The organism is Bacillus sp. FJAT-50079, from assembly GCF_018343515.1.
Lineage (GTDB): Bacteria > Bacillota > Bacilli > Bacillales > Bacillaceae_C > Lederbergia.
This window is the reverse complement of the sequence record NZ_JAGYPD010000008.1, coordinates 1-115,343: the sequence shown is the minus strand read 5'-3', so window position 1 is coordinate 115,343 and position 115,343 is coordinate 1. Positions and strand designations below refer to the sequence as shown.

At 38.7% G+C, this 115,343-nt stretch carries 99 protein-coding genes, 1 rRNA gene and 1 riboswitch; of the genes, 84 read left to right on the top strand and 16 right to left on the bottom strand.

The window, feature by feature from the left end:
- Positions 1-183: 183 nt before the first annotated feature.
- Positions 184-708, top strand: a complete 525-nt coding sequence (locus KHA95_RS20540) for a sigma-70 family RNA polymerase sigma factor (protein WP_349305509.1) — start codon at positions 184-186, stop codon at positions 706-708.
- The gene (locus KHA95_RS20535) at positions 698-1,603 is read left to right on the top strand and encodes a DUF4367 domain-containing protein (RefSeq protein WP_213139447.1); all 906 of its coding nucleotides are present in this window, start codon (positions 698-700) and stop codon (positions 1,601-1,603) included. Before KHA95_RS20540 ends, KHA95_RS20535 begins: the two co-directional genes overlap by 11 nt.
- A 206-nt stretch (positions 1,604-1,809) precedes the next feature.
- Here the strand turns inward: KHA95_RS20535 and KHA95_RS20530 are convergent, their stop codons facing one another.
- From KHA95_RS20530 to KHA95_RS20520, 3 genes are all read right to left on the bottom strand, one after another.
- Complete coding sequence (locus KHA95_RS20530) at positions 1,810-2,346, bottom strand: hypothetical protein (protein ID WP_213139446.1); 537 nt, start codon at positions 2,344-2,346, stop codon at positions 1,810-1,812.
- A gap of 78 nt (positions 2,347-2,424) precedes the next feature.
- Complete coding sequence (locus tag KHA95_RS20525) at positions 2,425-3,828, bottom strand: sensor histidine kinase (protein ID WP_213139445.1); 1,404 nt, start codon at positions 3,826-3,828, stop codon at positions 2,425-2,427.
- Positions 3,825-4,484 (bottom strand): response regulator transcription factor, encoded by a 660-nt coding sequence (locus tag KHA95_RS20520; protein ID WP_213139444.1) that lies wholly within the window; start codon positions 4,482-4,484, stop codon positions 3,825-3,827. Before KHA95_RS20520 ends, KHA95_RS20525 begins: the two co-directional genes overlap by 4 nt.
- Positions 4,485-5,035: 551 nt before the next feature.
- Between KHA95_RS20520 and KHA95_RS20515 the strand changes: the two genes are divergently transcribed.
- The 11 genes from KHA95_RS20515 to tatC all read left to right on the top strand — a co-directional run bounded on the left by KHA95_RS20515 (position 5,036) and on the right by tatC (position 17,294).
- Positions 5,036-5,668 carry an FMN-dependent NADH-azoreductase gene (locus KHA95_RS20515; RefSeq protein ID WP_213139443.1) on the top strand — a complete coding sequence of 211 codons (633 nt, stop codon included), beginning with the start codon at positions 5,036-5,038 and terminating at the stop codon, positions 5,666-5,668.
- A 155-nt stretch (positions 5,669-5,823) separates the two neighbouring features.
- The gene (locus tag KHA95_RS20510) at positions 5,824-6,285 is read left to right on the top strand and encodes a PadR family transcriptional regulator (protein WP_213139442.1); all 462 of its coding nucleotides are present in this window, start codon (positions 5,824-5,826) and stop codon (positions 6,283-6,285) included.
- 11 nt (positions 6,286-6,296) lie between these two features.
- Complete coding sequence (locus KHA95_RS20505) at positions 6,297-8,039, top strand: ABC transporter ATP-binding protein (protein WP_213139441.1); 1,743 nt, start codon at positions 6,297-6,299, stop codon at positions 8,037-8,039.
- A gap of 28 nt (positions 8,040-8,067) precedes the next feature.
- A complete protein-coding gene (locus KHA95_RS20500) occupies positions 8,068-9,849 on the top strand; it encodes an ABC transporter ATP-binding protein (RefSeq protein ID WP_213139498.1) in 1,782 nt (593 codons plus the stop codon).
- A gap of 556 nt (positions 9,850-10,405) precedes the next feature.
- On the top strand, positions 10,406-11,248 hold the full coding sequence (licT, locus tag KHA95_RS20495) for a BglG family transcription antiterminator LicT (RefSeq protein WP_213139440.1): 843 nt from the start codon (positions 10,406-10,408) through the stop codon (positions 11,246-11,248).
- A gap of 113 nt (positions 11,249-11,361) precedes the next feature.
- Positions 11,362-13,293, top strand: a complete 1,932-nt coding sequence (locus tag KHA95_RS20490) for a beta-glucoside-specific PTS transporter subunit IIABC (protein ID WP_213139439.1) — start codon at positions 11,362-11,364, stop codon at positions 13,291-13,293.
- Positions 13,294-13,380: 87 nt separating this feature from the next.
- Positions 13,381-14,808, top strand: coding sequence for a 6-phospho-beta-glucosidase (locus KHA95_RS20485; RefSeq protein WP_213139438.1), 1,428 nt, complete (start codon positions 13,381-13,383; stop codon positions 14,806-14,808).
- A 301-nt stretch (positions 14,809-15,109) separates the two neighbouring features.
- Positions 15,110-15,610, top strand: a complete 501-nt coding sequence (gene moaC, locus KHA95_RS20480; RefSeq protein WP_213139437.1) for a cyclic pyranopterin monophosphate synthase MoaC — start codon at positions 15,110-15,112, stop codon at positions 15,608-15,610.
- Between the two features lie 12 nt (positions 15,611-15,622).
- Entirely contained in the window at positions 15,623-16,285 is a 663-nt protein-coding gene (locus KHA95_RS20475; RefSeq protein ID WP_213139436.1) for a redox-sensing transcriptional repressor Rex, read from the top strand.
- Positions 16,286-16,349: 64 nt separating this feature from the next.
- A complete protein-coding gene (locus KHA95_RS20470; protein ID WP_213139435.1) occupies positions 16,350-16,526 on the top strand; it encodes a twin-arginine translocase TatA/TatE family subunit in 177 nt (58 codons plus the stop codon).
- 15 nt (positions 16,527-16,541) lie between these two features.
- Positions 16,542-17,294 (top strand): twin-arginine translocase subunit TatC, encoded by a 753-nt coding sequence (gene tatC / locus KHA95_RS20465; protein WP_213139434.1) that lies wholly within the window; start codon positions 16,542-16,544, stop codon positions 17,292-17,294.
- Positions 17,295-17,527: 233 nt separating this feature from the next.
- Here the strand turns inward: tatC and KHA95_RS20460 are convergent, their stop codons facing one another.
- The 3 genes from KHA95_RS20460 to KHA95_RS20450 form a co-directional block, all read right to left on the bottom strand.
- Positions 17,528-17,950 carry a hypothetical protein gene (locus KHA95_RS20460; protein ID WP_213139433.1) on the bottom strand — a complete coding sequence of 141 codons (423 nt, stop codon included), beginning with the start codon at positions 17,948-17,950 and terminating at the stop codon, positions 17,528-17,530.
- Positions 17,951-18,353: 403 nt separating this feature from the next.
- Positions 18,354-18,545, bottom strand: a complete 192-nt coding sequence (locus tag KHA95_RS20455; protein WP_213139432.1) for a YdiK family protein — start codon at positions 18,543-18,545, stop codon at positions 18,354-18,356.
- A complete protein-coding gene (locus KHA95_RS20450; protein ID WP_213139431.1) occupies positions 18,542-19,276 on the bottom strand; it encodes a CPBP family intramembrane glutamic endopeptidase in 735 nt (244 codons plus the stop codon). The genes KHA95_RS20455 and KHA95_RS20450 overlap by 4 nt, the downstream gene beginning before the upstream one ends.
- Before the next feature lie 468 nt (positions 19,277-19,744).
- Here KHA95_RS20450 and groES point away from each other — a divergent pair, with 468 nt between their 5' ends.
- The 14 genes from groES (at position 19,745) to KHA95_RS20380 (ending at position 36,094) form a co-directional block, all read left to right on the top strand.
- A complete protein-coding gene (gene groES / locus KHA95_RS20445; protein ID WP_213139430.1) occupies positions 19,745-20,029 on the top strand; it encodes a co-chaperone GroES in 285 nt (94 codons plus the stop codon).
- 38 nt (positions 20,030-20,067) lie between these two features.
- The gene (groL, locus tag KHA95_RS20440) at positions 20,068-21,696 is read left to right on the top strand and encodes a chaperonin GroEL (RefSeq protein ID WP_213139429.1); all 1,629 of its coding nucleotides are present in this window, start codon (positions 20,068-20,070) and stop codon (positions 21,694-21,696) included.
- Positions 21,697-21,992: 296 nt separating this feature from the next.
- Entirely contained in the window at positions 21,993-23,129 is a 1,137-nt protein-coding gene (locus KHA95_RS20435) for a betaine/proline/choline family ABC transporter ATP-binding protein (protein WP_213139428.1), read from the top strand.
- 17 nt (positions 23,130-23,146) lie between these two features.
- Positions 23,147-23,800: an ABC transporter permease gene (locus KHA95_RS20430; RefSeq protein ID WP_213139427.1), complete on the top strand. Its 654-nt coding sequence runs from the start codon at positions 23,147-23,149 to the stop codon at positions 23,798-23,800.
- 14 nt (positions 23,801-23,814) lie between these two features.
- On the top strand, positions 23,815-24,729 hold the full coding sequence (locus tag KHA95_RS20425; protein WP_213139426.1) for an osmoprotectant ABC transporter substrate-binding protein: 915 nt from the start codon (positions 23,815-23,817) through the stop codon (positions 24,727-24,729).
- Positions 24,730-24,740: 11 nt separating this feature from the next.
- Entirely contained in the window at positions 24,741-25,412 is a 672-nt protein-coding gene (locus KHA95_RS20420) for an ABC transporter permease (protein ID WP_213139425.1), read from the top strand.
- Positions 25,413-25,472: 60 nt separating this feature from the next.
- The gene (locus KHA95_RS20415) at positions 25,473-27,197 is read left to right on the top strand and encodes a choline/carnitine O-acyltransferase (RefSeq protein WP_213139424.1); all 1,725 of its coding nucleotides are present in this window, start codon (positions 25,473-25,475) and stop codon (positions 27,195-27,197) included.
- Positions 27,198-27,660: 463 nt separating this feature from the next.
- The gene (locus tag KHA95_RS20410; protein WP_213139423.1) at positions 27,661-29,589 is read left to right on the top strand and encodes a BglG family transcription antiterminator; all 1,929 of its coding nucleotides are present in this window, start codon (positions 27,661-27,663) and stop codon (positions 29,587-29,589) included.
- 316 nt (positions 29,590-29,905) lie between these two features.
- Positions 29,906-30,223: a PTS sugar transporter subunit IIB gene (locus KHA95_RS20405; RefSeq protein ID WP_249317145.1), complete on the top strand. Its 318-nt coding sequence runs from the start codon at positions 29,906-29,908 to the stop codon at positions 30,221-30,223.
- Positions 30,224-30,555: 332 nt separating this feature from the next.
- Complete coding sequence (locus KHA95_RS20400; protein ID WP_213139422.1) at positions 30,556-31,827, top strand: PTS sugar transporter subunit IIC; 1,272 nt, start codon at positions 30,556-30,558, stop codon at positions 31,825-31,827.
- A gap of 25 nt (positions 31,828-31,852) precedes the next feature.
- Positions 31,853-32,161 (top strand): PTS lactose/cellobiose transporter subunit IIA, encoded by a 309-nt coding sequence (locus KHA95_RS20395; RefSeq protein ID WP_213139421.1) that lies wholly within the window; start codon positions 31,853-31,855, stop codon positions 32,159-32,161.
- A gap of 45 nt (positions 32,162-32,206) precedes the next feature.
- Positions 32,207-33,514 carry a 6-phospho-beta-glucosidase gene (locus tag KHA95_RS20390; protein ID WP_213139420.1) on the top strand — a complete coding sequence of 436 codons (1,308 nt, stop codon included), beginning with the start codon at positions 32,207-32,209 and terminating at the stop codon, positions 33,512-33,514.
- A gap of 15 nt (positions 33,515-33,529) precedes the next feature.
- Positions 33,530-34,606 (top strand): DUF871 domain-containing protein, encoded by a 1,077-nt coding sequence (locus KHA95_RS20385; RefSeq protein ID WP_213139419.1) that lies wholly within the window; start codon positions 33,530-33,532, stop codon positions 34,604-34,606.
- A gap of 75 nt (positions 34,607-34,681) precedes the next feature.
- The gene (locus KHA95_RS20380; protein WP_213139418.1) at positions 34,682-36,094 is read left to right on the top strand and encodes a glycoside hydrolase family 1 protein; all 1,413 of its coding nucleotides are present in this window, start codon (positions 34,682-34,684) and stop codon (positions 36,092-36,094) included.
- A 301-nt stretch (positions 36,095-36,395) separates the two neighbouring features.
- Here the strand turns inward: KHA95_RS20380 and KHA95_RS20375 are convergent, their stop codons facing one another.
- Positions 36,396-36,941, bottom strand: a complete 546-nt coding sequence (locus tag KHA95_RS20375; RefSeq protein ID WP_213139417.1) for a LysR family transcriptional regulator substrate-binding protein — start codon at positions 36,939-36,941, stop codon at positions 36,396-36,398.
- A 191-nt stretch (positions 36,942-37,132) separates the two neighbouring features.
- Between KHA95_RS20375 and KHA95_RS20370 the strand changes: the two genes are divergently transcribed.
- Positions 37,133-38,464 (top strand): FAD-dependent oxidoreductase, encoded by a 1,332-nt coding sequence (locus KHA95_RS20370; RefSeq protein ID WP_213139416.1) that lies wholly within the window; start codon positions 37,133-37,135, stop codon positions 38,462-38,464.
- A 44-nt stretch (positions 38,465-38,508) separates the two neighbouring features.
- Here the strand turns inward: KHA95_RS20370 and KHA95_RS20365 are convergent, their stop codons facing one another.
- A complete protein-coding gene (locus KHA95_RS20365) occupies positions 38,509-39,333 on the bottom strand; it encodes an aldo/keto reductase (protein ID WP_213139415.1) in 825 nt (274 codons plus the stop codon).
- Positions 39,334-39,469: 136 nt separating this feature from the next.
- Here KHA95_RS20365 and KHA95_RS20360 point away from each other — a divergent pair, with 136 nt between their 5' ends.
- Positions 39,470-40,684 (top strand): MFS transporter, encoded by a 1,215-nt coding sequence (locus tag KHA95_RS20360; protein ID WP_213139414.1) that lies wholly within the window; start codon positions 39,470-39,472, stop codon positions 40,682-40,684.
- Between the two features lie 216 nt (positions 40,685-40,900).
- Positions 40,901-42,562 (top strand): DUF2207 domain-containing protein, encoded by a 1,662-nt coding sequence (locus tag KHA95_RS20355; protein WP_213139413.1) that lies wholly within the window; start codon positions 40,901-40,903, stop codon positions 42,560-42,562.
- Positions 42,563-42,734: 172 nt separating this feature from the next.
- On the opposite strand, the gene KHA95_RS20350 is transcribed toward KHA95_RS20355, so the two are convergent.
- Positions 42,735-43,304, bottom strand: coding sequence for a nitroreductase family protein (locus KHA95_RS20350; protein ID WP_213139412.1), 570 nt, complete (start codon positions 43,302-43,304; stop codon positions 42,735-42,737).
- Positions 43,305-43,330: 26 nt separating this feature from the next.
- Entirely contained in the window at positions 43,331-45,019 is a 1,689-nt protein-coding gene (locus tag KHA95_RS20345) for a sigma-54 interaction domain-containing protein (protein WP_213139411.1), read from the bottom strand.
- A 556-nt stretch (positions 45,020-45,575) separates the two neighbouring features.
- Here KHA95_RS20345 and hutU point away from each other — a divergent pair.
- From hutU to hutH, 6 genes are all read left to right on the top strand, one after another.
- A complete protein-coding gene (gene hutU / locus KHA95_RS20340; protein WP_213139410.1) occupies positions 45,576-47,297 on the top strand; it encodes a urocanate hydratase in 1,722 nt (573 codons plus the stop codon).
- A 99-nt stretch (positions 47,298-47,396) separates the two neighbouring features.
- A complete protein-coding gene (locus KHA95_RS20335; protein WP_213139409.1) occupies positions 47,397-48,752 on the top strand; it encodes a YjiH family protein in 1,356 nt (451 codons plus the stop codon).
- A gap of 222 nt (positions 48,753-48,974) precedes the next feature.
- Positions 48,975-50,222 (top strand): imidazolonepropionase, encoded by a 1,248-nt coding sequence (gene hutI, locus KHA95_RS20330; protein ID WP_213139408.1) that lies wholly within the window; start codon positions 48,975-48,977, stop codon positions 50,220-50,222.
- 39 nt (positions 50,223-50,261) lie between these two features.
- The gene (locus KHA95_RS20325) at positions 50,262-51,425 is read left to right on the top strand and encodes a M20/M25/M40 family metallo-hydrolase (RefSeq protein ID WP_213139407.1); all 1,164 of its coding nucleotides are present in this window, start codon (positions 50,262-50,264) and stop codon (positions 51,423-51,425) included.
- Positions 51,426-51,541: 116 nt separating this feature from the next.
- Complete coding sequence (locus tag KHA95_RS20320) at positions 51,542-52,858, top strand: Na+/H+ antiporter family protein (RefSeq protein WP_213139406.1); 1,317 nt, start codon at positions 51,542-51,544, stop codon at positions 52,856-52,858.
- A gap of 41 nt (positions 52,859-52,899) precedes the next feature.
- Complete coding sequence (hutH, locus tag KHA95_RS20315) at positions 52,900-54,426, top strand: histidine ammonia-lyase (RefSeq protein ID WP_213139405.1); 1,527 nt, start codon at positions 52,900-52,902, stop codon at positions 54,424-54,426.
- A 46-nt stretch (positions 54,427-54,472) separates the two neighbouring features.
- On the opposite strand, the gene KHA95_RS20310 is transcribed toward hutH, so the two are convergent.
- Both KHA95_RS20310 and KHA95_RS20305 read right to left on the bottom strand, forming a co-directional pair.
- Positions 54,473-55,033, bottom strand: a complete 561-nt coding sequence (locus KHA95_RS20310; protein WP_213139404.1) for a thioredoxin family protein — start codon at positions 55,031-55,033, stop codon at positions 54,473-54,475.
- Positions 55,034-55,102: 69 nt separating this feature from the next.
- The gene (locus KHA95_RS20305) at positions 55,103-56,002 is read right to left on the bottom strand and encodes an EamA family transporter (protein ID WP_213139403.1); all 900 of its coding nucleotides are present in this window, start codon (positions 56,000-56,002) and stop codon (positions 55,103-55,105) included.
- Between the two features lie 305 nt (positions 56,003-56,307).
- On the opposite strand from KHA95_RS20305, the gene KHA95_RS20300 reads away from it, so the two are divergent.
- The gene (locus tag KHA95_RS20300) at positions 56,308-57,801 is read left to right on the top strand and encodes a tagaturonate epimerase family protein (RefSeq protein ID WP_213139402.1); all 1,494 of its coding nucleotides are present in this window, start codon (positions 56,308-56,310) and stop codon (positions 57,799-57,801) included.
- A 48-nt stretch (positions 57,802-57,849) separates the two neighbouring features.
- Here the strand turns inward: KHA95_RS20300 and KHA95_RS20295 are convergent, their stop codons facing one another.
- Complete coding sequence (locus tag KHA95_RS20295) at positions 57,850-58,548, bottom strand: SDR family oxidoreductase (protein WP_213139401.1); 699 nt, start codon at positions 58,546-58,548, stop codon at positions 57,850-57,852.
- Between the two features lie 303 nt (positions 58,549-58,851).
- Between KHA95_RS20295 and KHA95_RS20290 the strand changes: the two genes are divergently transcribed.
- The 4 genes from KHA95_RS20290 to KHA95_RS20275 all read left to right on the top strand — a co-directional run bounded on the left by KHA95_RS20290 (position 58,852) and on the right by KHA95_RS20275 (position 63,641).
- Positions 58,852-60,222 carry a purine-cytosine permease family protein gene (locus KHA95_RS20290; protein ID WP_213139400.1) on the top strand — a complete coding sequence of 457 codons (1,371 nt, stop codon included), beginning with the start codon at positions 58,852-58,854 and terminating at the stop codon, positions 60,220-60,222.
- 23 nt (positions 60,223-60,245) lie between these two features.
- On the top strand, positions 60,246-60,956 hold the full coding sequence (gene deoD / locus KHA95_RS20285) for a purine-nucleoside phosphorylase (RefSeq protein WP_213139399.1): 711 nt from the start codon (positions 60,246-60,248) through the stop codon (positions 60,954-60,956).
- Positions 60,957-61,641: 685 nt separating this feature from the next.
- Complete coding sequence (gene deoB, locus KHA95_RS20280) at positions 61,642-62,826, top strand: phosphopentomutase (RefSeq protein ID WP_213139398.1); 1,185 nt, start codon at positions 61,642-61,644, stop codon at positions 62,824-62,826.
- Positions 62,827-62,903: 77 nt separating this feature from the next.
- Positions 62,904-63,641 (top strand): GntR family transcriptional regulator, encoded by a 738-nt coding sequence (locus KHA95_RS20275; protein WP_213139397.1) that lies wholly within the window; start codon positions 62,904-62,906, stop codon positions 63,639-63,641.
- A 97-nt stretch (positions 63,642-63,738) separates the two neighbouring features.
- Here KHA95_RS20275 and KHA95_RS20270 read toward each other — a convergent pair whose 3' ends face one another.
- On the bottom strand, positions 63,739-65,046 hold the full coding sequence (locus KHA95_RS20270; RefSeq protein WP_213139396.1) for an MFS transporter: 1,308 nt from the start codon (positions 65,044-65,046) through the stop codon (positions 63,739-63,741).
- Positions 65,047-65,162: 116 nt separating this feature from the next.
- On the opposite strand from KHA95_RS20270, the gene KHA95_RS20265 reads away from it, so the two are divergent.
- The 13 genes from KHA95_RS20265 (at position 65,163) to tenA (ending at position 77,608) form a co-directional block, all read left to right on the top strand.
- Positions 65,163-66,395 (top strand): helix-turn-helix domain-containing protein, encoded by a 1,233-nt coding sequence (locus tag KHA95_RS20265; protein WP_213139395.1) that lies wholly within the window; start codon positions 65,163-65,165, stop codon positions 66,393-66,395.
- On the top strand, positions 66,392-66,904 hold the full coding sequence (locus tag KHA95_RS20260; RefSeq protein ID WP_213139394.1) for a methylated-DNA--[protein]-cysteine S-methyltransferase: 513 nt from the start codon (positions 66,392-66,394) through the stop codon (positions 66,902-66,904). Before KHA95_RS20265 ends, KHA95_RS20260 begins: the two co-directional genes overlap by 4 nt.
- Positions 66,905-67,139: 235 nt before the next feature.
- Positions 67,140-67,499 (top strand): CidA/LrgA family protein, encoded by a 360-nt coding sequence (locus KHA95_RS20255; protein WP_249317141.1) that lies wholly within the window; start codon positions 67,140-67,142, stop codon positions 67,497-67,499.
- Positions 67,496-68,185, top strand: a complete 690-nt coding sequence (locus KHA95_RS20250; protein ID WP_213139392.1) for an LrgB family protein — start codon at positions 67,496-67,498, stop codon at positions 68,183-68,185. The genes KHA95_RS20255 and KHA95_RS20250 overlap by 4 nt, the downstream gene beginning before the upstream one ends.
- A 510-nt stretch (positions 68,186-68,695) precedes the next feature.
- Complete coding sequence (locus tag KHA95_RS20245; protein WP_213139391.1) at positions 68,696-69,511, top strand: histidinol-phosphatase; 816 nt, start codon at positions 68,696-68,698, stop codon at positions 69,509-69,511.
- Positions 69,512-69,537: 26 nt separating this feature from the next.
- Positions 69,538-70,269, top strand: a complete 732-nt coding sequence (locus KHA95_RS20240; protein WP_213139390.1) for a FadR/GntR family transcriptional regulator — start codon at positions 69,538-69,540, stop codon at positions 70,267-70,269.
- A 79-nt stretch (positions 70,270-70,348) separates the two neighbouring features.
- On the top strand, positions 70,349-70,930 hold the full coding sequence (locus KHA95_RS20235) for a thioredoxin family protein (RefSeq protein ID WP_213139389.1): 582 nt from the start codon (positions 70,349-70,351) through the stop codon (positions 70,928-70,930).
- A 442-nt stretch (positions 70,931-71,372) separates the two neighbouring features.
- Positions 71,373-72,098, top strand: coding sequence for a (Fe-S)-binding protein (locus KHA95_RS20230; RefSeq protein ID WP_213139388.1), 726 nt, complete (start codon positions 71,373-71,375; stop codon positions 72,096-72,098).
- An 8-nt stretch (positions 72,099-72,106) separates the two neighbouring features.
- Positions 72,107-73,534: a LutB/LldF family L-lactate oxidation iron-sulfur protein gene (locus KHA95_RS20225; protein WP_213139387.1), complete on the top strand. Its 1,428-nt coding sequence runs from the start codon at positions 72,107-72,109 to the stop codon at positions 73,532-73,534.
- Entirely contained in the window at positions 73,534-74,253 is a 720-nt protein-coding gene (locus tag KHA95_RS20220) for a LutC/YkgG family protein (RefSeq protein ID WP_213139386.1), read from the top strand. Before KHA95_RS20225 ends, KHA95_RS20220 begins: the two co-directional genes overlap by 1 nt.
- Before the next feature lie 262 nt (positions 74,254-74,515).
- Complete coding sequence (locus KHA95_RS20215) at positions 74,516-75,352, top strand: helix-turn-helix transcriptional regulator (protein ID WP_213139385.1); 837 nt, start codon at positions 74,516-74,518, stop codon at positions 75,350-75,352.
- A gap of 106 nt (positions 75,353-75,458) precedes the next feature.
- Complete coding sequence (locus KHA95_RS20210) at positions 75,459-76,487, top strand: ABC transporter substrate-binding protein (RefSeq protein ID WP_213139384.1); 1,029 nt, start codon at positions 75,459-75,461, stop codon at positions 76,485-76,487.
- A 131-nt stretch (positions 76,488-76,618) separates the two neighbouring features.
- Positions 76,619-76,726, top strand: a riboswitch (TPP riboswitch).
- A gap of 207 nt (positions 76,727-76,933) precedes the next feature.
- Entirely contained in the window at positions 76,934-77,608 is a 675-nt protein-coding gene (tenA, locus tag KHA95_RS20205; RefSeq protein ID WP_213139383.1) for a thiaminase II, read from the top strand.
- A gap of 101 nt (positions 77,609-77,709) precedes the next feature.
- On the opposite strand, the gene KHA95_RS20200 is transcribed toward tenA, so the two are convergent.
- Positions 77,710-77,907 carry a hypothetical protein gene (locus tag KHA95_RS20200; RefSeq protein WP_213139382.1) on the bottom strand — a complete coding sequence of 66 codons (198 nt, stop codon included), beginning with the start codon at positions 77,905-77,907 and terminating at the stop codon, positions 77,710-77,712.
- A gap of 314 nt (positions 77,908-78,221) precedes the next feature.
- Here KHA95_RS20200 and KHA95_RS20195 point away from each other — a divergent pair, with 314 nt between their 5' ends.
- The 28 genes from KHA95_RS20195 to KHA95_RS20060 all read left to right on the top strand — a co-directional run bounded on the left by KHA95_RS20195 (position 78,222) and on the right by KHA95_RS20060 (position 109,099).
- The gene (locus KHA95_RS20195; RefSeq protein WP_213139381.1) at positions 78,222-80,060 is read left to right on the top strand and encodes a PAS domain-containing protein; all 1,839 of its coding nucleotides are present in this window, start codon (positions 78,222-78,224) and stop codon (positions 80,058-80,060) included.
- A gap of 93 nt (positions 80,061-80,153) precedes the next feature.
- Positions 80,154-81,698, top strand: coding sequence for an ATP-binding protein (locus KHA95_RS20190; RefSeq protein ID WP_213139380.1), 1,545 nt, complete (start codon positions 80,154-80,156; stop codon positions 81,696-81,698).
- A gap of 341 nt (positions 81,699-82,039) precedes the next feature.
- Complete coding sequence (cpaB, locus tag KHA95_RS20185; protein WP_213139379.1) at positions 82,040-82,804, top strand: Flp pilus assembly protein CpaB; 765 nt, start codon at positions 82,040-82,042, stop codon at positions 82,802-82,804.
- A gap of 53 nt (positions 82,805-82,857) precedes the next feature.
- On the top strand, positions 82,858-84,003 hold the full coding sequence (locus KHA95_RS20180) for a CpaE/TadZ family protein (protein WP_213139378.1): 1,146 nt from the start codon (positions 82,858-82,860) through the stop codon (positions 84,001-84,003).
- 39 nt (positions 84,004-84,042) lie between these two features.
- Complete coding sequence (locus KHA95_RS20175) at positions 84,043-85,419, top strand: TadA family conjugal transfer-associated ATPase (protein ID WP_213139377.1); 1,377 nt, start codon at positions 84,043-84,045, stop codon at positions 85,417-85,419.
- Complete coding sequence (locus KHA95_RS20170; protein ID WP_213139376.1) at positions 85,391-86,320, top strand: type II secretion system F family protein; 930 nt, start codon at positions 85,391-85,393, stop codon at positions 86,318-86,320. Before KHA95_RS20175 ends, KHA95_RS20170 begins: the two co-directional genes overlap by 29 nt.
- Positions 86,321-86,324: 4 nt before the next feature.
- Positions 86,325-87,263 (top strand): type II secretion system F family protein, encoded by a 939-nt coding sequence (locus tag KHA95_RS20165; RefSeq protein ID WP_213139375.1) that lies wholly within the window; start codon positions 86,325-86,327, stop codon positions 87,261-87,263.
- 12 nt (positions 87,264-87,275) lie between these two features.
- Positions 87,276-87,488, top strand: a complete 213-nt coding sequence (locus tag KHA95_RS20160; protein WP_213139374.1) for a Flp family type IVb pilin — start codon at positions 87,276-87,278, stop codon at positions 87,486-87,488.
- Between the two features lie 23 nt (positions 87,489-87,511).
- Positions 87,512-88,912, top strand: a complete 1,401-nt coding sequence (locus KHA95_RS20155; RefSeq protein WP_213139373.1) for a VWA domain-containing protein — start codon at positions 87,512-87,514, stop codon at positions 88,910-88,912.
- Positions 88,913-88,951: 39 nt separating this feature from the next.
- Positions 88,952-90,364, top strand: coding sequence for a hypothetical protein (locus tag KHA95_RS20150; protein WP_213139372.1), 1,413 nt, complete (start codon positions 88,952-88,954; stop codon positions 90,362-90,364).
- 68 nt (positions 90,365-90,432) lie between these two features.
- Positions 90,433-91,251: a hypothetical protein gene (locus KHA95_RS20145; RefSeq protein ID WP_213139371.1), complete on the top strand. Its 819-nt coding sequence runs from the start codon at positions 90,433-90,435 to the stop codon at positions 91,249-91,251.
- 223 nt (positions 91,252-91,474) lie between these two features.
- Complete coding sequence (locus tag KHA95_RS20140) at positions 91,475-92,191, top strand: YciC family protein (RefSeq protein ID WP_213139370.1); 717 nt, start codon at positions 91,475-91,477, stop codon at positions 92,189-92,191.
- 242 nt (positions 92,192-92,433) lie between these two features.
- Entirely contained in the window at positions 92,434-92,826 is a 393-nt protein-coding gene (locus tag KHA95_RS20135; protein ID WP_213139369.1) for a TadE family protein, read from the top strand.
- 17 nt (positions 92,827-92,843) lie between these two features.
- The gene (locus tag KHA95_RS20130; RefSeq protein ID WP_213139368.1) at positions 92,844-93,497 is read left to right on the top strand and encodes a pilus assembly protein TadG-related protein; all 654 of its coding nucleotides are present in this window, start codon (positions 92,844-92,846) and stop codon (positions 93,495-93,497) included.
- Between the two features lie 21 nt (positions 93,498-93,518).
- A complete protein-coding gene (locus tag KHA95_RS20125) occupies positions 93,519-93,713 on the top strand; it encodes a hypothetical protein (RefSeq protein WP_213139367.1) in 195 nt (64 codons plus the stop codon).
- Between the two features lie 98 nt (positions 93,714-93,811).
- Entirely contained in the window at positions 93,812-94,489 is a 678-nt protein-coding gene (locus KHA95_RS20120; protein ID WP_213139366.1) for a DNA alkylation repair protein, read from the top strand.
- Between the two features lie 53 nt (positions 94,490-94,542).
- Entirely contained in the window at positions 94,543-95,136 is a 594-nt protein-coding gene (locus KHA95_RS20115; protein ID WP_213139365.1) for an HAD hydrolase-like protein, read from the top strand.
- Between the two features lies 1 nt (position 95,137).
- Positions 95,138-95,701 (top strand): cysteine hydrolase family protein, encoded by a 564-nt coding sequence (locus KHA95_RS20110; protein ID WP_213139364.1) that lies wholly within the window; start codon positions 95,138-95,140, stop codon positions 95,699-95,701.
- Positions 95,702-95,715: 14 nt separating this feature from the next.
- Positions 95,716-97,179 (top strand): nicotinate phosphoribosyltransferase, encoded by a 1,464-nt coding sequence (locus KHA95_RS20105; RefSeq protein WP_213139363.1) that lies wholly within the window; start codon positions 95,716-95,718, stop codon positions 97,177-97,179.
- A 243-nt stretch (positions 97,180-97,422) separates the two neighbouring features.
- Positions 97,423-98,259 carry an ammonia-dependent NAD(+) synthetase gene (gene nadE / locus KHA95_RS20100; protein WP_213139362.1) on the top strand — a complete coding sequence of 279 codons (837 nt, stop codon included), beginning with the start codon at positions 97,423-97,425 and terminating at the stop codon, positions 98,257-98,259.
- Positions 98,260-98,402: 143 nt separating this feature from the next.
- A complete protein-coding gene (locus KHA95_RS20095; protein ID WP_213139361.1) occupies positions 98,403-99,359 on the top strand; it encodes an AAA family ATPase in 957 nt (318 codons plus the stop codon).
- Positions 99,360-99,478: 119 nt separating this feature from the next.
- On the top strand, positions 99,479-100,582 hold the full coding sequence (locus KHA95_RS23295) for a DUF58 domain-containing protein (RefSeq protein WP_213139360.1): 1,104 nt from the start codon (positions 99,479-99,481) through the stop codon (positions 100,580-100,582).
- Complete coding sequence (locus KHA95_RS20085; RefSeq protein ID WP_213139359.1) at positions 100,579-102,762, top strand: transglutaminase TgpA family protein; 2,184 nt, start codon at positions 100,579-100,581, stop codon at positions 102,760-102,762. The genes KHA95_RS23295 and KHA95_RS20085 overlap by 4 nt, the downstream gene beginning before the upstream one ends.
- A 119-nt stretch (positions 102,763-102,881) precedes the next feature.
- On the top strand, positions 102,882-104,435 hold the full coding sequence (gene guaA / locus KHA95_RS20080; RefSeq protein ID WP_213139358.1) for a glutamine-hydrolyzing GMP synthase: 1,554 nt from the start codon (positions 102,882-102,884) through the stop codon (positions 104,433-104,435).
- 765 nt (positions 104,436-105,200) lie between these two features.
- The gene (locus tag KHA95_RS20075; protein ID WP_213139357.1) at positions 105,201-106,247 is read left to right on the top strand and encodes a siderophore ABC transporter substrate-binding protein; all 1,047 of its coding nucleotides are present in this window, start codon (positions 105,201-105,203) and stop codon (positions 106,245-106,247) included.
- A gap of 19 nt (positions 106,248-106,266) precedes the next feature.
- The gene (locus KHA95_RS20070; protein ID WP_213139356.1) at positions 106,267-107,283 is read left to right on the top strand and encodes an ABC transporter permease; all 1,017 of its coding nucleotides are present in this window, start codon (positions 106,267-106,269) and stop codon (positions 107,281-107,283) included.
- A gap of 2 nt (positions 107,284-107,285) precedes the next feature.
- Positions 107,286-108,350, top strand: a complete 1,065-nt coding sequence (locus tag KHA95_RS20065; protein WP_213139496.1) for an iron chelate uptake ABC transporter family permease subunit — start codon at positions 107,286-107,288, stop codon at positions 108,348-108,350.
- A complete protein-coding gene (locus KHA95_RS20060; RefSeq protein WP_213139355.1) occupies positions 108,347-109,099 on the top strand; it encodes an iron ABC transporter ATP-binding protein in 753 nt (250 codons plus the stop codon). Before KHA95_RS20065 ends, KHA95_RS20060 begins: the two co-directional genes overlap by 4 nt.
- A gap of 340 nt (positions 109,100-109,439) precedes the next feature.
- Here KHA95_RS20060 and KHA95_RS23410 read toward each other — a convergent pair whose 3' ends face one another.
- Complete coding sequence (locus KHA95_RS23410) at positions 109,440-109,535, bottom strand: 3'-5' exonuclease (RefSeq protein WP_481748464.1); 96 nt, start codon at positions 109,533-109,535, stop codon at positions 109,440-109,442.
- 333 nt (positions 109,536-109,868) lie between these two features.
- Between KHA95_RS23410 and KHA95_RS20050 the strand changes: the two genes are divergently transcribed.
- Positions 109,869-112,994, top strand: a complete 3,126-nt coding sequence (locus KHA95_RS20050; RefSeq protein WP_213139353.1) for a hybrid sensor histidine kinase/response regulator — start codon at positions 109,869-109,871, stop codon at positions 112,992-112,994.
- A gap of 762 nt (positions 112,995-113,756) precedes the next feature.
- A 16S ribosomal RNA gene (locus KHA95_RS20045) occupies positions 113,757-115,308 on the top strand.
- Positions 115,309-115,343: the final 35 nt, after the last annotated feature.

Sequence of the window (115,343 nt, the reverse complement as noted above, 5' to 3'; positions counted from 1 at the left end):
TAACTTCGAAAGGAAGAAAATTCGTTACAATTATAATAAGAAGCATTTGAACGTGTGGTTATGCACTGGAAGGTTGCAAGTGAAATACCATGTTCAAACCTAATGGTAAGTAGTGCAGTAAACGTAGCAAAACTTTGGAGAAAAACCATTAACATTTACTTCTAGAGTAAAGCTGAGGTGATTGTGATCGACAAGTTAGTGAAAAAGGCGCAAAAAGGGGATGAAAGAGCCTATATTACCCTTTTTCAACAATATAAAGTAGATATTTATCGGATGGCATATGTCTATGTTAAAAATCAGGAAGATGCGCTAGATGTTGTGCAGGAGACAGCTTATAAATCATTTAGCCAAATTAAAACATTGAAAAATCCAGAGTATTTTAAAACATGGTTAATCAGAATTGCGATTAATACTGCCATCAGCCATCTAAGAAAGGAAAAAAGAGTCGTTCATTTAAACCCAGAATATGCCGAATCATTTCCTGCAAAGGGGAGTGATGTTTCTCTTCAAATCACCCTTAAAGATTTGATTGAAGAATTAAATGAAGATGAAAAAAGTGTTGTACTGTTAAAGTTTTATCAAGACCATACGATTAGAGAAATTTCAAATCTATTAGACATGCCTTTAGGGACTGTGAAAACCATTTTATATCGTTCTTTGGCAAAATTACGCATGCAGATGAAAAGGGAGGATATTTATGAACAATGAAATTAAGCGTGAAATGGAAAAGATTGAGATTCCTAAGGAGCTTGATACAAGGGTAGAAATGGGGATTAAGAGAGTGAAACTAGATGGACAGAAAAATAAAAAGTATCCTAGATGGATCATTGGAGCAGCGGCTTCTATTATGATCATGGGAGCGACTTTTCCAATTTACGGTTCTTATATCGCTGATGCAACCGATACATTAATAGGGAAAATTTTTGGTTCGGATAAACAGGAACAGATTTTAGAAGTTTTTCCAGAGGAAGAGGCCCATGCGTATTTCAAACAAATGGAACGGCATCTGGAACTGGCAAAAGAGCATCTCTCAGCGGAAGAATTTGAAGATTACAGCCAACTGATGAAGGACATGACGGAAATTTCCATGGAAAGGGCAAGTAATCCGAATGCTGATTGGGAAGAGTTAGACAATCGATCAAACGAAATCCAGAAGGAAATAGATAAGTATGGAATTGGCGCGCTGACCATTCATACGTTGGAAGAGGCTCAGGCGATGGTCAATTATCCGATCAAACGACCGGCATATATACCGGATGGCTATGTGTTAGTGGAAGAAAGAGCGCAAACATCTGAGGAACATGTTGGGGAAGATCCGGTGGTTGTATTGCAATATCAAGAAGAACAAGGAGAGTTTAATTTCTATACGACCACAGAAAAAATAGATAAGAGTAAAGAGGATGAATTAAAGAGCTATGACCATATTGATTCGTATGAGCTAGATGGCTATGCTTTTGAACATGCTTATGGATATAAAAACGGCTTGGGAAATGTGCAAGGGATGAAAGTCATAGTACCAGAAGAAGGCTATGAAATTATTATGCATGCAGCTATGTTATCTAAGGAAGAGATGGAAAAGGTATTGCTGTCAATGGTTGAATAGTGATAATGGAAGTTGTTCCAAGTTCCATTCTTGATATCTGTGTGGCGGACGCATTTTGATAGAACAGCAAAAAGTATTCTTGCCTAGCTAAATTACAGGCAAGAATACTTTTTTATTGTTAACTGCATATATTAAGGAAATAGCAGTTACGTGTAATGATTAATACACTTTATTGTTATTTGAAACAGTATAGGGGATACAAATTTTTATTCTTTATCATAGATTGAATAAATGGTTTTATGATAAAGCTCATGGAGCTTCGCTTTTTCAGCTTTAGCTTCCTCAACATCGATAGAGAGAGTTTGTCTAACCCCGGAAAATTGTTCAAGTGTGATTAGTTCTCCAGAATATGGGTTAATGGTAGCTGAATAGCCATCATTATCATCATAAAAAGTGACGAACCACTTGATGGGATCTACTGGTGTGTTGTCCTCGGCAAGTTTTATATCATACGGTAGACTACTAACGTCTTTTGTATCTTTTAATGCATCGATTGCTATTCCTAACGCTATTTTCTCAGGTATTCCTTCTGTAATACCTAGTTGGCTTAATTCATTGGATGAATCGGTTATTTCTTTTGAGGCTACATCTTGTTCAATTGTGCTTGCTGGTTTTGTTTTGATTCCAGAATCATTAGAGGTTGCAGCCAGTACTGAAGGAAAGATTAAGCTATTAAATACGAGAACACCGCTAAAAGCTAGCCCTGTAATGACTCCCCCGATCATATATTTTTTCTTTTTCAATAAAACATCCTCCATTCATTTGAAATGTCGTATCCCTTACAATAAATAGAATACAAGGATAATGTTTTCAAGTTGCTATTAAGTTGTTATAGAGTTGTTAAAAATAATCCGTACCGTTGTTCCTTGCTGGGATTGAATAATTAATTTTGCACCGTGATAGTCAGCTATTTGAGCAACGATACTTAACCCTAACCCAGCACCTCCGAAATCACGGGAACGGGATTGGTCCACACGGTAAAATGGTTCAGTGATTTTTTCAATCTCTTTTTTATCTAACCCGTAGCCATTGTCTATTACTTCTAAAATAGGGTACTCTTTGTAATATGCTTTGACGAATATAACTTCATTATCAGCAGACGCCCTTGCGGAGTTCTCCACTAGATTGATAAGGAGAGACAACAATAATGCTTCGTCACCCCTCAACCACTTTATATTTGTTATTGTTTCTAAGTTAATATTTCTCTTTTTTAAAATTGGTGCCATGATCGTTTCTAAAGAAGAAAACAACCCTTCAATATTAACCTTTTGCAAGTTAATCGTTTTTCCGCGTATGTATGTTAAATCTAATAGTTTTGTAGACAAGCTTTGTAATCTTTTTGCCGCTTCGTTTAGGTGTCCAGTTGCGATGATCCGCTGTTCCTCGTTTATCATCGCTTTTTGAAGATATTCAGAATATCCCAAAATAGAGGTTAGGGGAGTCTTCATTTCATGAGTAAGATTATCAATAAATTGCTGCTTGCTTTCAGAAGCCTTTGTTAGTTGATTTACCTTGTCTTCAACGGAGTCAGCCATAATATTAAAAGTGTGCCCAAGCTCTCCAAGCTCATCTTTCCTGTCTATATTGACCCTTTTATGGTAGGCTCCACTTGCAATCTCACTAGTGATGACAGTTAATTTTGTTAACGGACTTGTTAATCGTTTTAGAAGTAGGAAGATTGATAATGCCAATATGATGCACACAACCACACTCACTATAACAAATACACGACTGATCGAAAAAAGAAAGGAATCTAACTGGCTAATATCACGAGCATAGACAAAGGTTAAATGTGGATAGGAAGAAAATTTTGAAGCGACAAATAAATATCTTTCTTCTTCTATTTTACTTGTATGTATGTTGATATTTTCTTTAGCTTGAATATTTAATAGATTATCATCGAAATTCGGAGTATTAGAAAAAATTTTTGTATTGCCATTATATAGCGCAAGGTAAACATTTTGAGTTTCATAATAATTTGCAAGCGGCTTAATAATTGAGATGAGTCGCTCCTTACTATAAGAGGTATCAGGAAAAATTTCATTAGCGTTTGTAATGCTATTCTCTAAGGAGGATAAAATAACTGCTTGTTCTCGGATGCTATTATCTTCTTCCCTTTGCAGATTATAATTATAAGAGGAAGATACCAGCACAAAAGCCGCAATATCAAATAAAGTGATGAAAATGACAAGGGTACTCAAGAAAATTTTCTGCCAAAATTTCATTTTTGTACCTCCAGTCGATAACCAAACTTATAAATTGTTTTTATATAATTTTCTAATTGCAATTTTTTTCGAATTTTTGTAATGTGAACATCCACTGTACGAGTATCTCCGAAATAATCATGCCCCCAAGCTAAATCTAGAAGCTGTTCACGTGATAAAGCTAGATTACAATTGTTAATTAGTACTTCTAAGAGTTCAAACTCCTGATTGGTTAAGCTTACCGTTTTTTTATTGACTGTGACCACATGTTCATCCAAATTAATCATCGTTTTTCCAATAGTATATTTTCTTTCAACAGGTTTTGAACGACGCAATACGGCTTCTATTCTAGCTAGGAGCTCTAAAGATTCAAACGGTTTTACGATGTAATCATCGGCACCTAATTTTAGCCCCTTTACCCTATGGGAAACGTTATCCTTTGCGGTGACAAAAATTACCGGTATATTATTAAACTTGTTTTGTTCCATAAGTGAGAACCCATCTATATATGGAATCATTACGTCGAGTAAAATTAAATCAGGTCGCCAATTGTCTAAAATATTTAGGGCTTCCTTTCCATCAAATACTTGTTTACACTCATATCCCACTAAATCTAAGTTCATAAAGATTAAATTGTTAATTGCTTGATCATCTTCGACAATGAGTATTTTTGCCAATTGGATCCCCGCTTTCAAAAGTATTCAACGATTAAAAAAGTAAAATAAGGTGTAATCGCTTTTTAAAACTATATAAGTTAAAACGAATAATACAATACAATGGGAGAGGTAAAAGCCGTTGATTTACATTCCAGGTGACGCTTTCATATTAAGTCAGCTTAATATCCTATTGAATTTTAGAGAACTTACTTTACATTATATCATCGACCAATCGCATTAGAGGCTATCTGTGTTATGTCAAAATGTGCCTTAATGATGCAGCAAAATGCAATACTTAGACATATGCCTCCTAAGCTTAGCTTTTCAATGACTCTATACGCTTTGAGTTTTGAGATTTCATTTTTTGATGATTATCTATTAAGCTATTAGTAAAACTTCGTTAATCCTAAGTATTGTAAAGCGAAACATGTTCCATTAGTAAGTATATTTTCTACAAATTTAAACTCAATAAACATCCGACAAAAAAATAGATTCGTAGTTGACTTTTAACTTTAATTCACATATTATGAATTAAGGATAAATACAACAACGATCACAAAGGAGATTTACAAATGAATGTTTTAGTAGTAAAAGCAAATAATCGTCCAGCTTCAGAAGCTGTTTCAAGTAAAATGTATGAAACTTTTATGGAGAATATCGAAGGTGTTAACGTAACAACGTATGACGTTTTCGCGGAAGATATGCCTTATCTTGGCCAGGATTTATTCAATGCTTTCGGAAAATTAGAATCAGGCGAGGAATTGACTGATATCGAACAACGTATTTTAGCGGCAAAACAAAAAGCAATGGATGCATTAACAGCAGCAGACATCGTTGTCTTTGCATTCCCATTATGGAACTTAACAATCCCAGCTAAATTACAAACATTTATCGATTATGTTTACCAAGCTGGTTACACATTTAAATATGACGAGAATGGTCAAGCAGTACAATTAATGACTGACAAAAAATTTGTTGTTTTAAATGCACGTGGCGGCGTTTATTCAACTCCAGAAGCAGCACCAATGGAAATGGCTGCGAACTACATTAAAAATGTTGCTGGTGGCGTCTTCGGTATGGAATTGATTGACGAAGTGATTATTGAAGGTCATGCAGGAGCACCAGATCAAGCAGAAGCAATCATTGCTGAAGGCTTAGAGAAAGTAAAAGCAGTAGCAAAAGAATTATCAGCCGTATTGGTTTAATATTTGTAAATTAAAAAGCATTTGTTCGTTATTTTTACGAACAAATGCTTTTTTTGTATGGAAGGAAAAGAGAATTCCATTTTAATCGATCATACCTATTGTTTTTAATCGATATATCGATTAAAATTAACGATATGATTAAGGGGGAGATATCGGTGAAAAGACGGAGAGGGTTTATGCAAATTGCGATTTTGCATTTACTTAAGGAAGAGTCGATGCATGGGTATCGAATTATGAAGGAATTAGAAGAGCGCGCGGAAGGCTTTTATTCAGCAAGCGCTGGTACGGTTTATCCGGCTCTTCAAGAAATGGTTGAGCGCGATTTAATCGCTCTTGAGTCAAAAGAAGATAAAAAGATTTATTTTATAAAAGAAAATGGAATAGGGCGGTTAGAGGAGTACAGCAAAAAAAGTGAGGGTGATTTTTGGAGCGAATGGAAAGCACGTTGGGTTTGGCAAAGCTCAGAAGAGGCGATTCAACTAAAAAATGTGATCGATGCATGGGATATTGAACTTAAAAAGGCAATCAAGGAAGTAAGAAGGAATCCGGAAAACTCTGCCAAACTGATTGCTTTTATGGAAGAAACGATTAAGCGTTTACAGAAAGAAAACCGATAGGGGGAAATGGAATGAAGTCCCTAAAGAAACTTTTTCAATATGTAAAGCCATACACCATTTTCGCGATTTTAGGTCCACTTTTAATGTGTGTGGAAGTAGCGATGGATTTACTTCAACCAACGATTATGCAGCATATGATTGATGTGGGGATTGCAAATCATGATCATGCCTATGTTATCAAACTTGGACTGTTCATGCTTTTGACTGCTTTTATCGGCTTAATCGGTGGAGTAGGTTGTACGATTTACAGTACGAAAGCAGCTGTTAATTTTGCGGCGGATATACGCCGTGATGTCTTTAAAAAAACGGCGAAGTTTTCGAGTGGAAATATTGATTCATTTGGCGCTGGGAAATTAATTACGATTGTTACAAATGATGTGACGGCTGTTCAGCAAGCATTGATGATGACTTTGCGCATTTTTGTCCGAGGACCGCTTCTGTTTATTGGAGCCGTTGTGATCGTTTGGTTTACAGCGCGTGAATTGTTTCCTGTTTTATTCGTCGTGATTCCGATTTTACTCGTGTTGATTTACTATTTTTCTAGTAAATCAGGGAAGCTGTTCGTCAAAGTACAAGTAGCAATGGACCGTGTAAATACAAAACTGCAAGAAACGTTTGCTGGCATTCGGGTCATTAAAGCATTTAATCGCCAAGGCTATGAAAAAGAAACATTTCGGGATGTAAATGATACATTAACGAAGCGGAATATGTCCGCCGAACAAGTCATTCTTACATTAATGCCGATTATGCTTTTTATTGTCAATCTTGGCGTCGTTGCTGGCATGTGGATGGGGGCAATCAAGGTAAATGAAGGGACCCTTCAAGTGGGCGTCATATTAGCCTTTATTAATTATTTGACGATCATTATGCATGGATTAATGACTAGTAGTCATGTATTAATGCAAATTACCCGATCGTTTACTTCCGCTAATCGAATCGTACAAGTGTTAGATACGGAAATTGAGATTCGTGAATCTGAAACAACTGATCCAAGTTTAGAAATACGAGGAAACGTCGAGTTTCGGAATGTGAATTTTAGTTATAGCAAAAACGGCGAGTATGTATTGAAAAACATTTCGTTTCGAACAAAAGCGGGAGAGACGATCGGGATCATTGGCTCAACTGGAAGTGGAAAGTCAACGCTTGTTAAATTGATTGCCCGCCTTTATGACCCTGATACAGGGGACATTTTTATCGATGGCGTCAATAGTAAAGATTATTCTCTTAAAAGATTAAGAGAGAGCATAGGTTTTGTCCCGCAAAAAGCGATGCTGTTTTCTGGAATGATTGAAGACAATTTACGATTTGGCAAAGAAATGGCGAAGGTCGATGAGATGAAAGAAGCGGCATCTTCTGCTGTTGCCCTTGATTTTATAGAAAAGCTGGAAGGCGAATTTACTCACGTGTTAATGCAAGGAGCAACAAATTTATCCGGTGGACAAAAGCAGCGACTTTCGATGGCACGTGCTTTTATCCGGCAGCCAAACATTTTAGTATTGGATGACTCGACTTCTGCCCTTGATGCCTTATCAGAAGCTTCGGTCCAACAAAAGTTAAAAGAGCGTTATCCACGTACAACGAAATTTATTATTTCCGCGAAAGTGTCCTCGATCATTGCTGCCGACCAAATACTCGTCATGAATGATGGAATGATTGAAGCGCTCGGCTCACATGAGGAATTATTAATAAAAAGTGATGTGTATCGTGAAATCTATGAAACACAAGTCGGAAGGAGGGTTCTTTCCTATGAGTAAAGCTTCCGTACAATCAGCCCCCAATGTAATGAGTCGTGCACGCGGACCAAGGGGATTTGGTGGTCCAGTTGTAAAAGCTAAGGATAAGAAAGGGACATTGAAGCGAATCTGGGCATATATGAGAAAGCAAAAAGTAGCAATCATTAGCGCCATCCTTTTCGTCATTTTATCTACTTTATTAGGCTTACTCGCTCCTTATTTAATTGGCGTGATTATCGATGAATATATTATTCCGAAGGATGTAAATGGAACGATTCGATTTTTATGTTTATTAGCTGCTGTCTACATACTTACTTCTATCTTTACATGGTTGCAGCAATTTTTAATGGTGCGCGTTTCATTACAAACGATTCGCAAATTGCGACAAGATTTATTTGATAAGTTTCAAACATTATCATTGCGATTTTTTGATAAACGCATCCATGGTGATTTAATGAGTCGGGTGACGAATGATATTGAAAGTTTAAATGATGCACTTAGTCAAAGTGTCATTCAAATCATTTCTTCGATATTAATGGTGTCGGGTGTGGCGATTGCGATGTTCGTATTGAATTGGCGACTTGCGATCGTATCCTTATTAGTTATTCCATTAGTTGTGTTTACAACAAAAAAGATCATTACGTATAGCAGTAGCAATTTTATTAAAAGACAGCGTGATTTGGGTGAGTTAAACGGTTTTATCGAAGAATCGATTTCAGGCAACGAGGTCATTTCCCTTTTTAGTCAAGAGGAAAAGATGTTTACGAAATTTGATGTTGTGAATGAAAGACTCCGCCATTCGGCAACTGCCGCTGATACCGTATCGGGATTTCTTGGCCCAATCAATAACTTCATGAACAATCTCGGTCTTACATTCATTATCGGAGTAGGGGCTTTGATGACGGTACAAGGGATGGCAACCGTTGGGATTATTGCAGCATTCGTCACGTATTCACGGCAATTTTTCCGGCCGATTAACCAGTTATCCAATTTATTAAATACGTTTCAATCTGCCATTGCTGGAGCGGAGCGCGTGTTTGAAATCATGGATGAAACGTCAGATCTTCAGGATCAACAGAATGCGATTCAAGTTGATTCTTTTCATGGAGATGTCGAATTTTCCAATGTGAACTTTTCATATGAGGATGACAAGCAAGTATTGAAAAATATTAGCTTCCATGCAAAAGTCGGTGAGAAAATTGCTTTAGTCGGTCCGACCGGTTCTGGAAAAACAACAATCATTAATTTATTGATGCGATTTTATGATATCCAATCCGGGGAAATTCGCATTGATGGGCGCAATATAAAGGATTATAAAATTAATCAGTTGCGTGAAAAAATCGGGATTGTGCTGCAAGATACGTTTCTATTTTCCGGGACGATTTTGGAAAACATTCGTTACGGCCGTCTAGATGCAACAAATGAAGAAGTCATTGCCGCGGCTAAAATGGCTTCCGCACATGGATTCATTAAGCATTTACCTGCTGGATATGAAACGCAGATCGTATCTGGAGGTTCAAGTTTAAGTCAAGGTCAGCGCCAATTACTCGCCATTGCCCGGGCAATTTTAGCGGATTCAGACATATTGATCTTAGATGAAGCGACCTCAAGCATTGATACGAAAACAGAAATTGAAATCCAACAGGGACTTAATCAATTAATGAAGGGGCGAACGAGCTTCGTCATTGCTCACCGTTTAAAAACAATTGAAAGTGCCGACCGAATTTTAGTGATTCATCATGGAGAACTGATAGAATCCGGCACACACGAAGAGTTGTTAATAAAGAAAGGCTTTTATTATGAACTGTATGAAAGTCAGTTTAATCTATGATTTGAGTTGATTTGAGTTGACTGGAGTGGCGGCTGGCGACTCCAGCGGGATGTGCGTGCAGCTTGAGACCCTGCGGGAGCGATGATAGGATCGAAGCCTAAAATCGCCACATCGTGTGGCAACGGCTTCGTGACCAACATCCTGTTGGTCCCTGAAGCGGCTCAAGACACGCCCCGCGGAAATCGTCCAGCCCGAACAGAAATCAACACCCACGTCTCACCATTCACCTTTTTAAATAAATGTACTGAAATAAGCAATAAGAAATCAATTCAATGATTTCCAGCCCGAAAATGCTTGAATGAAGAAAAAGGTAAACTTAATCTTGAAAGCGTTGACGGAATTTTAAATATAGGCTATTATATTAAGTGGAATTGGGTAGTAATTGTTTAAATACAAGCTAAGCCTATTCATTTAAGTGTGTAGAGGGACCTGTGTGTACTTCTATTCATTATAATGAATGGGCTTTTTTTTGTTGTGTTGGAAGGATATGTAACCTTCTGAATTGGATTATACAATTCATTCATAATAAAAAATATCCTTAATGGGGTTGAGATAAATGATCATTAAAAGGCTGCTAAATAACAATGTTCTTATTACGGAAGATCAGGGTGGTGAAGAGATCATTGTTATGGGGAAGGGAATCGGTTATCAAAGATCAAAAGGTGATGTCATTGACGAAAGTAAGATAAACAAAGTTTTTCGCATCGCGAGTCCAGATGTTTCTAATAAATTACAAGAGCTATTAAATAATATTCCGATTGAGCATATGAAGCTGTCGGATGAGATTATCGAATATACTCAAAGGAAGCTAGGTAAAAAACTAAATGAAGGAATTTATATTTCATTGAGCGATCATCTTCATACCGCAATTCAGCGAATAAAGGAGGGAATTCACTTAAAAAATGCACTTTTATGGGAGATAAAACGATTTTATAAAGAAGAATTTGAAATCGGAATAAAAGCACTGGACATCATAGAAAAGGAAACGCAAATTCGTTTACCTGATGATGAAGCCGGTTTTATTGCTTTTCATATCGTTAACGCACAATTGGATAAAGAACAGCCAGTCGTACAAGGAATTACACAGTTCATTCAAGAGGTGTTAACGATTGTCAGAATTCATTTTGGTATTGAGATAATGGAAGAATCGCTGTCCTCCTATCGTTTCATTACTCATTTAAGGTTTTTTGCTACAAGGCTGTTTACTGATCGTACATACAGTGATGGGACCGATGAGGATTTACTAGAGATCATTCAAGAAAAATATGAAAAAGAATTCGAATGTATTTCGAAGGTTCAAACATTTGTCCGTCAGAAATACGGATATGATATCACATCTGACGAAATTATTTATCTAACGATTCACGTAGCAAAGGTGGTTCGAGATTCGAGAAGATAGCTTTAAGGGGGTGATGACTGCAAACATTAAACCAATAGCTGGATGGTAACATTAAGTTGGCCAGACCTTCACGATTTCTATTATGTAATAAGGAAAAAATGGAGGGTTTGAAAATGGGAAAGTATAACAAACTGGCAAGAGAAATTATTGAAAATATAGGCGGAAAGGAAAATATAAACAGCCTAGCACATTGTGTGACTCGATTACGATTTAAATTGAAGGATGAAAATATCGCCAATGATGACATCTTAAAAAAGCTGGACGGTGTTGTCACAGTCATGAAAAGCGGCGGACAATACCAAGTGGTGATCGGGAACCACGTTCCACAAGTTTATGATGACATTAGTGCGCTCATTGATATAGAACAACTAAATGCATCGCAACAAGATACGCAAAAACCTGAAAAGCTACTTAACAAGGCCATTGATATTATATCGGGAATATTCCAGCCAATATTAGGGATTATGGCAGCATGCGGTATGTTGAAAGGGTTGGATGCGCTATTTGTTGCTACGGGATTATACAGCGGAAGTTCCGGTGGATCAATGGTTATTAATGCGATCGGGGATGCCTTGTTTTTCTTCCTACCATTGTTTTTAGGCTATACTTCAGCTAAAAAGTTCGGACTAAAACCGATGCTAGGTTTAGTTGTAGGGGCGATTATGTGTTACCCGGGTATACAGGCAAGTGCTGTTTCTTCAGGTAATGATGCCATCTACACATTATTCCAAGGGTCCATGTTTGCAGCACCTGTTTACATTGATTTCTTTGGCATTCCTATCATTTCCATTGACTATACAGGGACGGTCATTCCGGTTATTTTAGCTGTATTTTTTGCGGCGAAATGTGAAAAAGTAGTCAATAAATTTGTACCAGATTTACTTAAGTTTTTCTTTGTTCCAATGCTTACTTTATTAATCGCGTTACCAGTTGCGTTTATCGTGATTGGACCGCTTGCAACATTTGGTTCAACGGCTATTTCTGAATTTGTATTTTCTGTCAGAAACTTTAGCCCCGTTTTTGCTGGGATCATTGTTGGGTTTACATGGCAAATTCTCGTTATCTTCGGTATGCACTGGGGGTTCATCCCAGTCTATATTAATAACATTATGACAATGGGCTTCGATAATGTAATGATGCCTTTCTTCGCTTGTACTTTTGCAACAGCAGGAGTTATCTTGGCCATTTTAATTAAAACAAAAGACAAGAAAATGAAGGAAATGTCTTTGCCAAATTTCTTGTCTAGTATTTTTGGAGTAACGGAGCCGGCCATTTATGGCATTCTATTGCCATTAAAGAAACCATTTATTATTAGCTGTATCGCCGGTGGAATCGGTGGAGGATTTTATGGATTCTTTAATTTAAGAAAGTTCATGGTTGGTGGAATGGGTATTTTTGAATTGCCTGCAATGATCGAACCAGACGGAGCACTGGGAAATTTAATTGTCGCTGTTGCTGGAATTTTTATTTCAATGTTGGCGGCCTTTATCATGACGATGGTTGCTTACAATAAGAAAGAAGCGGCTGTTTACGAGGGAGCCAATGAGGCAGCAGTAGCAGTTATCGAGGAAGAAAAGACTCGGAGCTTGGCGAAAGAGATGATTGAATGTCCAATTAAAGGGGAAGTTCTTAGCTTAGAGGATATCGAAGATGCTGCCTTTGCATCGGGGGTATTAGGAAAGGGCGTTGCAATCAAACCTTCTGAAGGGGTTGTTGTAGCACCTGTTAATGGAGAAGTAACAGCGTTATTCCCAAGTTTACATGCAATCGGGATTAAATCCGAAAATGGCGTGGAGATTCTCATTCATGTTGGATTAAATACCGTCCAATTAGAGGGGAAAGGGTTTATAGCCCATGTAAAACAAGGGGATATGGTTAAACAAGGGCAACAATTGTTGGATTTCGATATAAAGGAAATCCAACAAGCTGGATATAGTATTGTTACTCCAGTAGTCATTACGAATTCCGCTGATTATTTAGAGGTTGCAGAAAATAAAAAGGGACATGCTGACAGGGGAACAAAGTTACTGACGGTTATTTTCTAAAACCAATTGTTTCATTACAGTAAGAGCGATTTCTCAAGTCGCTCTTATTCATTGAAAAGGAAGAGTTCGATACAGGAGGAATCAATTATGACGCTGAATGTTAATTTTTTATGGGGCGGGGCGACCGCAGCCAATCAATGTGAGGGCGGATATGATCAAGACGGCAGGGGGCTCGCCAATGTCGATGTATGCCCAATTGGAGAGAGGCGGTCCCTCGTCATTACAGGAAAGCAAAGAATGTATGATTTTGACGAAAATGAATACTATCCGGCTAAAAAAGGCATTGATATGTACCATTATTTCAAGGAAGATATTCAATTATTTGCCGAAATGGGCTTTAAGGTTTATCGAATGAGCATTGCTTGGAGTCGAATTTTTCCATTGGGCGATGAAGATAAACCGAATGAGGCGGGACTTCAATTTTATGAAAATATATTTAAAGAGTGCCATAAATATAATATAGAGCCACTCGTAACGATTACTCATTTTGATTGTCCAATACACCTGATTAAAAAATACGGTGGCTGGCGTAATCGTAAAATGATTGATTTTTATTTAAACCTATGTGAAGTGATTTTTAAAAGATATAAAGGTTTGGTTAAATACTGGTTGACATTTAATGAGATTAATATGATTTTGCATGCACCGTTTATGGGGGCGGGACTTTCCTTTGAAAAAGGCGAAAATGAGGGAAAAATTAAATATCAAGCCGCACACCATGAACTGATTGCAAGTGCCAAGGCAACAAAACTAGCCCATGAAATAGATGAAAATAGTCTGGTTGGCTGTATGTTTGCCGCAGGAAGTGTATATCCGTATAGCTGCAATCCAAACGATGTTTGGGAAGCGACAAAGCTGGACAGGGAAAGTTATTTCTTTGTTGATGTACAAGCAAGGGGAAAATATCCGAACTATGCCTTAAAGGAAATGGAACGTAATGGGACATTGCCGATAATGGAAAAAGACGATGAAGAGATCCTTGCAAAATATACAGTGGATTTTATTTCCCTTTCCTATTACAATAGCCGCTGCGTAAAAACAGATGGTGATGAAAAAGATAACGCGGAAGGAAATTTATTTGCATCCGCTAAAAACCCTTATTTAGAATACAGCCAATGGGGATGGCCAATCGATCCGCTAGGGTTGAGAATTACTTTGAACCATGTTTATGATCGCTATGAGAAGCCTTTGTTCATTGTAGAAAATGGCTTAGGTGCAAAGGACGAAGTCGACGAAAATGGTTATGTCGAAGACGATTATCGAATTGACTACTTAAGAGAACATATCAAAGCAATGAAGGACGCTATTGAGCTTGATGGCGTCGATATTATCGGATATACAACATGGGCACCGATTGACCTTGTAAGTGCGGGCTCTGGTGAGATGGAAAAGCGCTATGGATTTATTTATGTTGACCAGGATAACAAAGGAAATGGAACATTAAAAAGAAGTAAAAAGAAAAGCTTTTATTGGTATAAAAAGGTTATTTTCACGAATGGAGAAGATTTAGATTAGACCGTAAGGCAGTTTAATCTATAAATTAAGGAAAGCAAGATTTTAATGTAAATTCTTGCTTTCCTTTTTTATATTATGAGGATGCGCAATTCTACTCCGAAGTTACGCAATTATGCCTAAAAGTTACGCAATTACGTCAAAAGTCGCGCAATTCCATGTGAAAGTTACGCAATTATTCAAGTGTAAACCGAAAACGGTGCCTTTTTTGTAAGCCGACGAGATGTTTTAGAATGATTTGTATGCGTTCTCGGAAAAAGACAGCCCCGCCGAAATAGTGTATGATGGGAAAGAGGTGTTTTGAATGAAAAAACTGACGCATTTTAACGAAGAAGGTCGAGCAAAGATGGTCGATGTCAGTGGCAAGCCGGAAACGGTTCGAACCGCTTTGGCTCAATCTCATATAGAAGTAAATCGGGAAATTTATGAACGAATTCATTCACAACAAATAAAAAAAGGGGATGTTCTCGCCGTTGCACAAGTAGCAGGCATTATGGCGGCGAAGAAGACGTGGGACATTATTCCAATGTGTCACCCAATCCCGCTAAAAGGCATTGATATTACATTCACTTGGAAAGACGGAAAGGGAGAGTCGAAAATCCTTGAAATAAGGGCTTCGGTGAAAACGATTGGCAATACGGGCGTAGAAATGGAAGCTCTTACGGCTGTATCTGTTGCGGCTCTTACCGTATATGACATGTGTAAAGCGGTTGACAAAGCAATGATCATTGGACCTACATATCTTCTTGAAAAAACAGGCGGTACGTCTAGTAAAGATTTTTCTCGGGGAAATTTGAAGGGTTAAGGAGGATAAAGAATGAACGAAGAAACAATGAAAATACCACAAGCGACAGCGAAACGGCTGCCGTTATATTATCGATTTATTAAAAATCTCCATGCTTCTGGAAAGCAGCGTGTCTCTTCAGCTGAGTTAAGTGAAGCGGTTAAAGTTGATTCTGCAACAATTCGCAGAGATTTTTCGTATTTTGGTGCGCTTGGAAAAAAGGGATATGGGTATAATGTAAATTATCTCCTATCTTTTTTTAGTAAAACATTGGATCAAGATGAATTAACGAAGGTTGCCCTCATAGGTGTCGGTAATTTAGGAACGGCGTTTTTAAATTATAATTTCTTGAAAAATAATAATACAAAAATTGCGATGGCGTTCGAAGTTGATCCGGACAAAGTTGGTCAGCATATGAGCGATGTTCCGATTTATCATATGGACGAGCTTGAAGAGCGGCTTCTTGCAGAAGAAGTGACTGCGGTTATTTTGACGGTCCCAGCAGGAGTAGCACAGCAAATTACGGACCGTTTAGAAAAAACAGATGTGAAAGGGATTTTGAATTTCACACCTGCGCGCCTTACGGTTCCACCATCTGTTCGTGTCCATCATATTGACTTAGCGGTTGAATTGCAGTCGCTCATTTATTTCTTAAAAAATTATGATAGCCCTGACACGGAAAATTCACAGGATTAAGCGGATCAGAATAGCCAAATGAAAATGAATCCGTTAAAATATACGTATAAGGAGGTGGGCGGACATGCCAGGACCAGGTAGTTGGATCTTGATTGCACTTGTAGCTTTATTGATCTTTGGACCGAAGAAATTGCCAGAGCTTGGAAAAGCAGCCGGAGATACATTGCGTGAGTTCAAAAATGCAACAAAGGGACTTGCTAGCGATGACGAGAAAGATAAGAAGGAAAACGCCGACCAATGATAGGATGAACAAACGATGAGTCAGAACGATATGACGATTTATGACCATATAGAAGAATTAAGAAAACGGCTGTTTATTGTAGTCGTTTTCTTCATGTTTGCGGTAGTTGCAGGTTTTTTCATTGCACAGCCATTAATTAAAATCATTCAACATGCGGAAGAGGCGCAACAGTTGACGATGCATGCGTTTCGTGTGACAGATTCCATAAAAGTATACGTGCAGATGACCATCCTTCTCGCGTTAATTATGACATCACCGTTAATATTATATCAATTATGGGCATTTATTAGCCCGGGGTTATTGGAGAAGGAAAGACGGATTACATTGTCGTATATTCCATTTTCCGTTTTCTTATTTTTATTGGGAATTGCTTTTTCTTATTTTATTTTGTTTCCTTTTGTTATTAATTTTATGTTAAAGCTTTCGGGAAATATGGATATTCAAACGACGATTGGGATCAATGAATATTTTCAATTTTTATTCCAAATTACGCTTCCGTTTGGAGTTCTATTTCAATTGCCGGTCGTATTGCTATTTTTAGCTCGACTTGGAATTGTTACGCCAGTATTTTTATCAAAGATACGAAAATATGCTTATTTTGTTTTATTTGTGATTGCGGCGTTTATTACACCACCGGACATTGTCTCACATTTAATGGTGACCGTCCCGCTCTTTATTTTATATGAAATTAGTATCTGGATTTGCAGAATCGGATATAAAAAAGCACAAGCTGCCGTTGTTGAAAATGATCAAAATGAACAGGCATAAAAAAGTAAGTCCATTACCGAAGGGCTTTGACAAAGTCCTTAACCTAGGTGTTGATTTGCGCTCCAATCAACTGTGTTTGAAAAATTTGTTAAAACCTTTAACACAACCCACGATCATTTATATTTAAGTGAGACAATGATAATAAATTTGACCACACATTTCTAAAATGTGTGGTCAAATTTTATTGTCTTACTATGGCTACCCGTTCGCTTAATAAAGTTCTTAAAAATCATCTACAATCCTACCGTTTGGAAGTAGGTTTCCTCACCATATTTAAAAACTTTTATATATTCATATACTTTATCTAGATTGATTTCATATAATTTATAACCGTTAATTTCTTCCTTGCTATTAGAATTATTGTTTAAGTAGATGTTAAAAGAATTTTCTTCCGTCTTAATATCCATATTTCCAAAACCACTTTCGTTATCTAAAAATTCCTGGCTTAGATACAAATAGCGTCGCTTTTCAGAGTCATTAAATATATAAATACCATTTCCAGTACCCTCTTCAAAAGTTTGTATATGGTTAATAAATTCTTTTACATCACCATTTACCTCTACTAAATTAACTTCTGAAAAAGATATTTCATTATTACCCAAATCACACGCTGATAGGATGCTACTAATCACTAAAATCAAGAATAATCTTTTCAAATAATACAATTCCCTTGTAATACTTCTAATTAAACAACACTACTACGTTCGTTTATTAAAGTAGGAGGATTGTTGATTCAGTTGATTAGGAAAGCTAGAGTATTGTTTATTCTAAATGATCACAGTCTTGCCATGAAATATCAAGATGACAGGGGAAAAAACTGATGAACCTCTTCATTATAGATTTTAAGCGGATTCCGTTGATTGGAGCGGAAGGCAAATTCGGAGAAGTATATTCAATCAATGTCCTGCGGGAGATGTGGGCTAGACAAGACCCCACAGGAACGTATTTTAAGAAACTAAAGTCGCCACATCGTGTGGCAACAGTTCGTGACCAACATCCTGTCGACCTGAGGCTTGACACTCGCCCCGCGGAAAGAGATCGTAAATCAAGGATTCTTCCTTATTTCTTATCCTTCCGTTTGAAATGAAGAAAGAGCAATCGAAACCCTGCACCTAAATCAAATGTTGCAATAATAATAAGTAAATAGGCAATAAAGTTCCAATCTTTAACGATGACTTGTTGAATAGCTAAATAGGTAAAGACAATGCCTAAAAAGATATATAATATTCCAGAAGCTAATGGCGATCTCATAAGAATCCCCCTCCTATCCATCCGAATAGCGTATCTAGTAAACTTGCTTGTTTTTTCAATTCATTGATTTGTACGACCGTAACGAGGGTATTCATCGCCATATGGGAAATAATCGGCACGATGATTCGTTTCGTTTTTACATATAAATATGAAAAAGTAAAGCCCATCGCTGCGTATAAAAGTAGATGCTCTGGTTCCTGGTGAGCCAGGGAGAAAACAATGGCACTAATCAGAGCGGACACCCAAAAAGGAAATCGATTGTAAAGTGTTCCGAAAATGACTTTACGAAAGACAATTTCTTCAAGAATGGGACCTAGTAAAGAGCTAGCAATAACGACCATCGGGACGAGAGTAATCATTTTCATAATTAATTGTGTGTTTTCAGAAACGGGATTAATGCCGAGCGCCCTTTCGATAAGTACCGCAATGATTTGTGAAAGAAAGGCGAGAAACACACCGCCAATCGCCCATGTAATAGAACGCCCAATCGGCATTGGCTCGGCTTTTTCCACTTTTGTAAACGGGACTGCCTTTCTGAGAAGAAGTAGAATGATGATAAGGCCAAGCGCGAAACTGAACACAATCCAAATACCAGCAGCAAGAAACTTCATATATGTCGGTTCAACATCGAAAAATGATGATCCAATGAAAAAGACGAGCGGCGATCCGAATAATCCCGAAAGCTGTATAATAATAAAGGTAATCAAAATGTATATGTATTTTTTTTTCATGGATGATATATCCCTTTCCGCAAAATAAAACAAGCTATCGTTCATTTTACTATTGAACACGAAAGCATTCAACTGTATGACCTTTTAAGTTTCCCATATTTTGATGAATATTAAGTTTTTTTCTTCTTTATATCGAAATCATTTGATCGTTTCTGGAGGCACTTATTAACATGCATAAACTGCGGAAAGTAAACACCGTTGATTTCCGTTCTATTTTAGAATCGAAATCAACCGCATAGAACGCTTACATGGAAGAGGGCTTTTCAGTGCCATTGTATTAAACTTAAACATGGCATTTCGTTCCTTATTTGCTCTGTCTGAAAAAAATGACGAAAAGAAATTTGTAAAAAATGAAGCGGTTGACTTGCAAAATAATCATGGATTTATTATGATAATAATTGTGTTAGCACTCGATGAGCATGAGTGCTAATAGGAAATATTTACATACATTTAAGGAGGTTGTTTCACTTGTTAAAACCATTGGGTGATCGCATCATTATTGAGCTTGTTGAATCAGAAGAAAAAACAGCAAGCGGTATTGTGCTTCCTGATTCAGCAAAGGAAAAACCACAGGAAGGTAAGGTTGTAGCTGTTGGTACAGGTCGCGTTTTAGAGAACGGTGAGCGTGTTGCTCTGGAGGTATCAGAAGGAGATAATATCATTTTCTCTAAATATGCTGGGACAGAAGTGAAATACCAAGGTACGGAATATTTAATTCTACGCGAATCTGACATATTAGCTATCATCGGTTAATTATATTATTTTATTCATGACAGGGAGGGCTTTTTTTCATGGCAAAAGACATTAAATTCTCAGAAGATGCACGCCGCTCACTACTAAACGGAGTAGATCAGTTGGCTGATGCGGTAAAAGTAACGTTAGGACCGAAAGGACGCAACGTCGTTCTAGAGAAGAAATTTGGTTCTCCATTGATTACGAATGACGGTGTAACGATTGCAAAGGAGATCGAGCTTGACGATCCGTTTGAAAACATGGGGGCAAAGCTCGTATCTGAAGTTGCAAGCAAAACAAATGATGTTGCTGGTGACGGTACAACAACAGCAACCGTTCTTGCTCAAGCGATGATTCGTGAAGGCTTGAAAAACGTTACTGCTGGAGCAAATCCGGTTGGCGTTCGTAAAGGAATTGAAAAAGCTGTTGCAACGGCAGTTGAAGAGCTACAAGCAATTTCTAAACAAATTGAAGATAAAGAATCAATTGCACAAGTTGCTTCTATTTCTTCAGGTGATGAAGAAGTGGGTGCATTAATTGCAGAAGCAATGGAGCGCGTTGGTAACGACGGAGTAATCACGATTGAGGAGTCAAAAGGTTTCACAACAGATCTTGATGTTGTAGAAGGAATGCAATTTGATCGTGGATACACATCAGCTTACATGGTAACTGATACAGACAAAATGGAAGCTGTTCTTGAAAATCCATACATTTTAATTACAGATAAGAAAATCTCAAACATCCAAGAAGTTCTACCAGTTCTTGAGCAAGTTGTTCAACAAGGTAAACCACTATTGTTAATTGCTGAAGATGTTGAAGGTGAAGCATTGTCAACACTTGTTGTAAATAAATTACGTGGTACATTTAATGCTGTTGCAGTTAAAGCACCAGGATTCGGTGACCGTCGTAAAGCAATGCTTGAAGACATTGCGATCCTCACAGGTGGTGAAGTGATCACTGAAGAGCTTGGACTTGATCTGAAATCAGCAACGATTGATTCTCTTGGCCGTGCGGCAAAAGTAGTTGTAACAAAAGAAAACACGACAATTGTTGAAGGTGCTGGAGATTCTGCGAACATCGAAGCACGCGTAAACCAAATTCGCGTTCAAATGGAAGAAACAACTTCTGAGTTTGATCAAGAAAAACTACAAGAGCGCTTGGCGAAACTTGCTGGTGGCGTAGCTGTTATCAATGTTGGAGCAGCGACGGAAACAGAATTGAAAGAGCGTAAACTTCGTATCGAAGACGCATTAAACGCAACTCGTGCAGCAGTAGAGGAAGGAATTGTATCCGGAGGCGGAACAGCACTTGTCAACGTATACAATAAAGTTGCAGCTCTAGAAGCAGAAGGCGATGTTGCAACAGGAATTAAAATCGTTCTTCGTTCACTTGAAGAGCCTGTACGTCAAATCGCACACAATGCGGGTCTTGAAGGTTCGGTTGTTGTTGAGCGCTTGAAAGGCGAAGAAATTGGTGTTGGTTTTGACGCAGCTAGCGGCGCATGGGTAAACATGATTGACGCTGGTATTGTTGACCCAACAAAAGTAACACGTTATGCACTTCAAAACGCAGCATCGGTTGCAGCAATGCTTCTAACAACAGAAGCAGTAGTAGCTGACAAACCAGAAGAAAATGCTGGTGGTGGTATGCCTGACATGGGTGGCATGGGCATGCCAGGAATGATGTAATTAAAAAACATTATTAAATGAAGTGTTAGAGTAAACGGTCAGCAATCCGTATCGACTCTAATAACGAAGGTCTCTCGTCAATTCAATGAATTCGATGAGAGACTTTTTTTATGGAATACCTCACCGTTTCATAAAATAAACGAATGTATCTTAATGACAAAAAATCCGCAAAATAATAAGCAAGAAAAGAATACACATACATCCTCGAAAAATGCATTTGAAATTCTCCAAATTGGGTATAGAAGTATAATTGTCTCTGAATATAAACGTAAATAATTAATGGAGGTGCTTTATCATTGCTAAGATTTGAAAATGTATCGAAAGTGTATAAAGGAGGAAAAACGGCGGTCAAAGATTTATCCCTGCACTTTAAAAAGGGAGAATTTATATGCTTTATTGGACCGAGTGGTTGTGGAAAAACAACGACGATGAAAATGATTAACCGTTTAATTGAACCTTCATCAGGTAACATCTATATTAACGGAGAAAATATTTTAGATAAAGATCCTGTTCAGCTTCGTAGAGAAATTGGCTATGTCATTCAACAAATCGGCTTATTTCCACATATGACGATTCAAGAAAACATTGGACTCGTTCTTAAATTATTAAAATGGCCGGAAGAAAAACGCATTGAGCGAGCGAAGGAATTGATCGGACTTGTTGATCTTACACCTGAATATTTAGATCGATATCCACATGAATTAAGTGGGGGACAGCAACAGCGTATTGGTATTTTACGTGCATTGGCTGCAGATCAACCGCTTATTTTAATGGACGAGCCATTTAGTGCACTCGATCCAATTACACGTGATTCTTTACAGGAAGAATTTAAAAAGCTTCAACAAAGGCTGGGAAAAACGATTGTCTTCGTTTCTCATGACATGGATGAAGCCCTGAAGCTAGCAGACCGAATTGTTATTTTACGTGACGGCGAGTTAGTACAGTGTGATACACCGGATGAAATTTTACGCAATCCAGCAAATGATTTTGTTGAGGAGTTTATCGGAAAAGATCGACTTGTCCAAGCTAGACCAAACATACAAACGGTTGAGCAAGTCATGAATCCAAATGCGATTTCAATTACGAAAGACCGATCACTTTCGGAAGCGATCCAATTAATGAAGCAAACGAGAGTTGATACTTTGCTCGTTGTGGATGAGGACCATGTTCTGGAAGGATTTATTGATGTTGAAATGATTGATCAGAAGCGGAAGAAAACAAGCTTAGTTGCTGATGCATTTGAAACAGAGATGTTCACAGTAACAGAAGGGACGCTTGTTCGGGATGCGATTCGAAAAATTTTAAAAAGAGGAATGAAGTATATTCCTGTTATTGATCAAAATAAACGTTTAATCGGGATTATTACAAGGGCAAGCCTTGTGGATATTGTATACGACTCGATTTGGAGTGAAGATGAGCCTTCATTACAGTAAGACTGGAGGGAAATGAGGTGGAAAGTATTTTTGAATTTTTAAGTAGTAATGGTTCGGAATTATTATTTAAAACGTGGGAGCATATTTGGATTTCATTGATCGCCGCATTGCTAGGAATCATTGTCGCGGTTCCACTTGGAGTCGCTCTAACACGAGTGCCCAAATTGGCAGGGATTGTAATGGGGATTTTAAGTGTCGTTCAAACATTTCCGAGCTTTGCGATTTTGGCCTTTTTTATTCCCATCTTTGGGGTAGGGAAAATACCGGCAATTATTGCGCTGTTTTTCTATTCAGTCTTGCCTATTTTGAGGAACACGTATATCGGGGTAAATGGAGTGAATCGTGATTTGCTTGAAGCTGGCCGCGGAATGGGGATGACTGGATGGGAACGAATTATAAATATTGAATTACCATTATCAATTCCCGTAATAATGGCCGGAGTACGTTTGTCTACTGTCTATTTAATTGGTTGGGCAACACTCGCCGCCTATATCGGAGCAGGTGGCTTAGGAGACTATATTTTCAGCGGCCTTAATTTATACCAACCAGAATATATCATTGCTGGAGCCATCCCAGTCACGATGCTTGCGTTATTTACCGATCTACTTTTAGGGAAAATTGAAGGCTGGGCAACACCTAAAGGAATTAAAAAGTTGAAGGAAGCAAAATAGGAGGAGCTATGCATATGCTTAAAATGAATCGATTACTTCTGATTTTTGGTGTCGTATGCGCGATGATCATAAGCGGTTGTTCTCTTCCTGGACTTGGTGGACCTGCTAAAAACACGATAAGAATCGGGACGCTTGACACATCTGAATCTCAGATTATCGGACATATCGTTAGACAATTAATTGAACATTATACAGATACACCAGTAACAATGGTAAGTAACTTAGGCTCATCAATTGTTCAGCATAAAGCGATGATGAGTGGTGACGTCGATATTACGGCGACGAGATATACAGGAACCGACTTGGCTGGAGCATTGGGAATGGAGCCAGTCAAGGATCCGAAGGAAGCTCTTGAAATTGTCCAACGCGAGTTTGCAGAAAGATTTGATCAAACGTGGTTTGATTCTTATGGATTTGCGAATTCCTATGCTTTTACCGTCAGAAAAGAGGTAGCGGAAAAGGAAAATCTTCAAAAGGTTTCCGATTTGGAGCCGCTTGCTAGTAACTTAAAGTTCGGTGTCGATAACTCGTGGTTAAAACGAAAAGGTGACGGATATGAAGGCTTTATTGAGGAATATGGATTCCAATTTGGTGACACATTTCCAATGCAAATTGGTTTGGTGTACCAAGCAGCAGCCAGTGGGAAAATGGATGTCGTTCTTGCTTATACAACCGACGGACGAATTAAATCCTTTGATTTGCATGTATTAGAGGATGATAAACATTTCTTCCCGCCCTATGATTCATCACTTGTTGCACGAAACGATGTATTAGAAAAGTATCCAGAGCTGCGAGATATTTTGCAGAAATTATCTGGGAAAATCGATACAGAAACGATGCGGGCGTTAAATTATGAAGCAGACGGTATGATGAAAGAACCTTCGATTATTGCGAAAGAATTTCTAGAAGCAGCCAATTATTTTGAATAGGGGGTGACAAGGTGGAAACAATCCAAGATGTTTTCGTATATTATTCACAAAATGCTTCGTACGTTTGGGAGCAATTTTATCGCCACTTCTTAATGTCTATCTATGGGGTGTTATTTGCAGCGATTGTGGCCATTCCAATTGGAATATTAATTGCACGCTATAAAAAATTAAGCACATGGGTCATTTCACTTGCCAATATTATTCAAACGATCCCGGCACTTGCCATGCTAGCGATCTTAATGCTTGCGATGGGCCTTGGTCCGAATACGGTCGTACTCGCCCTATTTCTTTATTCCTTGTTGCCGATCATTAATAACACGTATACGGGAATACTCACTGTTGATCATGCATTAATTGAGTCTGGTAAAGCGATGGGCATGACGAAATTTCAAGTTCTTTGGATGGTTGAGCTCCCCCTCGCATTGTCGGTCATTATGGCAGGGATACGAACCGCTTTAGTTATTTCCATTGGTGTTGCAACAATCGGAACATTTATTGGCGCCGGCGGATTAGGGGATATTATTTTGCGGGGAACAAATGCGACGAATGGGACAGCCATTATATTAGCAGGAGCGATCCCGACTGCCCTTATGGCTGTACTTGCGGATGTCATTATGGCTTGGTTTGAACGAAAATTATCACCAAATAAAAAGCGAAAAACCGTTTTACAACCAGCAGAGTAACGATAGAGAGGGAGACTGACTATAAAGCGATTATTTACTTATCAAAATGAATTACCATCATTGCCGATTCCATCATTAGAAAGTACGAAATCAAAACTTTTGGAATGGATCGAGCCGTTAGTTAGTGCGGAACAATTTCAACAAACAAGCAAGGCGATTGAGCGCTTTTTTGAAAAAAATGGCGCAGCGGAAAAACTGCAGAAAAAGTTGCAAAAATGGGATCAAAGCCATGCTGGTAGCTGGCTAGCTCCATTTTGGGACGCATCCTATTTAGAAAGCCGAAAACCATTGCCATATTATAGCAATTTTAATATTTTATTGAAAAGCAACATTGAAAATCGGGACGATAGCGTGATTGAAATGGCCGGAAAAGTGAGCCACTTTGTTGCAGATTTATATCATCGCATCATCGACGAAGAAGTAGAACCGGAGGTCTTTAGAGGAAGACCGTTCGATATGAGTCAATATAACCATTTTTTCCGTTCGATTCGAATTCCAGAGTTGGACAAAGATGCGTTCTACGTTGCTGATTTCCATAAAAAAAATAATCATATTGTCTTTTTATATAAAAACAATATGTATAAAGTAGAAGTTACCAACGACGAAGGAATGATTTACGAAAGTCATCAAATCGCAGCGGCCATTGAAGCAGCGATCAAAGATGAGAAAGCGGGAATGAACGTTGGCATCTTTACGACTGCTCAACGGGACGAAGCCGCTAAAATGTACGAACTTTTATGTGGGAAAAAGGAAAACGTCGAGCTGCTACAAACGATCGCTGATTCATTAGTGCTCATTTCGATTGATGAAGAAAGTAAGAATGCGGAAGAAGCGCTGAAGCATCTCATGTTACATGCAGATAATAAATACTTTGATAAAACGATTCAAATCATTATTACAAAGCGCAAAGAATTAGGCTTCAATATCGAGCATTGTGCAGTTGATGGGACAGCGATCGCCGCGATCATTAGCCATGTTAGCAAAGGCTTAAGAAAAAAAGACTCACAAATCGAGCAATTATCAGAAATGCCAAGTGCAGTAAAGCTGGAATGGCAATTGTCAGATGAAATGCGCGATCGATTAGTCAAAATGGAAGAAAACCATTTACGACAAGCTGATCAATACTATCTTCAATCAATGATTTTCAACGAATTTGGCGCGGAAAAAATTAAGCAAATGACGTTTAGTCCGGATGCCTTTTTCCATATGGCATTGCAAGTCGCCCAATATCGGACATTTGGCACGTTCAAAAGTGTGTACGAACCAGTCGGTGTTCGCTACTTTTTTGAGGGGAGAACCGAGTGTGCTCGTGCAACAAGTGTCGAAAAAAGCAATCTTGCTAAAGCGCTAGAAAGTGGAAACGAAAGCAACGAAACATTGTATGCACTAATGAAAAAAGCAAGCGATGCCCATTCCAAACGGATCGGCGATTGCCAACAAGGCTTTGGTGTTGAAAGACATATGTATGGCCTTGAACAAATGCATCGACTATTTGGTGCTGAATTAGGAATGCAATTGCCAGAACTTTATCATGATAAAGGATATAAGACAATGCGCCATGACTTTATATCAACAAGTGGAACAGCCTATGAGAATGTAAAGTACCGAATGTTCGGTCCCGTCGTTTCAGATGGGTATGGTGTAGCGTACATTATTCTTGGGGACACGATATCTATTAATATTTCAAGTTATACCGAAAATCAAGACAAAGCTAAACAATTAATGGAACATTTACTTGGAGCATTACGTGAGTTAAGGATGATAGGGGAGGCAAATCATACGTAATAAATAGTTAGTATTTAAGTTTAAATACAGAAAATGTTTTTTATAGATGTATACCTAGTTGATTTTCCACATTTTATGTATGTTATTTATTTCAACTGATATAGCGAATACATTGAAAAATGCCTTCAGAGCTGAAAAAAATAAAAAGCTAGTTCAAATGAGCTCTCTCATTTGATCTAGCTTTTTTAGTGAATATGAAAATGATGTAACATATGTAAAATTTTTTTACATATCGATGAAAAGTAAATTCAAACTAATCAATTTTATATACTATACGCGGTTTTATGATTATACTAATGATAAAATTAGTTTAGGTGGGTGTATGAAGAGAACGTATCATCCTACGTTATTACCCAATTCCTTTGACATTGGGACAGTGTTAGAAACGTTGAGGGAAAGCTTTACTATTGCTGTACACCTTCCTTTATAGAATTTCTGACATAGGAAAATAGAGGTGTCGATTATGCTTAATGCCCGGGAAAATATGATTTTGCAAGAATTGATGGAAACGGAGCAGCCTATTACAAGTGAATATCTAGGGAACGTTCTTAAAGTAACATCTAGAACGGCTAGAAATGACATAAAAGTACTAGATCAACAGTTGAATAAACATGGAGCGGAAATAAAATCATTGCGTGGAATTGGCTATAAACTGGAAATAAAAGATCATCGCTTATTTAAAAATTTCTTAGCAGAAGTCTCTGATGATGCAATGATGAAAAACGGGAACATCCCGACAGTGTCCGAAGATCGCGTGCGGTATCTGATTAGGCGGCTCTTGTTAGCAGACGATTATATGAAACTGGAAGATCTTGCAGATGAACTTTATGTGAGTAGATCTACCGTACAAAATGATTTGAAAGATGTAAAGAAAATTTTAAATTCCTATGAAATTAAGATTGATGTAAGACCCAATTATGGTTTAAAAGTAAAGGGGGAAGAAATAAAACTACGGTTTTGCATGTCAGAATATGTTTTCCATCGAAAAGAATCTGACTTGGAAATCATGAATTCACAGCTTTTTATTTTATCACTAGGTGAAATGAAATCGATTCAAAAGGTGATTATAGAGCAATTGAAAGAAAATGCCATTGTTATGTCGGATATTGCACTTAATAATTTAATTATCCACATTGCAATCGCTTGCAAAAGAATTAGGGATGAAAATTATGTATCAATGATCCCACAAGAACTATTGAAAATCACGGAACAAAAAGAGTATAAGGTAGCGAAGAGTATTGTTACGTTAGTAGAGGAACAATTACAAGTAGAGTTTCCAAATACCGAGATTGCCTATGTGGCAATTCACTTAATGGGAACTAGAACAATTATGGAAGCACATATTAGTGATAAAGAGATTAATCCCTTTATTGGGGAAGGGATAATCGAACTGACTAGAAAAGTGATTGAAAAAGTAGAACAAAAGATGGGGCTAGGTATTTCTGATGATAAAGATCTTGCTATTAGTCTTAGTCTACATTTGAAACCTGCGATCAATCGTCACCGTTATAGGATGAACTTACGTAATCCAATGCTCGAGGCAATTAAGGAAAATTATCCACTTGCCTTTGAAGCTGGAGTTGTTGCAGGTATGGCAATTGAAGAGGAATTAGGATTCCAAATGAATGAAAATGAGATTGCTTATCTAGCGTTGCATTTCGGTGCAGCAATGGAAAGAGCAAAGGTAAACCGTAATTTAAAAAGATGCGTGATTGTGTGTGCCTCTGGTGTTGGCAGTGCACGCTTATTATATTATAAACTTCAGTCAACGATGGGGTCGCGTCTCGAAATTATTGGCACAACCGAGTATTATAATTTAATAAATGTAAATTTTGATATCATTGATTTTGTCGTTAGCACGATTCCAATTAGAGAAACACTTCCTGTCCCAGTCATTGAAGTAAATACGATTCTTGGGGGAAGTGATTTTGTAAAGATCGAACAATTTTTAGAAGACTCTTCTGGACAGAAGGCGATTCAATATCTAAAGGAAAACTTGGTTTTCCTTCAACAATCATTTGAAACGAAAGAAGAAGTATTACAATTTCTATGTAATAAGGTAGAAGAACTAGGATTGGTCGATGGGCAGTTTTATTCCTCTGTCGTTGAAAGAGAAAACATTTCTCCAACAAGCTTCGGTAATTTAGTAGCCATCCCACATCCAATGACTCCGCGATCAAAAGAAACATTCTGGGCGATCTGTACTTTACAAAAGCCAATTATCTGGGAAGAGAAACGAGTCCAATTCATATGTTTATTGAGTATACAAAAAAATGGCGCTAAAGATTTGCAGTCGATGTATAATGTTCTAGGGAAAGTAGTGGACGATCCACATCTCGTGCAGCAACTTCTTAAATGCAAAACATATGAGGAATTTATAAATATATTTTAAAACCAAAATAGAAAAAACAGTACTTACGTTGATACAAAACGGTAGTACTGTTTTTTTCATTGAAAAAGGCAGAGCAAAGCAAAATAGAATGCAAATAGCTAATATCACCATTATTTATATCCGTACCTGTCTATAATCCCAGTTTCTTTTACATACTAAGGTTGGTGTTTCGACTCATATTACAACGTACAAATAGCAAAAGGTAAACGTTTCCGCTACTCAACGGAAAATGATTCAATGTTAATGAAAACGGATACTCTCTATACTTAACTTATAAGATGACTTAACAAAAGATCAATATTAGGAGGAAATAAAAATGAAGACAATTATGTTAGTATGTTCAGCTGGAATGAGCACAAGTTTATTAGTAACGAAAATGCAAAAGGCAGCGGAAGAGCAAGGGATAGAGGCTGATATCTTTGCTATTTCTGCATCAGAAGTTGACAGTACTTTAGATAAAAAAAATATCGATGTATTGCTGCTAGGACCTCAAGTTAAATTTATGATGAAACAATTTCAGTCTAAATTAGAAGGCAAGAACATTCCGGTTGAATCAATAAATATGCAATATTATGGAATGATGAACGGTGAGAAGGTTTTAGAACAAGCAATAGATTTAATTGCCAATCGTTAAATGGAGTTTGTCACCGTTATTGGCATAAAAATACCGCGGAACACCACATATTGGACTGTTCATTGCTTTAGGTATACTGATTTTTGAATGAGAATGCTTTTGGACGGTCTTCAGAGGACGCTATGTTCTTTCGTTTGCTTTCAACATGTTTTTTTAAATAGGAAGGGTCGGAAGGTTCAAATAAAGGGATCTTCGTCTGTGTGTGGTAACTTCACTTTTATCCTAAAATTACGGGGGGAAGTTTTAGTTTATAACCCCTCTTATATTAAGGAATTATTAACTTTTTACTATATAAGTTTTGACAATATGTGAGAGAATAGGGGGAGTTTTTTATGAATAAATTTATTGAAATTGCTGGGCGAATTGGAGCACAACGCCATTTGGTTGCAATTCGTGATGGTTTTGTCATCATCATGCCATTAATGATATTAGGATCGATGGTTATCCTTTTAAATAATTTACCGATAGATGCGTATCAAAATTTTATGTCCGCGCTCTTCAATGGAGATACATGGAAGCAATTTGGGGGTAGTGTTTGGACGGGAACATTCGGGATTGTCTCTTTGCTTGTGGCCTTTTCGATTTCCTATCAGTTAGCACGGTCATATGACAAAGATGGTTTATCGGCAGGAATTGTTTCTTTTGCCGCATTAGCAACGGTGATGCAACCAATTAGTGAAGGATCGGGCCTTCCCTTAGTATGGGCGGGGGCGCAAGGCTTATTTATTGCCATTGTTACGGCTCTTGTGGCAACCGAGATTTTCACTAGATTATTAGGAAATAAGAAGCTAATGATGAAAATGCCGGAAAGTGTCCCGCCTGCGGTCGCAAAATCCTTTTCAGCATTAATTCCGTCGATGATTACCTTATCGATTTTTGGACTTATTAAAGTATTTACCCTTGTAGGCGGTATTCCAGATATTCATCAAGCGTTTTTCGATGTCTTACAAGCACCTATTTCAAAATTAGCCAATACACTTGGTTCTGCGATTATCATTGCACTCTTAATTCACGTCCTATGGTTTTTTGGATTACACGGTTCAAATATTATGGAACCAATTATGCAAACGGTTTATTTGCCAGCTATTGAAGCGAATGCAAAGGCATTGGCAGCCGGTCAAGAAATCCCTTATATTGTAACAAAGCCATTTTTTGATGCTTTTATGTATCTAGGAGGAACTGGTGCAACACTTGCCCTAATTATCGCTGTGTTTATTGCGGGACGACGCCATAAACATTATCGAAATATTTCAGGACTAGGTGCAGCACCAAGCTTATTTAATATAAATGAACCGATTTTATTTGGTTTTCCAATCGTATTAAATCCAGTATTAATCATTCCGTTTATTTTAGCACCGGTTGTTTTAACAATCTTTAGTTATATGATGATTGCTTCAGGCATAGTTCCAAAAACTGTTGCTTTTATCCCATGGACAACACCTCCTGTTATTGGAGGGTTCTTAGCAACAGGCTCATGGCGTGGAGCTGCATTATCATTCGTCAATTTAATTATCGCAGTTATCATCTATATTCCGTTTATTAAAATAACTGTAAGAGCGGAAGAGAAAAAGCTTCAAAACGAAAAAAATAATACAGTAGCATAGATTTTTTTACAAGGGGTAGTGAATAATGAATTTAGAAGAGCGCATTATGAAAATTATTCTTTTTAGTGGAAATGCAAAAAGCCATGCCTTTGAAGCCATCCAGGCTGCAAAAGAGCAGAACTTGGGTTTAGCCAGGGAGTGTATGGAAAAATCCAACCAAGAGCTGATCAATGCTCATCAAGTGCAAACATCTTTAATTCAGTCAGAAGCACGCGGTGATAAAGCAGAAATTACCTTACTGCTCATACATGCCCAAGATCATCTAATGAATGCCATTACATTTAAAGATCTTGCAAATGAATTTGTTGATTTATATGAAACGTTAAAAAGCTAGTTTAAAAACATATTAACTATGTTGTTTGATTAAGTGACTTTAAGGGTGGGAGAAAAGTTGAAAATAGCTGTTATTGGTGGAGGAAGTAGCTATACACCGGAACTGATTGAAGGGTTTATCTTACGTTCAGATCAATTAAAGATCAATGAAATTGTCCTTGTTGATATAGAAGCAGGGAAAGAAAAGTTAGAAATTGTCGGGGCACTTGCGAAAAGGATGATCGAGAAAAGTCAGTTGCCGATAAAAATTACACTGACACTTGACCGTATTCAGGCAATAACAAATGCTGATTTTGTCTTGACACAGTTTCGTGTAGGTGGTCTTGATGCACGGGCAAGTGATGAGCGGATTCCGCTTGAATACAATGTGATTGGTCAAGAAACGACTGGTCCGGGCGGCTTTGCAAAAGCTCTTCGTACAATTCCAGTGATTCTTGATATTTGTAAAGAGATAGAAGAGTATTCAAATGATGCATGGTTAATTAACTTTACGAACCCAGCTGGCATGGTGACGGAAGCCGTTCATAAATATACATCTGTTAAAGCAATCGGACTATGCAATGTACCGATTAATATGAAACAAATGGCTGCGACAATTTTGGATGTAGAACGCAACGATGTGAACATGTCGTTTGCCGGTTTAAATCACCTTGTCTATGCTATAAGTGTCCACGTAAATGGTGAAGATTCAATGGATCGTTTACTTGGCCGAATTATTGAGGGCCGGAATATGAATATGAAAAACATTCATGATGCACCGTGGGAAGAAGAGTTTTTAAAAGCACTAAAAGTGCTTCCATGTCCATATCATCGCTATTATTACATGAAGGATGAAATGCTCCTAGAAGAAATGGAAGCAGCAAATGAAAAAGGAACCCGAGCCGAACAGGTGAAGGTCATCGAAAAAGAATTATTTAAAACTTATAAAAATCCTTCTTTAAATGTGAAGCCGAAGGAATTGGAGGAACGAGGCGGTTCCTTATATTCAGAGGCGGCAGTTTCGCTTATTACATCGATTGTTACGAACGATAATAGAATCCACACCGTAAATGTTATAAATAATGGTGCGATTTCGCAGCTTCCTGATGATGTAGCTGTTGAAGTAACGTGTGTGGTCAATCATGAGGGTGCTAAGCCATTACAAGTGGGAAAATTACCACCAGAGATCAATGGTCTCATACAACAAGTTAAAGCATTTGAGCAACTAACTATTGAAGCAGCGGTAACTGGAAATAAACAAAAGGCGTTGCTTGCATTAGTGAATAGTCCATTCGTTCCATCTAGCAAGGTTGCGAAGCAAATATTAAAAGACATTATAGAAGCAAATAAAGATTATTTGCCCCAATTTTCTTGATGGGAGTGGAAAAAAGTGAGGAGACTCGGGATTGCGGTTTACCCACAGTATGGTACAGAAAAAGATCAAATCGATTATATCGAAAAGGCGAGTACTTACGGATTTACAAGAATCTTCACTTGTTTAATGTCTGCTGATGAAAACGATGTAGGTAAACTACGTGGAATTGTTAAACGGGCGAATCAGCTTGGCTTTGAAGTTATCGCAGATATTAGCCCCACCGTCTTTGAAGAAAAACAACTTAGCTATAAGGATCTTGCTTATTTCAAAGAACTTGGTCTTTCAGGACTTCGTCTCGATTTAGGTTTTACCGGACTAGAAGAAAGTGTTATGTCCTTGAATGAGTATGGACTAAGTATTGAATTAAATATGAGTCAAGGGACGAAATATTTAGAACAAATACTATCTTATCAGCCGAATAAATACCAAATCATTGGCTGCCATAATTTTTACCCACGGCGTTATACTGGTCTGTCCCGAGAGCATTTTATTAAATGCTCACAACAGTATAAAGAACACGGGATTCGAACAGCGGCAATGATTTCTTCAAATTTCGCATTGTATGGTCCATGGCCGGTTCATGAAGGGCTACCGACGCTTGAGGAGCATCGCGGCATCCCAATCGACCTTCAGGCAAAAGATCTCTTTCAAACGGACTTGATTGATGATGTAATTATTGGTAATGCCTTTGCCTCTGTAGAAGAGCTAAAACTTTTGTCTGCAATTAACCGTTATCAATTAGAGCTAAAGGTAGAATTTAATGAAACAGCAACAAATACAGAGAGAGAGATTGTGTTGGCAAGTCAACATGTGAATCGTGGAGATGTCTCCGCCTATGTGATCCGTTCAACGGAAAGTCGCGTTCAATATGTGAATGAGGATTTTCCAGCCCATAATACACAATCGATTTCACGTGGAAACGTGACGATTGATAACTCCGGTTATGAGCGTTATAAGGGGGAAATGCAGATCGCAATTCTGGATATGGAGAACAGTGGAAATACAAATATTGTTGCAACTGTTAATCCGGAAGAACAGTTTTTACTTGATCGGATTCGTCCATGGCAAAAGTTCAAACTAGTTGAAAAGTGATCCCAGTTGCAATTTTTATGAAAGAATCAAGCGATCCTCATCTGTGCTTGGTTCTTTCAATAGGAGGAATGAAAGATGTCAAAACAAAAGGAAAAATTACACTATCGATTTCCGGAAGGATTTTGGTGGGGATCTGCTGTCTCGGCAACTCAAATCGAAGGGGCAGCTGATATTGATGGAAAAGGAATGAATATTTGGGATTATTGGTATGAAAAGGAACCGAACCGTTTTTTTGATGGGGTAGGTCCGGCAAATACCTCTAACTTTTATCATCAATATAAAGAGGATATTAAACTATTAAAAGAGACGGGACATAATAGTTTCCGAATCTCGATTTCTTGGTCACGTTTAATTCCAAATGGTAATGGTGAAGTGAATCAACAAGCGGTTGATTTTTACAACAGTGTTATTGATGATTTACTACATCATAAGATTGAACCTTTCGTTAATCTCTACCATTTTGATATGCCGCTTGCAATGCAGAAGCTTGGGGGCTGGGAGAGCAGAGAAGTGGTTGAGGCATACGTAGATTATGCTTCCATTGCATTTGATTTATTTGGAGATCGTGTTAAAAAGTGGTTCACCCATAATGAACCGATTGTTCCGGTTGAAATGGGCTATTTATATGGAGCCCATTATCCGGATCTATGCGACTTCCAAAAGGCAGTCCAAGTAGCATATCATTCGATGCTCTCCAGTGCGAAAGCGATTGAGGCCTATCGAAAAAAGAATTTAAACGGTAAAATAGGGATTATTTTAAACCTCACGCCGTCTTATCCACGAAGCCAGCACCCAGCAGATGTAAAAGCAGCAAATATTGCTGATGCGCTCTTTAACCGAATATTTTTGGACCCTTCCGTGAAAGGGGAATTTCCCATTGATCTGGTAAACCTGATTCGAGCGGAAGGATTTATGCCGCAAATTGAGGCAGGCGACCTTGACATTATTCGGGAAAATACAATCGATATTCTTGGAATCAACTACTATCAGCCTAGACGTGTTAAAGCGAAGGGGGCGCTGCCGAATCCAGAGGCACCGTTTATGCCTGAACACTATTTTGATTACTACGATATGCCGGGGAAAAAAATAAATCCTCATCGTGGCTGGGAAATCTATGAAAAAGGAATTTATGATATTTTAATCAATGTAAAAGAAAACTATCATAATATTGAATGTTTTATCTCCGAAAACGGTATGGGTGTTGAAGGTGAAGATCGTTTTATGGATGAGCAAGGGGTCGTTCAAGATGATTATCGGATTCAATTTTTTAAGGATCATTTAAAATGGATTCATCAGGCGATTCAGGAAGGCGTCAATGTGAAAGGGTATCATGTGTGGACTTTTATGGACAATTGGTCATGGCTGAATGCATACAAAAATCGCTATGGACTCATTTCCGTCGATATTCAAGGAGACTACACTCGCACAATTAAAAAAAGCGGAATGTGGTTTAAACAGTTAGCTGACAATAATGGATTTAATTCATAAGCAGACAGTCTTTTCCTTAATAAAAAGAAGAGTAGATTACAAAATTAAGGTAATTTTCTCTTCTTTTTTGTGAAAAAATTCCTAGGGAGTAATTAAGAAAGCGGAAAAAGATTTAAGAGTGTCAAGATCGTTATAATTGGTATAAAATGGTGATAAAAACAAAGTTTTTACACCAAAACATGTACTTGACTATTCTTATTAACTAATAAGATCAATTTATATAAAAAAACATTGTTCGAAACGAACAAATGCTTTTTTATAAGTTGTATCCTTCTAACTAAACTTCCCACTCACATTCTAATCAGGCCTTAATATTTTCCTTCAGTTTATTAATAAACAGCTTAGAAGCATTCGAGAATATTTGGCTTTTTTTCCAAATGATATTCAGCCTGGCCTCTAATTGAGGCTTCAAAGCTCTAAAACAAAGGTTGCTTTCTCCAGTAGTGTTGATTAGTCTATCAAGACAAAGTGCATATCCAACGTTTTCATCTACTAGTAAAGATGCATTATAAAGTAAATTATAGGTCGCTACTATATTAAAGTTATTCAAATCTCTTCCCAACCAGTTCGATAATTCGTTGTCTACGTGTGCTTGACGAGAAATAATCAATGGCAGGTTAAACAAATCTTCGGGTTCTATAAAAGATTTGTCAGCAAGTGGGCAATCATTCCTCATTAATACTCCCCATTTATCTACACTTGGAAGTCTTAAATAATCGTATTTATTTTTGTCCGTAGGATCGATGACAATCCCAAAATCTAATAAGTCATTATCTAATTTCTCCATTAATTGGTCGGCATTGCCGCTAAATAAGTGGATTCCTTTTACAAACGATATATAATACATCGCATTAAAATCAGGTTAAATATATTACAGGTTGAAACTAAAGGGGGCATGATGTTTGCCATATAAAGGCGTCCTTCGTTTCTTTCGGTTAATTATTTGTGAGGCGTAATTTATTGCTTAGGCAAACTGTTTAGTTTTAAGCTAAAGCAGGTAAGATAGTTAATAAAGGAGAAAGTTTGGGAGGCCTGTTTATGAAATATGTAATTATTGGTGGAGATGCAGCTGGGATGAGTGCGGCTATGCAAATCATAAAATATGATCGTAATGCGGATATCATCACATTAGAACGTGGTTCCATTTATTCGTACGCGCAATGTGGCTTGCCATATGTTATTAACAAGCAAGTGCCGAAAACAGAAGATTTAATTGCTAGAAGTTTAGATACATTTCGAGATAAGTTCGGAATCGATGCGAAAATATGTCATGAAGTACAAGCGGTTGATGTAAAAAGTAAAAGTGTAAAAGGAATGAACAAGCAAACAAATGAGGCATTTCACATGAACTACGATAAATTGCTCATTGCTTCAGGAGGAGATCCTTTTATACCAGATTGGGCTGGAATAAAATTAAAAGGCATTCATGTACTAAAAACAATCCCAGATGCAAAGGCAATTATAAAAGATTTACAAAATGGAGTCCAAGATGTAACCGTAATTGGTGGTGGTTATATTGGTCTTGAGATGGCAGAGAGTTTTCGTTCGTTAGGATTGGCTGTGCGTATAATTAATCGCGGCAAACAGGTTGCAAAAATATTTGATGAGGATATGGCCGCTTATATTCATGAGGAAGCGAAAAAACAAGGAATTGAAATAATATTTGAAGAAAATGTTCAATCGATTCATGGTGAGGAATTCGTCAAATCTATTCGAACAGATAAAAACGAATATCAAACTGATCTTGTTCTAATTGCAACTGGTATTAGACCAAATACGGCCTTTCTTAATGGAAGCGGTGTGGAAACAAGTGTAAAAGGAGCCATCAAGGTTAATCAGTATATGGAAACAAATATAAAAGATGTCTATGCTGCAGGTGATTGTGCTGTCCAATACCATTTGGTGAAGCAACAGGATGACTATATTCCGCTTGGAACCAATGCAAATAAACAAGGTCGAATAGCTGGAATGAACATGGTTGGATTACAAAGACCATATAGAGGGATGACAGGAACTTCCATTTTGAAATTTATGAACCTTACACTTGGCAAAACAGGACTATCTGAAACGGAAGCAAGGTCACTTAGATTAAATTATGCTTCAGCAGTAGTAACAACCAAAGATATTGCGGGCTATTATCCTGGCGCAAAAAACCTTCATGTAAAACTCGTATATGATCTTGAAACGAAGCGTTTGCTAGGTGGGCAGGTCATTGGAGAAAATGGCGTGGCAAAGCGGATAGATGTACTAGCGACAGCACTATTTAATCATATGACGATCGAAGATTTGGAAGATCTCGACTTAAGTTATGCTCCCCCATACAACGGGGTCTGGGATCCCATTCAACGAGCTGCCCGAAAAGCAAAATAATTCAATCCCTTATTATTGCTCATAAGGGATTGAACGAAAGTTTACTATCTTCTATTATTTTCATGTGGCGCTGAGTTAATTCTTTCGTTGCGATCTAAATTAGCGATTTTGTCTAGATCGGCTTGACTTAGTTCAAAATCAAATACATCCAAGTTTTCAGCCATGCGCGAAGGAGTGACCGTTTTTGGAATGACGATTACATCGGATTGCACATGCCAACGAAGAATCACTTGTGCAGGTGTCTTTCCGTATTGATTTGCTAATTCTTTAATGATTGGATCTTCCAATACGGTTCGGCCATTCATTAATGGGCTGTATGCTTCAACATAAATTTGCTGCTCTTTACAAAATTGCTTTAATTCTTTTTGCTGTAAATAGGGGTGGCATTCGACTTGGTTCATTGTCGGGATGACTTCGCATTCATCTAAAATTCGCTGCAAATGTTCGATTGCGAAGTTGCACACACCAATTGCTTTTACACGGCCATCTTTATAAAGCTGTTCAAGTGCTTTATATGTTTCTACATACATATCGTATTTAGGAGTTGGCCAATGAATGACGTAGCGATCGACGTAATCGAGCTTTAGCTTTTTGAGACTTTCCTCAAATCCTCGTAACGTATTGTCATAGCCATGATCACCATTCCAAACCTTGGTTGTAATAAATAGCTCCTCGCGCGGGACGGTAGTATTCGCTAATGCGATTCCAACACCAGACTCATTTTCATAAATTTTCGCTGTATCAATTAAACGGTAACCTGTTTCGAGTGCTTGCTCTACTGCATTTGTTGCTTCTTCATTAGGCACTTTCCATACACCATACCCCAATTGTGGGATACGGTTTCCATTGTTTAATGTTATGTAATTCATGAATTAGCTCCCTTCTATAATTATACAATTAGTCTACCATATATTTAGAAAATTTGAAGTTTTTAAACCGGTCTATTCAATTCATGACAACTCCGCTATACTTGATGGAACAATATGAGGTTAGTAGGAGATGGCAATGAGAAACTTTATTTGGCTTGCTTGTTTGATTTACTGTTTGAATGGCTTTGGTCATATTATTATCGGTACGGTATTAGAACCGATGGTGCAATCGTACGGAGTAACGTATGGTGATGGCGGTCAATTGATTATGAATCAATTTTTAGGATTTTTAGTAGGAGTGATGATCGCCCCGGCAATTGTAAAAGAATTTGGGCGAAGAATAACGATCTTTATATCTTTGCTTTGCTTCGCCATATCTCAATTTGTGCTTGGATTCCAGCCAGACTGGAATATACTGCTCTTCACTACACCGATTGGTGGAGCGGGAATTGGGATTACGGAAACGTTAGTTGCTGCGCTTATTATCGGGCATTTAAAGGAAAAAAAGGCATCGACACTTGTGCTTGTTGAAGTATTTTTCGGAGTTGGCGCGTTGCTTATTCCGATTATTTCTGCCTTTTTAATCATGTCAGGTATATGGAATATGTCTTTCTTATTCGTTGCCGTAGTCACAAGCATCGCATTATTGCTTTGGTTGTCTCTTTCATTTGGAGAGATGGACCCTATATTAAAACGGCAACCGAAAGAAAAGAGTCAGACTGGAAAGAAAAAAGAGAAGGTGCGCTACTCTCGGAGAAAGATTCCAATTGTCGCCATTGGCGCGGCCTTTTTCTTCATGTATGTTGGTACGGAAATGGTGTTGCCTAATTATTTACCAACGATTTTAAGTAAAACAACGAATCTAGATGCATCAACACTCGCTTTAAGTATTACCGTGTTTTGGGGTGCGATGACAGTGGGGCGCTTAGCGATGACTTTTGTTATTGATAAAATCGGATATGTGAAGCTATTCGTTGTTTCCTGCATTGGTCAATTTCTAAGCCTAGTCATCTTTGCGCTTTTTCCAACACCAATCATTGGCTATTCGGCGATCTTCTTAACCGGATTATTAATGGGAGGTATTTTCTCCATCGGGTTATTGTTGATCAATGAGAATTCCGCGGGACTGGAAGAATGGACAACAAGCTTGCTCGTAGCAATGGGGGGACTTGGCGGTGCTGTGCTGCCTAAACTTGCCGGAGAGTTAATTGACCGCTATTCGATCAGTGTGACGCTATGGTCGCTCGTGCTTTTTGCGTTCATCTTGGTCAGTTTAATGGCATTTATCTTCTATTTTAGAAAAATGGAGAAAAATGAGTTAAACGCTGAAAAGCAACAAAGCGTTATTTGAAGGAAGAACCTATCTAAGGATAGGTTTTTTTTAGTTGGATTTATAGGAATTGCGTATTTTTCCAATTAATTGCGTAACTTTCAGGTAGAATTGCGTAACTTTCCAATTAATTGCGTAACTTTCCGGTACAATTGCGTAACTTCCACTTTGCATCCGAATTTATATAGGTTCGGAACTTAATTACTTCTCATTCGTACAAAATAGAGGGGTGATTTTATGAAAAACAAGAAAATCATATTAGCGCTTATTATCGTTATTGGATTGTTATTGCCGTCGAATGTACTGGCGGTTGAATTTACGATCCCAGAGGTACAGATTAATGCATATTTATTACCAAATGGGGATGTTGACGTTCATGAACAGCATACGTATGTTTTTACCGGAGCTTTCAATGGCCTGATTCGTGAAATCGCACCGAAAACGGATGCCAAAGTTTCTAACTTTTCTGTTACTGAAAATGGAAAAAAACTTCGCTTTGAAAAAAATGAGGATGAATATAAAATTTTTCGCCCGGGGCAGGACGAAACGGTAACGATTGATATTCAATACGAAATCATCAATGGAGTAGAAAAATATGAAGATGGCGGTCAATTTTATTGGTCGTTTTTCGATGATCGCAATACGTCTGATTATGGCAATATGACGATACATCTGATTCCACCGCAAGCTTCTTCGGACAGCGTCTCAATTGGGTACGGTGTGTTGCGCGGAAAGGATTCGATCACAGCAGATGGTGAGGTCCATTACGATATTGGTTCAGTGAAGGCTGGAAAAAGTGGAGCTGTTCGAGCTGTTTTCCCAGTTGAATTATTTCCCGATGCTTCTTTGACGAAAGGAAAAATTTATGAGGAAGTTGCGATGTTTGAAGAGGATCGAAGCGAGATGCAAATGTTCGGGAAAATTATGATCACAGCCGTAGGCATTTTCTTTATTCTTTTATTTATAAGCACCGTTACGTCACCACGACGAAAACGTAAAAAAGCAAAAGAGATCGTGAGCCAACAGCAGTCGATGATCCCAAAAGAAAAAGTGAGTATCCCGGCGCTTGTCCATTTAAAAATAGGAACGGGTTCACTTGAAGCTGCTGCACTTTTAGATCTTATGCGCAAAGGGATAGTGAAGCACGTATCACAGGATAAATTCCAACTGGTTGACCATCCAAACGTTGAACATGCTCATGAACAAGCCTTTATTGACCTATTCTTCCATAAAGTCGGCAATGGTACTGAATTTCGCATGGAGGACCTTGAAGCGTATACGAAAGATACGAACAACCACGGTTCATACCAGAGCGCGCTTCGTAAATGGAAACGGGGGATCGAAAAGGAGTTAAAAGATAAGAAAATAAAGAAAAATCGAGCCTTCTTCCGATTATTTCTTGCATGTTTAAGCATCATCGTATTTTTATTTGCATTATCCTTCGTTAATTATGAACTGTTTGCACTTGCAACGTATTCATTTATTTTGTCGCCGCTATTTCTGCTTTTTGCTATTTTTTATCAGCCAATGAGTTTGGCAGAGTATCTATTGCGGATAGAGTGGAGGCAATTTAGTGAGGCGATCAGAAATAGAGAGTCGAAAGAGTGGGAAACACTTAATCCAAATGATAAATTACGTGCCTTAGCCTATGGCGTCGGTGTTGGCGATAGACAAATCGAGAAACAATTTTCCGCTTTCGCTGATGCGGAACTACGAACAACCCCAGTACCGCCGGATCGTACTGATCATCATTATCCACTTTACGGCGGGGTGCTGGCGACCTTTGATGAAGCGAAAACGACGACATCCCCGCCATCCAGTTCTGGAGATACGTCCACATCCTCTTATAGCGGGGGAGGCGGAGTCGGCGGAAGTGGAGGAGGATCTGGAGCGTTTTAACTTGAATGAGTAAAAATTCCTCCCACTTGTATAAGCGTCGAGTTGAATCTATATTGCGGTTCAAACTCCCCTGTGGCGGAAGTCACAGATTGTTAGAGGCGGTTTGGTTGGGACGGCATTGCTTGATCATGTAAAACCCCTATCAATCGCATGATAGGGGTTTTATTGATGGTTAATCAATCCATTTTGTCAGTTCTTTAAAATTCGCTTTTGTGTAGCTTTTCGGTTCGGTATTTGGATAGCCAAGGTAAAGAAAGCCGATGATTTCTCCATTATTGGACAGTCCAAAGAACTCGCTTACTTGTGGGTGGTAACAAATCGCCCCGGTTCTCCACATCGCTCCTAGACCTAGTGCATGGGCGGTTAAAAGCATATTTTGTACACAGCTGCTTACTGCCGCGTATTCTTCCTTTAATATAACATTTTTTCTATCACTCGGTTCAACACCAACGGCAATGACAACAGGTGCGCGTAATGGGTTTTTTTCGCTTCTTTCTATTTTCGCTTTGCTTGTGTCTGAATGAATATCTTCCAGTTCAGCGCGTGTAATGTTTCCGAACACTTCACCTAATTTTTCTCTGCCTTTTCCACGCAGAACGAAAAATCTCCATGGCTCTGTTCGAAAATGATTGGGCGCGTATGTTCCAGCCTCAATGATTTGCTCAATGAGTTCGACAGGCACCGTTTCATCTTTCACGAGGGGGATACTTCTCCGTGTTTTAATCACTTCATGAATATCCATGATTTCTCTCCTAACTATAAATATATTTATCTCACTAAACCATGCTTTTTTATATGATATTGCAAACTCTGGCGAGTAATGCCAAGCTTTCTTGCTGCTTTGGAAATATTCCAATCGGCCTGTTCCAAGGTCGTTTGTATATAATGCTCTTGTGAAGCAGCAAAAAGTGATTTGAATGGTGTTTTATTAGTTATTTCTTGCTCCTGCTTCTCAATTAGAATTTTTCTTCTCATATAAGCGGGGAGATGCTCAATATCGATGAATCGATCCGTTTCACCAACCCGGATGATTACATTTTCAATTAGATGTTCTAGTTCTCGAGTATTCCCCGGCCACTTATATTGTAAAAGGGTGGAGTGTAATTCTTTCGACATTTTTGGAACAGATTTAGAAAATTTCGTTTGATACACATCAATGAAATGATCAATGAAAAATTGGATATCCTCCGTTCGCTCCCTCAGTGGAGGAATATAAATGCTCGTATGGGCGATTCGGTAAAATAGGTCAAGCCGCATTTTTCCTTCTTCGATAAGTTGTTCGGGATCTTCATTTGAAGCACTGATTACTGTGCATTCAACCGGAGTTACTTCATTGGAGCCAACCCTGCGAACGAAGCGCTCTTGTAATACTCGCATTAATTTAGACTGTAATGTGATCGGAATCGAGTTAATCTCATCGAGAAAGAGCGTGCCATCTTTTGCGTATTCAAACAGGCCGATTTGATTCGTCGCACCTGTAAAGGCCCCTTTAACTGTACCGAATAACGTGCTTTCAAGTAAATTTTCGGGAATGGCAGCACAGTTAATAGCAACAAAAGGGCCCTTCGCACGGGGGCTATGATTATGCAAGCTTTGGGCAAAAAGCTCTTTACCCGTTCCTGTTTCGCCAACGATTAGAACATCCGTATTATGAAGGGCAATATTTTGTGCTTCCTGAATGATCTTCTTTAAGGCAAAACTGTTGCCCTTTATATCATCAAATGTAAAGGTTGTTCCGTTATGAATATCTGTCCTGTCTTTCTCTATATTTGTTATATGTCGCTTTTGCTCAATCGTTCGATGGAGGCGATCTTTCAATTTTGATTCATTCGTACTTAAAGAAAATACGGCTATAGTCTCTCCGTCTTTTTGAATCGGATATGTACTATAATTGACGTATTTCGGCACGCCATCAATTTTTGAGTGAGCTCGATAGCGAGAAAAAATGGGCTTTCCAGTTTTAAACGTATGTTTATGCTCTGAATTTTGTGGATTGTTATAATTATATGCATTCCATAATGTCTTACCAATCACTTCTTGGCGATTCAACCCTTCCATTTTTTCCTGTGCTAAATTATATAAAATGATTTCCCCATTTGGATTGCTCATCATAACACCTTCATCAATCACTTCGATGATTTTCTCAAGACAATATGATCGCATCTTCGGGTTATCGATTAGATTTGTTCGATCTTCTAGGCAAAGGAGAATGTAATGATCATCAGCATGAAAATGCTTCACTTTTGCCGCAAAATCTTTTCCCATCAATGTTACTGAAAGGATTTCACTTTCTTCAAATTTTACATTCTTACAAGGGATGATCTTAGAAATATGACATCCTATATCTAGTTCGAAGGCTAGACTTTCGTTATGCCATAATACTTCCAACTCTTCATTCAATACGATGATTCCATCGACGAATCCTTCCATTAGCTTTCCGATTGACTCTGCAAACATGAACGTACCTCCTATTATTTCTTTATGAAAAATAGATAAGTTGAAATGGATCATTTACATACGACTTGTGAGGCAAACATCGTTGATTGCGTTCCAGGCGGTCGTTTCCTAGGGGCTCACCTGTCCTGTTCCGTGAATCCGTACGGGACGCAGGAAATATGAAGCGTTTTTTAGGAATTTACGCCTTCCACTCCACTACTTCTGTTCAAAAATAAATTACTTAGGAAATCTTAATTCAACTTAAACAGATTATTAGTTTGGCAGTTTGCATGCAAAATCTCTCTGCACCACCTGGAATGTAAGCGTTATCAAATGGTGAGAAACATCTATACTTTTAAAGAAAACAAGGTGCAAAATTTCTCTGCGATTTTAACGTCATTATACCGTATCAGCTAACTGAATCATAGGGTGGATGAAAGAAAGAGAGGGAAAATCCCTATATAATCGATTGATTTTTATGAAAAATGTAATTTTTCAGTAATAATTTTGAAATTGGCACGCAACTTGCATTATATAGTTAGCGAGTAAGAAAAAATCTAACATGGAGGTATTACATATGTCAAAACCAGAAATTTTATATTCAGTGAAGGCACAAAGAGGGCCGGAGTTACGTTGTAAAGGCTGGAGACAAGAGGCCATTTTGAGAATGTTAGAAAACAATATGGAGAATGCTGAAAAGCCGGAAGAGCTTGTTATATACGGAGGAATTGGAAAAGCGGCACGGAACTGGGAGTCTTATCATGCGATTGTACAATCTTTAAAAGAGCTTGAGGATGATGAAACATTAGTTGTACAGTCTGGAATGCCCGTAGCTGTATTTAAAACACATAAGTACGCGCCAACCGTTGTTATGGCAACGACGAATATTATGAAAGCGGACTGGCCGACATTTTATGATCTACAAGATAAAAACTTGACGATGTATGCGAACTATACAGCAGCACCTTGGGAGTATATCGGAACACAAGGAGTTATTCAAGGAACGTTCGAAACATTGTCAGCGATTGCGCGCCTGCATTACAATGATTCACTTGTCGGAAAAATTCTTCTAACCGCTGGAGCGGGTGGAATGGGTGGAAACCAAACGAGAGCAATGACGATGCATGGCGGCGTAGCGATTTTATGCGACTCAAACGTAGAAATCATTCAGCGCCGAATTGAAAAAGGCTTTATTGATGTGCTTGCTGATTCCTTGGATGATGCAATCGCAATGGCTAAGCAGCATGCGGCTGAGGGAAAACCACTCGGTGTAGCGGTTGTTGGAAACGCGGCGGATATTTTTGAAGAAGTTCTTCAGTCAGGATGGCTACCGGATATTTCAACATCGATGACACCGGGACATGACCCAATTTCTTATTTGCCGGCAGGGTATACAGTGCAAGAAGCGGAGGAGCTTCGTGATACGAATCGCGAACTATATTTGGAAAAAGCACGTGAAACAATGATTCGTGAATTGAAGGCGCTTATTAAATTTATGGATCTTGGCGTTCATTCCTTTGAATACGGAACAAGTCATAGAAAAGAATGTGTGGATGCAGGAATGAATTCGAAAGAGGCAAAACGTTTACCTGGATTTGTCGCCGAATATATTCGTCCGCTCTTCTGCGAAGGACGTGGGCCTTTCCGCTGGGTATGTTTATCAGGTGATCCAGAAGATTTAAGAAAAATCGATGATATGATTTTAGAGAAATTTAGTGATGATTATCTTGTTACCCGCTGGATTAAGCTTGCGAAAGAACATATTCCAATCGAAGCATTGCCAGCACGTATTTGCTATATGGGCTTTGGTCAGCGGAAAAAGTTTGCTCTCGAGGTAAATGATATGATTCGTCGCGGTGAACTTGCTGGACCGGTTGCATTCTCACGCGATAATCTAGACTCTGGTTCCATTGTGAACCCGACATTTGAGTCTGAAGATATGAAGGATGGAAGTGATTTAATTTCTGACTGGCCAATGTTAAACGGCCTTCTAAATGCTGTTGGGATGTGCGACTTAATTGCCCTTCAAGCAAACTACTCGATGGGTGAAGCCGTTCATACGGGTGTGACGATGATTGCAGATGGAACAGCAGAATCAGATATGAGACTTGAGGTGGCAATGACTGTTGACTCAGGTATCGGTGTTGTCCGCCATGCTCAAGCCGGTTACAAAATTGCACAGGATGTTGCCAATGGAAAAGGGAAACTAACAGAGGACAGCATTAAAATTCCATTATGGTGGTCACCAAAAGCAACATTCGGTCCAAAGGATTTGGAAAAGGAGGAAGTGAAATCCTAATCCAATACGGAAGACAACGAGTAGAGATCCGAATGAAGCAGGATCTCTACTTGCCCTTTTATGCCATTGCCACTGAGAAAATTTGATAGGGGTGAAGAGATGAGTCAACTTCACGGACAAGTCAATACAGAGCAAGGACAAGTGATAGACGTTTCGAATCAGTCGATTTATTCTGCCAAGAACATTGCTAAATTTTTTATTTTCAGTGCGATTGGGATTTTTATGTTTTTCATTCCTATCGAAGTAAATGGTAAAAATTCAATCCCATTGGACCATTTTGTTACGTGGATTCGTGAATCTACCGGAAGCACCCCTTCTTATTATGCAATGCTCGTTGTTATTTTAGGAGCGATTTACCCGTTTTATAAAAAAACATGGAATAAAACAAAAGTGGAAATGGCCATTTCCATCTGTAAAGTGTTAGGAGCAATTGCTGCCTTTTTTGTTTTATTCGAATTGGGGCCAGCGTGGTTAATGGCTGAGGATATGGGACCTTATTGGTTTTATCAATTACTCATTCCAATCGGCGTTCTTGTTCCAATTGGTGCCATCTTTTTAGCAATGCTTGTTGGCTACGGGTTGCTTGAATTTGTCGGCATATTTATGCAACCGATTATGCGTCCCATTTGGAGGACACCAGGACGCTCAGCTATTGATGCCGTTGCATCATTTGTTGGGAGCTATTCGATCGGTCTGTTAATAACGAACCGGATTTATAAAGAGGGGAAATATACGCAAAGGGAAGCCGTTATTATTGCAACGGGATTTTCTACTGTATCCGCCACATTTATGATTGTTGTCGCAAAAACATTGGATTTAATGCATATATGGAATTTGTATTTTTGGCTGACATTTCTTGTTACGTTTCTTGTAACGGCTATTACTACAAGAATTTGGCCTATTAATAAAATGAAGGATGAGTATTATACAGGTGAGGGATTTCCGGAAAAGATTATTAAAGAAAAACGAATGAAATATGCATGGGAACAAGCGATGATCACTGCCCACAATGCTCCGAAGCTTGGGGCGAATATATGGGTAAATGTGAAAGATGGTTTCGTAATGGCAATGGGAATTTTGCCTTCTATTATGTCAATTGGATTAATTGGCTTGATCTTGGCTAATTATACACCGGTTTTCGATTATTTAGGATATATATTTTATCCTTTAACTGCTTTGTTGCAAATTCCTGAACCATTTCTTGCAGCGAAAGCAGCAACGATTAATTTAATTGATATGTTCTTACCTTCTTTAGTTGTGCTGGAGGCAAGTTTGGAAACTCGCTTTATTATTGCTTCGCTCTCCGTCTCAGTCATTTTGTTCTTTTCTGCATTAATCCCATGTATCTTATCCACTGAAATACCGTTAAAAATGAGTCACATCCTTGTAATTTGGTTTTTGAGAACGGTATTAACGCTAATCATTATTACACCGCTTGCGCTTCTCATATTATAGTAATTTTTCAGACGAAAGAACTTAAATTTACGTGGGGAATCGGCAGAAATGCCCTATTTCTATAAATGTTTGGGAATACGTATTGCCCTTCAAGTCAAAGAATTCAGCTTCAAGTTAAGCCTCCGGCAGATCTCACAGATTTTTAGGGGAGTTTTTCGAGTGAGCTTGAAAAAACATCTGGACGTAATGATGCCGAGACGTAATTGATAGGAGTGAGAAAAGATGTCCGAAACGAAAGTAAAGACAAAGGTAGATTTACTCATTAGCAATGCGGCAGAAGTGATTACTTGTGCCGGTGGTCGTTCTGATGAAATTGGGGTCATCACAAATGCTTGGATTGCGATAAAAGACGGTTTGATTGTCGGAGTGGGATCTGAGGAAGAAATGGCTAATGATTTTGCGTTTGAAAAAAAGGATGTCATTGATGCGACAGGAAAAGTTGTTGCCCCAGGATTTGTCGACTCGCATACACATTTGGTATTTTATGGAACACGAGTGGAAGAATACGCAGCTAAATTAACGGGAAATCTCGAGAAATTAAAGCAGTTAACTGTTACGGTAGGTCCAAACCGTACCGTTGAGCTGACAAGAGATGCTCCAGAAGAAGAATTATTTCAACAAGCAAAAAAGCGGATGTTAAACATGCTCGAATATGGAATTACAACAGTTGAGAGCAAAAGTGGATATGGACTTACAACAGAAAGCGAGATTAAAATTTTAGAAGTGAGTCGTCGACTTGGCGAGGAAACCCCGTTGGATGTGATTAATACTTTTTTAGGTGCGCATGGGTTTCCAGAAAATACAACAAAGGAAGAGTATATCGATATTATTATTAACGAAATGATTCCGCTCGTAAGTAAGCGCGGGCTTGCTGAGTTTTGTGATGTTTGGTGTGATGAAGGTTATTTTACTGCGGAAGAGTCCGAGCGGATTTTAAAAGCAGGACTGGAACACGGAATGAAAGCGAAAATTCATGCGGATGCCTATTCTTATATCGGTGGTTCTGATCTAGCTGCTGAAATGAAGATGGTGTCGATTGACCATTTAAATTATACACCGCCGGAAGTGATGAAAAAGCTAGCAGAAGCAAAGGTTACTGGAGTGCTAATGCCAGCATTGGATTTTGCGGTAGGGCATAAACAACCGTTTGAAGCACGACGAATGTTAGATGCTGGAATGAAAATTGCGTTAGCGACCGATCTCTGTCCGGCCTGTTATACAGAATCGATGCAATTTGTGATCAACTTGGCATGTCGACTATACAAATTTTCAGTGGAGGAAGCGATTAAAGCGGCTACATACGGAGGAGCCCAAGCGCTTGATTTGGATGATAGGGGAATGATTCAAGTCGGAAAAATCGCAGACTTGCAAATATGGGATGTCCCAACGTATAAACATATTGCTTACGAGCTTGGCACGAATATTATTGAGAGCGTTATCAAAGATGGCAAGATTGTCGTTAGTCGGTGAAAATATCTAAAGTCTACTGATATAAACGGAGGGATTTGCATGACAATGAAACAACTATCCACTGCAGCAGAGCAGGTAAATAGTGAAAGACTACTAGATCTATTTCTTGAATTAGCCAAATTAAATGCTCCGAGTACAAAAGAGCAACCCGTTGCCGAATACTTAAAAAAGGCATTGCCGGAGCTAGGTTTTACGATTGAATTTGATCAAGCACATAAACATTTCAATGGCGAAGTCGGCAACTTAATTGCATGGCATGAAGGAACGGACCCATCGATTCCACCGCTCTTTTTCTCGACACATATGGATACGGTCCTGCCAACAGGAGATCTAAAACCAGTCATCAAGGACGGAGTGATCTATTCGGATGGCACGACAATTTTAGGTGCGGACGACCGTGCGGCATTGGCCGCTTATTTGGAGGCGATCCGTGCGCTGATCGAAAGTGGTGTACCCCATGGACCGATTGAATTTATATTAACCGTGAATGAGCAGCCAGGGCTTGTCGGGGCAAGATATATGGATTACAGCAAGGCGAAAAGTAAAATAGGATATATTTTCGACAGCAGTGGAGATGTAGGGCAAATTATTTTGAAGGGACCATATAGCAGTCGGATTTGGATGGAAGTGCAAGGAAATGCCGCCCATATTGCATTAAATGCGGAGGAAGGGAATAGCGCATTTTTGATTGCAGCGAAAGGCTTGTCCAACATGAAGCTAGGGACAATTGATGAGGAGACGCTTGCGAATATTGGTACTATCAAAGGCGGCGAGTTAACATCGATTATTCCCGGGAATGTGACGGTTGCAGGTGAGGTACGCAGCTTCTCAAAAGAAAAATTAGACCAGCAGCTCAAGCATATGCAGGAAGTGATGGAGCAGGCAGCGGTGGAAAGCAATGGGTCAGTGAAGGTGACAGTTGAAAAGAAATATAGCGGCTTCGATATTCCAGAGGATCATGTTTTAACGAAGACCGTACAAGCAGCCGCTGAGAATATTAACGTAAAACCATACTTAACCGAAACATTAGGCGGGGCCGATACGAATGTCTTAAATGAGAATGGCCTGACATGCTTAACTCTAGGATTGGGATTCCAAAACATTCATTCCTTTAGAGAATGCATCAGTATTGAAAACTTGGTAAATACAGGAAGGCTAACAGCAGCACTCATTGAGGAATGGTATGAAAAACATAAAAAATAATACGATGAATACCTCTGAATAAAACGATAAAAATGGTCTAAAGAGAATGGCGGTTCTTTCTCAGGAATCGCCCGGTACAATGATGGTACATTTTTTAAAAAAGGGGAGAGAGCTGCATGCTAAGTAATCCTGTATTAATTTCTGTCATCGTATTAACTGTATTGAGCCTTGCTAGGGTGCATGTCATTTTTGCATTATTAATCGCCGCAGTTACAGCTGGACTTACAGCTAAACTATCATTATCCGATACGATTTCCATATTTATTAGCGGAATGGGCGGGCAGGCAGAAACAGCGTTAAGCTATATATTATTAGGGATTTTTGCAGCGATGATTGCCTATTCGGGGCTCACGACCATATTAATTGATAAAATGCTAGAGAAAAAGAAATGGAATAAAATCACTTTATTATTGATTATTGCGGGGTTGACTTGTCTATCAGGAACATTAATACCTGTTCATATTGCGTTTATTCCGATCTTAATTCCGCCGCTATTAATATTCTTTAACTATTTGAAAATGGATCGAAGGGCAGTGGCAAGCGCGCTTACCTTTGGTTTGAAAATGCCGTATATTGTGATACCAGTAGGATACGGAATTATTTTTCATGGAATTCTTACAACTGAAATGAATGCGAATGGAATGCAAATTGCCCAAACACAAATACCATTTGCAATGATGATTCCAGCTATCGGAATGTTTGTTGGTTTATTTATCGCCATCTTTTTTACGTATCGAAAAGAAAGAAATTATGGTGGGGACCATGATGAGGCTTTTGCTGAAGTGAGTGCGGCAAGTGAAAAGCCAAAACGAAAATTTCAATTAAGAGATTATATAACGCTAATCGCCGTTGTTGCTGCACTCGCGGCCCAGCTCACATTCAGTTCAATGGTTGTTGGTGCACTTACAGGAATTATTATCATGTTCGCCGGCAGAATTGTAACATTAAAAGAGGGTGAGGAAGTTGTTCAAGATGGGGTTAAATTGATGGGAGCAATTGCGTTTGTCATGTTGATTGCTTCAGGATATGCGACGATCTTGAAGGAAACCGGTGCAGTCATTCATTTAGTTGAATATGTGAATTCAATCCTTGGCGATAGTAAACTTTTAGCAGCAATCGTATTGTTACTAATTGGATTACTTGTAACAATGGGAATTGGAACTTCCTTTGGAACGGTTCCTATTTTAGCAACGGTCTTTGTTCCACTATGTATATTAATGGGCTTTAGTCCGTTAGCGACCGCAGCATTGCTTGGAACAGCTGGAGCATTAGGTGATGCGGGATCACCGGCATCAGACAGTACGCTTGGACCGACGGCGGGCTTGAATGCAGACGGAAAACATGATCATATTTGGGATACGTGTGTGCCAACGTTCATTCATTATAATATCCCATTATTTGTTTTTGGTGTAATAGCAGCGCTCGTCTTATAATATTAGTAAATACTAAATATTCAGAGTGGAGTTGACATCATATGGGGAGAAATGACTTAGTCAATGTTGAGGGTGTTGAATTAGATGGATTTACATTAAATCGAAACGATGTCCAAAGAATTGCAAACGGGAATGCCGCTGTTTCAGTTAGTAAAGAAAGCTTATTCCGGGTACGGGCGAGCCGCAATCGTATTGAAAAGCAGCTCCAGGATGGAAAAATTTTGTATGGAGTCAATACAGGTTTTGGAAAACTAAGCGATATTGAAATCGAAAAAGAAGATATTGCAAAATTGCAGCTGAATTTATTACGAGCCGATGCAGTCGGAGTCGGAGACCCTCTTCCTATTCCAGTTGTAAGAGCGATGATGACACTTCGGGCAAACGCTCTCGCAAAAGGATTTTCGGGAATTAGAGAAGAAACATTGCAACTGCTTGTTGATATGATTAATAAAGGGGTACATCCGGTTGTTCCTTGTAAAGGTTCTGTTGGTGCGAGTGGAGATTTGGCACCGCTTGCACATGTTGCCATCGTTTTAGTTGGGGAAGGAAAGGCTGAATATAAAGGCGAGGTTCTTTCTGGTGAGGAGGCACTAAAGAAAGCGGGTTTGAAACCTGTTTCGTTGGAAGCAAAAGAAGGGCTTGCTTTAATTAACGGAACACAAGCAATGACCGGAATTGGTGTTATTGCCCTGAATGAAGCAGAGCGTGTAGGTTTAGCCGCAGATATGGCAGCATGCTTAACGATGGAGGCGCTTAATGGAATTATATCTGCCTTTGACAGTGACTTATTAGCCGTAAGGCCTCATCCCGAGTTTGAATTTGTCGCTTCGAGAATGAGAAAATGGCTGGAAGGAAGCCAGCGCATTACTCGCCAAGGAGAAATTCGGATACAGGATGCTTATTCCATTCGCTGTATTCCACAGGTGCATGGTGCATCATGGCAGGCGTTAGATTATGTAGACCAGAAAGTAAAAATTGAAATGAATTCCGCGACGGATAACCCGATCGTGTTAGAAAACGGTGAAATTGTATCAGGTGGCCACTTTCATGGGCAACCGATTGCGCTTTCGATGGACTTCTTAAAAGTAGCAGCCGCGGAATGGGCAAATATTTCTGAACGAAGAACGGAACGGCTTGTTAATCCGCAATTAAGCGGTTTATCACCTTTCTTAGCCTCGGACCCGGGATTAGAATGTGGACTTATGGTACCACAGTATGCAGCAGCAGCACTTGTTTCGGAAAATAAGGTTCTTGCACACCCGGCCAGCGTTGATTCGATTCCAACATCCGCAAACCAAGAGGATCATGTCAGTATGGGAACAATCGCTGCTAGACAAGCGAGGGAAATCATTCACAATTCTGCTAGAGTGATTGCGATTGAAATGATTTGTGCATCACAAGCGATTTACTTAGAACAAGCGGAAAATCAATTAGCTCCAGCAACAAAGGCATTTTTAGAAAAGGTTCGTAAAATTTGTCCGCCGCTCGAAAGTGATCGTGCGATTGCTGATCAAATGGAAGAACTTGCTCAATATATTCTAAAGGAAGATATGTTGAAAGATTTATAGATGAAAAAATCCGGAACGGGCTCGCCAATTCCGGATTTTCATTTAATTATCCTTTTGCGTTTTCTAACGTTTCTTTCATTTCCCCATAAGAAGCATTCCAATAATCGGAATCATTCATAAAACTCTTCGTCATAAACTTGATCACTTCTTTAAATTTATCGTTATAATCCTCTGCATCTTTTGATGGCAATGTTTCTTTATGTTTATCGACGAATTCCTTTGTGAATTTTGCGATCGGTCCCCATTTAGCTACTTCATTCCCTTGTTCATCAATGAAAATAAAAATTGGAATGCTGCGTGATTTGCCATTCGTTAAATATTGATCCATTAGCTCCAAATTTTCATCGCGAGCAAGAACACGGACTGATATGTTCGCTTTTTCTGCCAATCGAAAGAATACAGGAAGATTGAACATGCAATGTCCACACCAAGGCTCCGCTAAAATGATCGCGCGTAACTTTTTATCCGCCAGCTCTTGGAAAAAAGCTTCATCGTTCGGCAAGGTAAATTCATTGTAGACGCGTGAAGCTCCTTCTTTTAGTTTATCTAGCGATTCATTATATGTTTCTGGTGTCATTCCTTTATTAAACCAATCATTTAAATTCATCAGTATCGCTCCTTTTTAATTACATAGTTAAAGTGTATCAAGGAGAAGTGCTTCCGTAAATACAAATGCTTATCCGTTTCGAAGCGCCCTTTTTCTAAGAAACGCCGGAGCATTACCAAACATGATCCCAATTAAAATCAGCACGACCCCACACCATTGATAAAAGGTTACGTATTCGCCTAAAACGATCGCCGACATAATGACGGCAACTGGCAGCTCCGACGCGGATAAAATGGTACCAAGCCCCGGCCCAATATGGGGCATGCCAATGGAAAATAATAACGGCGGCAACACGACGCCGAAAAAGCCAAGCAATAAAGAATATGGAGCTAAGCTTAATAATGTTGAAGGGTGGAATAAAAACAGCGGCGGAAATATTACCATTACGATGCTTAATCCACCAGTTGCAAGCAAAGCACTTTTAAAAATCGCCGGAACTTCGTTTGCAACTGCCCCACTTACTAAAATAAAAATTGAAAATGTACAAGCTGAAAGCAATCCCCAAGCCGTTCCAGCAAGAGAGAGCCCTTGAAACCCACCTGCTAATAATCCCGCCGCTAAAATAGACCCGGCAAGAAGAATAACAATTGAAATGATTTTGCTTCGTTCCGGTTTATTTTTAAAAATGATCCAATCGATAACAGTACCAATCCAAACGAATTGAAATAAAAAGATGATCGCAAGTGATGCATCAACCGTTTCTAATGATTTATAGTAAAAGATTCCGGTCAAGCCCATCGGAAGTCCAGAAACAAGCAATTTCATTAGTGTGGAAAATGAAATTCGCTTATATTTATTTTTCGTAAACAAGACGAGCAGCCATATTAATGCCGTTCCAAATAAAACCTGGCTCCCAGATACTTCCGCTGCTGAAAACCCCGCAGAATAAGCGAGCTTTACAAACGTTGATAAAATCCCGTAGCTGCATCCTCCCAAAAAAACGATGGCCGCATAATGCCAAATTTTCATCATCATTGCTCCTTTACTAGCATCTATCCACATGCTATCTTAACAGATTTATCTCAAAAAAAGAAAATAGTTGTCACACGCTTTTTTATGCTATATACTGTAAGTAATTCTTTTAATAAATCGGTTTAGCAAATATAAGAATAGTAAAAAGTATATCGATTCATTTTTTTACCTTATAAATAACAACGTTGTTAAAAAACGTATTTTATTTAAAGTGCAATGAAAACGGTATACTTTTTAAAAAGTTTGATTTGTATCCGCTTGCCGATTGATGAATAAATACTATTTTTTAAGGGGTTGTCATGATGGAACATTTATTACCAGTATTCGAAGCACTCGAACAAGGCAATGTTAAAACTGATGTAGCAAATGTGAAAGTATATGAGCAGTCACATACTAAGCATGAACAAGTACAGTTATTAATGGTCAAAGACGAAAACGGAAAATCAATTTTAGCAGTTGGAAATGGTCCATTGTTTGAGGAATTAGAAGGAGAGCTTCTTCAAGAAAATAAAAAAGTATGTCCATTAACACATGCGAACCGTCTCGTATTAAACCGTTATTTCGACTATACAGCTCCACGCGCGTTTGGAACGAAAACAGCGACAGTTGGATTAGGTGACCGTTTAGGATTAGCTTCCCCAGGACATATCGAAACAATTAGAAATACGAGCGCAAAGCCTGTTCTTGCACAACAAAGTATCCGCGAGTTGACACTGACAAATCGGTCTATGAACGATATGCTTGATGCTGCTAGTTTCGCAGTTTTCCAAGAAGGATACACAGGTGGGTATGGTGCGGACGGCGACCATATTAAACTAGAATCTGATATTGAAATGGCGTTGTCACTTGGCGTATCAATGTTGACATTGGACTGCTCAGATCAAATTCCAAAAAATCTTGAATCAGCAAGTGCAGAAGAGATTACTGACCAATACAATCAATTGCCGGAAGATGTAAGAAAGCGCTATGAAGAGCAATATTTAAATAAAAACTTTGATGTGAACGGACTGTCCCTTTCTTATGACGAAGCAACATTAAAAAAATACGTTCTTCAATATCATGAAGCAATTACGTATATGATCCATGTTTATGAAACGTATATTGCAAAAGCTGGCCGTGATATCGACTATGAAATTTCAATTGATGAAACAGAAACAGTGACATCTCCATTAGCACATTTCTTAGTGGCGAACGAATTAAAGCTTGCGAATGTAGAAGTAATCAGCCTTGCGCCAAGATTCTGCGGAGAATTCCAAAAAGGAATCGACTATATCGGCGACGTAGAACAATTCGAGCGCGAGTTAAGTGAACACGCTTTAATTGCCGAATATTTTGGCTATAAACTAAGCATTCACTCTGGAAGTGATAAATTTAAAGTATTCCCAATCATTGCTAAGTACACAAAAGGTGTTCTTCACGTAAAAACAGCTGGGACGAACTGGTTGGAGGCGATCCGCGTAATCGCTGAAGTAAACCCAGATCTATACAGAAAAATGCATGTGTTTGCATTAGAGAATTTTGAAGAAGCATTGAAATATTACCATGTTACGCCTGATTTAGACAGTGTTGCAGCACTAGACAGTGTAGCCGACGATCAACTGGCTGAATACATGAATGATGATGCAGCACGTCAATTATTCCACGTAACATATGGTCTAATCTTGACAGCGAAGGATGAAAATGGCCAATTCGTGTTTGCCGATGAGTTCTTCGCAACGCTTGATAAGCACGAAGCAGAGTACAGAGCTGCACTTGTAAAACATATTGGTAAACATCTTGATTTATTAGGGCTATAAAAGTAAAAATGCCACTTCCCGCGTCTAAAGGGAAGTGGCATTTTCGTTTTAAAATTGTTTTTTATTCTTAATTGTAATATCTGTTACAGCAAGGTATTTCCGCGGTTTAATACTATCGATAATGATTTCAGCGACATCATCGGTTTTCATTAAACCTTTTGTTTGTTCTGGAGTGAAGATGCCATCCCAAAATTCACTTTCCATCCCACCCATATATGCGGCAAGGACACGGATTGGAGTATCATTCAACTCACGTACCAAACTTTCAGTAAATCCACGCACCCCAAACTTGCTTGCACAGTAAACTGATTCCGTTACTTTTCCTTCTTGACCTGCTGTCGAAACGATATTAACGATCGTCCCTTTATTTCTCTGTTTCATTCCTGCAAGTACTTCTTGTGTGCAAAAAATCGTTCCTTTTAAATTAATGTCTATCATTTGATGAATCGATTCTTCTTCAATATGTTCAGCTAAATCAAAAGCACCGACTCCCGCATTATTTACCAATACATCGATTGCGCTTAGTTCTTCTTCAATTTTCCGAAATACTCTTCCTACATCCTCTTTAGAGGATACGTCTACTTCATAAATAGAATATCGACTATTTAATTGATTTGCTGTTCTTTCAAGTTTTTCCTTTCTTCTTCCAAGTAAGCAAATGTGATTACCTGAATTAGCAAATTGTTTCGCCAAAGAAGCCCCTAAACCGCTTCCCGCGCCCGTAATAACTACTACTTTATTTTCCATAAGTGACTCCTTATCAACAGAATAGTGTACTAGTCATTATTACATAACTAGCACGTTTTGTCCTAGGTAAAAATACGGTTTCATTTAAGAAAAGAAAATGGCTGTTAGTATATTTTTCCCATGCTTGCATCAAATAAAAAGTTGTGATAACTTTAACTTGTATAAAAAATAGACATGTCTAAACTAACAAAAATTCAACTAAAGGAAGCGATGGTTACAAATAAAAAACTAATATTATACGAATCTCTCATAAATTTTTCAATATTTTAGGAAAGTAACTTAATGAGAAAGAGGGCGAAGGGAATGGGGCAAAAATACCCTGATTTAATTCCAGAAAATGAAAGAGTAGGGCAACCCAGACAATTGTTTTGGATATGGTTTGCATTAAATATAGGAATAATGGGATTGGTTTACGGAGGGATTATCGTAAGTTATGGTCTCAACTTCATTCAATCCGTCATTGCGGCATTCCTAGGGGCAGCATCGTTTGCACTTATCGGATACCTTAGTTTACCTGGGAAGTTAGGAAAAGCGCCTACATTTGTGTTATCACGAGCAGCATTTGGGTCAAAAGGAAACTTAATTCCGGCTGTACTAGCATGGATTTGTTTGATTGGTTGGTTAAGTATCGGTAACGTTCCTACTGGTATTTTCTCCATTAACGCCATTGTTACTGCACTTGGATTTGAAGCAACAACGACAGTACAACTAATCGGGTTAATCGGTCTTGCCGTTGCGATTATGGCATTATCCCTTGTAAATCAAGAAACACTTGTAAAAGTTCAAACAATATTTACCTATATTTTCGGGGCTTTAACAGTAGTTGTATTAATTATTTTAGTTCCACAAACGGACTGGTCAGCACTTGTGAATATGCCAAATGGAGATTGGATTGGAGGCGTATTGCCTGCTATTTCTATCATTATTGCCGGTTCTGCGCTTAGTTGGGCAATGGTTGCGAGTGATTATTCTAGTTACCAAAGTCCTCAATCTTCGAATAAATCGATTTTCTGGACAACGACGGTTGCATCAGCTTCACCGCTATTTGTCATTATGTTCTTGGGGATTTTAATGAATGCAACAAATCCTGAATTAATTAGCGCAGCAGATCCAATTGCCGCATTAGCTTTACAAATGCCTAAATGGATGGTTATTCCATATTTCATTACAGCATTGGGCGGAATCATTCCACCGGCAGTTATTTCACTACGATCCGGACGTACTGCTTTAGAAGCTACAAATATTAAAATTTCGGAGCGAACATCGATTATTTTCCATGGTGTAATTATGGTATTGCTTCCAACTTACGTGCTATTTGTAAACGGTGACTTTTTAGGTTCATTCCAAATGTTTTTAGGGGTTGTTGGTATCGGTTTAGCAGCTTGGACGGCAGTATTCATAGCAGATTACAATATCCTGCGCAAAAAGCAAGGGTATGATCCTGATATTATTTCGGGTGATAAAAATATTTCCGTAAATAAAGGAAATGTAATCATATGGTTCGTGACTGTGATTGTCGGACTTCTTTTTACTTCAAATCCAATATTCCCTGCGCCGTTTGCGAAAGGAATTTTTGAAGGCAACAGTCTAGGAGTATTACTATCATTTGCATTTGGTTTAGTTTTAAGCTGGATTTATTCATCAGCGCAATTGAAAAAGCAAACATCTAATTAATTATTCGGGGGTTGGAAATTATTATGAGTATCCATTTAAATGCAAAAGAAGGTCAAATATCTGAAAAAGTATTAATGCCAGGAGATCCACTTCGTGCTAAGTATATTGCAGATACTTTTTTAGAGGATGTTGAGTGCCATAATACAGTCCGCGGAATGTATGGTTATACCGGGACATATAAAGGGCAGAAGATTTCTATCCAGTCTTCTGGAATGGGTGCTCCTTCCATGAGTATTTATGCCACTGAGCTTATTAAAGATTATGGTGTGAAAAATATTATTCGAATCGGCACAATCGGAGCGATGAAGCGCGAAGTGAAAATCCGTGACATTGTTATGGCAATGGCGGCTACAAATGATTCGAAAATGCAAAACATCATTTTCCCGCAAATTAATTATGCACCGAACGCAGCATTTAATTTACTTGAAAGAGCATATCGCATCTCTAAACAGAATGATGGTTTAAGAGTTCATGTAGGTAATGTGTACACTGGCGATTCATTCTATGAAGACGATGAGTCCATGATCCATAAGCTCGCTGATTACGGTGTGTTAGGTGTAGATATGGAGACATCGGCTCTTTATCTACTTGGAGCAAAATACAATATTGATGTTTTAAGTATTATGACCGTGAGTGACCACGTGATTACAGGCGAAGAAACGACAGCGGAAGAACGCCAAACAACATTTAATGACATGATCACTGTTGCGTTAGAGACTCTTATTAATGAATAGAAATCAGCTATAGAAAAAAGCCTTACTATTATTTTGGTGGGACGAATATGAGTGTTGATTTCCGTTACAGGTACTCGCTTTCCGCGGGGCGGGCGGTGAGCCTCCTCGGCGCTCTGCGCCTGTGGGGTCTCACCTGTCCCGCTATTCCCGCAGGAGTCTCGTACCCTTCACTTCAATCAACGCAGTAAGAATTTCGCTAGAAATATAAACGAAGCTTTTTTAGCACTTCAATTCCTTGTGAAAAGACGACTCAAAATTCTAAATGTGAATTTTGAGTCGTCCTTTTACTGATATTGTAATCAATTCGTTTCAATCTTCGATTACTTACTGTGTCTCTGGCCATACTCAACAAGATATCCGTTGTGTTTGTGAAGGGAAACTTAAATGGACTAAAAATCAATGATTGTTGTTTTTGAACCACAGTACCCATACTTATAAAATTGGTACTATAATTATCCCGCAGGAAAGTGTTAATTCCCTTTGAATTTAGGTTATTATGCCCTTTTTAATTTCGTGTCTATTAAGCTTGATTGTTGATTTTTAGCTGATTCCGTTGATTGGAGCGAAGTGCCTTCCGCGGAAATCAACAGTATTAATTGATACTTGCATTATGGGAACTTTTCTAGTGCCTTCATATTTTGAGCAAGGTTTTTTTATTAAAGTACTAAACATATAGAAAGAAGAGATGAGCTTGAATACATTTAAACGCATTCACTTAATTGTCATGGATTCAGTAGGGATCGGGGAAGGGAAAGATGCGGATCAATTTAATGATGTTGGTTCACATACGCTAAAACATATTGCAGAGTATATGAATGGATTGAATGTGCCTAACCTAGCAAAATTAGGTCTGTCTAATATTGAAGAAATACCGGGTGTAGCGAAGGCGAACAATCCTCTTGCCTATTACACTAAATTACAAGAAAAATCAGTGGGTAAAGATACAATGACAGGCCATTGGGAAATCATGGGGCTGAATATTGATAAACCATTTAACGTGTACCCGAATGGATTCCCTGACAAATTAATCAAACAGATTGAAGAAATGACCGGGCGTAAAGTAGTTGGTAATAAACCTGCTAGCGGAACAGGTGTCATTGATGAATATGGTGAGCATCAAATGAAAACAGGAGATTTGATTGTCTATACATCGGCAGACCCTGTTCTGCAAATTGCTGCCCATGAAGAAATCATCCCCCTGGAAGAATTATATAATATTTGTGAAAAGGTTCGAGAAATCACAAAAGACCCTGAGTATTTAATTGGTCGAATTATTGCGAGACCATTTGTGGGCGAGCCCGGAAACTTTACAAGAACATCGAATCGTCATGACTATGCCTTAAAACCATTCAGTAAAACAGTGATGAATAGTTTGCAAGATGGCGGCTATGATGTCATCGCCATCGGAAAAATTAATGATATTTTTGATGGTGAAGGAGTTACTGAATCAATTCGTACGAAAGACAATATGGATGGGATGGACAAATTGCTTGAAGTCTTAAAGCAAGATTTTACAGGAATGAGTTTCTTAAATTTGGTTGATTTTGATGCTTTATATGGCCATCGCCGTGATCCTGAAGGCTATGGAAAAGCATTAGAAGCATTTGATCAACGTTTAGACGAAGTATTAGATTTAATTCGAGAAGATGATTTATTAATCATTACGGCTGACCACGGCAATGACCCAACATTTCCTGGGACAGACCATACTCGCGAGTTCGTTCCCGTTTTGGCTTTTTCGAAGCGGTTAAACAGTTCTGGCAGATTACCTGAAAATGATACATTTGCCGATATCGGTGCAACAATAGCTGATAATTTCAAAGTAAAAATGCCTGAAAACGGAAACTCCTTTTTACAATTTCTAAAATAATATGTTACGATAGAAAGACCTCCAAAAGTTATACTTTTGGGGGTCTTTGTTAAAAAAACGAAAAGGATACGGAAAGAATGAATCAAAATAAACTAGATAATTTGAAAAGACCACTTTATCTAAACGTATATGATGAACTCCTTCTGCGAATTACAAAGGGAGAATACCCAGTGGGCAGCAGGCTACCTTCTGAACCAGATTTAGCTAGTAAACTAGGGATTAGCCGTTCAACATTAAGACAAGCTTTGGCTCTTTTGCAAGATGATGGATTAGTAAGAAATATTCGTGGGAAGGGAAACTTTGTCATTGACTCATTTTATAAACAACAAGATGCTGTTCCATTAGACAAATTAAGTAACCCGATGCATAAGTGCCATACAAGTAGATTTGACCGGATAGATTTAGATTATCGATTCGATATAGATACCGAATATACGAAAAAAATATTAAAAAGGGATTCATCTAAAGTAGTCGCTTTAGAACGGTTTTATCGGAAGGAAAATGTTTTAATAGCATACGCCTTTACTTTTATGTCTATGCAAACAGTGGAGCGTTTATCTTTGGATTTAGATAATAGGGAACAAATACTCGATTTTCTTGAAAACCAAGCATATACTTATGCCAATTATGGAGATATTGAGATCAAATATACACATACTGTTATTTTAGATGATCCAAAAGAAAAATTAGTTGGCCGAAATGAGTGCTTTTTATTATTAGAAAACCTATATGCCAATGAAGAGTATCCATTAATGAATACTAAATTTTATATCCCGCAACAGTTCTCAAAAATAAAATTAAATGTTTTCAAATAACAATTCAAAAACACCGCTTAGAGAATAGCTTTTCTAAGTGGTGTTTTATTTATTACATACTTTTAATCAAAAACAAGATGTTACAAGTTTGCTAAAATTATTTATATGAAGCTAATCCGGCTTTTGTATTGGCGGATTTTCGCCCATAAAGTTCAGGATGCGCTTTTCGTATGACAGATGGTCTAGCAAGAACAAGGACGATAGCAATTAAAATTGCTGCCGATGTAAGTAAGATCCATTGTCCTGGAAAAATATCATATAGAAATCCGTATAATACCATTGCTAACGGCATAAGTGCGAGTGACATTGTTTCAAGGATGGAGAACACGCGTCCTTTAAATTCATCCTCTATTTGCTTTTGCATCATCACTTGAATCGGTGTATTCACCATAATCACCATTGCACCGAAGGCAAACATTAGCACGACATAAAAAGAAAAAATTAACCCATATGGCAGTGGGACGATTAAGGGGAACCCAACGATTCCCATTAGTGCTCCTAGCGTAAGGATTCCGCGCTTTGATATAAGAAGAGGAAATGCAACTTCTTTGCGCACGGAGAAATATACGGACATTAATAACATGCCTGCTGCAAATGCCCCTTCTGTAATTCCGAAATGCTGGGATGCCATTTTCATTTTTTCAATAAGAATATATGAATAACCAACCTCAAATGCACCGAAGAAGAAATTGATTAATAGACTTATCCAGATAATGGTCATAATGACAGACTTCAATTTTAAATAAGAAAGGCCTGCCTTCATACTTTGCCACATCGATTCATTTTCTTCAGCGTTGACCATTTCTTTTTGTTTTGCAAACAGTTTAAAATTCATCGTTGATTCAAGGATGACTGCAATTGTCGAGGCACTCATGTACATAATAAGAAACACAGGCATTGAGACAACCCCATATAAAAGGCCACCGACAGCAGGGCTTCCGATTGCGGCAAAGGACATCGACATTTGATTTAAAGACATCGCCCTTTGAATGCGTTCTTCGTCCACAAGCCCTGTAACTGAGGATGTGAAGGTCACAGTGGAGAAGGTGGATGTAAGCGATAAAAGGCATGTTGTTGTAAAAATGGCTGGCAGTGATAAGCCGATTGTTAAGGTAACAAACAAAAGTCCTCCGATTGCGGCCGTTGTCGCTAATTGCGAGATAATGACAATCGCTTTTCGTGAATAACGATCGGCTACATATCCCGCAAACGGTGCAGCGAGTGCACGCGGCAATAAATTACATATTAAATTTGTTGCAAAGCTTGTTGCTGATCCAGTCGTTTGTAATATATAGAAGCTAATGGCAAATGTATAAACTTGAGCACCAAATGAAGATATCAACTTACTAATTGCAAATGTCCATAAATGATAGGTCGCCTTTTTTCGCTTTAAAACAGCGTCCATGATGCCACTCCATTCGTAAGTTTAATTTTATTAAACTTATCGTAGCACGCAATGATTTCCATTTCAAGCTAAAGTTTAATATAATTAAACATGATCGTGACGAAGAGGTGAGTAATATGAATACGTTAGGAGAGCGGATCAGAACAATCCGCAAACAAAAAAAGCTGACATTAGAGCAGCTAGCGGGCGAGAAGCTAACAAAAGGAATGCTCAGCCTGATTGAAAATAATAAAGCGAATCCTTCGATGGAAAGCTTGGCGTATATTGCAGGGCAACTTGGAGTTGAAATGACCGAGCTGTTAGAGGAAATTAGTGTACAGGAACTGAGAGATGTACTTGAACAGGCTGAAAAGCTATTCAATGTTGATATTGAAAAGAAGGCGGATGAGGACGAGCAAATCATTGCGTTAGTAACCCCATATGTAGAAAAACTGACGCAAGGATATGAAGCTGCTCGATTATTAGATATATATAGTAAATGTCTGTTTCGCAATAAACAAACAGGTTGGAAAGAATACTCTGACCGTGCTGCTAACATGTATGAAAAAATGAACATTATTTCTAAGCGGGCAAACATTGGTTTATTCCGGGCTTCGGTGAAATATACAGAACATCAATATGGGCAAGCATTAGACATTTTGCTTCGTGAACGAGCAGAGGTCGAATCAAATCATGCATTTATCGATCCGATTACAAGGGTTGATTTTGATTATCATGAAGCGACATTGCATTTCGCTGTTGGCGATTCAATCTCGGCCATACGTGTAATGGAAGAGGCAATCGAATATTCCAAAAAGCATCGCATTTTTTATCGTATTGATGACTTGTATCGACTTGCAGCATTTGAAGCGATGATGTCAAAAAATGAGCAGAAGCTATTTTTTTACCAAGAAAAACTAAAACAATACGGTCAATTTGCTGATGATACACATTCGCTTTTATTTTATGATTTAATGAATATTGAGCTATTGAATTTGGAGGGGAAATTTGGTCAAGCCTTGGAAAAGATCGAGGGGATTTTAACAAGGCGAAGCTTGGACAAGATCTATCGCCCATACTTTTTTATAGGAAAAGGAATCGCTTTATATGGTCTTTCGCAATTTGAACAATCTTTACATTGGCTTGATCAAGTAAAAATACCATCTTATATGCATCATCCATTTGATTTATCTGTTTTTTATGTAACCGATTCTTACAAGGCTCTCTGCCATTTGAAATTGGGGAATCATGTGGAGGCTCTAACGTTCGCAAAATTAGCGGTAAAAAATATCGATCCATTGCCACATACACCTTATAAAGATTTTATTTACGAAATCAATGAAAGAATTCAAAAGGAGTGTTCATTATGAAAGAAATGATTTATTGGTCAAAATTTGAGGATGACAACTGGAGTTTATATTTAGCAAAAACTGAAAATGGACTTTGTTACATCGGTTCACCCGGAGAGGCGTATGAACAATTAGAAGCATGGCTACAAAAGCATTTTCCCAAGGCAAATATTGTGGAAAGTAAGGAAGCTTTACAACCATATGTTCATGAGCTTCGTGAATATTTCGAAGGGAGGAGAAAAGCAATAACATTGCCAATCGATATAAAGGGAACAGCATTTCAACATGCAGTATGGGAAGCATTGAAACAGATCCCATATGGACAAACACACTCCTATTCGGATATCGCTGAGCGAATCCAAAAGCCCAAAGCAGTTCGGGCGGTTGGCTCCGCAATTGGCGCCAATCCCGTCCTCATTGCCGTCCCATGTCATCGAGTTATTGGAAAAAACGGCTCATTGACTGGGTTTCGGGCTGGCATTGAAATGAAGGAGTATTTGTTGAAATTGGAAGGGGAGGAGAATCGATGATAAGAAAATAAAAATCGGAACATATATAAATTGAAATAAAGATTGTCCATTTAAATGTTTTTACACAGATGCATACCTAGTTAATTGGAGTCTCCGCCTGGAACGGAAATCAACGGTATTTACTTCCCACATTTTATGAATGTTATTTATTCAACTTATATAGGAATACAAAAAGAAGATCCCATTTTGATATACAAAATTCAGATTAGAAATGAGCTTGCAAGGAGAGCGGACATTGAACATTGTAAGAATGATTATTCAAATTTCCTTTTTATACGTCTTATATTTACTTGGTGTTTTCATTCAAAAAACGTTTCACTTGTTCATTCCAGGTAGCATTATCGGGATGTTGCTATTATTTATTTTATTGCTTACAAATGTGATTAAACAAGATTGGATTAAAGCCGGATCACTTTTATTAATTCGCTATTTGCCATTATTTTTCGTGCCAGTTACGGTTGGGATTATGAATTACTTAGATTTATTTAAAGGGAAAGGGCTTGTCATTATTGTGATTGTGCTAATAAGCACGATCCTTGTCATGATGGGAACGGGATGGATAAGTCAGTGGCTTGTAAGGAGGCAGGAAGAATGAATCACTTCTTTATCGGCTTGCTTGCCATCACCGTAACCATCGTTGTTTTTTTCTTTTCGAAATGGTTGAATAAGAAATTTCCTTCTCCGTTTACTTTGCCTGTTTTAATTTCGACGCTCATTGTGATGTTCGGACTTCTTCTATTTCATATTTCATATGAAACATATAACATTGGCGGCCAATGGATTGATCGTTTTCTTGGCCCTGCTGTTGTTGCTCTTGCTTATCCTCTATACAAGCAAAGACAAATGATGAAAAACTATTTGATTCCTATTTTGGTTGGCGTTTTTATCGGCTCAGTAATCGGAGTTACGAGCGGATTGATGATGGGGAAATGGTTTCACATTAAGCGAGAAATCATTTTATCGCTTTTGCCAAAATCGGTTACGACTCCCGTAGCAATGGATATTGCCAATACGCTTGATGGCTCCACATCTTTAGCGGCTGTCCTAGTAATGTTCGCCGGCATTGGTGGGGCAGTCATTGGACCTACATTATTTAAATGGTTGAAGATTGATCATGACTTAGCACGCGGACTTGGCATCGGCTCTGCCTCTCATGCAATTGGAACAGCGAAAATCATGGAGGAAAGTGAGAATGCGGGTGCTGCAAGTACATTAGCAATGATCCTTTCAGCTGTTATTGTATCGATTATTACCCCGTTGATCGTTATTTGGTTTATGTGAGTTACTTAATATGTTCATAAGGAAATCTCGACAGTAAATAAGAGCTTTTTTGGAGTATTTAGTTTTACACAGAAAGAAGGGTATTTAGATACATATTTATATCAATAATGTTCTTTTTCTACTTGCCCTCAGAGCCAACGTTTAGTTTTGCGGTTCCGTTGATTGTAGCGGAAGATGGGGACTCCAGTGGAAAAAGCGCGTCAACGTGGGATCCCGTAGGAGCAAATATAAGAACGAAGCCTAAAATTTCCATATCGTCTGGCAAAGGCTTCGTGACCAACTCACGGACCGCGTTCACCTTGAGTGTAATCAACAGTATGAATGCTCCGTACCTTAAGGGATTTTGTGGTATTTCAAAACGACAGATGGATAGAAATTAACTTACGTAAGCAATTCCTTATTAACATATATCCTACATACGCAATTAAACTCACAGACGAGGGAAAATGCCTTTTCCTCGTTTTTCAATGTGTTATAGTAGTGAAAAGAGTGTAAAGGTGGTAATAAAAGATGACGAATCTTGTATTTGATTTTCATACGCATCATCACCGTTGTGGACATGCACGGGGAGAGCTCCGTGATTATATTGAAGCTGCCATCGCAAAAGGTTTACATATGATTGGTCTTTCTGATCATTCCCCTTTTTTTGGAAATGACAACGAACAGCCTTTTCCAACTGTCGCAATGGCCAAAAAACATTTTCCTGAATATGTTGCTGAGGTGTTAAAGCTAAAAGAGGAATATAAAGGGAAGATTGATGTTTTACTAGGAGTCGAATCTGACTTTTTCCCGAAACAGATTGACTTATATCGTCAGCAATTCGCCCGTTATCCATTTGATTATATTATCGGATCTGTTCACTTTGTTAGGGGAATGAGTATTTTTAATAAAGAGCGTTGGGATCGATTGACGAGAGAGGAAAGAATAGAAACAAAGGAAGCCTATTACAACCTCGTTGCCGAATCTGCCCAAAGCGGCTTGTTTCAAATCCTTGGTCATATCGATGCAATGAAGGCGTTTTATCCGGCATTTTCCGAGATTCCAACGGATGTCGTTAATCAGACTTTAAAGGTGATTGGCGCATCGGAGGTTGCTATTGAAATTAATACATCTGGGAAAACGAAGGATTGTGGCGGTTGGTATCCAGCAGATGAGTTGCTTGAAAGGGCTCTACATTATGGGGTAAAAGTAACCTTTGGCTCTGATGCGCATGATCCAGAGCGTGTTGCTGATGAGTTTGAGGAAGTAAAAACAAGGCTCAAGGAAATTGGATTTAAAGAATGGGCATATTTTAAGCAAAAGAAAATGTATCTTACTACATTATAAGATTACAGTTTTCGGAGGAAAGGTTAATGAAGTACACTCAAATAAAACAACAGAAATTATACGAAAAAGTAGCCGAAGCACTTCATGGAATGATTCGTTCTGGGCAATTAAAGCCAGGGGATAAATTAGATTCTGTTCAACAATTAGCAGAAAATTTTCAAGTGGGACGCTCAGCCATCCGTGAAGCTTTATCAGCATTGCGAGCAATGGGATTGGTAGAAATGAAGCAAGGGGAAGGGACGTACATTAAACAATTTAGTCCTGATCAAATTGCTTTTCCCCTATCAACTGCGATTTTAATGAATAAAAAAGATGTTACTAATTTGTTAGAAGTAAGAAAAATTATTGAGTCTGGGACCGCAGCCTCTGCAAGCCAAAATCGTAGCGAAGCCAATTTACAAGCAATGGAAGCTGCATTACAAGAGATGAAATTAGCAAGTGGAAACGAAGAGCTAGGTGAAAAAGCGGATCTTGCATTTCACCTTGCCATTGCTGAAGCATCGCAAAATCAGCTGCTATCAAGTTTATTGCACCATGTTTCCGAATTAATGCAAGAAACAATGAAAGAAACGAGACGACTTTGGCTGTATTCGAAACAGACGACAACGGAGAAACTATATGAAGAACATAAAAAAATTTATGAAGCGATCGTCCGAGGAAACGACGAAGAAGCTCGGGAAACTATGTTGGAGCATTTAGAAAATGTTGAAGTGATTTTAAGCGAATATATTCAAGGAATAGTAGTAAACGAGGAGTAGTAGGTAGATAATTCAGATAATTAGGCGTGGGTATGCTATAATTATAAGTTGATAATGAATTTTGAAAGGAAGGATTGTTATGGCTTTTACTTTAAGCGTCGGGGAAACAGCTCCATCATTTAATTTGCCGGCAACGGACGGCAATACGTACTCATTGGAAGATGTTAAAGATGCGAATGTACTTGTTGTATTCTTCACTTGCAATCATTGTCCATATGTTATTGGCTCCGATGAGGTTACGAGGGAGACAGCAAACAAATTTGCCGATAAAGGTGTGAAATTTATCGGAATCAATTCTAACAGTGCAAATACGAATCCAAACGATTCATTTGACCATATGGTTGCACGGATGGAAGAGCATCAGTTCCCGTGGCTCTATTTACATGATGAAAACCAAGATGTTGCAAAAGCGTATGGTGCACTACGCACTCCTCACTTTTTCGTCTTTGATGAGGAGCGAAAATTGATTTATACAGGACGCGGTGTCGATAATCCAAAAGATACAGAAAAAATGACGGTTAATGATTTAGATCGGGTGTTAACCGAAAAGCTGTCAGACAAACCAATCTCGATCCAACTGACAAATCCGCTCGGATGTAATGTAAAATGGGACGGAAAAGATCCAAAGTGGATGCCGGTTGAGGCATGTGATTTGGTTTAATTCGAATCTGGAGAGTCCGCCGACCGATTTCTCCTGTTTTTTAGAGGAACTTTCCTTTTTGAGTAAGTCCGATCCAAAGGCTTAATTGAATTATTTTGGTCAATAAGCATCTGTGCTAAGCAGATGCTTGTTGACCGAAGTCAAAAGTGGCGCAATTACGCATGAAAGTGGCGCAATTAATCCGAAAAATACGCAATTAATCCAAAAGTTACGCAATTCACCCCCAAAGTTACGCAATTAACAATAAAGTTCGTGCAATTCTGTGCCTCCTAGGACATAAGCCTTTAATAATATTGCGATTGAATCAAAATCGGAATTAATTCAAATTAATTAAGTGGAATCAATGATTATTTAATTATAACTAAGTCATCTGATGACCTGTTGACTACAAGCGAGTTTACGATTAAAGTAGAAATATACAGGAGGAAGAAGGTGGAGCGTTATGAAGGTCAGTCTATTTGCGACATGTTTAGTTGATATGTTCCATAGCCATGTTGGAAAAGAGGCGGTTGAATTATTGGAATATTTAGGATGCGAGGTTGATTTTCCAGAATCGCAAGTATGTTGTGGACAGCCCGCTTTTAACAGTGGTTATGTAAGGGATTCCAAAGAGGCGATGAAAAAAATGATGGATGCGTTTGCGGGTGCGGAATATGTTGTCGGATTATCAGGCTCTTGTGCATACATGTTTCATGAATATGTGAATGTGTTTAAAGGCGATCCAGTATGGGAGCCAAAGGCGAAGGCGCTTGCTAATAAAACATATGAATTTACCGAATTTATCGTTGATGTCTTAAAAGTTGATGATGTGGGAGCATGCCTTAACGGAAGAGCAACTTATCATACGTCATGTCATATGACGAGATTGCTAGGTGTGAAGGAAGCACCAATGAAACTATTAAACAATGTAAAGGGACTTGAGTTCGTAGACCTGCCCAATAAGGAGCAGTGCTGTGGCTTCGGTGGAACATTTTCCGTGAAAATGGGCCAAATTTCGGAGCAGATGGTAGATGAAAAGGTTCAGCATGTAGACGAAACCGAAGCCGACTATTTAATTGGTGCGGATTGCGGTTGCCTAATGAATATTGGCGGAAGAATGGGGCGGGTTGGAAACCCGGTGAAGGTTATGCATATTGCGGAAGTATTAAATCATCGACGAGAGGGGTGAACATGCCAATGGCAATGAAAATTGGTGAGAACGATTTTAAAAAGCGGGTTGATTCAGGTCTTCAAAACCAGTTTATGAGAAAAGCGGTATCAGGAGCGCAGGAAAGGCTCCAAACGAGACGACTTCAAGCAGCAGCGGAACTTGGCAATTGGGAGGATTGGCGTTCGCACGGAGAAGAAATTCGCCAGCATGTGCTTGAAAATCTTGATTTCTACTTATATGAATTAAGCGAAAATGTGGCGAAAAGAGGCGGCCATGTATTTTTTGCTGCAACAGCAGATGAAGCCAATCAATACATTCGCAGTGTAATTGAAAAGAAACATGCGAAAAAAGTTGTAAAGTCGAAGTCGATGGTTACAGAAGAAATCAATATGAATGCATGTTTAGAAGAGGCCGGGTGTGAAGTGATCGAAACAGACTTAGGAGAGTACATTTTACAAATAGACGATCATGACCCGCCTTCACATATTGTTGCACCAGCGCTTCATAAAAATAAAGAACAGATCAGGGATGTTTTTACAGAGAAGCTAAACTATCAACAGACAGAAAAGCCAGAAGAACTTGCTTGGCATGCGCGAGAAACACTTCGCGAGGAATATTTGACTGCCGACGTCGGGATTACAGGCTGCAATTTTGCAGTTGCTGAAACAGGCTCGATTTGTTTAGTAACGAATGAAGGGAATGCTGATCTCGTCACCGCATTGCCGAAAACACAAATTACCGTGATGGGTATGGAAAGGCTCGTTCCAACAGTCGAAGAACTTGAAGTGCTTGTTGGATTACTCACACGAAGCGCTGTCGGGCAAAAGCTAACGAGCTATATTACGATGCTAACAGGCGCAAAAGACGAGAATGATGTTGATGGCCCGGAGGAATTCCATCTTGTAATCGTTGATAATGGCCGATCTGATATTCTTGGCGGAGAATTTCAATCGATTCTTCAATGTATTCGCTGTGCTGCTTGTGTAAATGTTTGCCCAGTGTATCGTCATGTTGGCGGGCACTCGTACGGGTCAATCTATTCAGGACCGGTCGGGGCGGTGTTATCACCATTGCTTGGTGGTTACAATGATTATAAAGAATTGCCATATGCATCAACATTATGTGGAGCGTGCACAGAGGCTTGCCCGGTAAAAATTCCTCTTCATGAGCTTTTACATAAACATCGTCAAGTGATTGTTGAGAAAGAAGGAAGAGCACCAATTTCCGAAAAGCTCGCAATGAAGGCATTCGGACTAGGAGCCGCATCACCTGCCTTATATAAAATGGGTTCAAAAATGGCGCCCGCAGCGATGAATCCTTTTACTGCCGGCGATAAAATTACAAAAGGGGTAGGACCATTAAAAGCATGGACAGAAATAAGAGATTTCCCTGCCCCGAATAAAGAGAGATTCCGAGATTGGTTTAAAGATCGTTCCAAAGGAGGGAATCATTAATGACTGGTTCTATCCAAAATAGAGATGCTTTTTTGAGCAAAATTGCCGGAAGATTAGGTAGAACAGAAGTAGCTAAAAATATAGAAAGACCTACATGGAACTATCAGCCTCAGAATGAGGTGTTGAAAGATGCGAATTCAAACGAATTATTAGAAGTGCTGAAGAATCAATGTATAAACATTCACACGGATTGTATTGTGACCAATAGAGCAGATCTGGTTGAAACAATAAAGCATCTCGTTTCCGAATATGGTGGCGGTCCAATTATAACGTGGAAGGATTCTCGTTTCGACGAATATGGGCTTACACCGTTACTTACTGAGATTTGGCCTGAAGAAAATGTGGCGGTTCATGAATGGGATTATACGAGAAAAGAAGAAAACATTCATTTGGCCGAAAAAGCAAATGTCGGAATTACAATTAGTGATATTACCCTCGCTGAATCAGGTACTGCTGTTCTTTTCAGCAGCAAGGATAAAGGAAGAACCGTTAGCTTTTTGCCTTTAAAATCAGTCATCATTATTCCGAAAAGCACCATCGTTCCACGTATGACCCAAGCAGCGCGTATCATTAGAGAAAAAACAAAAAACGGTGAGCATCTCGCCTCTTGTATTAATTTTATTACAGGTCCGAGTAACTCTGCTGATATTGAAATGAATCTTGTCGTTGGAGTCCATGGACCGATAAATGCGGCTTATGTGGTTGTGGAGGATTTATAGGTGAATGGTCGTATGTCTAAAAGAAATAACAAAGTCAGTGGCTTTCTTTTACGGAAAAACACAAAAAACAGCCTGATACTGTTACGATAAGAGTATGATACGGAATGAATGAAGAGTCGCCCAAAACATCTGTCTTGGAGTGACTCTTTTTCTCTGTTAATGTAGACAAAAGTAACACAGAAATATTCAAACGGATATATTAAAGACGATCATATTAATCACACTTAAAAAGTATAGCCATCAATCGAGGAGGAGTATTGACTTGACTTATACTTACGAGGAATTAGCGGATGACTTTGTAAATGTACCTATACAGGTTCATGGAGTTTATCGAACAGAGTTGAAAGCTAATTTTTTATATAGCGGCCATGTGGATCAACCGACGACAAAATGTGCGATTATAGTTGCCCTAAGGGGACAAGCTGACTTTATATTTGATCATGTAGATCATTATCAGATGAAACCGGGCAAGGTGTTAATAGGTGGATTACAGAAGCAGTTGGAAATTCAAACAGGTCATTGTGGATTTGAATATTATCTCGTTCATTATTTACCATTATCCTCAAATATGGTGGATGTACAGCGGTTAATAGATGTTTCCATGCTTCATGTGGCACTTGATTTAGAATTGCTGGAGCTTCAGGAACAATTACTTCAGGCAGCATCTTTTCCTGGGAGCATGGGATTAATGGAAAAGAAGACCTTGTTTTACAGAACAGTAAACAAGCTACTTCAAAGTGAACGTCATCAACAGAATAAGGAAAGTTATATAGTGATCGATGAGACGATTCAATACATTCAGGCGCATTACTCAAAGCCTCTTTCGTTAAATTTATTGGCGGAGCGTTATCAAATGAAACCGAAATATTTTTCTTATTTATTTCACAAATATGTAGGGGTGGGTCCGATTGATTACTTGATCCAGTATCGGGTGCACTGTGCCCAAGAAATGCTGATTACGGGCCAATTCCCGGTAGCGATGGTGGCTAAAAGTGTTGGGTATTCCGATGCTTATTACTTCAGCAGATTGTTTAAAAAGCATAAAGGTGTACCACCAAGTAAGGTTGGGCTGTATTTGAAGCGAAATAGTCCATCTTAAGTTCGGGAAAATCTCTATTTTCAATTTTAAAGGTGGGTGATAAAGTAATTATTGATAATGATAATCGTTATCGATAATTGCAAGGAGTTAAGAAAGGGTGCTAAACATGTTTAAACGAACCAATCAATTTGCCGCACTAGTTATGTTGTTTTGTTTCATCTTACTCATCAGTGGGTGTTCTAGTGATGCAAAAAATAATACGGATCAGAACAACAATAATATGCCAGGTGATTCTACTTCGGGTAAGGTGAGCGAGATGGAGGATGCCGGAAAAAGTCCATATCCACGGAAGATTGATACAGCAAATGGAGAAATTACGATCGAGGAAGAACCTGAGAAAGTTGCAATTGTTCATTGGGGATATCTCGACTCTCTTTTGTTGTTTGATCTAAAATCGATCGCAGCTGCACTACCGTTTACAGAGAAGCAATCTGTGTTAAGTACGGAAAGCTATAAACCATATGTAGACAAGTTGGATGAGTTGGTGATCGTAGGAGAAAATGAACAAGTGAATTTGGAGGCATTGCTTGATTACGATCCTGACTTGATTATTGCCGGAAATAGCATCAATAAGGATATAACGACAAAATTATCACAGATTTCCACTACGATTGTCATCGACGAAGAGGAGACGAACGTATGGGGGGATTGGCCATCACTTGTACGTAAATTTGGAGAGATTTTAGCTCAAGAGGACGTAGCGGAAAACTATATTTCTGAATTTAATCTTCGTATGGAAACCGCCAAGGAGAAATTAGCTAACTTGGAAGGGACGGTAGCGTTTTTACAAGTGAGAGAAAACATGGTTTGGTTGCAGGGAGTAGATTATTTAAAACAATATTATGAAGGACTTGGACTCAAAACACCGGATGCTGATACGATGAAAGAAGGTGCGCAGCTCTCTTTAGAGGGATTGACAGAGTTAAATCCAGATCATTTGTTTTTAGGCTATTTCAATTATGGCGATCAGTCTATCCCCGCTATAACGGATGAGTGGGAGAAGGGAGAGGTGTGGAAGAGATTAAAGTCAGTTCAAAATGATCATGTATATCCGATCAATGGAGAGCTCGCCCTTGGGTTTGGTCCTATTGGTCATTCATATGGTGTGCAAGCTGTGCTAGAGGCATTAGAATAAAAACAAAATTCATTATAAGCGATGATTAGTAAGATCATGCTGTTCAAAAACATAAAGAATGATGCTTTCAGAACAATTTGACATAATAAATATACATGATACGATGTATTTGTAACAAAATTTAGATAATAACAAACTACTAGAGGGGCCTTTATAAGGCTGAGATTGAAGTAGCGACTTCGGGACTCTTAGAACCTGATCTAGTTAATACTAGCGGAGGGAAGTGGGGAATTAGGTATTTCATCATTCAGTAAAGATGTGTGCCTTATTTGTTGATGAGTAAACCACTATCCTTCCGAGGTAGTGGTTTTTTGTTTTTCTTGAGAGGTGAGGATTAAAAATTGGTATAGGGGCAGTACACAAAATGTAAGGAATATTAGGGAAATAAGTCGAAAGATAGGGTTAAATGGTTGGTCGATTAATATAAAAAAGGTGGAGGGAAAAGAATGAAATTTACAGATCGTATATTAGAGAAAGCATTACCAATTTGGAGAAGGAATCATAATCATCCATTCGTGCGGGAGATTGGAAATGGAACACTTGATGAAGATAAGTTTCGTTTTTATATGGTGCAAGATTATTTGTATTTAATTCAATACGTGAAAATTTTTGCGATTGCCGTAGTTAAAGCAGATGAATTAAAACATATGGAAAAGTTCGCGAAAATTCTAGAAGGGCATTTGCATTTTGAAATGGAATTGCATCGTTCATATGCTGCACGTTTCGGTATTACTAATGAAGAATTAGAGTCTGCAAAGCCTGCACCAACAGTGTTAGCGTACACACATTATATGCTGCATGTAGCACAAAATGGAACGCTTGCAGAAGTTATGGCAGCTGTACTTCCATGTGCATGGAGTTATTGGGAAATTGGCAAGGAATTGAATGAGATTCCAGGTGCTGCTGAGCATCCGAAATACGGTGATTGGGTGAAAACTTATTCATCAAAAGAATTTGGAGAAATGGCTACATGGTGTATGGAATTAATGAACGAACAAGCTTCAGGAAAATCAGAAAAAGAATGGGAGAAGCTAGAGGAAATTTTCATTCATACGACAAAATTTGAATACATGTTTTGGGATATGGCATATGGCAAACAAATGTGGCCAGGCGATGAGTGAGGTCATGCTCACAAGGCTGATGATGGAAGCGGAACATAAATAAAAAGTGTATTAAAAAAATCCTAGGAAGGCATTCACTCCTAGGATTTTAATGCTCTTAGCTATGAAAAGAGTGGAACTAATATCGCTATAATTCCTAAAGCGATGGCACCCCAGGCGAGTGCTTTTTGTGGAGTAGTTAAAACAATTAAGCCTAAAACAGCAGCAATCCCGCCTAACCAATAAGGCGCGTAGAAAAATCCTACAACCGCAGCAAGGATCGCTAACCAACCGAGCCATAAACCAGTGGATTTATCCATGCCTATCAACTCCTATCTGTTATTACTCGAATCAATAAAAGCTTGATAAATGAGCTTACTACATCATATTATGAATGCGTTTACAGTGTGCAAGGTAAAATTATGATCTAATAATTGTAAAGACGCATATTTTATCTAAAAAAAATGCTGAATTTTGTTTGAAAATTGTTTAATTTTCTGCTTTCCCAATTGTAAATGTCTGGTAGAATATAATTTGTGAGAAGATAATGTAAGCACCCAATTAAAATTGAAACGTGAGGTAAGGGAACGTATGTTTAGCCATATGATGAAAAAATTTTGGAAAGGAATCATATATGGGGAAATTGCAAAATAAAGAAAGATCCGCTTTGCTGGACGAGACGCTTAGCTGGTTTGCGGAAACCTCAAGAGATTTATTGCTTGTAATTGATTCAAATAAAAGGATTTCATATATCAACACCTCACTTAAAGAGGCGATTCACTATGATCTATCCGAAATCCAAGGGATGAAGTGTCTAGATTTTATTCATAAAGAGGATCGAAAAATGACCGCCGAATGGATTAGTACGTTCAGCAATACTACATTATTTCCCTCTTTCACAAATCGATTTCGAAAGAAAAATGGCTCATATATCCAACTCCTTTGGCATAGTGGAAAAGTAATAAATAATGAATGGATTTTAGCAGGAACAATTTTAGAAGAGGATATTAATAACGTTTTAGTAAATAATATTGGAATGAGTAATTTTTTTGAAATGGCCGATGAGGCTGGGGATATTTGCGATTTAGAAGGGCGGGTAATCCTACTTAATCAAGCATTTGAGCATTTATATGGGTGGAAAAGGAAAGAGATTCTAGGAAAAAAGTTACCGATTATTCCGGAGGAGTTTCGTCATGAATTTGACGATTTTAGCCAAAAAATACTTGATGGCACAAAAATCCTTCATCATCAAACCATTCGAATGAAAAAGGACGGCTCACTCTTTCCTGTTTTACTCATTGTTGCCCCTATTTTTGATGGCGATGGAAAGATTATCGCCATTTCCGCGATTACAAAAGATCTTTCGGAATTATTAAAAACAAAATTAATGATTGAGCAACAAAAAATAAAAATTGCCGAACAAGAGAGACTCCTTTTTGATATCTCTGAAAATATTAGCGACGTGATTTGTTTGTTTGACTCTAAACAATTTAAGTTTTTATACATTAGTCCATCCTTTGAATCAATGTGGGGGACCTCCGTTGAAGCGGTGTACGCCAGTCCGTCCGTGTTAAAGGAAAAACTTTACAAAGAGGATTTGGAAAAAATATTAGATTATTTTCAATCGAAAAAAAATGTGCCAATAGAACTAGAATACAAAATAAATGATGATTTTAACGTGGAAGAAAGATGGATTCGGACAAAAATTACCCCGATTGCAAATGAAAATGGGCATGGGTATCGATACGTTACGGTCTCACAAGATATTACAGAGTGGAAAAAGCAAGCCTTGCTCTTGAAGAAACAGGAAAAATTGGGAGCTTTAGGGCAATTAGCGGCTGGGATTGCTCATGAAATTAGAAATCCATTAACGACAGTAAAAGGATTTATTCAATTACGGGCACAACAACAAGTAGATGATAGGTACAATGGCATCATACTTCAGGAGCTTGAACAAATTGAAGCGATTGTGACAGAGTTTTTAATGCTTACTAAGCCACAACGGAACGTGAAATATGTCCAGCATAATGTAAACGAATTAGTCGATGAAGTTGTTCGAATGATGAAACGAGAGGCTATATTGCATAAGATCGAAATTGATACATTGCTTGAGGATATTTTGCTTCCAGTGCAATGTGAGCCAAAGCAAATCAAGCAAGTCATCATTAATATGTTAAAAAATGCGATTGAAGCCATGCCATACGGAGGAACCGTCTATATTACAACGACCTTAATGTCTGATCATTCCGTTTCTATTGTTATAAAAGATGAAGGGGCCGGAATCCCAAAGGAAATTCTAAGTCGTCTAGGGGAACCTTTTTATTCAAATAAAGAAAGAGGTACAGGCTTAGGTCTGATGGTAAGCTTTAAAATTATTGAGAATCATGGAGGACATATTCATATAGAAAGTACTGAGGGGAAGGGAACAATGATTACGATTTTGCTTCCGTCAGGACAACATACATGGAATTAATTGAATTTCGTTATTCATGGAAATATTGAGAATGGATTGTCGAGAGGTCATCTGTTCTACTATCTTTTTCATAATTAGAAAGGGGCATGTTTGGTGAGCCAGTTGGAGATGAGAACTGCAATAACAGACGAAGCGATGAAGAAGACAACCTGGAAGCAAAGTGAAAGCATTTCAAAAATTGCATGGCGGAATACTTTTTTCGAACTCTCTGATAGTGCAGCGGCGATTATTAACTTAAAAGGCATGGTTATTTTAGTAAATCCAGCCTTCGAACAACTATATGGCTGGACACTAGTGGAAATAGAGGGAAAATACCTTCCGAATGTTCCGGACAAGCTGAAAAAAGATTTCGATGAAATGATCGGAAACTCCTTAAGTTGGGAAAAGGTAATAGAGCAGCAGACGTTACGAATGAAGAAAGATGGAACAGTTATTCCTGTTGAATTTATTATGTCGCCCGTTTATGGAGAATCGGGAAAAATAAAGGCACTTCTTATCGTTACAAAAGATTTGACGGAGTTACTAGAGTTTAAAATGCTTGTCGAAATGCAAAACGAAATGATTGAAGTAGGTGAAAAGCTCCTGCTAGATATTACAAAAAATATTAGTGAAGCTTTTTGCCTATATGATTTAAAACAAAGAAAACCGTTATTTATCAGTCCACTTCTTGAGGAAAGATGGGAAATCAATATTGATGAAATTTACAGAGAGCCACTAAACATCCTTAAAAAATTTCAAGATAAAGATCGTGAGATGTTTCTCGAGTTTTTCATTGATTCAAGCCCCGGAGCGCGGGAAATGGAATTCGAGATCAAAGGGGAATTATATGAGACTCCACGATGGCTGCGAATAGAAATTACTCCAATTGTTGATGAGCGTGGAGTGGTGGCGAGACATATTAGTGTTTTTAAAGATATTACAGAATTAAAGGAAAAGACAAATCAAATTAAACAACTGGATAAATTAGGAGCAGTTGGTCAATTAGCAGCGGGAATTGCCCACGAAATTAGAAACCCGTTAACATCTGTAAAAGGCTTTGTCCAACTACTTGCTGAAGAAACGAACAGTAAATATAGTCAGATCATTACTTCGGAAATTGAGAGAATTGAATTCATTATGAATGAATTTCTAGTGCTTGCGAAGCCGCAACAAGAAATGAAACTGAAAAATGGCAATATTAATGATATTGTCAAAGATGTGATTTCGTTTATGAATCCAGAGGCACTTCTACATAATGTGGAGATCTGTATGGATTTCAATGAAGCACCACAGGTGTATTGTGAATCAAAACAAATTAAACAAGTCATAATTAATATGATTAAAAATGCGATCGAGGCAATGCCGATCGGGGGGACGATTCATATAAGAACGGCTACCCTGCCAAATGGATATGCTACGATAGAAATCAATGATGAAGGGATTGGGATAGCAAAGGAACGGTTAAAACGTTTGAGAGAGCCATTCTATTCAAATAAGGAAAAAGGAACTGGCCTTGGAGTCATGATTTGCTATAAAATCATTGAAGATCATGGTGGAACGATTCAATTTACTAGTAAAGAAGGACAAGGTACTAAAGTACAAATCTTTCTGCCACCAGCAACTGCATCACCTAAAAATAAAAACACAAACAATAAATAACATTGTGCTTTATATCACTATAAGACTTATCTCACGGAAAATGAGATAGGTCTTTTTTATTTACATTTACAAAAATATGAAAAATGAATCATTAATCCTAGGGAATAAATGAAAGCGTGTTCTTTGTGGTGATCTATATCAATATAGCTTCTTTTGTCCTGCTTTTATTAAGTCTAATGCACTAAAAATAAGAAAGACGTTGTAGGAACATACTCATAGTGAACGTTTTTCTTTACTTTATGTCCATTTGACCATTTTGTGAACATGTTATTTACTTAAATAAAATTACATAATTGGTTATATTTACATCTGATTAAGCCGGAAGGAAACGAGGGAAAGAAATGCTAGAGTCAAAGAGAAAAGCAATTATATTTTTCGTTATTTCATTATTACTAGCTCTAACCGCAGGATTTCTTATATTGAAGAAGGTTCAATCGTTAAATACGAATTTAGGAACAATGGCAGAAGTTGTCGTCGCGAATGTGGATGTATCTTCAAGAGCACTGATTCGACCAGAAGATGTGACATTGGAAGAAATACCTCAAAAATATCTAAAAGAGTATCATATTACGAATGTTGAAGAGTTGATCAATAAGGTTTCGATTGTTCCATTATCAGCTGGTGATATGATTACGAAAAATATGTTAAAGCAGGCGTCAGCCGTTGTTGAAGAGAATAATCGTCTGATTACTTTAATGGAATCAGACAGAATTATTTTCGATGAACCGCTTGAGGCATTAGACCGGGTTGATATCATCGTCTCACATCGCTTTGATAACAAAGAAGAGACAAGCTTTTTTATGAAAGACGTAAAAGTATCACGGGTAGCGAAGGAAAGCAATAAATTTAAAGGAGTTCAACTTGAAATACCGTTAGATACAGCTCCACAACTTATACATATGCAAAATTATGCGGATAGTGTTCGGATCGTAAAAGCAAACGTTGGCAAATTAGAAGCTGAAGTAGAAAAGGAAATGGCAAATCCTGATCTGAAAGTAGAAGCTGATGACAATGCCGCAAAGGAAGAAGCCGCAAAAGAGCAAGCGGTTGAAAAAGCAGAAGAAGCTAAAGAGGAGAACGAAGCTGAAGAAGGGAAAGCGGAATAAATTTCCCAATTTAGTGGAGAAAAAGTAAGAGTGAACGATGGAGGTACTCATTCATGAACATGCAAAAAAGCCTTTTGGTCATTGGAGAACCAAATGATTTGTATGATGCGATCCAAGAAAGTCTTGAAGCTCGATTTGAAATCAAATTAATTAAACCGAATCAACTACGAGCTGAATTTGATCAATATTATTCCAACATTGCACTTGTTTTGCAAAATGAAACGGAACCTCCCCAAGATATCATTTCGTTTCTTGTTAATGAAAATCCGCAAATAGCGATCTTATATATTCATGATCGTCAGGATTTTCATATGTTACGTGAAATCATTCGAGCGGGAGCAACGGATTATATGGTCATTCCTGACGAAATGGATATTTTAGAGGAGCGGATTAGGGGAATTGCTTCGATTAAGGCAGGTGTCGCGGAAGGCGCGGCTACAAGTGGATTCAAAAGGGGAAGCGGTCAAGTGTTTGCTTTTTATAGTGGAAAAGGCGGAGTAGGAAAAACGTTTCTTAGTTCCGCGTTTGCTCAAACACTTAAACTTGAATCAACAGCGAAAGTGTTGTTTGTTGATTTAAACCTTCAATATGGAGGCGCAGAAACCTTTTTTGGAGTTGAAGGAAACAGATCGTTAATCGATTTAAAACCTGTTATACACGAAATAAATGACAATCATATTCGGAATATATCGGAAAATGAGCCATCTTCCAAACTGGAAATTTTAATTAGCCCACGAGATGCGGAGCTAGCGGAAAGCATTGATGGGGACTTTGTCACTCGTTTATTACGGGCTTGCCGTCGCAGTTATGACTTTATTATTGTCGACCTTCCGTCTGAAATGGATGAAGTTACATATGCGGCGCTTGAAGAGTCTGACCGAATTTATTATGTCATGACGTTGGATACACCATCGATTCGTGTATTGAAACATGTGGAGGAACTACTGCTACGCTTAGGGATCGAATCGGAGGGGCGGCTGGAGCTGATTATTAACGAAAAAGGCCGTGAAAATGAATTGAATAAAAAAGATTTAGAACGGTTTGTTCAATATCCGATCTCAGCAGAAATAAAAAGGGACATAAAAGGGGTCCAAGCGGCAATTAATCAAGGTCGACCGGTTAGAAGTGTTCAAAAAGAAAAGAAAATGATCCCGGCCGCAAAAGATGTACATAAATGGGTCCACTCAATGTTGAAATAACTGAGTGAAAACAAAAATGTATAGAGAGGGGGCGTCAGTATGTCACTCTTCCAAAAGAAGTTTGATCGATCAAAAATAAAAGAAACAGTTGTAGAATCAAATGTTTCTTTAGCAAATCCATATATTGATGAATTGGTAGAACATTATAAATTACGTTTACTAGGTGAAACGAATCTCGAACAACTTATAAGTCTTTCAGAAGGGGAAAAAAGGTTGACGATTGAAAGATTGGTTAACCAATTTATGGCGGAAGAAAAGGTCATTATTCCCCGTCATGAAAAAGATGATTTACTAACTCGTTTAATCGATGAGAGTGTTGGGTTCGGTCCACTGGAGCCATTATTAAACGACGAGCAAATTACCGAGATCTTAGTCAATGGACCGAGCGAAGTATTTGTCGAAAAAAAAGGCCGACTCGAGAAGTCGAATGTAGCATTTAAGGATGAAGCGCATGTTCGTCATATTATTGATCGTGTCGTTGCACCACTCGGACGAAGATTAGATGAAAGCTCGCCTATGGTTGATGCGAGATTACCAGATGGAAGCCGTGTGAATGCAGTCATCCCGCCAATTAGCTTGAATGGAACGCTTATTTCGATTCGGAAATTTAAAAAGACGCCTTTTGAAATGGAGGACTTGCTTGCCTTTCATTCATTGAATGAGCCTATGGCTGAGTTTATTCAAGCGCTCGTTCGGATGAAAACAAATATATTAATTTCCGGTGGAACGGGCAGTGGAAAAACAACATTGCTAAATGCGGTCGCGAAAGCCATTCCTGAATACGAGCGGGTCATAACAATTGAGGACTCAGCAGAATTGCGACTTAATCGCACAAGTGTCGTTGGTATGGAAGCACGGCCACAAAACGTGGAAGGAAAGGGAGAAGTGACGATCAGGCAGCTCGTTCGAAATTCATTGCGGATGAGACCCGATCGGATTATCGTCGGCGAGGTCCGTGGCGCAGAAGCGTTTGATATGCTGCAAGCAATGAATACGGGACATGAAGGTTCACTTACTACGGTACATGCGAATACACCAGCCGATGCGATTAGTAGGGTGGAAGGGATGGTTGTCATGGCCGGTATGGACTTACCAACCCATATTATCCGAGAATACATCGTCGGTGCACTTGACTATATTATTCAAGCAGAAAGATTAAGTGATGGTACTAGAAAGATCATAAACATCTCAGAAGTATTTGTTAGTCAGGATAACCGAATACAAGTACAAGATATATTTCGATTTAAAAAGACAGGTATGAATGAGAATGGGCATGTAATGGGGGAGTTCATTGCAACTGGCATCATACCAAAATGTTTAGAGCGTATGAAGGTGTATGGAATTGAAATTAATCCATCCATCTTCACTGTGAAGGGAGTTGAAGCGAATGGATTGGAGTGTGCCCATACTATATAGCTTGGCTGTATTACTTCTTATTTGGGCGGGCTATTATTATTTAGGCTATCGAGGTCAAAAAAAGGAATGGCAAAAGCGAGTCCATCATTGGTTCCCAGAAGAAAAAAGAAAAAGTGTTATTAGCGTCTGGGGTGATCGTTATGACCAATCGAAAAGTGCAGAAGTATTAACAAATAAATTACAAAGTGCCAATCTACATTTACTCCCTTCTGAGTATATGGGCGTTCATATTTTAGGCTTTTTAGTTTTACTATTGTTATTCGTCAATATGTTTAACATGCCTCTTATTTTAAGTATTTTCATCGCAATTGGCATGTTGCTCATTGTCCATTTCACATTGTTCTATCTCCGAAAAAATAAATATGAGGAACGGTTTAATGAGCAGCTTGGAGAAGTGTGTAGAATGCTTGGGAATGCGGTGCGCTCTGGATTAACGATTAATCAAGGAATCGACATCGTGGCAAGGGAAATTTCCGCACCGGCGGGTCCTGAATTTAAACGAATGTCACAGGAACTTAAACTCGGAGTGCCATTGGAAAGTACATTGAGATCGATTCAGGCAAGAAATAAATCGAGAGAATTCCAGCTTTTTATCGCAACTTTGCTCATTCAGAAAAAGACGGGGGGAAACTTGGCATTAACGCTTGAATCGATGGCCAATACACTGGAAGATCGGAAAGTCTTAAACCAAGTAATCAAGACAATGACTTCCGAACAAAGATATATATCATTTATTGTTCCAGCGTTACCTATTTTCATCTTGCTTGTTATGAACAATATTATCGAGGGGTTCATTGATCCGCTTTGGACGGGCCCGGGAATTATTATTTTGATTTTATTTTTAATCGGAATTGTACTTTCTTTTTTACTTATTCGCCAAATTACGAATATTAGGGTGTAACGAAATGGATGCATTAATCATTCTTTGTGTTATTTTATTTTGGTTCACGATCGTCTTAACGATCAGGCACTTATCTGTTTATATGAAGGACAAACGGCTATTACTCGAGCATGTATCAGAGGTTACTCATACGGACACCTTTGCGAAGCCGAAACAAAGAGTAAGCAAGAGAGTATCAGTCATTCAAAAAGTCACCAAATACGCGGACGAGTTTTCAGATTTAGGACAACGGATTAATTTTTTTAGTGAAAATCAAGACGTGGCTGTTTGGCTGAAAAAATCAGGGAACATTTATCAATTAACGGTTCCGCGATTTCAAGGTCTAAAAATATTTATGCTAATTGTCGGTTTTTTTGCGGGGATGCTGGGCTTTATAATCGGACTTCCTTTTTCGCAATATGGGTTGATCCTGTTGCCGCTCCTCGGCTATTTTATTCCGATTATGGTTGTTCGATTACAAGCAAAAAAGCGTCAAGAAGCACTTAGGCTCGATTTGCCTGACTTTTTAGATACGATCAGTACAAGTCTTCAGGCGGGGGTGAGTCTAGACCAAGCACTAAAGGAGGTGATTCGCTTTTTCGATGGCCCTTTAAGGGAAGAGTTTTCTAGATTTAATTACGAAATTGATTTAGGTGTCCCGCGAGATACTGCTTATCGCAATTTATTGGAAAGAAATGATAATCAAGAATTCCAAGGATTGATTAAAGCGTTGATTCAAGGGCAGAAGCTTGGTGTTCCAATTGCAACGACGTTTAAAGTCCAAGCGGAGGCATTAAGGCAGCTTAGGGAAGAGCAAATTAAGGAATTGGCGGCGAAAGCATCACCTAAAGTGACATTAGTGACAACCTTTATCGTTGCTCCTGTATCGATTTTAATTATTGCTGGTCTAATGCTCTTAAATTTAATTTATGGTGAAAATAGTATATTTACTTTATTTAATTAGGAGGAAATAAAAATGAAAAAACTAACTGAAATGTACGTAATATGCACGAATAAATTGGAAAATTTGATCCGTAATGAAAGAGGATCACAAACGCTTGAGTGGATTGGAATCGCAGCTGTTGTTGTTATTGCTGTCGGGCTTATTTCAACCGCATTTGGCGATGATAAAGAATTTGGAAAAAAAGTGTTGCAAAAGTTCACAAAATTCATTGATCAAATTGGTTAATACCGAAAAGGAGGAAGAGCTTTATGAGAAGGTACATCGTATTATTCATCATCTGCCTCCTTTTCCTTGCTGGTTGTTCTAGTAAGCAAAAATCGGAAGTAAAGGAAGTAGAAAATCAAACAGATTCAAGTGAGATGCAAGAAAAAGAGACGGATGGGGAACAGAAGGGAATCGATGAAAATCCGACTAAGGGGGAAGAAGCGGCTCAATTCTTCAAAGATGTACCGCCTATTCCTAAAACAGCCTCTGACTTAATTTTGCAGTCACCTGGAAAATTTGCCGACCAGGAAGTCCTTTCCGATGAGGTGGAAACAAAGGTAATAGAGGAAATCAAAGATATGCCAGTGCTCGCTGAGGATGCAAGTGAGGAGGCGTATGATCAATATTTTCAATACGTTTACTCACAAGTCGCCACTGATTTTCCTAATCCAGATGACCTGATCAATAAATGGGAGTTTTCAATGTCTGGAGATCCGAATTTACCAGATAGTCGTTTTCACTTTAAAGAAAACTACAATATTGAAGTTATTTTAGATGCGAGTGGAAGTATGAAAGAAGTCATCAGTGGGAAAAGCATGATGGAACATGCAAAAGATGCCATCAAGGCATTTCTCGCGAATGTACCCGAAGACGCAAATGTATCATTGCGTGTTTATGGTCATAAAGGGACAGGCTCTCAAGCTGATAAACAATTATCATGTACAAGCATTGAGCAAGTGTACGGATTTTCAACGTACGAACAGGGAGCCTTCGATGAAGCGCTAAATCGATTTCAGCCGAGTGGATGGACGCCGATTGCTGCTGCTTTAGAAGAAGCAAAAAAAGGACTGGAACCATTTGATGCAAAGACCAACACAAACCTCATTTACCTTGTAAGCGATGGTGTTGAAACTTGTGATGGTGATCCCGTTGCGGTCGCAAAGTCTTTTAGTGAATCGAATATTGCTCCAATTATTAATGTGATCGGCTTTAATGTAGATTCAGAGGCGCAAAGGCAATTAAAAGAAGTTGCTAAAATTTCCAATGGTACGTATACGACGGTAACGAACGGTGAGGAGCTTGAAGAGGAGTTTAAGCGTGCAGACGAAGTGCTGGAAAGATGGCGTGAATGGAAGGATCAATTAGTGGATGATGCAGATGCACAGCGAGTTGAACAAAACTTCGATATCCTTGAATATTCCAATGATTGGGGATCACGAGCAACGCAACAATTTATAAATATTAGTTCATTTTTATCGATTATGTATGATGAAGGAAAAATCGATATTAACCAGATGGATGAGCTAAATAAACGAAGAGATCAAATCGACGAGCTTGTAAATGAAACACAAAAAGAAATGACAAGTGATCTAGAAAATTTAAATATTGAAAAAGTGGAAGAACTGAAAAAACAAATTGAAGAAAAATATCAATCGAACATATGAATCATGCAGCCATGAGTGAAAAAAAGTGAGGTATTAACCATGCGAAAGGCAAAAACCTTGAATCGAATAGCAGCCCTAATAGCACTATTTTTTATATTCATACAAACCTTCGCTTTGCCAGTTATGGCTGCCCAACCGTGGACAGGGAATTCGTGGAACGGTAATTCATGGCAAGGAAATCCATGGGATGCTGGTGATTTAACGTGGGAAGGGAATAGTTGGCAAGGTAATTCATGGAGTGAGTCGTCTAGCCAAGGCGGTAATGATTGGAATGGAACGACATGGTCTAGTACTCCTTGGTATATGAACCCATGGTTACATCCAGGCTTTAATGGGGGACCAGGCTACGATGGCACTCCGTGGAATACACCAGGTTTTAATGGAGGACCAGGCTATAATGGCACTCCGTGGAATACACCAGGCTTTAATGGGGGACCAGGCTACGATGGCAACGCGTGGAACACCCCGGGCTTTAATGGGGGGCTCGGCTATGATGGCACTCCATGGAACACTCCAGGCTCTATGAACGGAGTCCCGTGGAACGCTCCAGGTTATAGCGGTGGTCCTTGGAATTTACCCGGATATAACGGTCTGCCGCCGTGGATGTTTGGGGGCTTAGATCAAAATGGTAATCGTGTAACGCCAGCGGCTCCTCGTCTATCGGGTGACCAATTAATGGGGATCGACCTTCCGTATGGGTATGAGGTTGGAAAATACGTTGGCTCAGACATTATTGGTGGCCAAGTTGGTATGATTGGCGACTTTCTTGATCCTGGTAATCATCCATTAAAAGTTGGAAGCAGCTTTGCCACCGGTTTATTCTTAAATGGTGTAAAGGTTGGGCTGGGAGATAAAGCACCGTGGTATATCGATGGTGCGATTGCGGCTAAGGATACATATGATTATACAAAGACGGGAATCCTGGCTGGAAAGGACTTCCTAACTCTTAAAGGAGTTATCGGAACATCACAGGCTGGTGCAAGAGGTAGTGTTAGTTCGTTAAGTACGGTAGGTGCAATTTCCAAATTTAATGTTGCGGCTTCCGCGATCGGCGCTGGTTTTGCCGCTTTTGAAACAGGGTTTAAAACAGGAAAAGCGGTTGATGTAATTAAAAGCGATGCGCAAACCTCACAAAAGGTTTCAGCGGTTGCAGATGCAACGAGTAGTTTAGGTGAGACGCTTTTTCATGCGGGAACAGTCGCAGCGGCGATTCCAGGTGGACAAACAGCGGGGGCAGTTCTGATCGCTGGTGGGGCGGTAATCTGGGGAGCTTCGAGATTAACTAAGCTTGTTGCAGATAATTGGGGTTCGATTAAAGCCGGTGCAAAAGCGCTTAGAGATGGTGCAAAAGCTGGAGCGAAAGCACTCGTGACAAAGTTCACCCAAAAATTCCCAAAGACAACACAGGCAATTAAATTTGGATTAAAGATCAAAAGTATATTTGGCAAGTAATGGTTCATTTGCTCGAAAGGAAGCTAAGTTACTCTAGAGCCTTCAACGTTTCAAAGGTGGGATGATAGATGGAAACAGATAAATTAATGAGGAAAGCTACGAAATATAAAAAGTGGTTAGAGCATTATACATTGAACCCATTTGCCTATGAAGTGAATAATCGCAAATATTATTTAGTCTTCTATCACGGTAATAAACCGGAAAATGTAAAAGGCCATGCTGTTATTTCGCTTGATGATGGTCCAAAGGAAGAATATAAGCAAGCATTGCTTCCTTTAACGATCATGGTTGGATCTAGTAATCAAATATTTAACAAGACTGGTCAACGGAGTCTTATTAATCCAGAATTTTTCAGCGATACGATTCAAGTCGTTGAAGCTTTTACGAACGAAACAGCCGACAAAGTACTAATGGAGGGCTTGGCCCTATTTAAAGAAGTTAAGCAACTACATGTAAGATTTATCGATTTATACAAAAACTATGAAAATTATTATGACAATACGATTCTAAAGCGAAATATTATTACAGATGATGATATTGATTATACGAATGAAGTGCTGGCAAAGCTGGCAATCTTGCAATATGAACAAGGGAAAATCATCTCCGAAAAGTTTGATCTCCTATCATCTTTTTATGAAGCACTAAAAACATATAACCTTGATAAGCAAATCCCTAAGCAAAGTTGGGATTTTATAAGAGGAATGCTTGGGTCAAAAAAAGAGTTGGCGAGAACATTACAAGATTTAACATTCGAAAAAGGTATTTTCCATTTGCCGGAAGAAGAACAAATCAAAGTGATTGAAAAAGAATTGTATAGAATAAATGAACAAATGCTGGCTGATCGAAGAAATAACTTGAGAGGTTTTGCTTCTCAATATATAAGTTGAAATTAAGATTCTCATAATGGTTTTTAAACAGATGCATACCTAGTTGATTGGAGTGAAAGGCGGCGACTCTTGGGGGATGAGCGGGACAGGTGAGACCCCAAGGGGCGAAGCGGCACCACCCGTCCGCCTGGAACGGAAGTCAACGGTGTTTACTTTCCGCATTTATATGTATGTTATTTATTTCAACTTATCCAGTAGAAAAATATAGATCGGGAGTTTTACAATGGATAAACCAATTTCATTTGCATTTTCGTTATTTACAGGAAAATATGAAAAATTCCTGCTTATGATTTTTATTGTGCAAGTGCCAATCTTAATGTTTCATTCTTTTTTAACGAATTTTATCTATGCGATAACACCAAGCGCTGGCGGACTCTTTTCAGTCGCTGATATCTATTATTCGCTTATTACATTGTTCATGTTTTTATATGTGCAGATTCCATTTGTGAAATTTACGGTGAATGAAAATGAAGGAAGAGAAAAGCCGTTAAAGAATGCTTTCTATATTTTTGTCATTCAAGGCTTCAATCTTTTTGTTTTTATTACAATCTTATCATTTGTTACAGTCATCGGATTTATCTTCTATATGATCCCTGGCATTATTTTACTGTCCGTATTTATAACCGCACCCATTATTGCATTAATTGATGAGAAATCGGTTTGGAAAAGCGTAAAAGAGAGCATGCAGATCTTTCGAAAGCATCACATTAAAATCATATTGTTTATATCATTATTTGGTTTAACCGAATTAATTATTGGTACATTACTAAACTATGCGATTTTATCGATTACAACATCTTATGCTGCTATATTGATTGCGCAGATTTTTCTTAATACAATTTTCTTTCCAGTGTTTGTCGTCATCTTGACATGTTTCGTTTTGAAATGGAGGGAAGGTTTGAGTTCCTTGCATGTTCATAAAAATGAAGTATTGGTGTAAAGAGGCTGTTCAAAAAAGTCCGGTAAAAATGACACGTCGAATTTCTTCGTTGGCGAAAGCGGAACTTCTGTTAAAAGCGCCCACGTCCTGTGGGCAACACAGAAGTCAGTACATCCTGTACAAGCTCACTGCTCGCGTATTAAAAGCATATGCTCCGCTGATCAAAGCTGCGCCGCCTCGAACTTCTTGGTCCTTTTTATCCTCCTTTTTGAACACAGATTTGAAGAAAGGGGATTTTTCACATGATGAACGTAAAACAGAATATGAAGAATGAGGAAGGATCGGCTACGATTGAATTTTTAGGAATTCTTCCATTCGCCCTTTTACTCATCGTCATCATGTGGCAGTTAATTGTCACCGTCCATGCCGTTGTGTTAGTTCAATCTGCTGCTAATGAAGCAGGGAAAGTGTATTCATTGACAGAGGACGCGTCCGAAGCTGCTCATGCAGCAAAAGAAATCGTTGGTGCTAGCGGCAATTACCTTACCTTTCAAAGTGCACCGATTCAAGGTGGAAAAAATTATACAGCGACCGTTCATGCCAATATTACATTTGTTTTTCTACCAGAAAAGATTTTCGGTCGGTCTCCCTCTTATTCTTTTTCATCTACTGCAAAAGGTAGGGTGATTGAGTGAAGGTGTGTAAAGTTATTATGAAAAACGAATCGGGGAATGTTATCGTCTTCATGTTAGGGCTACTATCCGTCATGATGATTCTCTTTGTTTTTGTTGTTAATTTAACGCAAGTTCTTGCCGTAAAAGAAAAAGCGAATACGACTGCACAGCAAGCAAGTCTTGCGGCAACTGCGGTGTTGTACGAAGAAATATGGGATTCGATTGATGAATATGAACGTACGTTAACTTGGGATGAGGATGAATCCCAGCCAGAAACAATCGCGGAAAAAGTTGAGAAACAGATCAATCAATTACGGAGAAATCCTGCATACAGCCAAGATAGTGATAACGAAATAAAAAGAAGAGCGCTTAACGACGTGCTTACTCAAGAGTTGAGAAGTAATGATCAACTCGCTACAAAGTTAGAAAGGGATATTCGTTTTTTTATTATCCCAAGCATGAAACATGTAGCAGCGGCTACGATTTCCGAGAATGATGGGAGTGTGAGCGGTGCCGAAATGACCCTATTTAAAGAGGGAAGAATTTACGTAGAAGCATCGAACAGTGTGAAAGCTGCTTCATATAAGAATTATTTTCTTGGTGTGGAGAAAAAGCTTTTTCAACAGTCGGCTGGCCCAAAGATTGATTTTTCTTCCCAGCTATCCATTCATCAAACCATTGCTCTTGATTAACAGTACAAAGGAGCTCCATAAATGAATAGAGAAAAGAAGTGGAAAAGATTTTACTTGTTTTTAATGATCTTTTTTTACGGCATTTTTACTCCCGTTTCTTTTGCCGAATGGCTTTTCGCTGATGGGAAATTTCCATACACAGTCATCATTGTAGGGATTGCTTTACCAGCGATGAGAAAAAATCATCTTATGAAGCTGCAACAGCAGAGAAATTAATCATTCATATATACAGAGGCCGATTGTCGTTACGTCGGCCTCTTTCTGTTTAATAAAGTTATGGTAAAATGATTTGTAGAAAAAAGCGGGAGGATAAAATGGATAATCAGGAACGATTTTCACTATTAAAACAAACCTTCATTAACGCACGCAATATAGAAAACGCTGGACCAATGGAAAGATATATGAAAAAACACTTTCCCTTCTTAGGATTGAAATCAGTAGAAAGAAGGGAACTTTCCAAACCATTCATAAGGGAGTTCCAATTCGATTCAGAAGATGCGGAAACAATAATAAAGGAATTATGGTGTCTTCCTGAGCGTGAATTTCAGTATGCAGCCGTTGATATGCTCGTAAGAAACAAAAAGAAGCTAGAGGTAGAGCATCTTGATCTCTTGCAATTTTTAATTGAGAAGAAATCATGGTGGGATACGGTTGATACGATTGCCACTCATTTAGTTGGTGCTTTATTTAGTAAATATCCGCATTTAATAAAAGAGCGTGGCGAACGATGGCTTCAATCTGATAATATTTGGCTCAAGCGTACGATGATTTTATTTCAACTCAAATATAAAGAACAAACCGATGTGGATTTATTATTTTCGATCATTAAACAAACGTCTCATTTAAAAGAGTTTTTTATTCAAAAGGCGATTGGGTGGTCATTAAGGGAATACTCAAAAACGAATGCAGAAGCGGTTTCCACTTTTATTAACGAAAATGAATTATCGAACTTGGCAAAAAGGGAAGGCTTAAAATATATACAAAAAAGATAATTGTCCGCAAAAATGTGGTAATCTTTAATTAATATAAGAAAAGGTGATGTTTCATGAGATTATTATGGGATTTAGATGGGACAATTTTCGATACATATCCAGCAATTTTGAATAGTTTTTGTACGGTCTATGAAGAGGTGCATCAAAAGCAGATAGATCGAAAAGAAGCGCTTCGTTGGCTGAAGCGTACATCAAAGGAGGCATTTGCCCATTTTGGTATCTCGGAAAACTATCGGGATCGTTTTAAGGAATTGGATCACGCTGAAGCAGAAGCCGGAAGTCCTCCTTTTGAAGGGATTGAAGCAGTATTGGCGGCGGCGGAAGTGAATGTGATTGTCACTCATCGTACGAGGGCATCGACTAAAGAGCTGCTAGAGAAGTGGGGACTCATTCAATATTTTACTGAAATCGTTAGTCCTGATGATGATGGCTATCCGCGCAAACCAGATATTGGTGCTTATCAATATTTGCATGAAAAATACGATTTGGATTGGGCGATTGGCGATCGCGCATTGGATTTGATTCCCGCCAAAGCAGTTGGAATGAAAACATGTGCGTTTCAAAACGCCGATATTGAAGCCGATCTTCATGTTGAGCAATATACGGACTCTTTGATTGAAACACTAAAATCTTTCGGGGGGAAGTAAAATGGCAAAAAGAGCATTATTAAATGTTGATTATACATATGATTTTGTTGCGGATGATGGAAAACTAACATGCGGGAAACCGGGCCAGGAAATAGAAGAGGCCATCGTTAACTTGACGAAGGAATTCTTAGCAACAGGAGAATTCGTCGTATTAGCGATTGACAAACATCTGGAAAACGATGTGCTCCATCCAGAAATGAAGCTTTTCCCTCCCCATAATATAGAGGGAACATCTGGAAGGGATTTATTTGGCTCCCTTGCTACGTTATATCGTCAATATGAAAATGATTCAAATATGTATTATATGGATAAAACAAGGTATAGCGCTTTTGCAGGAACGAATCTTGATATGAAGCTTCGTGAACGAGGAATCGAAGAAGTGCATATATGTGGTGTATGTACCGATATTTGTGTCTTGCATACAGCCATCGATGCATATAACAAAGGCTATGCGATTGTGATCCATGCGGATGCGGTTGCTAGCTTTAATGCAGCCGGTCATGACTGGGCATTAGGGCATTTTGAAAACACACTCGGTGCAAAAGTAATTAGAACTGGAAACTAAGGAGTGGCACAGTAATGAAGTACCATTATGAAGATGATAGCTTGATGCTACATACGGATTTGTATCAAATTAATATGGCAAAGACGTATTGGCAAGACGGAATTCATAATCGTAAAGCAGTATTTGATTTATATTTTCGCAAAATGCCTTTTTCTAACGGCTATGCGATTTTTGCCGGCTTAGAAAAAGCGATTCATTACGTACGGAATTTTCGTTTTACTGAAAGTGATTTGCATTATTTAGAAGAAATCGGTTATGAAGCTGATTTCCTTGAATATTTAAGAAATATGCGGTTTACAGGTACGATTCGCTCGATGCGTGAAGGGGAGATCGTTTTTCATAATGAACCGATTATGCAAATTGAAGCACCCCTCGCAGAAGCACAAATGTTAGAGACGGCGTTGCTTAACATTGTGAATTACCAAACATTGATTGCAACGAAAGCCTCTCGTATTAAACAAGTTGTTGGGAAAGAAATCGCATTAGAATTCGGGTCAAGGCGAGCGCAAGAAATGGACGCAGCTTTATGGGGAACGAGAGCGGCGTTTATCGGCGGCTTTGAAGCAACGAGCAATGTCAGAGCTGGGAAATTATTTGGCATGCCCGTAGCTGGAACTCATGCCCACTCAATGGTACAAGCATATCGAGATGAGTATACGGCATTTAAAAAATATGCAGAAACTCATCGGGACTGTGTATTTTTAGTTGATACGTATGATACGTTGCGCTCGGGAGTGCCGACAGCGATTAAAGTAGCGAAAGAATTTGGTGATCGGATTAATTTTCTCGGAATTAGACTGGACAGCGGTGATATGGCGTTCCTGTCGAAGGAAGCGAGAAAACTCCTTGATGATGCGGGCTTCCAAGACGCCAAAATCTTTGCGTCTAGCGATTTAGATGAATATACAATTTTACATTTAAAGGCTCAAGGAGCAAAAATAGATTCATGGGGAATTGGCACAAAGCTGATTACCGCTTATGATCAGCCGGCATTAGGCGCTGTTTATAAAATCGTATCAATTGAAAATGAATTGGGTGAAATGGAAGATACGATTAAAATTTCTGCCAATGTGGAGAAAGTAACAACGCCAGGAAAGAAAAAAGTGTATCGGATCATTAACAGGGTAAACCATAAATCAGAAGGTGACTATATTACACTGTGGAATGAAACACCCGAACACGAGGAACGATTAAAGATGTTCCATCCTGTCCACACATATATAAGTAAATTTGTGACAAACTTTGAAGCGAAAGATTTGCATCAGCCCATTTTTGAAAAGGGTGAACTTGTATATGTATTGCCAACTCTTCAAGAGATTCAAGCATATGCGGCGGAAAGTTTGAACGTTCTTTGGGATGAATATAAGCGGTCGCTCAACCCCGAAGAATATCCCGTCGATTTAAGCCAAGATTGCTGGGATAATAAAATGAGAAACATTGAAGCGATTAAGGAAAAAGTGCATGCCTTGAAAAAATAGCTTTGTTAAACGGGAATGTTAATTCACAATAGATTCCATTGATTGAAGTGGAATGCTGCTACTCTAGCGGGATCAACGGTCTACGTGAGATCCGCGGAAGCCTAATAGGACTCGCCATTATGGGACAACGAGCATATCCCATCCTGTTGACTTGAGTAAGCTTACGGAGCGTCCGCCTAAAGCGGAAATCAACTTTGTTCTAAAATAGTGTGAGAAAATAATGCTGAAGTGGGAGTGAACAAAATGGAAGAACTGCAACGTCAGATTATCGAGGAGCTAAAAGTTCAACCGAATATTGATCCCAAAAAGGAAATACGTCGAAGTATCGATTTTTTAAAGTCATATATGGAGAAACATTCATTCTTTCGTGGATTTGTGCTAGGAATATCAGGTGGACAGGATTCTACACTTGTCGGGAAACTCGCACAAATGGCTGTTGATGAATTAAATGAGCGGGACGGGGCTAATAACGATCATTATACATTTATTGCTGTCAAGCTACCATATGGTACACAAACAGATATGAATGATGTCGAAGATGCAATTGCTTTTATTTCACCGAGCGAAACATACGAAATCAATATTAAAGAAGCCGTCGATGCAAGTACAGCTGCATTAAAACAAGCCGGCATTGAAATTACAGACTTTACAAAAGGGAATGAAAAAGCACGGGAACGGATGAAAGCCCAATATAGCATTGCAGCAACATATAATTGTGTCGTGCTTGGAACAGATCAAGCTGCGGAAGCTTTGACGGGATTTTTCACCAAATATGGAGATGGCGCATCAGATGCTGTGCCTATTTTCCGGCTGAATAAAAGGCAAGGAAGACAGCTTTTACAGGAACTCGATTGCCCAGAGCATTTATATATGAAAGTACCAACGGCTGATTTAGAAGATGATCGACCGATGCTACCAGATGAAGTGGCATTAGGTGTATCATACGAAGAAATTGACGATTATCTTGAAGGGAAAGCCGTTTCTGAAACAGCGAAAAATACAATTGAAGCATTATTTCGAAAATCAAAACATAAACGGCATCTGCCTGTGACTGTGTTTGATGACTTTTGGAAAGATTGAGAGGCAGCTAAATCTGTCTCTTTTTTTCGTTATAATAAGGTAGTACGTTCTTTTTGTGTAGAACTTTGTACTTACAAGAGGTTTTTTCACCTTTTAACAGAATATATGGAGTAAGAGAAAAAAATGACGGCAGGTGTGTGCAGATGAACCATGATATGATGCAGCAACAAATCAAAAAAATTATCCAAAATATTGAGAAAGTCATGATTGGAAAAACCGACGTTGCGAGATTAAGCCTTGTCGCTCTTTTAGCAGAAGGGCATGTTTTGCTCGAAGATGTTCCGGGCGTTGGAAAAACAATGATGGTGAGAGCTTTAGCTAAATCTGTCAATGCAACCTTTAAAAGAATCCAATTCACCCCCGATTTATTGCCTTCCGATGTTCTTGGTGTTTCGATTTATAACCCTAAGGAAATGGAATTTACTTTTCGCCCCGGTCCAATTGTTGGAAATATTATTTTAGCGGATGAAATTAATCGAACATCGCCAAAAACGCAATCAGCATTGCTTGAAGGGATGGAAGAAAAAAGTGTGACGGTTGATGGAGTGACATTGCAGCTAGAAAGACCATTTTTTGTCATGGCTACACAAAATCCGATCGAATATGAGGGGACGTATCCGCTGCCAGAGGCGCAGCTTGATCGATTTTTAATGAAGTTAAACATGGGATATCCATCAATGAATGAAGAAATCGAGGTGTTGACGCGATCGCAAAAGATTGCACCAATTGATGAGCTTGATCCCGTCATCACACTTCATGAATTAAGAGAGCTTCAACAGCAAGTGAAAGAAGTATATGTTGAAGAAGTAATTAAACAATATATTGTGGAAATGGCAAATAAGACGAGAGAGCACCAACAAATCTATTTAGGAGCAAGCCCGAGGGCATCAATTGCATTAATGAAAGCGGGACAAGCATTAGCATTTTGCTCAGGCAGAGATTATGTCATTCCAGATGATGTTCAATATTTAGCTCCCTATGTTTTCTCCCATCGGATTATTTTAAAATCAGAAGCAAAGTTTCAAGGTATTTCCCCAGAGAAGCTAGTTGAAAACATCATTGCGAAAGTGCATGTACCAGTGAAAAGGGCTGTAAAATAATGAGGGGAAAATGGAAAAGAAGACGTTTTTTCAATAAGATAAACCGATTTATTCGCTTTTTTTTCCTTCTTTTTCTTGTGGGGCTCGCCTTTTCATACGCGATGTTCCAAGGTGGATTTGTGAGCTGGTTTTTATTTTTTAGTTTTCTTCCGATCTCGCTATATTCGCTTTTAATATTTACCTATCCTTTGCAGCAATTTCAGGTAACAAGAAAGGTTGATCCGCAGGAATTGACCTCAGGTGATCGTTTGATTGTTTCGCTTGAGTTAAACAGAACATTTCCATTTCCTTTGCTCTATTTACTTGTAGAGGATGTTTTTACAGATGATTGTAATAGCAAAGGGAGTAAACAGCTTTTATTTCCCGGCTTTAAAAGGAAAATAACAATTGATTATCAGATTGAGCAGATTCCACGTGGAGAGCATGCTTTTTATGCGGTCAGATTAAAAACAGGAGATGGATTAGGGTTCATTGAGAAAGAGCGCTGGATTACATGTGAGCAAACAGTCCTCGTTTATCCGAAAATTATCGATATCGGTTATCGTCTGATGGAAAGTCGCTTTGAGCAAGGCGGGACTGCGTCGGCGACACAGTTCCAAAAAGATACAACGCTCGTTGCCGGTGTGAGGCAATACCAGCCAGGTGACCGGTTTGCTTGGATCGATTGGAAGGCATCGGCTCGGACGAACAACATGATGTCGAAGGAATTTGAGCTGCGGCAATCGAATGATTTGCTCTTTGTTTTAGATCGAACGCCGACAGATACCTTTGAAGAAATGGTTACTTTTGCCGCTTCCTCGGTAACTGCTATTTTGCAGAGCGGTGGTCAAGTAGGATTATATTCGGTTGGGGCCGAAAAGACGCTGCTTTCGATTAAAGGTGGGGAAATGCACCAGCAACAATGTATGTATCATTTTGCAAAAGTGAAGTCAGATAGCCGTGTTGCACTGGGAGGGTTGCTTAAAGCTGATGGGATAGTTATGAAGCAACAAGCAACGCTCATCATCATTACATCAAAGTTAACAAGGGATTTGCTTGAAAGTATGGGCTCATACAAGCAACGCAAGGAAGGGGTTCATATCTTTATCATTAAAAAGGCGGGCGAAAAAATTAACTCGGAGGAAGCGGCATTACGGGTGCATGCTACCCAAAGAGGTTTCCGGGTTCGAATAATAGATGAAACAAACATACAAACGGTTTTTTCAGAGGTGAGACGAGCATGACTCATAGTCGTAATTTTTATACGATGGTATTGTACGTACTTGGCTTTATGCTCCTTTGGGAATGGCTGCGCCCCCTCTCAGAAATTACGTATACAGGTGAATTGCATTATTTTGTTCTATTTGTTGCCATCTCCCTATTTTTATACTTTATACGCTGCCCTTGGTGGCTACGGCTACCTATTAAAGCATTCTTCGTCTTTCTATTTCTTCATCTTATCTTCTCGCATCGCATGATAAGTATGGTCGAATGGCTGCCAACGTTAGTAGCTGATGTAATGGAAAACGGAAGACGAATCTGGGTAGGGAATTGGTATAATTTAACGGATTTAACGAGAAGTTTATTATTTTTTATCCTGCTATGGCTGATGGCGTATTTGCTTCGATATTGGCTCATTTTGCGAAAAAAAGTCTTCGTTTTTTATTTTACAACGATTTTGTATGTGACGGTTCTTGATACATTTACGATTTATAATGGGAAGTATGCGATCGTACGAATTATTGTGATTGGGTTTGTATTACTTGGTATGTTGTTTTTCCAGAGATTTATTGAAGAGGAGAGGCTTGAAGAGAGGAAAGGGGTATTCTTAAAATGGTCATTACCGCTTGCCGTGCTCATTATGTCGAGTGTAATGGTTGGATACATATCCCCGAAAGCTGATCCTGTTTGGCCAGATCCTGTACCATTTATTAAATCAGCGGCGGAAAACGGTCGTCAGCAGAGCAATGTTGCATCGATCGGATATAGCCCAGATGATACAAAGCTTGGAGGACCGTTTCACGGTGACGATCGAGTCGTTTTTGAAGTGAAAACTCCTTCGCGGCAGTATTGGAAAGTGGAAGTAAAGGATGTATACACAGGAAAAGGCTGGACTTCCTCGGATCGTTCGGATGATGAATTGTTCGAGTCTGAGAGAGAATTAGCTTATGAGCTTGCTGCGACGAAAGATGAACAAATCAAAGAAGCCGTTTTTGATATGCAATTGCCATATTCACATATTGTTCGTCCATACGCCGCGACAGCCATAAAGGGGAATGAAGAAGGATATTTTCAATATGATCCAGATCTCGATAAGTTTACTTCTTTTTCAGAAAATGCCGAGCCGGTCTTTTTAAAAACATATGCCGTTTCATTTAAAAAAACTTCGTACAGTATGAAAGAAATGCGAGCAACGACAGCATTGCCTTCTCATCATTCGGATTTGTTAGAACACTTTACTCAGTTACCAGATTCATTGCCTGAAAGAGTTCGAGAACTTGCCATGGAAATTACGGCAGATAAACATAACTGGTTTGATCAGGCAAAGGCGATCGAACAATATTTTCAAGCGGCTCAATTTACTTACGATCAGACTGATGTAGCCATTCCAAAAGGCGATCAAGATTATGTCGATCAATTTTTATTTGAAACACAGCGTGGGTATTGTGACAATTTTTCCACATCAATGGTCACATTGCTGCGTTCCGTTGGAATTCCGGCTAGATGGGCAAAAGGGTATACGGCTGGCAATTATTATGGAACAGCCGGTTCAGATGCGCAGATGTATCAAGTAACAAATAATGAGGCGCATTCTTGGGTGGAAGTGTATTTTCCAACGGAAGGCTGGGTCCCGTTTGAGCCAACAAAAGGATTTTATAATCCTGTTACGTATAGTCAAGATGAAGAAGTGGAACGAAGCACGCCTGCTGTACAAAATCCAGAAGAAGCGAAGCCAGAAACACCGCAACCAATCGAAGAGGAAAAAGAAGAAATTAAGAATGAGCCGAAAGAATATAGACATTCTATTTCCATTTGGCCAAAGCTTAACTCAGTGGGGAACTGGCTTATATTTCTATCCGTCTGCATTGTGATTATCTCTGCCGCTGTTTGGTTAACGGTGCAAAGAAGAAAGTGGATTCCGTATGTATTAATTTGGATGTATCGTGGGAAAAATGAGGAAGAGACGTTTGCCCAAGCGTATCATGACCTGCTCATACGGCTTGACCGCTTTGGGGCCAAGCGTGAACAAGGTCAGACGCTTCGTGAATATGCAAAATACATTGATCAACATCTTAACACAAATGAAATGAGTACACTGACAGAGATTTATGAACGCTCAATTTACCGTGGTGATTCAGCGGCGAATGAATGGGAAAATGTGCGAAAATTATGGGAAAACCTAATTAAAAGAACTGCTGGTTGACCATGCTCGCAATCAAGTATAAAATAAAAACGGATTAGACATGATGCGACAATGACATTCTTCTTTCTATGAGAAGAGCAATGTCAGTTTTTATTTAAAATCGTTCGGGAGGGTCATACATGCCGGAAAAGACAGAATACCAAAACCAAGGAATGGTCGTTGTACTAGACTTCGGAAGTCAGTATAACCAATTAATTACGAGACGAATTCGAGAATTCGGTGTTTATAGTGAATTGCACCCTCATACAATGACAGTTGAAGAAATCAAGGAATTAAATCCACAAGGAATCATTTTGTCGGGAGGTCCACACAGTGTGTATGCAGATGATGCTTTTCGCTGTGATGAGCGCTTATTCGACCTCGGCGTTCCTGTATTAGGCATTTGCTATGGAATGCAGTTAATGACAACTCATTTTGGTGGAGAGGTGGAAAGAGCTAAAGACCGTGAATATGGAAAAGCAACGATGACAATTAACGAAGACAGTGTTCTTTTCTCTGAAACGCCAAATGAGCAAGTCGTTTGGATGAGTCATGGTGACCTAGTCAAGGAAGCGCCGGAAGGTTTTGTCGTTAATGCAACAAGTGCGACATGTCCGGTTGCTGCGATGAGCAATGAAGAGAAACAACTGTATGCCGTACAATTTCATCCAGAAGTTCAACATTCCGCTTATGGAAATGACATCTTGAAAAACTTCGTATTCCACGTTTGTAAATGCGAAGGAAATTGGACAATGGAGAATTTTGCCGAGATGGAAATGGCGAAAATTAGAGATATTGTCGGAGATCGCAAAGTATTATGCGCGCTAAGTGGAGGCGTTGACTCTTCGGTCGTCGCTGTTCTTATCCATAAAGCGATCGGGGATCAACTAACATGTATTTTCGTTGATCATGGACTTTTACGTAAAGGTGAAGCGGAAAGTGTGATGAAGACATTCACAGAAGGCTTCCATATGAATGTGATTAAAGTGGATGCTTCAGAACGTTTTCTAGGAAAACTAAAAGGTGTAACAGATCCTGAGCAAAAAAGAAAAATCATCGGAAATGAATTCATTTATGTGTTTGACGATGAATCAGCAAAACTTGAAGGAATTGATTTCCTAGCGCAAGGAACGTTGTACACGGACATCATTGAAAGTGGTACAGCAACAGCGCAAACGATCAAATCCCATCATAATGTCGGCGGATTGCCGGAAGACATGGAGTTCACATTAATTGAACCATTAAATACTTTATTTAAAGACGAAGTCCGTGCACTTGGAACCGAACTTGGCATTCCAGATGAAATCGTTTGGCGTCAACCATTCCCAGGACCAGGCCTAGGCATTCGAGTGCTTGGTGAAATAACAGATGAAAAACTAAAAATCGTCCGCGAGTCAGATTACATTTTACGTGATGAAATAAAGAAAGCTGGCTTAGATCGCGACATTTGGCAATACTTCACAGTCTTACCTGGCATTCGCAGCGTCGGTGTCATGGGAGATGCGCGCACATATGACCATACTGTCGGCATTCGTGCGGTTACTTCCGTAGACGGAATGACATCAGACTGGGCAAGAATCCCATGGGACGTATTAGAAAAAATCTCCGTAAGAATCGTGAATGAAGTCGAGCATGTAAATCGGATCGTTTATGATATTACGAGCAAGCCACCATCAACGATTGAGTGGGAATAAAAGGAAAGGCCCTGAAACCCTTGGTAACACAGGTTTCTAGGGCCTTTTTTTGATAGCACATGTACATTTTGGAGCTTTGTTAGAATAAATTGGTTGTTACTGTAATGTTAGGTTTCTATATTCAATTGTTTTGTTTAATCTGTTGGCAACGAGGAGACCCTTATCCTGAGTATAGTTTTTACCAAAATGAGAAATAGTGAATTTTTGATTTGTGCGTCTTTCATATTTCTTATTTCTCCTTAGAAGGAAATCAGAAAACGTTAACTCCAAAATATGGTTAACCTATTGTTGTATCGAAAAAGATTGCGATAAGATTAAAGCTAAATTTCAATATTGCCAAGAATTTTGAATTACACATTTGAGAATTTGAAAAAGGAATTCTATTTATATATTTCAATGGATCTTCAAGTTAAATCTCCTATTAAGTCTCGCGTCTCCTTGTAACCTACCCTGAAAAAACAAATAGAAAAGAAGCAAATTTATTGATCAACTTGCATCCGTCACAAGATATTCACATAATTAGTACTTTTTTATTCTTCACGCAAGCTTTGAAGAATTCATGTTGATATTATTTTTTCATTTGGTATACTAAACATAGTATTGAAATTGATAATCATTATCATTGTTTTTGTGTTGTCGCTGTGCACTATGTGAAATAGAGATTATTATTATTTAAATCGAGCATAAAAAACATAGATATTAATTTTTTCAATTCAATAATCTATTTATTTATAAAGTTTATACATAAGGAGAGAGATATAGGAAATGAGAAAATTTAATTTTTTCAAATTAACTTTTATAATGGCAATTTTTGCTATGATGTTGGTAGCTTGCTCAAATTCAAGTAATGAAACTGGTAAAACTGGTGAAACGGATGGGCAAGAAAATAATTCTACTGAAGCTGTAAATGATTCTAATGAAGCTTCAACGGTTGAAATCACTGATGCTCATGGAACGGTTACTATTCCTGTAAATCCAAAGAATGTAGTTGCTTTGGATAATAGAACGTTTGAAACTTTATCTGATTGGGGAATTGAGTTAGCGGCTGCTCCTAAAGCTGTAATGCCTGAGGATTCACCATATGTAAGTGATGAGTCAGTTCAAGATATTGGAAATCACCGTGAACCAAATCTTGAAATTATCGCAGCTGTTGAGCCTGAGCTTGTAATCGTCGGTCAAAGATTTGGTAGCTATTATGAAGAGATTAAAAAATTAGTGCCAAATGCAGTTGTTATTGACCTGAATATTGATGTTTCTGAGGAAGCTGCTACACCTGGAGAAAACTTAGTAAATGGACTTAAGGATGCTACAACTACTTTGGGACAAATTTTTGATAAAAACGAAGAGGCGAAACAATTGGTAGCTGATTTTGATCAAGCGATCGAAGACGCTAAGTCTGCCTATAATGGAACGGATACAGTTATGAGTGTAATCGTTTCTGGTGGGAATATTGGTTTTGCAGCTCCTCATACTGGACGTGTTTGGGGACCAATGTATGAAATTTTCGGCTGGGCTCCGGCATTAGAAGTTGAAAAATCTACATCAGATCACCAAGGTGATGAAGTTTCTGTTGAAGCAATTGCACAAAGTAATCCTGATTGGATTTTTGTAATGGATCGTGATGCTGCGGTATCATCTGAATCTGATGCAGTTCCTGCTCAAGATGTTATTGATAATGCGCCTGCTCTTCAAAACGTAACTGCTGTTACTGAAGGAAAGATCGTTTATGCACCAAATGACACTTACACAAATGAATCAATCCAAACTTATCTAGAGTTATTTGAAAACCTTGCAAATACGTTAGGTAAGTAATCTAAAGGAGTCTCACATAGTGCAAAAAAATATAGTTACTGGGGTTGAGAATAATTCTCAACCCCAGCTTTATAACCACAATAAGATATGGACAAAACCTTTTATATTCGCTGTGCTAGTTGTTATTATTTTAGGTATACTGTCACTGTTTACCGGAGTTTATGATATACGCGGACAAGAAGATGGAATGGATATGTTTTTCATAACGCGTGTGCCAAGAACAGCCGCACTGATGCTTACTGGAGCTGCCATGTCAATGGCAGGACTCGTCATGCAACTGATTACACAGAATCGTTTAGTTGAACCTACCACAACAGGGACGATTGAATGGGCAGGTTTGGGTCTCCTTCTTGTTTATTTAATATTTCCTGCCCCAACTTTAATGCTAAGAATGACGGGTGCAATCACATTTTCTTTTATAGGAACGATGATTTTCTTTTTATTTTTAAGAAGGGTTAAACTTCGCTCGTCTTTAATTGTTCCGATTATTGGGCTGATGCTTGGAGCAGTTATTTCTGCAGTTTCCACTTTTGTTGGACTCCTTTTTCAAGCGACGCAAAATATTGAATCTTGGTTTGTAGGTTCTTTTGCGGCTGTTCAAATTGGAAGATATGAATATTTATGGCTAATTGTTATCGTTACGATTCTTATTTTTATGTATGCGAATCGATTGACTTTAGCTGGACTAGGGGAAGATGTTGCCACAAGTCTTGGCGTAAATTATAATCGGCTCGTTCTTTTCGCTACTGGTCTGATTTCTTTTGCAGTTGGAATTGTTGCAGCTGTAATTGGAAACTTACCTTTTTTAGGTTTAATTGTTCCGAATATTGTTTCCATGTTTAGAGGCGATGATCTTAGAAGTAATTTGCCTTGGGTATGTGTGATCGGAATGGGTACGATAACGGTTTGTGACATCATTTCTCGAACAATTATCATGCCTTTTGAAGTACCTGTCTCTTTAATACTCGGAACAGTGGGGGCAGTCGTATTTATTGCTATTTTATTGAGACGAAGAAAACCAAGGAGGCTAAGATGAAGATGAACGCATTGGAATATAGAAATACAGATAATGTCGTAATCAATTCTAGCCTTCGAAAAGAAAAGAGATCAGCTAGAGCTTTTCGTAATAAGAAAGAGGAAAAACGTTATTGGATTTTGCTCATCACATTGATTGCTTTAGGCGTTCTTTCTTCGTACGGGCTTTTAGTTTATAACAATCCGGTTCCAATCGATTCACCTTCTTTTATCCCGGTTGTTAAAAGAAGGATCGTCGCTGTGGTTGCAATGATTATTGCTGCAATTTGTCATAGTTTGTCAACCGTTGCTTTCCAATCGATTACGAATAATCGCATTATCACACCTTCGCTTCTAGGCTTTGAATCACTGTACTCAGCCATTCAAACGAGTACAATATTTTTCTTTGGTGCTGGTGCATTGATCGGGTTTAGTGGCACTGGATCATTTCTGTTTCAAGTGATGGCTATGGTCTTGATGAGTTTGATCCTTTATGGATGGCTGCTTTCTGGAAAGTATGGAAATTTACAACTTATGCTTTTGGTTGGTATTATTATTGGAACTGGGCTGAGATCCGTCTCAACTTTCATGAGAAGACTTCTTTCGCCATCTGAGTTTGATATTTTACAAGCAAGATTGTTTGGTTCCGTCAATAATGCAGATGCTGCCTATTTTCCTATTGTCATTCCGATGGTAATCATTGTAGCGATATTACTTCTTACATATTCTAAGAAATTAAATGTATTGTCACTTGGCAAGGATGTCGCTACTTCATTTGGAGTGAAACATCAATCTGGTATCATTTATACGCTTGTTTTAGTTGCTGTTTTGATGTCCATTTCAACGGCTTTAGTTGGACCACTAACTTTCTTTGGCTTTTTAGTTGCAACGTTGAGTTATCAAGCGGCGCCAACTCACGATCACAGATATATTTTTCCAATGGCGCTTGCTATCGGATTTTTGATACTAACAGGTGCATACTTTTTTATGTATCATGTATTCAATGCTCAAGGTGTAGTTTCAGTTATTATCGAACTGTTTGGTGGAATCATATTTTTAATTGTAATTTTAAGGAAGAGGGCTTTATGATAAAAATTGAGAATGCTAGAAAGTTGTATACTGATCAGGTAAAAATAGGACCTTTGGATATTGAAATACCAAAAGCTGGTTTTACTTCTTTAATTGGGCCTAATGGTGCTGGAAAGTCTACAACACTTTTGATGATTGGAAGACTTTTGCATATGGATGAAGGTCAAATTAAAGTGGCAAATATGGATGTTTCTAAATCTAAATCAAAAGACCTAGCAAAAATTGTAACCATTTTGCGACAAGAAAATCATTTTGTAACGAGGCTTACGGTCAGGCAACTAGCTGGATATGGACGTTTTCCTCATTCGCAAGGAAGATTAACGAAAGAGGATGAGGCTATTATTTCTAAATATATCGATTTTTTAGACTTGACTGATCTAGAAAATCGATATTTAGATGAGCTTTCAGGTGGTCAAAGGCAAAGGGCATATGTTGCAATGGTTTTGTGCCAAGAAACTGAATATGTACTTTTGGACGAGCCTCTGAACAATCTTGATGTCGCTCGTTCTGTTCAAATGATGGAGCATTTGAGACAGGCTGCGAATGAATTTGGAAGAACCATTCTAACTGTGATGCATGATATAAATTTTGCAGCCAAATATTCTGATCGAATTTGTGCGATGAAAGATGGACAAATTGCCGCTTTTGGAACTGTAGAAGAGATTATGGATCCAGAAATTTTGACAGATATTTTTGAAACGAAAATAGAAATTATCGATGGTCCTTATGGGCCAGTAGCGATTTATTAGTTATAAAATGAACTTGAACTTCCAAAAAAATCAAAAGTAAACTAGTTTTTAAAAAGGAAAATGTGGATAAAAACAAGGTCGAGCATCATTGCTTGACCTCGTTTTATAGACAAGAAAAAGATGGGTAATTTCTCATTCATCTAAAAAAAATATTCTTGTTCTAATAATGTTTTTCGGTAACAACATTACTTTCTATCAATACTTCGTAAAAACTTCGTTATTATATTTCTTCCGACTATTGACCATTCCTTATCTGAGTACGTGCAAAACAGGCTTTCTTTAGCTCTAGAAATAGATACAAAAAAGTAGCAGTTGTTTCTCCAGGGTCACTTTCATAAGACTAGAAAGCTGAGTCATCTTCAACAAGAAAGACAGTATTAAACTCCAATTTTTTTCTTTTATGAATCGTCATAATAGGGACAGATCTTTTTATCAAAATAATCAATAGCTAAATCCCAATTTTTAGACTGTAAAAGATATTCAAATATATATAAGTTGAAATTAAGATGTTCTTTTAAACGGATGCATACCTAGTTGATTGGGCGACTTCTGGGGGGAGCGGCAAACGTCCGCCTGGAACGGAAATCAACGGCGTTTACTTTCAGCATTTTAAGTATACTATTTATTTCAACTTATATAGATTCTAGAATTTTTTTAGTCGCTCGTATCTATGAAAAAATCTTGTCCCAATTACGCTGAGGCATATTCGATTAGTACGATTGTGTGCTAGAATAGCTTTATTCATAATATGCAGGTATGTGAAGTGGGGATGAGTCAGTTGGTAGTTAAGCATAATCGATATGTATTAGTATGTATAGCGATCTTATTTATCTTAACGTTGATTTCTCATGGTAGTGCCTCGGCGAAACAGTCTGCTGCATCAAAGGGGTTTGATTTTAGTAATCAGCTACAATCGAAAGATTTTTATACGAATTTAGATGGGGAATGGCACTTTTTTGAAAAGAAATTATTAACACCCGATGAGGTGAAATCGCAATGGAGCGATGGAATGGTAGAGGTAGTCACGCTTCCTGAGTCATTTCAAACCCATACGGGAAATATCAACTCATTCGGCACATATAGCGCAACTATTAAAATCCCTGAAGAATATATAGAGAAAGCATTAGCCATATACATACCATATCAATACAGTGCTTACACTCTTTTTGTAGATCAAAATGAGATCTCTAGGAATGGTATAGTTGGGCAAGATTCATCTATACATGCTACTGAAATGTCACCAAGAATAGGGTATTTTTTTGCGCAATCAGATGAGGTATTACTTACGATTCAAGTATCTAGCTTTGACCATATTCGCGGAGGACTTGAAAACTCAATTTATTTTGGCGAAGCATCGACTGTATCTCGAAAATTTAATACGAATATTATAGGAACTCTCTTTATTAATGGTTGTATTTTTATCATTGGTCTGTTTATGGTTCTCTTTTCTTTGTATCGCAGACAAGAACAAGTGTTTTTTATATTTGGTATGTTTTCTATGCTCATTTCTGTTCGCGCTTTATTTGCGGTTCCTTTTTACTATACGCTTTTATTTTCAGACATGTCTTGGCTTTGGGGCACCAGATTAGAATATATACTGACAGAGGCAAGTTCATTGTTCTATGTTATTTTATTATGGCACTGGCATAAAGAAGAGTTTTCCAAAAAAGTGCTATACGTGCTATCTATTGTACATATTACGCTCATTGTCACTACTTTATTTACACAGCCCGTATTTTTCCAAGCACTCTTCTTCAAAGTATTTTATTTAGCTGTTCCTACCTTTTTCTATTTAATTTATGTAATTTACAAAAGCATTCGTAACCAGAATAGAAATGCAAAAATTAATTTGATTGGAATGGGAATCATATTTCTTGCCTTTTTTAATGATTTTGCAATCGGGAAAAATTGGTATCACTCATGGACATTAATGTTACCGGCTGTCGGTGTTTATGTAATGCTTAATGTCATCCTCATGAGCAAAGATTTTGCGGAGAGGACTCAAAAGACGGAGCAACAAAACAAGCAATTATTAGCTTTAAATGCTTCGAATGAGGAACTTGCTATTCAACTCCAAAAAGAGATTAAGCGAAAGGATGAATTTCTTGCAAATACATCCCATGAGCTTCGGAATCCATTACACGGTATCATTAATATTACACAGTCTATTTTACGAAATAGATCAAGGCAATTGGATGAAAAAGTTCAAGACGGCTTGACTCTTCAACTGACAATTGGGCATCATATGTCACGGACATTAGAAGATTTATTGGACATTACTCGTCTGAAGGAACACCGGATTCATCTCCAACTCGAAAATATAGATGTCAGAGCTGTCTCCGTAGGCGTTATCGATATGCTTAAAGTTCTCATTGAAAATAAAAATATTCAAATGGAAGTTAACATCATAAGTGACTTCCCGCATGTAGTTGCCGATAAAAACAGGTTGATTCAAATATTGTTTAATCTTCTTCATAATGCGGTGAAATATACGGATGAAGGTACCATTACTGTTACGGCCGATATAAAGGATGGAATGGGCCATATCCATATTGCGGATACGGGAATTGGGATAGATGAAAAAACGCTCCAAATTATTTTCGAACCATATGAACAAGGTGATTCCAGTATTACCGCAATTGGAGGTGGGCTCGGTCTTGGGCTTAGCATTTGTCGGCAATTAGTAGAACTGCATGGTGGAACAATGCGGGCGAGTTCTGTCTTAGGTGAGGGATCGGTATTTACATTTACGTTACCGCTAGCTGAAGGATCGACTGAAAAACCAATAGCAGCAGCGGCACCGCTTATAAATATAAGTGAACTTCCTTTTAAAAAAATACCGAGTGCGATGAATTCAATGATAGAATTATCCACTGAAAATAGGGTAGCATCATATAGACCAAGAATTTTAGCAATCGATGATGATCCAGTAAACTTAAGAGTGTTAACAAATATTCTTTCTGAGGACCAATATAAGGTAGAGGTTGTTACTAGCGGAAAAGAAGCGCTGGGAAAACTCGAAAGAAATGATTGGGATCTAATTATTTCGGATGTTATGATGCCCAACATGTCCGGGTATGAATTAACCCGTTCGATACGGGAGAAGTTTTCCATATCTGAGCTTCCAATTTTGCTCTTAACAGCTCGTGGCCATACGGAAGATATTTATACTGGATTTTTAGCGGGGGCAAATGATTACGTAGTAAAACCAGTTGATGCCATAGAATTAAATGCTCGGGTGCATGCTCTAACAAATTTACAAGTATCAATTAATGAACGGTTAAGAATGGAAGCTGCATGGCTGCAAGCGCAAATTCGACCGCACTTTTTATTAAATACGCTGAATGCGATTGTTTCATTAAGCGAAATAGATATGTCGAGAATGGTCCAGCTTCTTGAGAAATTCTCACTATACTTGCAAAGTAGTTTCTATCTAAAAAACATAGACAATCTTGTGCCACTTGAATATGAACTTGAATTGATTGAATCCTATTTATATATTGAAAAAGAGCGATTTGGAAACAGGCTGCATGTAAAATGGGAAATAGACGAAGTTGAAAATGTAATGATTCCACCTTTATCTATCCAAACATTAGTAGAAAATGCAGTCAATCATGGCGTATTAAAGCGTACCAATGGAGGAGTAATAATTATACGAATCCATAAAAATGACGGTTATACGGAAATTTCCGTTATTGATGATGGTGTAGGGATGGATGAGGAACAGATTAAGCAAATCTTTTCAATCCAATCCGATCAAGAAAAGGGCATTGGACTTGTCAATACCGAACAACGTTTGAAGCGATCATATGGCAAAGGTCTGCATGTTAAGAGTACAGTCAATGTTGGAACATCGATCACATTTACTGTACCAAATAATAGTTCATCTGTATAAAGAACAAATAATAAAAGCTAAGTCTAGAGACCAAATTTAACTTCTGTTCCAAGTTGTGAGATTTTATATTTTCGGTAATTCTGGAATAACCCTAAACTAAATACGTTAATATCAATATTGGGAGTAATGAATAAAGGGATCTTTCGGGGGGAATCTGAAAGATCCTTTTCCCGTTATTTAATATTATTAAAAATAGACAATGCTTATAAATTAAGGGACAACCTTCAAATGATTAGGTAAATAAGTCTATCAATCTATTTAACTTGAATCAGTAGAAGTCTCCCTACATCTATAAGTGCAGAAGCGTAATGTTTTTAATAATGGAAGAATATCGCTAGGAGATAAGAGAATCTGCATGGCTGATAATCAATTAAACCTATCTTAATGTGCTTAAAAGGCGTGTAGAACATGGAAAACAGTGTGTTCAGATGCAACTCTAAAAAAATAAAAAGATATTCCTTGACCATCTAGTTTTAAAGTGATAGAATGTTTTTATCGTTAAATTTAGCGAAACAATTTCTTGGAATTCTCTTAAAAAGAAAAAAGAAAAGTGTTGACGGCTCAAATTTAATGTGATATATTAATAGAGTTGCTCCTTGAGAGTGGTGCTGTTTGATCTTTGAAAACTGAACGAAACGAACGTCAAATTATTTTTTAAACAATGGTTTTAAACCATTGCCAGCAAGAGTAAGGATCAACGACTAAGAACGTCACATCCTGTGACAACGTCGTTGTGACTCGCATCGTGCGAGCCTAAACTTCTTTTATGAGAGTTTGATCCTGGCTCAGGACGAACGCTGGCGGCGTGCCTAATACATGCAAGTCGAGCGAATGGATGGGAGCTTGCTCCCTGAAGTTAGCGGCGGACGGGTGAGTAACACGTGGGCAACCTGCCTGTAAGACTGGGATAACTTCGGGAAACCGGAGCTAATACCGGATAATTTCTTTCCTCGCATGGGGAAAGGTTGAAAGGCGGCTTCGGCTGTCACTTACAGATGGGCCCGCGGCGCATTAGCTAGTTGGTGAGGTAACGGCTCACCAAGGCAACGATGCGTAGCCGACCTGAGAGGGTGATCGGCCACACTGGGACTGAGACACGGCCCAGACTCCTACGGGAGGCAGCAGTAGGGAATCTTCCGCAATGGACGAAAGTCTGACGGAGCAACGCCGCGTGAGTGATGAAGGTCTTCGGATCGTAAAACTCTGTTATCAGGGAAGAACAAGTATCGGAGTAACTGCCGGTACCTTGACGGTACCTGACCAGAAAGCCACGGCTAACTACGTGCCAGCAGCCGCGGTAATACGTAGGTGGCAAGCGTTGTCCGGAATTATTGGGCGTAAAGCGCGCGCAGGCGGTCTCTTAAGTCTGATGTGAAAGCCCACGGCTCAACCGTGGAGGGTCATTGGAAACTGGGAGACTTGAGTGCAGAAGAGAAGAGCGGAATTCCACGTGTAGCGGTGAAATGCGTAGAGATGTGGAGGAACACCAGTGGCGAAGGCGGCTCTTTGGTCTGTAACTGACGCTGAGGCGCGAAAGCGTGGGGAGCGAACAGGATTAGATACCCTGGTAGTCCACGCCGTAAACGATGAGTGCTAAGTGTTAGAGGGTTTCCGCCCTTTAGTGCTGCAGCAAACGCATTAAGCACTCCGCCTGGGGAGTACGGCCGCAAGGCTGAAACTCAAAGGAATTGACGGGGACCCGCACAAGCGGTGGAGCATGTGGTTTAATTCGAAGCAACGCGAAGAACCTTACCAGGTCTTGACATCCTCTGACAACCTTAGAGATAAGGCGTTCCCCTTCGGGGGACAGAGTGACAGGTGGTGCATGGTTGTCGTCAGCTCGTGTCGTGAGATGTTGGGTTAAGTCCCGCAACGAGCGCAACCCTTGATCTTAGTTGCCAGCATTTAGTTGGGCACTCTAAGGTGACTGCCGGTGACAAACCGGAGGAAGGTGGGGATGACGTCAAATCATCATGCCCCTTATGACCTGGGCTACACACGTGCTACAATGGATGGTACAAAGGGCTGCAAGACCGCGAGGTTTAGCCAATCCCATAAAACCATTCTCAGTTCGGATTGCAGGCTGCAACTCGCCTGCATGAAGCCGGAATCGCTAGTAATCGTGGATCAGCATGCCACGGTGAATACGTTCCCGGGTCTTGTACACACCGCCCGTCACACCACGAGAGTTTGTAACACCCGAAGTCGGTGGGGTAACCCTTTTGGGAGCCAGCCGCCGAAGGTGGGACAGATGATTGGGGTGAAGTCGTAACAAGGTAGCCGTATCGGAAGGTGCGGCTGGATCACCTCCTTTCTAAGGAATATTGTTGGCAGCTAGGCCAACAAAAA

Excerpts from the sequence above, each read along its gene's own strand:
- KHA95_RS20535 (WP_213139447.1), top strand. The coding sequence starts at position 698 with ATGAACAATGAAATTAAGCGTGAAATGGAAAAGATTGAGATTCCTAAG.
- KHA95_RS20525 (WP_213139445.1), bottom strand. The coding sequence starts at position 3,828 with ATGAAATTTTGGCAGAAAATTTTCTTGAGTACCCTTGTCATTTTCATC.
- KHA95_RS20515 (WP_213139443.1), top strand. The coding sequence starts at position 5,036 with ATGAATGTTTTAGTAGTAAAAGCAAATAATCGTCCAGCTTCAGAAGCT.
- KHA95_RS20505 (WP_213139441.1), top strand. The coding sequence starts at position 6,297 with ATGAAGTCCCTAAAGAAACTTTTTCAATATGTAAAGCCATACACCATT.
- KHA95_RS20500 (WP_213139498.1), top strand. The coding sequence starts at position 8,068 with ATGAGTCGTGCACGCGGACCAAGGGGATTTGGTGGTCCAGTTGTAAAA.
- licT (WP_213139440.1), top strand. The coding sequence starts at position 10,406 with ATGATCATTAAAAGGCTGCTAAATAACAATGTTCTTATTACGGAAGAT.
- KHA95_RS20490 (WP_213139439.1), top strand. The coding sequence starts at position 11,362 with ATGGGAAAGTATAACAAACTGGCAAGAGAAATTATTGAAAATATAGGC.
- KHA95_RS20485 (WP_213139438.1), top strand. The coding sequence starts at position 13,381 with ATGACGCTGAATGTTAATTTTTTATGGGGCGGGGCGACCGCAGCCAAT.
- moaC (WP_213139437.1), top strand. The coding sequence starts at position 15,110 with ATGAAAAAACTGACGCATTTTAACGAAGAAGGTCGAGCAAAGATGGTC.
- KHA95_RS20475 (WP_213139436.1), top strand. The coding sequence starts at position 15,623 with ATGAACGAAGAAACAATGAAAATACCACAAGCGACAGCGAAACGGCTG.
- KHA95_RS20470 (WP_213139435.1), top strand. The coding sequence starts at position 16,350 with ATGCCAGGACCAGGTAGTTGGATCTTGATTGCACTTGTAGCTTTATTG.
- tatC (WP_213139434.1), top strand. The coding sequence starts at position 16,542 with ATGAGTCAGAACGATATGACGATTTATGACCATATAGAAGAATTAAGA.
- KHA95_RS20455 (WP_213139432.1), bottom strand. The coding sequence starts at position 18,545 with ATGAGATCGCCATTAGCTTCTGGAATATTATATATCTTTTTAGGCATT.
- KHA95_RS20450 (WP_213139431.1), bottom strand. The coding sequence starts at position 19,276 with ATGAAAAAAAAATACATATACATTTTGATTACCTTTATTATTATACAG.
- groL (WP_213139429.1), top strand. The coding sequence starts at position 20,068 with ATGGCAAAAGACATTAAATTCTCAGAAGATGCACGCCGCTCACTACTA.
- KHA95_RS20425 (WP_213139426.1), top strand. The coding sequence starts at position 23,815 with ATGCTTAAAATGAATCGATTACTTCTGATTTTTGGTGTCGTATGCGCG.
- KHA95_RS20410 (WP_213139423.1), top strand. The coding sequence starts at position 27,661 with ATGCTTAATGCCCGGGAAAATATGATTTTGCAAGAATTGATGGAAACG.
- KHA95_RS20405 (WP_249317145.1), top strand. The coding sequence starts at position 29,906 with ATGAAGACAATTATGTTAGTATGTTCAGCTGGAATGAGCACAAGTTTA.
- KHA95_RS20400 (WP_213139422.1), top strand. The coding sequence starts at position 30,556 with ATGAATAAATTTATTGAAATTGCTGGGCGAATTGGAGCACAACGCCAT.
- KHA95_RS20395 (WP_213139421.1), top strand. The coding sequence starts at position 31,853 with ATGAATTTAGAAGAGCGCATTATGAAAATTATTCTTTTTAGTGGAAAT.
- KHA95_RS20380 (WP_213139418.1), top strand. The coding sequence starts at position 34,682 with ATGTCAAAACAAAAGGAAAAATTACACTATCGATTTCCGGAAGGATTT.
- KHA95_RS20375 (WP_213139417.1), bottom strand. The coding sequence starts at position 36,941 with ATGTATTATATATCGTTTGTAAAAGGAATCCACTTATTTAGCGGCAAT.
- KHA95_RS20370 (WP_213139416.1), top strand. The coding sequence starts at position 37,133 with ATGAAATATGTAATTATTGGTGGAGATGCAGCTGGGATGAGTGCGGCT.
- KHA95_RS20365 (WP_213139415.1), bottom strand. The coding sequence starts at position 39,333 with ATGAATTACATAACATTAAACAATGGAAACCGTATCCCACAATTGGGG.
- KHA95_RS20360 (WP_213139414.1), top strand. The coding sequence starts at position 39,470 with ATGAGAAACTTTATTTGGCTTGCTTGTTTGATTTACTGTTTGAATGGC.
- KHA95_RS20355 (WP_213139413.1), top strand. The coding sequence starts at position 40,901 with ATGAAAAACAAGAAAATCATATTAGCGCTTATTATCGTTATTGGATTG.
- KHA95_RS20350 (WP_213139412.1), bottom strand. The coding sequence starts at position 43,304 with ATGGATATTCATGAAGTGATTAAAACACGGAGAAGTATCCCCCTCGTG.
- KHA95_RS20345 (WP_213139411.1), bottom strand. The coding sequence starts at position 45,019 with ATGTTTGCAGAGTCAATCGGAAAGCTAATGGAAGGATTCGTCGATGGA.
- hutU (WP_213139410.1), top strand. The coding sequence starts at position 45,576 with ATGTCAAAACCAGAAATTTTATATTCAGTGAAGGCACAAAGAGGGCCG.
- KHA95_RS20335 (WP_213139409.1), top strand. The coding sequence starts at position 47,397 with ATGAGTCAACTTCACGGACAAGTCAATACAGAGCAAGGACAAGTGATA.
- hutI (WP_213139408.1), top strand. The coding sequence starts at position 48,975 with ATGTCCGAAACGAAAGTAAAGACAAAGGTAGATTTACTCATTAGCAAT.
- KHA95_RS20325 (WP_213139407.1), top strand. The coding sequence starts at position 50,262 with ATGACAATGAAACAACTATCCACTGCAGCAGAGCAGGTAAATAGTGAA.
- KHA95_RS20320 (WP_213139406.1), top strand. The coding sequence starts at position 51,542 with ATGCTAAGTAATCCTGTATTAATTTCTGTCATCGTATTAACTGTATTG.
- hutH (WP_213139405.1), top strand. The coding sequence starts at position 52,900 with ATGGGGAGAAATGACTTAGTCAATGTTGAGGGTGTTGAATTAGATGGA.
- KHA95_RS20310 (WP_213139404.1), bottom strand. The coding sequence starts at position 55,033 with ATGAATTTAAATGATTGGTTTAATAAAGGAATGACACCAGAAACATAT.
- KHA95_RS20305 (WP_213139403.1), bottom strand. The coding sequence starts at position 56,002 with ATGAAAATTTGGCATTATGCGGCCATCGTTTTTTTGGGAGGATGCAGC.
- KHA95_RS20300 (WP_213139402.1), top strand. The coding sequence starts at position 56,308 with ATGGAACATTTATTACCAGTATTCGAAGCACTCGAACAAGGCAATGTT.
- KHA95_RS20295 (WP_213139401.1), bottom strand. The coding sequence starts at position 58,548 with ATGGAAAATAAAGTAGTAGTTATTACGGGCGCGGGAAGCGGTTTAGGG.
- KHA95_RS20290 (WP_213139400.1), top strand. The coding sequence starts at position 58,852 with ATGGGGCAAAAATACCCTGATTTAATTCCAGAAAATGAAAGAGTAGGG.
- deoD (WP_213139399.1), top strand. The coding sequence starts at position 60,246 with ATGAGTATCCATTTAAATGCAAAAGAAGGTCAAATATCTGAAAAAGTA.
- deoB (WP_213139398.1), top strand. The coding sequence starts at position 61,642 with ATGAGCTTGAATACATTTAAACGCATTCACTTAATTGTCATGGATTCA.
- KHA95_RS20275 (WP_213139397.1), top strand. The coding sequence starts at position 62,904 with ATGAATCAAAATAAACTAGATAATTTGAAAAGACCACTTTATCTAAAC.
- KHA95_RS20270 (WP_213139396.1), bottom strand. The coding sequence starts at position 65,046 with ATGGACGCTGTTTTAAAGCGAAAAAAGGCGACCTATCATTTATGGACA.
- KHA95_RS20265 (WP_213139395.1), top strand. The coding sequence starts at position 65,163 with ATGAATACGTTAGGAGAGCGGATCAGAACAATCCGCAAACAAAAAAAG.
- KHA95_RS20260 (WP_213139394.1), top strand. The coding sequence starts at position 66,392 with ATGAAAGAAATGATTTATTGGTCAAAATTTGAGGATGACAACTGGAGT.
- KHA95_RS20250 (WP_213139392.1), top strand. The coding sequence starts at position 67,496 with ATGAATCACTTCTTTATCGGCTTGCTTGCCATCACCGTAACCATCGTT.
- KHA95_RS20245 (WP_213139391.1), top strand. The coding sequence starts at position 68,696 with ATGACGAATCTTGTATTTGATTTTCATACGCATCATCACCGTTGTGGA.
- KHA95_RS20240 (WP_213139390.1), top strand. The coding sequence starts at position 69,538 with ATGAAGTACACTCAAATAAAACAACAGAAATTATACGAAAAAGTAGCC.
- KHA95_RS20235 (WP_213139389.1), top strand. The coding sequence starts at position 70,349 with ATGGCTTTTACTTTAAGCGTCGGGGAAACAGCTCCATCATTTAATTTG.
- KHA95_RS20230 (WP_213139388.1), top strand. The coding sequence starts at position 71,373 with ATGAAGGTCAGTCTATTTGCGACATGTTTAGTTGATATGTTCCATAGC.
- KHA95_RS20225 (WP_213139387.1), top strand. The coding sequence starts at position 72,107 with ATGGCAATGAAAATTGGTGAGAACGATTTTAAAAAGCGGGTTGATTCA.
- KHA95_RS20220 (WP_213139386.1), top strand. The coding sequence starts at position 73,534 with ATGACTGGTTCTATCCAAAATAGAGATGCTTTTTTGAGCAAAATTGCC.
- KHA95_RS20210 (WP_213139384.1), top strand. The coding sequence starts at position 75,459 with ATGTTTAAACGAACCAATCAATTTGCCGCACTAGTTATGTTGTTTTGT.
- tenA (WP_213139383.1), top strand. The coding sequence starts at position 76,934 with ATGAAATTTACAGATCGTATATTAGAGAAAGCATTACCAATTTGGAGA.
- KHA95_RS20200 (WP_213139382.1), bottom strand. The coding sequence starts at position 77,907 with ATGGATAAATCCACTGGTTTATGGCTCGGTTGGTTAGCGATCCTTGCT.
- KHA95_RS20195 (WP_213139381.1), top strand. The coding sequence starts at position 78,222 with ATGGGGAAATTGCAAAATAAAGAAAGATCCGCTTTGCTGGACGAGACG.
- cpaB (WP_213139379.1), top strand. The coding sequence starts at position 82,040 with ATGCTAGAGTCAAAGAGAAAAGCAATTATATTTTTCGTTATTTCATTA.
- KHA95_RS20180 (WP_213139378.1), top strand. The coding sequence starts at position 82,858 with ATGAACATGCAAAAAAGCCTTTTGGTCATTGGAGAACCAAATGATTTG.
- KHA95_RS20175 (WP_213139377.1), top strand. The coding sequence starts at position 84,043 with ATGTCACTCTTCCAAAAGAAGTTTGATCGATCAAAAATAAAAGAAACA.
- KHA95_RS20170 (WP_213139376.1), top strand. The coding sequence starts at position 85,391 with ATGGATTGGAGTGTGCCCATACTATATAGCTTGGCTGTATTACTTCTT.
- KHA95_RS20165 (WP_213139375.1), top strand. The coding sequence starts at position 86,325 with ATGGATGCATTAATCATTCTTTGTGTTATTTTATTTTGGTTCACGATC.
- KHA95_RS20160 (WP_213139374.1), top strand. The coding sequence starts at position 87,276 with ATGAAAAAACTAACTGAAATGTACGTAATATGCACGAATAAATTGGAA.
- KHA95_RS20155 (WP_213139373.1), top strand. The coding sequence starts at position 87,512 with ATGAGAAGGTACATCGTATTATTCATCATCTGCCTCCTTTTCCTTGCT.
- KHA95_RS20150 (WP_213139372.1), top strand. The coding sequence starts at position 88,952 with ATGCGAAAGGCAAAAACCTTGAATCGAATAGCAGCCCTAATAGCACTA.
- KHA95_RS20145 (WP_213139371.1), top strand. The coding sequence starts at position 90,433 with ATGGAAACAGATAAATTAATGAGGAAAGCTACGAAATATAAAAAGTGG.
- KHA95_RS20140 (WP_213139370.1), top strand. The coding sequence starts at position 91,475 with ATGGATAAACCAATTTCATTTGCATTTTCGTTATTTACAGGAAAATAT.
- KHA95_RS20135 (WP_213139369.1), top strand. The coding sequence starts at position 92,434 with ATGATGAACGTAAAACAGAATATGAAGAATGAGGAAGGATCGGCTACG.
- KHA95_RS20130 (WP_213139368.1), top strand. The coding sequence starts at position 92,844 with ATGAAAAACGAATCGGGGAATGTTATCGTCTTCATGTTAGGGCTACTA.
- KHA95_RS20125 (WP_213139367.1), top strand. The coding sequence starts at position 93,519 with ATGAATAGAGAAAAGAAGTGGAAAAGATTTTACTTGTTTTTAATGATC.
- KHA95_RS20120 (WP_213139366.1), top strand. The coding sequence starts at position 93,812 with ATGGATAATCAGGAACGATTTTCACTATTAAAACAAACCTTCATTAAC.
- KHA95_RS20115 (WP_213139365.1), top strand. The coding sequence starts at position 94,543 with ATGAGATTATTATGGGATTTAGATGGGACAATTTTCGATACATATCCA.
- KHA95_RS20110 (WP_213139364.1), top strand. The coding sequence starts at position 95,138 with ATGGCAAAAAGAGCATTATTAAATGTTGATTATACATATGATTTTGTT.
- KHA95_RS20105 (WP_213139363.1), top strand. The coding sequence starts at position 95,716 with ATGAAGTACCATTATGAAGATGATAGCTTGATGCTACATACGGATTTG.
- nadE (WP_213139362.1), top strand. The coding sequence starts at position 97,423 with ATGGAAGAACTGCAACGTCAGATTATCGAGGAGCTAAAAGTTCAACCG.
- KHA95_RS20095 (WP_213139361.1), top strand. The coding sequence starts at position 98,403 with ATGAACCATGATATGATGCAGCAACAAATCAAAAAAATTATCCAAAAT.
- KHA95_RS20085 (WP_213139359.1), top strand. The coding sequence starts at position 100,579 with ATGACTCATAGTCGTAATTTTTATACGATGGTATTGTACGTACTTGGC.
- guaA (WP_213139358.1), top strand. The coding sequence starts at position 102,882 with ATGCCGGAAAAGACAGAATACCAAAACCAAGGAATGGTCGTTGTACTA.
- KHA95_RS20075 (WP_213139357.1), top strand. The coding sequence starts at position 105,201 with ATGAGAAAATTTAATTTTTTCAAATTAACTTTTATAATGGCAATTTTT.
- KHA95_RS20065 (WP_213139496.1), top strand. The coding sequence starts at position 107,286 with ATGAACGCATTGGAATATAGAAATACAGATAATGTCGTAATCAATTCT.
- KHA95_RS20060 (WP_213139355.1), top strand. The coding sequence starts at position 108,347 with ATGATAAAAATTGAGAATGCTAGAAAGTTGTATACTGATCAGGTAAAA.
- KHA95_RS20050 (WP_213139353.1), top strand. The coding sequence starts at position 109,869 with ATGAGTCAGTTGGTAGTTAAGCATAATCGATATGTATTAGTATGTATA.